Source organism: Azospirillum cavernae, assembly GCF_003590795.1.
Lineage (GTDB): Bacteria > Pseudomonadota > Alphaproteobacteria > Azospirillales > Azospirillaceae > Azospirillum > Azospirillum cavernae.
In genome coordinates, this window is record NZ_QYUL01000002.1 from 1399304 (window position 1) to 1507510 (window position 108207).

The 108207-nt window shown below is 66.3% G+C and carries 119 protein-coding genes, 6 tRNA genes and 1 pseudogene (1 of these 126 running past the window's edge); 71 read left to right on the plus strand and 55 right to left on the minus strand.

Annotated elements, in window-relative coordinates:
* Positions 1-108 precede the first annotated feature (108 nt).
* The 3 genes from D3877_RS18000 to D3877_RS18010 all read left to right on the plus strand — a co-directional run bounded on the left by D3877_RS18000 (position 109) and on the right by D3877_RS18010 (position 4282).
* Entirely contained in the window at positions 109-2598 is a 2490-nt protein-coding gene (locus D3877_RS18000) for a penicillin-binding protein 1A (protein ID WP_119832064.1), read from the plus strand.
* A 110-nt stretch (positions 2599-2708) separates the two neighbouring features.
* A protein-coding gene (prfB, locus tag D3877_RS18005; RefSeq protein WP_119832065.1) for a peptide chain release factor 2 occupies positions 2709-3834 on the plus strand; the annotation gives its coding sequence in 2 pieces (ribosomal slippage) (positions 2709-2777 and positions 2779-3834; 1125 coding nt in all).
* 118 nt (positions 3835-3952) lie between these two features.
* Positions 3953-4282 (plus strand): peptidoglycan-binding domain-containing protein, encoded by a 330-nt coding sequence (locus tag D3877_RS18010; protein WP_119832066.1) that lies wholly within the window; start codon positions 3953-3955, stop codon positions 4280-4282.
* A gap of 49 nt (positions 4283-4331) precedes the next feature.
* Here the strand turns inward: D3877_RS18010 and D3877_RS18015 are convergent, their stop codons facing one another.
* The 7 genes from D3877_RS18015 to D3877_RS18045 form a co-directional block, all read right to left on the minus strand.
* On the minus strand, positions 4332-5366 hold the full coding sequence (locus D3877_RS18015; RefSeq protein ID WP_119832067.1) for an ABC transporter substrate-binding protein: 1035 nt from the start codon (positions 5364-5366) through the stop codon (positions 4332-4334).
* A gap of 44 nt (positions 5367-5410) precedes the next feature.
* A complete protein-coding gene (locus tag D3877_RS18020; RefSeq protein ID WP_119832068.1) occupies positions 5411-6220 on the minus strand; it encodes an ABC transporter permease in 810 nt (269 codons plus the stop codon).
* Positions 6213-6986 carry an ABC transporter ATP-binding protein gene (locus D3877_RS18025; RefSeq protein WP_119832069.1) on the minus strand — a complete coding sequence of 258 codons (774 nt, stop codon included), beginning with the start codon at positions 6984-6986 and terminating at the stop codon, positions 6213-6215. The genes D3877_RS18020 and D3877_RS18025 overlap by 8 nt, the downstream gene beginning before the upstream one ends.
* A 318-nt stretch (positions 6987-7304) precedes the next feature.
* Positions 7305-7634: a hypothetical protein gene (locus D3877_RS18030; protein ID WP_119832070.1), complete on the minus strand. Its 330-nt coding sequence runs from the start codon at positions 7632-7634 to the stop codon at positions 7305-7307.
* 338 nt (positions 7635-7972) lie between these two features.
* Positions 7973-9157, minus strand: a complete 1185-nt coding sequence (locus D3877_RS18035) for an ABC transporter permease (RefSeq protein ID WP_238474950.1) — start codon at positions 9155-9157, stop codon at positions 7973-7975.
* Complete coding sequence (locus D3877_RS18040) at positions 9154-10035, minus strand: ABC transporter permease (protein WP_119832071.1); 882 nt, start codon at positions 10033-10035, stop codon at positions 9154-9156. The genes D3877_RS18035 and D3877_RS18040 overlap by 4 nt, the downstream gene beginning before the upstream one ends.
* Complete coding sequence (locus tag D3877_RS18045) at positions 10025-10798, minus strand: ABC transporter ATP-binding protein (RefSeq protein WP_119832536.1); 774 nt, start codon at positions 10796-10798, stop codon at positions 10025-10027. Before D3877_RS18045 ends, D3877_RS18040 begins: the two co-directional genes overlap by 11 nt.
* Before the next feature lie 295 nt (positions 10799-11093).
* Here D3877_RS18045 and D3877_RS18050 point away from each other — a divergent pair, with 295 nt between their 5' ends.
* Positions 11094-11537, plus strand: a complete 444-nt coding sequence (locus D3877_RS18050) for a hypothetical protein (protein WP_199720834.1) — start codon at positions 11094-11096, stop codon at positions 11535-11537.
* Between the two features lie 222 nt (positions 11538-11759).
* On the opposite strand, the gene D3877_RS18055 is transcribed toward D3877_RS18050, so the two are convergent.
* The gene (locus D3877_RS18055; protein WP_238474951.1) at positions 11760-12032 is read right to left on the minus strand and encodes a DUF3126 family protein; all 273 of its coding nucleotides are present in this window, start codon (positions 12030-12032) and stop codon (positions 11760-11762) included.
* A gap of 130 nt (positions 12033-12162) precedes the next feature.
* On the opposite strand from D3877_RS18055, the gene D3877_RS18060 reads away from it, so the two are divergent.
* The 3 genes from D3877_RS18060 (at position 12163) to D3877_RS18070 (ending at position 14487) form a co-directional block, all read left to right on the plus strand.
* Entirely contained in the window at positions 12163-12972 is an 810-nt protein-coding gene (locus tag D3877_RS18060) for an SH3 domain-containing protein (RefSeq protein ID WP_147395227.1), read from the plus strand.
* Positions 12973-13040: 68 nt separating this feature from the next.
* Complete coding sequence (locus D3877_RS18065; RefSeq protein WP_119832073.1) at positions 13041-13355, plus strand: hypothetical protein; 315 nt, start codon at positions 13041-13043, stop codon at positions 13353-13355.
* An 892-nt stretch (positions 13356-14247) separates the two neighbouring features.
* Entirely contained in the window at positions 14248-14487 is a 240-nt protein-coding gene (locus D3877_RS18070) for a hypothetical protein (RefSeq protein ID WP_119832537.1), read from the plus strand.
* Positions 14488-14508: 21 nt separating this feature from the next.
* On the opposite strand, the gene D3877_RS18075 is transcribed toward D3877_RS18070, so the two are convergent.
* From D3877_RS18075 to rlmB, 7 genes are all read right to left on the minus strand, one after another.
* Entirely contained in the window at positions 14509-15222 is a 714-nt protein-coding gene (locus tag D3877_RS18075; RefSeq protein ID WP_119832538.1) for an ABC transporter ATP-binding protein, read from the minus strand.
* Between the two features lie 44 nt (positions 15223-15266).
* Positions 15267-16010, minus strand: a complete 744-nt coding sequence (locus D3877_RS18080; protein ID WP_119832074.1) for an ABC transporter ATP-binding protein — start codon at positions 16008-16010, stop codon at positions 15267-15269.
* Positions 16007-17839 (minus strand): ABC transporter permease, encoded by a 1833-nt coding sequence (locus tag D3877_RS18085; RefSeq protein WP_119832075.1) that lies wholly within the window; start codon positions 17837-17839, stop codon positions 16007-16009. Before D3877_RS18085 ends, D3877_RS18080 begins: the two co-directional genes overlap by 4 nt.
* Before the next feature lie 148 nt (positions 17840-17987).
* The gene (locus D3877_RS18090; protein WP_420796903.1) at positions 17988-19229 is read right to left on the minus strand and encodes an ABC transporter substrate-binding protein; all 1242 of its coding nucleotides are present in this window, start codon (positions 19227-19229) and stop codon (positions 17988-17990) included.
* Between the two features lie 133 nt (positions 19230-19362).
* On the minus strand, positions 19363-19803 hold the full coding sequence (locus D3877_RS18095; protein WP_119832076.1) for a MarR family winged helix-turn-helix transcriptional regulator: 441 nt from the start codon (positions 19801-19803) through the stop codon (positions 19363-19365).
* Positions 19804-20280: 477 nt separating this feature from the next.
* Positions 20281-20356: transfer RNA gene (locus D3877_RS18100), tRNA-Thr, on the minus strand.
* Positions 20357-20410: 54 nt separating this feature from the next.
* Complete coding sequence (gene rlmB / locus D3877_RS18105) at positions 20411-21232, minus strand: 23S rRNA (guanosine(2251)-2'-O)-methyltransferase RlmB (RefSeq protein ID WP_119832077.1); 822 nt, start codon at positions 21230-21232, stop codon at positions 20411-20413.
* A 155-nt stretch (positions 21233-21387) separates the two neighbouring features.
* On the opposite strand from rlmB, the gene D3877_RS18110 reads away from it, so the two are divergent.
* The 39 genes from D3877_RS18110 (at position 21388) to D3877_RS18300 (ending at position 51666) form a co-directional block, all read left to right on the plus strand.
* A tRNA-Tyr gene (locus tag D3877_RS18110) sits at positions 21388-21473 on the plus strand.
* A 64-nt stretch (positions 21474-21537) separates the two neighbouring features.
* Positions 21538-21611: transfer RNA gene (locus tag D3877_RS18115), tRNA-Gly, on the plus strand.
* Positions 21612-21691: 80 nt separating this feature from the next.
* Positions 21692-22882 (plus strand): elongation factor Tu, encoded by a 1191-nt coding sequence (gene tuf, locus D3877_RS18120; RefSeq protein WP_119832078.1) that lies wholly within the window; start codon positions 21692-21694, stop codon positions 22880-22882.
* Between the two features lie 178 nt (positions 22883-23060).
* A tRNA-Trp gene (locus tag D3877_RS18125) sits at positions 23061-23136 on the plus strand.
* Between the two features lie 72 nt (positions 23137-23208).
* On the plus strand, positions 23209-23406 hold the full coding sequence (gene secE, locus D3877_RS18130) for a preprotein translocase subunit SecE (RefSeq protein ID WP_014246876.1): 198 nt from the start codon (positions 23209-23211) through the stop codon (positions 23404-23406).
* A 4-nt stretch (positions 23407-23410) separates the two neighbouring features.
* Positions 23411-23941, plus strand: a complete 531-nt coding sequence (nusG, locus tag D3877_RS18135; protein ID WP_119832079.1) for a transcription termination/antitermination protein NusG — start codon at positions 23411-23413, stop codon at positions 23939-23941.
* A gap of 142 nt (positions 23942-24083) precedes the next feature.
* Entirely contained in the window at positions 24084-24518 is a 435-nt protein-coding gene (rplK, locus tag D3877_RS18140; RefSeq protein ID WP_119832080.1) for a 50S ribosomal protein L11, read from the plus strand.
* Positions 24519-24522: 4 nt separating this feature from the next.
* The gene (rplA, locus tag D3877_RS18145; RefSeq protein ID WP_119832081.1) at positions 24523-25239 is read left to right on the plus strand and encodes a 50S ribosomal protein L1; all 717 of its coding nucleotides are present in this window, start codon (positions 24523-24525) and stop codon (positions 25237-25239) included.
* Between the two features lie 272 nt (positions 25240-25511).
* Complete coding sequence (rplJ, locus tag D3877_RS18150; RefSeq protein ID WP_119832082.1) at positions 25512-26030, plus strand: 50S ribosomal protein L10; 519 nt, start codon at positions 25512-25514, stop codon at positions 26028-26030.
* Positions 26031-26087: 57 nt separating this feature from the next.
* Positions 26088-26462, plus strand: coding sequence for a 50S ribosomal protein L7/L12 (gene rplL, locus D3877_RS18155; protein ID WP_119832083.1), 375 nt, complete (start codon positions 26088-26090; stop codon positions 26460-26462).
* 216 nt (positions 26463-26678) lie between these two features.
* Positions 26679-30872: a DNA-directed RNA polymerase subunit beta gene (rpoB, locus tag D3877_RS18160; protein WP_119832084.1), complete on the plus strand. Its 4194-nt coding sequence runs from the start codon at positions 26679-26681 to the stop codon at positions 30870-30872.
* A gap of 98 nt (positions 30873-30970) precedes the next feature.
* A complete protein-coding gene (rpoC, locus tag D3877_RS18165; RefSeq protein WP_119832085.1) occupies positions 30971-35146 on the plus strand; it encodes a DNA-directed RNA polymerase subunit beta' in 4176 nt (1391 codons plus the stop codon).
* Between the two features lie 337 nt (positions 35147-35483).
* Complete coding sequence (gene rpsL, locus D3877_RS18170; protein ID WP_012973201.1) at positions 35484-35855, plus strand: 30S ribosomal protein S12; 372 nt, start codon at positions 35484-35486, stop codon at positions 35853-35855.
* Between the two features lie 12 nt (positions 35856-35867).
* A complete protein-coding gene (gene rpsG / locus D3877_RS18175) occupies positions 35868-36338 on the plus strand; it encodes a 30S ribosomal protein S7 (protein ID WP_119832086.1) in 471 nt (156 codons plus the stop codon).
* A gap of 27 nt (positions 36339-36365) precedes the next feature.
* Positions 36366-38444, plus strand: a complete 2079-nt coding sequence (gene fusA / locus D3877_RS18180) for an elongation factor G (protein ID WP_119832087.1) — start codon at positions 36366-36368, stop codon at positions 38442-38444.
* Between the two features lie 38 nt (positions 38445-38482).
* Positions 38483-39673 carry an elongation factor Tu gene (gene tuf, locus D3877_RS18185; protein WP_119832078.1) on the plus strand — a complete coding sequence of 397 codons (1191 nt, stop codon included), beginning with the start codon at positions 38483-38485 and terminating at the stop codon, positions 39671-39673.
* Positions 39674-40149: 476 nt separating this feature from the next.
* Entirely contained in the window at positions 40150-40458 is a 309-nt protein-coding gene (gene rpsJ / locus D3877_RS18190; RefSeq protein ID WP_085555136.1) for a 30S ribosomal protein S10, read from the plus strand.
* Positions 40459-40519: 61 nt separating this feature from the next.
* Positions 40520-41233 (plus strand): 50S ribosomal protein L3, encoded by a 714-nt coding sequence (gene rplC, locus D3877_RS18195; protein ID WP_119832088.1) that lies wholly within the window; start codon positions 40520-40522, stop codon positions 41231-41233.
* A gap of 5 nt (positions 41234-41238) precedes the next feature.
* Positions 41239-41859: a 50S ribosomal protein L4 gene (gene rplD, locus D3877_RS18200; RefSeq protein WP_119832540.1), complete on the plus strand. Its 621-nt coding sequence runs from the start codon at positions 41239-41241 to the stop codon at positions 41857-41859.
* On the plus strand, positions 41856-42173 hold the full coding sequence (locus D3877_RS18205; protein ID WP_119832089.1) for a 50S ribosomal protein L23: 318 nt from the start codon (positions 41856-41858) through the stop codon (positions 42171-42173). Before rplD ends, D3877_RS18205 begins: the two co-directional genes overlap by 4 nt.
* Before the next feature lie 16 nt (positions 42174-42189).
* The gene (rplB, locus tag D3877_RS18210; protein WP_119832090.1) at positions 42190-43017 is read left to right on the plus strand and encodes a 50S ribosomal protein L2; all 828 of its coding nucleotides are present in this window, start codon (positions 42190-42192) and stop codon (positions 43015-43017) included.
* Positions 43018-43029: 12 nt separating this feature from the next.
* Positions 43030-43308 (plus strand): 30S ribosomal protein S19, encoded by a 279-nt coding sequence (gene rpsS, locus D3877_RS18215; RefSeq protein ID WP_119832091.1) that lies wholly within the window; start codon positions 43030-43032, stop codon positions 43306-43308.
* Positions 43309-43311: 3 nt separating this feature from the next.
* Positions 43312-43707 carry a 50S ribosomal protein L22 gene (gene rplV, locus D3877_RS18220; RefSeq protein ID WP_119832092.1) on the plus strand — a complete coding sequence of 132 codons (396 nt, stop codon included), beginning with the start codon at positions 43312-43314 and terminating at the stop codon, positions 43705-43707.
* 1 nt (position 43708) lies between these two features.
* The gene (gene rpsC / locus D3877_RS18225; protein WP_119832093.1) at positions 43709-44458 is read left to right on the plus strand and encodes a 30S ribosomal protein S3; all 750 of its coding nucleotides are present in this window, start codon (positions 43709-43711) and stop codon (positions 44456-44458) included.
* Positions 44459-44470: 12 nt separating this feature from the next.
* A complete protein-coding gene (rplP, locus tag D3877_RS18230; RefSeq protein WP_119832094.1) occupies positions 44471-44902 on the plus strand; it encodes a 50S ribosomal protein L16 in 432 nt (143 codons plus the stop codon).
* A complete protein-coding gene (gene rpmC / locus D3877_RS18235) occupies positions 44899-45105 on the plus strand; it encodes a 50S ribosomal protein L29 (protein ID WP_119832095.1) in 207 nt (68 codons plus the stop codon). The genes rplP and rpmC overlap by 4 nt, the downstream gene beginning before the upstream one ends.
* An 11-nt stretch (positions 45106-45116) precedes the next feature.
* The gene (gene rpsQ, locus D3877_RS18240; protein WP_119832096.1) at positions 45117-45371 is read left to right on the plus strand and encodes a 30S ribosomal protein S17; all 255 of its coding nucleotides are present in this window, start codon (positions 45117-45119) and stop codon (positions 45369-45371) included.
* Positions 45372-45391: 20 nt separating this feature from the next.
* A complete protein-coding gene (gene rplN, locus D3877_RS18245) occupies positions 45392-45760 on the plus strand; it encodes a 50S ribosomal protein L14 (protein ID WP_119832097.1) in 369 nt (122 codons plus the stop codon).
* Positions 45760-46077: a 50S ribosomal protein L24 gene (gene rplX / locus D3877_RS18250; RefSeq protein WP_119832098.1), complete on the plus strand. Its 318-nt coding sequence runs from the start codon at positions 45760-45762 to the stop codon at positions 46075-46077. Before rplN ends, rplX begins: the two co-directional genes overlap by 1 nt.
* 10 nt (positions 46078-46087) lie before the next feature.
* Entirely contained in the window at positions 46088-46630 is a 543-nt protein-coding gene (gene rplE / locus D3877_RS18255) for a 50S ribosomal protein L5 (protein ID WP_119832099.1), read from the plus strand.
* Between the two features lie 15 nt (positions 46631-46645).
* Positions 46646-46951, plus strand: coding sequence for a 30S ribosomal protein S14 (gene rpsN, locus D3877_RS18260; protein WP_119832100.1), 306 nt, complete (start codon positions 46646-46648; stop codon positions 46949-46951).
* A 12-nt stretch (positions 46952-46963) separates the two neighbouring features.
* Positions 46964-47362, plus strand: a complete 399-nt coding sequence (rpsH, locus tag D3877_RS18265) for a 30S ribosomal protein S8 (protein WP_119832101.1) — start codon at positions 46964-46966, stop codon at positions 47360-47362.
* Positions 47363-47374: 12 nt separating this feature from the next.
* Positions 47375-47908, plus strand: coding sequence for a 50S ribosomal protein L6 (rplF, locus tag D3877_RS18270; protein ID WP_119832102.1), 534 nt, complete (start codon positions 47375-47377; stop codon positions 47906-47908).
* 5 nt (positions 47909-47913) lie between these two features.
* Positions 47914-48276, plus strand: coding sequence for a 50S ribosomal protein L18 (gene rplR / locus D3877_RS18275; protein WP_119832103.1), 363 nt, complete (start codon positions 47914-47916; stop codon positions 48274-48276).
* A 12-nt stretch (positions 48277-48288) separates the two neighbouring features.
* A complete protein-coding gene (gene rpsE / locus D3877_RS18280) occupies positions 48289-48858 on the plus strand; it encodes a 30S ribosomal protein S5 (RefSeq protein WP_119832104.1) in 570 nt (189 codons plus the stop codon).
* Between the two features lie 2 nt (positions 48859-48860).
* Positions 48861-49052: a 50S ribosomal protein L30 gene (rpmD, locus tag D3877_RS18285; RefSeq protein ID WP_119832105.1), complete on the plus strand. Its 192-nt coding sequence runs from the start codon at positions 48861-48863 to the stop codon at positions 49050-49052.
* A gap of 4 nt (positions 49053-49056) precedes the next feature.
* Complete coding sequence (gene rplO / locus D3877_RS18290) at positions 49057-49542, plus strand: 50S ribosomal protein L15 (protein ID WP_119832106.1); 486 nt, start codon at positions 49057-49059, stop codon at positions 49540-49542.
* 139 nt (positions 49543-49681) lie between these two features.
* Positions 49682-51022, plus strand: coding sequence for a preprotein translocase subunit SecY (gene secY / locus D3877_RS18295; protein ID WP_119832107.1), 1341 nt, complete (start codon positions 49682-49684; stop codon positions 51020-51022).
* Positions 51022-51666 (plus strand): adenylate kinase, encoded by a 645-nt coding sequence (locus D3877_RS18300; RefSeq protein ID WP_119832108.1) that lies wholly within the window; start codon positions 51022-51024, stop codon positions 51664-51666. The genes secY and D3877_RS18300 overlap by 1 nt, the downstream gene beginning before the upstream one ends.
* Positions 51667-51743: 77 nt before the next feature.
* On the opposite strand, the gene D3877_RS18305 is transcribed toward D3877_RS18300, so the two are convergent.
* The 3 genes from D3877_RS18305 to D3877_RS18315 form a co-directional block, all read right to left on the minus strand.
* Positions 51744-52511 (minus strand): FadR/GntR family transcriptional regulator, encoded by a 768-nt coding sequence (locus D3877_RS18305; protein WP_119832109.1) that lies wholly within the window; start codon positions 52509-52511, stop codon positions 51744-51746.
* A gap of 114 nt (positions 52512-52625) precedes the next feature.
* Positions 52626-53534 carry a DMT family transporter gene (locus D3877_RS18310; protein ID WP_119832110.1) on the minus strand — a complete coding sequence of 303 codons (909 nt, stop codon included), beginning with the start codon at positions 53532-53534 and terminating at the stop codon, positions 52626-52628.
* 113 nt (positions 53535-53647) lie between these two features.
* Entirely contained in the window at positions 53648-54334 is a 687-nt protein-coding gene (locus D3877_RS18315) for an MBT domain-containing protein (RefSeq protein WP_119832111.1), read from the minus strand.
* A gap of 213 nt (positions 54335-54547) precedes the next feature.
* Between D3877_RS18315 and D3877_RS18320 the strand changes: the two genes are divergently transcribed.
* Both D3877_RS18320 and D3877_RS18325 read left to right on the plus strand, forming a co-directional pair.
* Positions 54548-55333 (plus strand): N-formylglutamate amidohydrolase, encoded by a 786-nt coding sequence (locus D3877_RS18320; RefSeq protein ID WP_338014620.1) that lies wholly within the window; start codon positions 54548-54550, stop codon positions 55331-55333.
* Positions 55334-55337: 4 nt separating this feature from the next.
* Entirely contained in the window at positions 55338-56477 is a 1140-nt protein-coding gene (locus tag D3877_RS18325) for a carboxylate-amine ligase (protein WP_119832113.1), read from the plus strand.
* A 22-nt stretch (positions 56478-56499) separates the two neighbouring features.
* On the opposite strand, the gene D3877_RS18330 is transcribed toward D3877_RS18325, so the two are convergent.
* A complete protein-coding gene (locus tag D3877_RS18330) occupies positions 56500-57237 on the minus strand; it encodes an MlaA family lipoprotein (RefSeq protein WP_119832114.1) in 738 nt (245 codons plus the stop codon).
* Between D3877_RS18330 and D3877_RS18335 the strand changes: the two genes are divergently transcribed.
* The 4 genes from D3877_RS18335 (at position 57236) to D3877_RS18350 (ending at position 62096) form a co-directional block, all read left to right on the plus strand.
* On the plus strand, positions 57236-57541 hold the full coding sequence (locus tag D3877_RS18335) for a hypothetical protein (RefSeq protein ID WP_119832115.1): 306 nt from the start codon (positions 57236-57238) through the stop codon (positions 57539-57541). The genes D3877_RS18330 and D3877_RS18335 overlap by 2 nt on opposite strands.
* Positions 57542-57846: 305 nt before the next feature.
* A complete protein-coding gene (locus tag D3877_RS18340; RefSeq protein WP_119832116.1) occupies positions 57847-59166 on the plus strand; it encodes an O-acetylhomoserine aminocarboxypropyltransferase in 1320 nt (439 codons plus the stop codon).
* A gap of 7 nt (positions 59167-59173) precedes the next feature.
* Complete coding sequence (locus tag D3877_RS18345) at positions 59174-60037, plus strand: alpha/beta fold hydrolase (RefSeq protein WP_119832117.1); 864 nt, start codon at positions 59174-59176, stop codon at positions 60035-60037.
* 121 nt (positions 60038-60158) lie between these two features.
* Positions 60159-62096 carry a PAS domain S-box protein gene (locus D3877_RS18350; RefSeq protein ID WP_238474952.1) on the plus strand — a complete coding sequence of 646 codons (1938 nt, stop codon included), beginning with the start codon at positions 60159-60161 and terminating at the stop codon, positions 62094-62096.
* A gap of 78 nt (positions 62097-62174) precedes the next feature.
* On the opposite strand, the gene D3877_RS18355 is transcribed toward D3877_RS18350, so the two are convergent.
* Complete coding sequence (locus D3877_RS18355; protein ID WP_119832118.1) at positions 62175-62645, minus strand: Hsp20 family protein; 471 nt, start codon at positions 62643-62645, stop codon at positions 62175-62177.
* Between the two features lie 276 nt (positions 62646-62921).
* On the opposite strand from D3877_RS18355, the gene D3877_RS18360 reads away from it, so the two are divergent.
* The gene (locus D3877_RS18360; protein ID WP_119832119.1) at positions 62922-63395 is read left to right on the plus strand and encodes a DUF1465 family protein; all 474 of its coding nucleotides are present in this window, start codon (positions 62922-62924) and stop codon (positions 63393-63395) included.
* Between the two features lie 76 nt (positions 63396-63471).
* Here the strand turns inward: D3877_RS18360 and rpmE are convergent, their stop codons facing one another.
* Positions 63472-63696 carry a 50S ribosomal protein L31 gene (rpmE, locus tag D3877_RS18365; protein ID WP_119832120.1) on the minus strand — a complete coding sequence of 75 codons (225 nt, stop codon included), beginning with the start codon at positions 63694-63696 and terminating at the stop codon, positions 63472-63474.
* Positions 63697-63881: 185 nt separating this feature from the next.
* On the opposite strand from rpmE, the gene D3877_RS18370 reads away from it, so the two are divergent.
* Genes D3877_RS18370 through D3877_RS18380 form a run of 3 tightly spaced genes read left to right on the plus strand, consistent with a single transcriptional unit; the run spans position 63882 to position 67598 of the window.
* A complete protein-coding gene (locus tag D3877_RS18370; protein ID WP_238474953.1) occupies positions 63882-64496 on the plus strand; it encodes a TetR/AcrR family transcriptional regulator in 615 nt (204 codons plus the stop codon).
* Positions 64493-65701: a DUF418 domain-containing protein gene (locus tag D3877_RS18375; protein ID WP_119832121.1), complete on the plus strand. Its 1209-nt coding sequence runs from the start codon at positions 64493-64495 to the stop codon at positions 65699-65701. The genes D3877_RS18370 and D3877_RS18375 overlap by 4 nt, the downstream gene beginning before the upstream one ends.
* A gap of 52 nt (positions 65702-65753) precedes the next feature.
* A complete protein-coding gene (locus D3877_RS18380) occupies positions 65754-67598 on the plus strand; it encodes an ABC transporter transmembrane domain-containing protein (RefSeq protein ID WP_238474954.1) in 1845 nt (614 codons plus the stop codon).
* 21 nt (positions 67599-67619) lie between these two features.
* Here D3877_RS18380 and D3877_RS18385 read toward each other — a convergent pair whose 3' ends face one another.
* A complete protein-coding gene (locus D3877_RS18385) occupies positions 67620-68498 on the minus strand; it encodes an NAD(P)-dependent oxidoreductase (RefSeq protein ID WP_119832122.1) in 879 nt (292 codons plus the stop codon).
* A gap of 267 nt (positions 68499-68765) precedes the next feature.
* Between D3877_RS18385 and D3877_RS18390 the strand changes: the two genes are divergently transcribed.
* On the plus strand, positions 68766-68999 hold the full coding sequence (locus tag D3877_RS18390) for an SMc00767 family acetate metabolism repressor (protein ID WP_119832123.1): 234 nt from the start codon (positions 68766-68768) through the stop codon (positions 68997-68999).
* A gap of 123 nt (positions 69000-69122) precedes the next feature.
* On the opposite strand, the gene D3877_RS18395 is transcribed toward D3877_RS18390, so the two are convergent.
* Positions 69123-69887 carry a TorD/DmsD family molecular chaperone gene (locus tag D3877_RS18395; protein ID WP_158599943.1) on the minus strand — a complete coding sequence of 255 codons (765 nt, stop codon included), beginning with the start codon at positions 69885-69887 and terminating at the stop codon, positions 69123-69125.
* A 277-nt stretch (positions 69888-70164) separates the two neighbouring features.
* On the opposite strand from D3877_RS18395, the gene D3877_RS18400 reads away from it, so the two are divergent.
* A complete protein-coding gene (locus D3877_RS18400) occupies positions 70165-70554 on the plus strand; it encodes a carboxymuconolactone decarboxylase family protein (RefSeq protein ID WP_119832125.1) in 390 nt (129 codons plus the stop codon).
* On the opposite strand, the gene D3877_RS18405 is transcribed toward D3877_RS18400, so the two are convergent.
* Both D3877_RS18405 and D3877_RS18410 read right to left on the minus strand, forming a co-directional pair.
* Positions 70555-70818, minus strand: a complete 264-nt coding sequence (locus D3877_RS18405) for a hypothetical protein (RefSeq protein WP_119832126.1) — start codon at positions 70816-70818, stop codon at positions 70555-70557.
* 131 nt (positions 70819-70949) lie between these two features.
* Positions 70950-71651 (minus strand): XRE family transcriptional regulator, encoded by a 702-nt coding sequence (locus tag D3877_RS18410; RefSeq protein ID WP_119832544.1) that lies wholly within the window; start codon positions 71649-71651, stop codon positions 70950-70952.
* 93 nt (positions 71652-71744) lie between these two features.
* Here D3877_RS18410 and D3877_RS18415 point away from each other — a divergent pair, with 93 nt between their 5' ends.
* Complete coding sequence (locus D3877_RS18415) at positions 71745-71975, plus strand: helix-turn-helix domain-containing protein (RefSeq protein WP_119832127.1); 231 nt, start codon at positions 71745-71747, stop codon at positions 71973-71975.
* Positions 71976-72131: 156 nt separating this feature from the next.
* Here D3877_RS18415 and D3877_RS18420 read toward each other — a convergent pair.
* Together D3877_RS18420 and D3877_RS18425 are read right to left on the minus strand one after the other, a co-directional pair.
* A tRNA-Pro gene (locus tag D3877_RS18420) sits at positions 72132-72208 on the minus strand.
* A gap of 107 nt (positions 72209-72315) precedes the next feature.
* Positions 72316-73332 carry a polyprenyl synthetase family protein gene (locus tag D3877_RS18425; RefSeq protein ID WP_119832545.1) on the minus strand — a complete coding sequence of 339 codons (1017 nt, stop codon included), beginning with the start codon at positions 73330-73332 and terminating at the stop codon, positions 72316-72318.
* Between the two features lie 101 nt (positions 73333-73433).
* On the opposite strand from D3877_RS18425, the gene D3877_RS18430 reads away from it, so the two are divergent.
* The 5 genes from D3877_RS18430 to D3877_RS18450 all read left to right on the plus strand — a co-directional run bounded on the left by D3877_RS18430 (position 73434) and on the right by D3877_RS18450 (position 77836).
* Positions 73434-73640, plus strand: a complete 207-nt coding sequence (locus tag D3877_RS18430; protein ID WP_119832128.1) for a putative signal transducing protein — start codon at positions 73434-73436, stop codon at positions 73638-73640.
* On the plus strand, positions 73637-74401 hold the full coding sequence (locus D3877_RS18435; RefSeq protein WP_119832129.1) for a tRNA1(Val) (adenine(37)-N6)-methyltransferase: 765 nt from the start codon (positions 73637-73639) through the stop codon (positions 74399-74401). Before D3877_RS18430 ends, D3877_RS18435 begins: the two co-directional genes overlap by 4 nt.
* A 32-nt stretch (positions 74402-74433) precedes the next feature.
* Complete coding sequence (locus D3877_RS18440) at positions 74434-75321, plus strand: S49 family peptidase (RefSeq protein WP_119832130.1); 888 nt, start codon at positions 74434-74436, stop codon at positions 75319-75321.
* Positions 75322-75546: 225 nt separating this feature from the next.
* The gene (locus tag D3877_RS18445) at positions 75547-76359 is read left to right on the plus strand and encodes a sulfite exporter TauE/SafE family protein (protein ID WP_119832131.1); all 813 of its coding nucleotides are present in this window, start codon (positions 75547-75549) and stop codon (positions 76357-76359) included.
* Between the two features lie 112 nt (positions 76360-76471).
* On the plus strand, positions 76472-77836 hold the full coding sequence (locus D3877_RS18450) for a glycosyltransferase (RefSeq protein ID WP_119832132.1): 1365 nt from the start codon (positions 76472-76474) through the stop codon (positions 77834-77836).
* Positions 77837-77857: 21 nt separating this feature from the next.
* Here the strand turns inward: D3877_RS18450 and D3877_RS18455 are convergent, their stop codons facing one another.
* Genes D3877_RS18455 through D3877_RS29915 form a run of 4 tightly spaced genes read right to left on the minus strand, consistent with a single transcriptional unit; the run spans position 77858 to position 80064 of the window.
* Positions 77858-78295, minus strand: a complete 438-nt coding sequence (locus D3877_RS18455; protein WP_119832133.1) for an EamA family transporter — start codon at positions 78293-78295, stop codon at positions 77858-77860.
* Complete coding sequence (locus D3877_RS18460) at positions 78292-78834, minus strand: isoprenylcysteine carboxyl methyltransferase family protein (RefSeq protein ID WP_119832134.1); 543 nt, start codon at positions 78832-78834, stop codon at positions 78292-78294. The genes D3877_RS18455 and D3877_RS18460 overlap by 4 nt, the downstream gene beginning before the upstream one ends.
* Entirely contained in the window at positions 78834-79880 is a 1047-nt protein-coding gene (locus tag D3877_RS18465; protein ID WP_119832135.1) for a type III polyketide synthase, read from the minus strand. Before D3877_RS18465 ends, D3877_RS18460 begins: the two co-directional genes overlap by 1 nt.
* A gap of 28 nt (positions 79881-79908) precedes the next feature.
* Positions 79909-80064, minus strand: coding sequence for a hypothetical protein (locus D3877_RS29915; protein WP_158599944.1), 156 nt, complete (start codon positions 80062-80064; stop codon positions 79909-79911).
* Positions 80065-80304: 240 nt separating this feature from the next.
* Here D3877_RS29915 and D3877_RS18475 point away from each other — a divergent pair, with 240 nt between their 5' ends.
* The 3 genes from D3877_RS18475 to D3877_RS18485 are packed head-to-tail and all read left to right on the plus strand — an operon-like array spanning position 80305 to position 86098.
* A complete protein-coding gene (locus tag D3877_RS18475) occupies positions 80305-80670 on the plus strand; it encodes a hypothetical protein (RefSeq protein WP_119832137.1) in 366 nt (121 codons plus the stop codon).
* A gap of 17 nt (positions 80671-80687) precedes the next feature.
* Positions 80688-84290, plus strand: a complete 3603-nt coding sequence (locus D3877_RS18480; protein ID WP_119832138.1) for a CHAT domain-containing tetratricopeptide repeat protein — start codon at positions 80688-80690, stop codon at positions 84288-84290.
* Positions 84287-86098, plus strand: a complete 1812-nt coding sequence (locus D3877_RS18485; protein WP_158599945.1) for a patatin-like phospholipase domain-containing protein — start codon at positions 84287-84289, stop codon at positions 86096-86098. Before D3877_RS18480 ends, D3877_RS18485 begins: the two co-directional genes overlap by 4 nt.
* Before the next feature lie 70 nt (positions 86099-86168).
* Here D3877_RS18485 and D3877_RS30285 read toward each other — a convergent pair whose 3' ends face one another.
* The 12 genes and pseudogenes from D3877_RS30285 to cysE all read right to left on the minus strand — a co-directional run bounded on the left by D3877_RS30285 (position 86169) and on the right by cysE (position 94553).
* Complete coding sequence (locus D3877_RS30285) at positions 86169-87152, minus strand: DUF3387 domain-containing protein (RefSeq protein ID WP_238474955.1); 984 nt, start codon at positions 87150-87152, stop codon at positions 86169-86171.
* A 133-nt stretch (positions 87153-87285) separates the two neighbouring features.
* Positions 87286-88089 (minus strand): annotated as a pseudogene (locus tag D3877_RS30625) (DEAD/DEAH box helicase family protein); the annotation flags it as partial.
* Positions 88090-88167: 78 nt separating this feature from the next.
* Positions 88168-88290, minus strand: coding sequence for a hypothetical protein (locus tag D3877_RS30870; RefSeq protein ID WP_274379635.1), 123 nt, complete (start codon positions 88288-88290; stop codon positions 88168-88170).
* Positions 88291-88490: 200 nt separating this feature from the next.
* Complete coding sequence (locus D3877_RS18495) at positions 88491-89495, minus strand: DUF4268 domain-containing protein (RefSeq protein WP_119832140.1); 1005 nt, start codon at positions 89493-89495, stop codon at positions 88491-88493.
* Complete coding sequence (locus D3877_RS18500) at positions 89492-89740, minus strand: type I restriction-modification system subunit M N-terminal domain-containing protein (RefSeq protein WP_199720836.1); 249 nt, start codon at positions 89738-89740, stop codon at positions 89492-89494. The genes D3877_RS18495 and D3877_RS18500 overlap by 4 nt, the downstream gene beginning before the upstream one ends.
* 127 nt (positions 89741-89867) lie before the next feature.
* Positions 89868-89942 (minus strand) — tRNA-Met (locus D3877_RS18505).
* A gap of 89 nt (positions 89943-90031) precedes the next feature.
* Positions 90032-91153 (minus strand): tRNA 2-thiouridine(34) synthase MnmA, encoded by a 1122-nt coding sequence (gene mnmA / locus D3877_RS18510; RefSeq protein WP_119832141.1) that lies wholly within the window; start codon positions 91151-91153, stop codon positions 90032-90034.
* Positions 91154-91272: 119 nt separating this feature from the next.
* Positions 91273-91605 (minus strand): ferredoxin family 2Fe-2S iron-sulfur cluster binding protein, encoded by a 333-nt coding sequence (locus D3877_RS18515; protein ID WP_119832142.1) that lies wholly within the window; start codon positions 91603-91605, stop codon positions 91273-91275.
* A 34-nt stretch (positions 91606-91639) separates the two neighbouring features.
* On the minus strand, positions 91640-92050 hold the full coding sequence (locus D3877_RS18520; RefSeq protein ID WP_119832143.1) for a hypothetical protein: 411 nt from the start codon (positions 92048-92050) through the stop codon (positions 91640-91642).
* Between the two features lie 148 nt (positions 92051-92198).
* A complete protein-coding gene (locus tag D3877_RS18525) occupies positions 92199-93323 on the minus strand; it encodes a cysteine desulfurase family protein (protein WP_119832144.1) in 1125 nt (374 codons plus the stop codon).
* Between the two features lie 25 nt (positions 93324-93348).
* Complete coding sequence (locus D3877_RS18530) at positions 93349-93831, minus strand: Rrf2 family transcriptional regulator (RefSeq protein WP_119832145.1); 483 nt, start codon at positions 93829-93831, stop codon at positions 93349-93351.
* Positions 93828-94553 carry a serine O-acetyltransferase gene (gene cysE, locus D3877_RS18535; RefSeq protein WP_119832146.1) on the minus strand — a complete coding sequence of 242 codons (726 nt, stop codon included), beginning with the start codon at positions 94551-94553 and terminating at the stop codon, positions 93828-93830. Before cysE ends, D3877_RS18530 begins: the two co-directional genes overlap by 4 nt.
* Before the next feature lie 299 nt (positions 94554-94852).
* Between cysE and D3877_RS18540 the strand changes: the two genes are divergently transcribed.
* Complete coding sequence (locus tag D3877_RS18540) at positions 94853-95521, plus strand: alpha/beta hydrolase (protein ID WP_119832147.1); 669 nt, start codon at positions 94853-94855, stop codon at positions 95519-95521.
* Between the two features lie 99 nt (positions 95522-95620).
* Here the strand turns inward: D3877_RS18540 and D3877_RS18545 are convergent, their stop codons facing one another.
* The 10 genes from D3877_RS18545 to D3877_RS18590 form a co-directional block, all read right to left on the minus strand.
* Positions 95621-96034: a DUF2155 domain-containing protein gene (locus D3877_RS18545; protein ID WP_238474956.1), complete on the minus strand. Its 414-nt coding sequence runs from the start codon at positions 96032-96034 to the stop codon at positions 95621-95623.
* A gap of 101 nt (positions 96035-96135) precedes the next feature.
* Positions 96136-96894 (minus strand): class I SAM-dependent methyltransferase, encoded by a 759-nt coding sequence (locus D3877_RS18550; RefSeq protein ID WP_119832149.1) that lies wholly within the window; start codon positions 96892-96894, stop codon positions 96136-96138.
* 119 nt (positions 96895-97013) lie between these two features.
* Positions 97014-97505 carry an outer membrane lipid asymmetry maintenance protein MlaD gene (mlaD, locus tag D3877_RS18555; RefSeq protein ID WP_119832150.1) on the minus strand — a complete coding sequence of 164 codons (492 nt, stop codon included), beginning with the start codon at positions 97503-97505 and terminating at the stop codon, positions 97014-97016.
* A gap of 29 nt (positions 97506-97534) precedes the next feature.
* Entirely contained in the window at positions 97535-97927 is a 393-nt protein-coding gene (locus D3877_RS18560) for an NADH:ubiquinone oxidoreductase subunit NDUFA12 (RefSeq protein ID WP_119832151.1), read from the minus strand.
* Between the two features lie 132 nt (positions 97928-98059).
* Positions 98060-98734: a LysE family translocator gene (locus tag D3877_RS18565; RefSeq protein ID WP_119832152.1), complete on the minus strand. Its 675-nt coding sequence runs from the start codon at positions 98732-98734 to the stop codon at positions 98060-98062.
* A 28-nt stretch (positions 98735-98762) separates the two neighbouring features.
* Positions 98763-99659 carry an LpxL/LpxP family acyltransferase gene (locus tag D3877_RS18570; RefSeq protein ID WP_119832153.1) on the minus strand — a complete coding sequence of 299 codons (897 nt, stop codon included), beginning with the start codon at positions 99657-99659 and terminating at the stop codon, positions 98763-98765.
* Positions 99643-100638 carry a tetraacyldisaccharide 4'-kinase gene (gene lpxK / locus D3877_RS18575; protein ID WP_119832154.1) on the minus strand — a complete coding sequence of 332 codons (996 nt, stop codon included), beginning with the start codon at positions 100636-100638 and terminating at the stop codon, positions 99643-99645. Before lpxK ends, D3877_RS18570 begins: the two co-directional genes overlap by 17 nt.
* 15 nt (positions 100639-100653) lie before the next feature.
* On the minus strand, positions 100654-101937 hold the full coding sequence (locus tag D3877_RS18580; RefSeq protein WP_119832155.1) for a 3-deoxy-D-manno-octulosonic acid transferase: 1284 nt from the start codon (positions 101935-101937) through the stop codon (positions 100654-100656).
* A 158-nt stretch (positions 101938-102095) separates the two neighbouring features.
* Positions 102096-103094: a glycosyltransferase family 4 protein gene (locus tag D3877_RS18585; protein ID WP_119832156.1), complete on the minus strand. Its 999-nt coding sequence runs from the start codon at positions 103092-103094 to the stop codon at positions 102096-102098.
* Positions 103091-103876, minus strand: a complete 786-nt coding sequence (locus D3877_RS18590) for a UDP-2,3-diacylglucosamine diphosphatase (RefSeq protein ID WP_119832546.1) — start codon at positions 103874-103876, stop codon at positions 103091-103093. The genes D3877_RS18585 and D3877_RS18590 overlap by 4 nt, the downstream gene beginning before the upstream one ends.
* Before the next feature lie 219 nt (positions 103877-104095).
* On the opposite strand from D3877_RS18590, the gene D3877_RS18595 reads away from it, so the two are divergent.
* Together D3877_RS18595 and D3877_RS18605 are read left to right on the plus strand one after the other, a co-directional pair.
* A complete protein-coding gene (locus D3877_RS18595) occupies positions 104096-105055 on the plus strand; it encodes a diacylglycerol/lipid kinase family protein (RefSeq protein ID WP_119832157.1) in 960 nt (319 codons plus the stop codon).
* Positions 105056-105334: 279 nt separating this feature from the next.
* Entirely contained in the window at positions 105335-105649 is a 315-nt protein-coding gene (locus D3877_RS18605) for a type II toxin-antitoxin system RelE/ParE family toxin (RefSeq protein WP_119832159.1), read from the plus strand.
* A gap of 31 nt (positions 105650-105680) precedes the next feature.
* On the opposite strand, the gene D3877_RS18610 is transcribed toward D3877_RS18605, so the two are convergent.
* Positions 105681-107036 carry a TldD/PmbA family protein gene (locus D3877_RS18610; protein WP_119832160.1) on the minus strand — a complete coding sequence of 452 codons (1356 nt, stop codon included), beginning with the start codon at positions 107034-107036 and terminating at the stop codon, positions 105681-105683.
* Between the two features lie 150 nt (positions 107037-107186).
* Here D3877_RS18610 and D3877_RS18615 point away from each other — a divergent pair, with 150 nt between their 5' ends.
* Positions 107187-107927 (plus strand): DUF1223 domain-containing protein, encoded by a 741-nt coding sequence (locus tag D3877_RS18615; RefSeq protein ID WP_119832161.1) that lies wholly within the window; start codon positions 107187-107189, stop codon positions 107925-107927.
* 24 nt (positions 107928-107951) lie between these two features.
* On the opposite strand, the gene D3877_RS18620 is transcribed toward D3877_RS18615, so the two are convergent.
* Positions 107952-108207, minus strand: the 3' portion of a protein-coding gene (locus D3877_RS18620) for a DoxX family protein (protein WP_119832547.1). It continues 173 nt past the right edge of the window; only the last 256 of its 429 coding nucleotides appear in the window; its start codon lies beyond the right edge, outside the window; it ends in the stop codon at positions 107952-107954.

Consider the following 108207-nt stretch of genomic DNA (forward strand, 5'->3'; position numbering starts at 1 on the left):
TGGGGTGCTCCAAAGCGGGTTGCGGCGGTTTTTCAACCGTTGCGGAACGCGAGCGCCCGTTTTGTTGTTTGCGGACGGTGTTCCTCGTCGGTCTTCTTGGGATTGGTCATGCGCCTTCTTCTGTCTCTGCTGATGGGTTTGGTGATGCTGGCGCTGGCTGGCGCCGGCGGGCTGGTTTTCCTGCTCGACCATTACAACCAGGATTTGCCGGATTACACCAAGCTGGCCAATTACCAGCCGCCGGTGACGACCCGCGTCCATGCGGGCGACGGGCGGCTTCTGGCTGAATTCGCGTCGGAACGGCGGGTCTTCGTGCCGATGGACGCGATGCCGCGCCGGGTCGTCAACGCCTTCATGTCCGCCGAGGACAAAAATTTCTACGAGCACAAGGGCGTCGATCCGACCGGCGTCCTGCGCGCCGTGCTGATGAACGTCGAAAATCTGGGGCGCGACCGTCGCCCGGTCGGCGCCAGCACGATCACGCAGCAGGTCGCCAAGAACATGCTGCTGACCAACGAGGTGTCTTTCGCCCGCAAGATCAAGGAAGCGATCCTGGCGGTCCGCATCGAGCGGGCCTTCACCAAGGACCGCATCATGGAGCTGTATCTCAACGAGATCTTCCTGGGCTTCCGGTCTTACGGCGTGGCGGCGGCGGCGCTGAATTATTTCAACAAGGCGTTGGACGAGTTGGAGATCGAGGAGGTCGCCTATCTGGCGGCCCTGCCCAAGGCGCCCAGCAACTACCACCCCGAACGCCAGCGCGACGCGGCGGTCGCCCGGCGCAATTGGGTGATCGGGCGCATGGCCGAAGACGGCTACATCACGGCGGAAGAGGCCCGCGCCGCCCAGGCCAAGCCGCTGGTGGTGCGCAAGCGTGACGAGCAGGACATGGTGACGGCGGAGTATTTCGCCGAAGAGGTCCGGCGCGAGCTGGTCAAGCTCTATGGCGAACAGGCGCTGTATGAGGGCGGGCTGTCGGTGCGCTCCTCGATGGATCCGCAGCTTCAGACCGTGGCGACCAAGGCGCTGCGGGATGGTCTGGTGGCCTATGACCGCCGCCATGGCTGGCGCGGCCCGGTCGGCAAGATGGACAGCTTTGACGCGTGGCCGAAGAAGCTCGCCGCCATCGCGCCCCCGGCGGGCAGCGAGGGTTGGAAGCTGGCGGTCGTGCTGAAGGACGATCTGGCCGACGGGCTGGACATCGGTTTGGTCGATGGCGCGCGCGGCAAGATCCCGATGAGCGAGCTGCGCTGGGCGCGCGCCTTCAAGGACGACGACGCGCTTGGCCCGACGGTCCGCAAGCCGTCGGACGTCGCCAAGCTGGGCGATCTGCTGCTGGTCGAGCCGACCAACGGCAAGGACGAGAAGGGCAAGGATTTGCCGTCCGGCAGCTACTACGCGCTGCGGCAAATCCCGGCGGTGCAGGGCGGCTTGGTCGCGCTGGATCCGCACACGGGCCGCGTGCTGGCGATGGTCGGGGGTTTTTCCCCGCACATGAGCGTGTTCAACCGCGCCACCCAGGCGATGCGGCAACCCGGTTCGTCCTTTAAGCCCTTCGTCTATCTGACCGCGCTGAACCAAGGGCTGACGCCGTCCACCCTGGTGATGGACGCGCCGTTTGAGTTCAACCCCGGCGGCGGGCAACCGATCTGGCGGCCGGAAAATTACAGCGGCCAGTTCTATGGTCCGACGCCGCTGCGCGTCGGCATTGAGAAGTCGCGCAACGTCATGACCGTGCGTCTGGCCCAGAACATCGGCATGGACAAGGTGAAGGCGCTGGTCGAAAAATTCGGCATTACGGACAATTTGCACCCCTATTTGCCGATGGCGCTGGGCGCCGGCGAAACCACGGTGCTGCGTTTGTCCACCGCCTACGCGATGCTCGCCAACGGCGGCAAGCGGGTTGTGCCGACCTTCATCGACCGCATCCAGGACCGCAACGGCAAGACCATTTTCCGTCACGACACCCGGCCCTGCGCCAATTGCGCCGCGCCCGCTTGGCGCGATGGGTTGACGACGCCCGCGATTCCCGACAACCGCGAACAGATCAACGACCCGCGCACCGCCTATCAGATCGTGTCGATCCTGGAGGGCGTGGTTCAGCGCGGCACGGCGACGGCGCTGCTGTCGCTTGGCAAGCCGCTGGCGGGCAAGACCGGCACCACCAACGACAGCAACGACGCGTGGTTCATGGGCTTCTCCCCCGATCTGGTGGTCGGCACCTACATCGGCTTCGACCAACCGCGCTCGCTGGGATCGCACGAAACCGGCGGATCGGCGGCGGTTCCGGTCTTCAAGGAGGTGATGACGGAGGCGTTGAAAGACCGCCCGGCGACCCCCTTCCGGGTGCCGCCCGGCCTGCGTCTGGTGCGGGTCAATCCGGCCAACGGCCAGTTGGCCCAGCCCGGCGACCGCAAGGCGATTTGGGAAGCCTTCCTGCCCGGCACCGAACCGAACCCGGATCGACCGCAAATCGTGCTGGATGGGTCGGCCAACGCCAGCCCGACGGTGATCGGCGATCCGTCCGCCCCGCTCGACCCGTCGGCGGGCGCGGCCCCGCCAGCGGCGGCGGCGCAGGGGACCGGCGGGCTGTATTGAGCGTTTCCGACGGGGAAACCCGCCGAGGAAAGAGGGTGCATGCGGGCGGCCAAGCCGCTACACATGCACCCGACATTGTTTCAACTCTAGGCACACGAGGAGGCGCCGCCATGCGGGCCGAGATCGAAGCGGCCGCTGGCGAGATTAGAGAATCGCTGGCGCTGCTGAGGAGGCATCTTTGACTGGGATAACGCGCTGCGTCGTCTCGACGAACTGAACAATCTGGCGGAGGATCCCAAACTTTGGGACGATCCCAACCGCGCCCAAACCATCATGCGCGAGCGCACCCAGCTTGAAACCTCGGTCACGGGGTATCGGGCGTTGGAGCGCGACCTGTCCGACAGCCTGGAGCTGATCGAGATGGGCGAGATGGAAGAGGACGCGACGGTGGTCGCCGACGCCGAATCCCAGCTCTACGCCCTGCGCGAACGCGCCGCCAAGCTCCAGTTGGAAAGCCTGCTGTCGGGCGAGGCCGACGCCAACGATTGCTACGTCGAAGTGAACGCCGGAGCGGGCGGCACCGAGGCGCAGGATTGGGCGTTGATGCTGGTCCGCATGTACACCCGTTGGGCTGAACAGCACGGCTTCAAGTCCGAATGGTTGGAAGAGAGCGCCGGTGAAGAAGCCGGGATCAAATCCGCCACCGTTCAGATCAAGGGCCACAACGCTTATGGCTGGCTGAAGACCGAAGCCGGGGTGCACCGTCTGGTGCGCATCAGCCCGTTCGACAGCCAGGCGCGACGTCAGACCAGCTTCTCCGCCGTTTCGGTGTCGCCGGTGATCGACGACAAGATCGACATCGAGATCAACGAGAAGGATTGCCGGATCGACACCTACCGCGCGTCCGGCGCCGGCGGTCAGCACATCAACAAGACCGACTCGGCGGTCCGCATCACCCACTTGCCCACCAACATCGCGGTGAGCTGCCAGCAGGAGCGGTCCCAGCACAAGAACCGCGCCAAGGCGTGGGACATGCTGCGCGCCCGCCTGTACGAGCGGGAACTGAAGATCCGCGAGGACGCCGCCGCCGCCCTGGAAGCGACCAAGACGGACATTGGTTGGGGCCACCAGATTCGTTCCTACGTCCTGCACCCCTATCAAATGGTGAAGGATTTGCGGACGGGTGTGGAGACCTCGCAAAGTCAGGCGGTGCTCGACGGCGCGCTCGACCCCTTCCTGGAGGCGGCGCTGGCCGCCCGGATCAAGGGGCAGCTCGACGAGGATCTGGAGGGTTGATGACAAAAGCCCCTCTCCTTCCCAAAGGAGAGGGGCTTTTTTCTGCGCGGCGCGGAATGGAATCGCCGCCCGGCGCGTTGGTGGTCTGTGTTCTGTTCAAAATCGGGAGCGTTCGACCATGATCCGCCCTTTGCTCATCGCCTTGCTTGCGGTCCCGTGCGTGGTTGGGCCGTTGACCGTCGCCGCGCCCGCCTTCGCCGCGTCCTGCGGGGCGGGCAGCATGCCGCCGGAGATGTTCAAGACCTACGTCTCCGGGGTGCAGGAGGCGTTGAACGAGCATGGCTTCAGGGCGGGCAAGGTGGACGGCAAGGCCGGGGGACAGACCGGATCGGCCATCCGCGCCTACCAGCGCGCCGCCAAGCTGCCGGTGGACGGCTGCGTCAGCAAGGAACTGCTCGACCATTTGAACTTCGTGCAGCCGAAGATCTACGCCAGCAAGCGGCGGTGACGGCCCTTTCCGTCCTCTCCCAAAGCGGGAGAGGACGGAAACAGGCGAATCACTGGCCGATGAAGCTCAAATCCATGATGGATTTGGCGTCGAGCGTCTTGTCCACTTGGCCTTCCGATTGCCAGAACTTCACCTGATTGACCACGTCGTCGATCAGCAGCTTGGCGTTGGGATCGACGTAGGGCAGACCGGCGGTGACGATTTCCGGCTTCTGCTTGGTCGCGTCGGCGATGATCGTCAGCAGCGCGTCGTACCCCGGCCCCTTGACCAGCGCGCCCGACGAGTCTTTCACGTTGAAAGCCGCGTGGTATTCGGCCAGCGCCGTCTTGTAGGCGCGGACGAACTTCTCAACGACCGGGCGGCGGGTCTGGATGGTCTTCGGGCCGGTGAACAGCGCGCCCAACTGCCAGGGCGTTTCATCGCCCGCCCAACCCAGGATTTGCCCGGCCCCGTCGGCTGCCAACTGGCGGGCGACGGTGGAGGGGGCGAGGATGGCGTCCACCTGACCGCCCTTGAAGGCGGCGACCATCTTCGGCACGTCCTGCAACGGCACCATGGTCACGTCCTTGACCGTGAAGCCGTATTTCTGGCCGAGAATGCCGATCATGTAATGAAAGGTGGAGCCGATGGTGGTGATGGCGATGCGCTTGCCCTTCAACTCCGACGGCTTGGTCAGCCCGGCGGCGTGGGCGGCGTTGGTCGCCACATAGGCGCTGAGCGGAAAGCCCGGCTCGTCGCGGCTCTGCGCGGCGATCATGGTGATCGCGCCCTTGGCGGCGAGGTTGTAGAAGCCCGCCGTCAGGCCGGTGACGCCGAAATCCACGTCGCCCGAGGCGACGGCCACCGGCACCTGTTGGGCCGAGGTGAACATCGACAGGGTGACGTCCAACCCCTCGCGCTCAAAATACCCCTTGGCCTTGGCGATGAAGATCGGGCCGGAGGAGGACAGCGCCAGCACGCCGACGGTCGCCTTGTCCAGGCTCTGGGCCTGAACGGGCACGGTCGTGGCGGGCAGCACGGCGGTGGCCAGGGTCGCGGCGGCGGCGCCCAACACGGCGCGCCGGGTCCAGCTTGCAAACGTCATGGTCGGGTTCCTCTCCGAAAGTTTTTTGGTTGGTTGGGGGCGGCTCAGCGCCAGACCAGCAGGCGGCGCTCCAGAACCGACAGCAGCGTGCCGATGGTCAGCCCCAGGGCGGACATCACCAGAACGCCCGCCAGCAGCGTGTCGGTCTGCATCAGGTTGCCCGCCATCAGCACGAAGGCGCCGATGCCGTATTCCGCGCCGATCATCTCGGCGGCGACCACCAGAATCAAGGCGATGGAGGCGGTGATGCGGAACCCGGCCAGAATGCCCGGCAGCGCCCCCGGCAAGACGATGGAGCGCAGGATTGACCGCCAGGGCAGGCCGAAGCTCTGCGCCATGCGGATCAGGTTGCGCGGCACCGAATCGATGGCGCTGTAGGTGGCGATGACCGTGGGGAAGAAGACGCCAAAGCCGATGGTGGCGAATTTCGACGGTTCGCCGATGCCGAACCACAGGATGAACAGCGGCAGCAGGGCGATTTTTGGAATCGGGAAAAAGGCCGACACCAGCGGCACGCCGACGGCGCGCGCCAGCGATCCGATGCCCATGGCGAAACCAACGATCATGCCGCCCAGCGTTCCCAAACTCCAGCCAACCCCGATCCGCAGCAGCGAGGCTTTCAGGTTCAGCCACAGCGAACCGTCGAGGATCATCCCGGCCAGCGCCGCGCCGACCGCGCTGGGCGGCGGCAGGAACAGCGGGCTGGCCAAGCCAAGGCGGCTCGCCCCTTCCCACAGGCCGATCAGCAGGACGAAGGCGGCCAGCGCCGCCCAGGGGTGACGGCGCACGGTGAAGCCGCCGCCGCGAAAGCGCACGGGCTGGGGGGCGGCGAGGGTGGTCTGTGAATCAAGCACGGGCGATCTCCCGGTCGGCCATCTGGGCTTCGGCCTTCATCAAGGTCCACAGCCGGGCGCGCACCTCGGCCAGATGGGCTTGGGCGGAGGCCTCCAGGCGGCGGTCGCGCGGCTCTTCGATGGTGACGATCTCGCGGATGCGGCCCGGACGGCGGCTCAACACCACCACCCGGTCGGCCAGCCGCAGCGCCTCGTCCAGATTGTGGGTGACGTAAAGCGCCGTCGTTTTTTCCCGCCGCCACAGAGCGAGGAAATCATCCATCAGCAGCTCGCGCGTTTGGGCGTCGAGGGCGGACAGCGGCTCGTCCAGCAGCAGCATGGCCGGGCGCACGGCCAGCGCGCGGGCGATGCCGACCCGCTGGCGCATCCCGCCGGACAATTGCTTGGGCAGGGCCTTGCGGAACTCCTCCAGCCCCATGCGGCGCAGACCATCATTCACCCGCTCGCGCCGTTCGGCGGCGGGCAGGGGGTGATGCTCCAGCGCCAGGGCGACGTTGTCCTCCACCGTCCGCCAGGGCAGCAGGGCGAAATCCTGAAAGATGAAGGTGATTGGGTTCAGGCAGCCGTCGGGAACCGGCCCATCGACCGACACCCGCCCCGCCGTGGGGGCGACGATGCCTCCGGCGATGCCCAGCAGGGTGGATTTGCCGCAACCGCTGGGGCCGATGACCGCCAGCACCTCGCCCTCGTTCAGCGCCAGATCAACGCCGTCGAGCACGGTCAGATCGTCGTAACGATGGGTCAGTTGGGAAATGAGCAGTCGCATCGCGCCCTTGCGGTCGTTCCGGTTCCCGGAGGAAGGGCGGCACTATAGCGCAATCAAGGCTGACGCATAGGTGCGTATGACGAACCAAAGCAAAGGACCAGCCGCGTGACGCGGCTGGCAAGGCGCTTTGGAGGAATTGTCCACGGAAGACCCGCAACAATCCTGGCGCAAGAGAACGCAAGGCGCGTGCCATGAGGCGAGGAGCGGAGAAAATGGCGGATTTCCGCCATTTTTGACACGGAAGGCCGCGCCGACTGTGTGCGGTTTTGGACAGTGGGACGGAAAGACTGACCGGCGGAGCGGACAGCTTTGCCGACCTTACGCGGCGCCGCCGCGCGCGGCCGGGTGGATGGTCGGGGTGAAGGCTTTCAAATTGGCGGCGCAGCGGGCCACCGTCGCCTCGGCCTTGGCGTGGCGGTCACTCAGGCCCGCGTCCTCGACCTCGTCCGGGGTCATCGCCTGCAACAGCACGGTCAGCGTGCGCACATAGGCGCGCAGCATGGCGGCTTCCTCGGGGAAGTCGGGCAGTCCGGCGGCGCTGAGCGCGCGCAGGGAATGCAGTTCGCCGTCCAGCGAATAGGCCGCCGACTCGATGGCCTGGAACGCCTTGGCCAGACGGACATGCTTGAGAACGATCACCTGACCCATCGCGCGACCTCCCGAACGAAGCCCGAGAAAGAACCGACCGCGCAGAGGGGAATCGCGGTCGGCTCAAGTACCCGGAGGAAACACGCCGACCGATGCGCTCGCTGCAACGGTCGACGACCATCATCAAAGCAATGGTTGTGCCAACAGAATGGCGAAGGCTGGACGCGCCGGAAACCAAGGGTTTCGCCGCGCCGCCGTCCCAAGCACCCCGAAATCCGCGCGCTGCAAAGCGCGGAATGCTCGGCAATTTGCGAATTCATCAGCATTTTGCAACGCGCGGATTTCGCATTCGAGATCCGCAGTGCGCGCAAACCGCCCGGCTTTGGGGGCCGGTCCGGTCAGCGTTGGCGCATGGATGGGTGCCAGGCCGTGGTCGCCCGCTCCAGCAGGGCCAAGCCGCCGTAGAAACCCGATCCGGTCAGCGCCGCCACCGTGATCGTCGCCCAAACAATGTCGAGATTCATCCGCGCCACCTCGGTGGAGATGCGGAACCCCATGCCGACCACCGGCGTGCCGAAGAACTCGGCGACGATGGCGCCGATCAGCGCCAGGGTGGAGTTGATCTTCAAGCCGTTGAACAGAAAGGGCAGGGCGTTGGGCAGCCGCAGCTTGACCAAGGTCCGGCCATAGCCCGCGCCGTAGGAGCGCATCAGGTCCAACTGGATGCGCTCGGCGCTCGCCAGACCGGCCAGCGTGTTGATGAGCATGGGAAAGAAGGTCATGACGACAATGACCGCCGCCTTCGACGGCCAGTCGAAGCCGAACCACATCACCATGATCGGCGCGATGCCCACCACCGGGATGGCGCTGGCGAGGTTGCCCAGCGGCAGCAGCCCGCGCGCCAGAAAGGGCACGCGGTCGGCCAGAATCGCCACGGCGAAGCCCGCCCCGCAGCCCATCACATAACCGCGCACGACCGAGGTCAGCACCGTCTGGCCGAAATCGTCCCACAGCACCGGGGCGTGCTGGGCCAGCGCCCCGGCGATCCGGCTGGGGGCGGGCAGCAGGATGGCGGGAACCTGAAAGCCCCGGACCAGAACCTCCCAAGCGACCAGCAGCCCCAGACCGAACAGGCCCGGCACCACGACCGACCGCGTCCAGCCCGGCGCGGCGGACAGCGCGCCCAACACCCGCCACAGCAGCAGGATGGCGGCGATCAGGAACAGCCACACCCCCCAGCCCGCCGACAGATCGACGCCCTCGTTCAGCAGATGCAGCGGCAGCAGCCACGCCATGACGACGCCCGCCAACTCGACCCAGGCGCCCTTGCGGCGCGACGGGGCGGTGCGCCCGCCCACCACCGTCAGCACGACGCCGATCAGGAACATCGGGGCCATGGAGCCGCCGAACCAGGACAGGGTTTCGCCGTTCAGCGTTCCCACCGGCTGGGTCAGCGCCGCCAGGGTCGGCAGGATCAGGGCCAGCAGCCCCCAATCAACCGACGCGCCCAGGCTGGTCCGGTAGGCGCCATTGTCCAGCTCATTGCCCGGTCCATTGTCCGGCCCGTTCGTCGTCTGGCTCATCGCGCTCCCCCCCGGCCCAGCAGGACCAACTCGACGCCGCGCACCACGGCGATCAACAGCACCGACAGCAGCGCCGCCATCACCAGCGCCGCCCAAATCTGCACGGTCTGTCCGTAGTAAGACCCGGACAGCAGCCGCGCGCCCAAACCGGCTTGGCCGCCGGTCGGCAACTCGCCGACGATGGCCCCGGTCACGCTGATGGCGACCGACACCTTGAGGCTGGTGAACAGAAAGGGCAGGGAGGCCGGGAGCCGCAACGACCAGAAGGCGCGCAAGCCTCCCGCCGAATAGGTCCGCATGAGGTCCAGCCACAGCGGATCCGCCGACCGCAGCCCTTTGACCATGCCGACGGTGATCGGGAAGAAGCAGAGATACATGCAAATCACCGCCTTGGGCAGCAGGCCGGTGAAACCCAGATTGCCCAGAATAACGACGATCATCGGCGCGATGGCCAAAATCGGAATGGTTTGGGAAGCGATGACCCAGGGCAGCAGGCTGGCTTCCAGCGTGCGGGTGTAGACGATGCCGACCGCCAGCAGCGTGCCGAGAACCACCCCCATCGCCAGCCCGGTCAGGGCGGCCTGCGCCGTCACCCCGGCGTGGAACAGCAGATTGCGCGGGCTGGTCGGCGCGTAACTCGTCAGCGAGGTCCACAGCTCCGTCAGCACCTGGTCGGGGGTGGGCAGGATCGGGCGCTTCATGCTGTAGGCCTGCGTCAGCAGGTCGGCGAAACCAAAAGGCTTGCCCGCGCGCGTCAACGCCTCCTCGGCCTGCGGCAGATTGAGCCACGCCGCTCCGGCGTACCAGACGACCAGCAGCAGCACGGTCATCGTGGCGACGGGAAGGACGGAGGGGGACAGCCCGCGCTTAATCGTCATAGCTGTGGCCTTCCTTCAGCCCGTCGCGGACGCGGTGGGCGATGGCGGCGAATTCCGGCGATTCGCGGATGTCCAACGTGCGCTCGCGCGGCAGGTCGCAGTCGATGACGTCGAGGATCCGACCGGGGCGCGGACTCATCACCACGATGCGGGTGGACAGGAACACCGCTTCGGCGATGGAGTGGGTGACGAAGACGCAAGTCTTGCCGGTGCCGCGCCACAGTTGCGTCAAGTGCAGGTTCAGATGGTCGCGGGTGATTTCGTCCAGCGCGCCGAACGGCTCGTCCATCAACAGAAGATCGGGCTTCAACGCCAAAGCGCGGGCGATGGAGGCGCGCTGCTGCATGCCGCCCGACAATTGCCAGGGGAATTTCCGCTCGAACCCGGCCAGCCCGACCCGCCCCAACTCCTCCCGCGCGCGGGCCTGCCGTTCGGCGCGCGACAGCCCCATGATCTCCAGCGGCAGCATGACGTTGCGCTCCACCGTCCGCCAGGGGTAGAGGGCGGGGGCCTGGAACACATAGCCGTACAGCCGTTTCAACCGCGCCTGTTCGGGCGTCAGCCCCTCCACCGTGATGGTTCCGGCGGTGGGACGCTCCAGGTCGGCGATGACGCGCAACAGGGTGGTCTTGCCACAGCCGCTCGGCCCGATCAGCGAGACGAAATCGCCCTTGGCGATGGTCAGGCTGACCTCGCTCAACGCCGTGACCGGCTTGCCGTCGGCGGTCGGGTAGATCAGCGACAGGTTTTTGGCCTGAACAATCGGCGCGGCGGGGGCTTGGCGTACGGTCGCCCCGCTGGCGTGGGGCGGTGACGGGCTGTGCACGGAGGGGGATCCTTTTTGCGCGGATCGGGTGTGGGGGGTGTCGGCCACGCTAGCACCGACGCCGACGCGACGCCAGAGTCCCCAACCGCTGCGGGGTTTGCCGTCCAGAGGGTTGATTCGTCGGGGAAAAGCGGCGATGCGACCGGACGGCGAAAAACTCTGGACGGCGCGCCCGCGCGCCCGCAGAGTCGCGCCCATGCAGCCAACCGCCCAACCTTTGGAAATCACGCGCGTGGACAGCGCCACGGGCGCGGTGTTCGTCGCCACCCCGGCGGTCAGCCCGCGCATCCGCACGCGCTATCTGTTGATGGCGGGCTTGTTGGCGATTGGCTTCATCGCCGGGGCCGGGTTGGCCCCCGATTACATCGCCACGATGCTGCAATGGCTGGCGGTGTTCTGCGCCGTGCCGGTGTTGCTGCTGTGGGTGGTGATGCTGACGGAAACGGTGCGGCGGCGCGCCGTGCGGTTGGGGGTGACGCCCGCCGGTCTGACGGTCGATGGCAGCCGCATCTATCCACACGAGGTGATTCGCGATCTGGCGCTGTACCCGCTCGTCGGCGGGCGCCCGCTGTTTTTTTCGCCTGGATCGAGCCGGAGCACGCCTATGGCCACAAGCCGAACTGGGCTGGCGAGCGGTCAGGTGAATCGCCAAACGAGCGCGGTCAAGGCGCCATGAAGGCGAGCGGCCAGCCGCCACGGTTCGCTGGTTCATGCCCACCGGCGCGGGGGCGGCGGGGCATCGTTCTGGTGCGGGGCTTAAGCCTGTCGTCCGGAATCGCTGCTGGCGGCCGCCTGTCGGCGGAATTGCGCGCGCTGCAGCGCAATAAGCCGATCCTTCGCCGCGGACGTCCCCAGCGGGGACGGGGCGAAACACCCGGCCGCCGGCGGGCCGTTTGGATCAGCGGCGCGGAATCGTCGGCAGTTTCCGGCAGGTCTTCTTCCAGCGATCGACAGGTGCCAGATCGTAAGAGACCTCGCCCTCGTCCACGTCGCGGTGCAGGCGTGCCGATGAACTCGGCCGTCGATGGAGACCTTCGGACCGACTGACCCGGCCTTGGCCGGCGGCTCGATCACGATTTGGCGCTTGCCGAAGCGTCTTGCGCAGATAGGCCTGCACACGGGCGACTTCGGTGTCGGTCATCTTGGCGACGGTCGGCTTTGCGGGCGGCATGAGAGGGGTTCCTTTGAGCGAATCGGAAAGCGCGTCATATAGGCGGCTTTTCCGCAAAGGAAAAGCGCAACATGACGCAAGGCGGCGCAATCCTTGGGCGCCGAGAGCGAGGGACCACGGGATGGGGCGGATGAGGGCGATGCTGCGGCGTCTGGCGCTGGTCGCTTGGTTGGGCGTGGGCCTGTTTGACGGGGTGGCGCTGGCGGCGGAAAAATCGGCCTTGCCGCCCGGCGCTTACACGGTGGTGCGTCCCGGCATGATCTTTGAGCGTCCAGCGGTTGGCGCCCATGGGGTGGCGGCGTTGGCGCCGGGGGCGGCGGTCACGGTGCTGGCGGCGCCGGGCGCCGGGAGTTGGGTGAAGATCCGCGACGCGGCGGGTCGGGTCGGCTACGTCACCGCTGGAACCCTGTCGGATCGTTGGGGCGAACCGCCGCCGCCGGTGGCCGCCAAGGAGCGTGGCGTGATCGAAACGGCCCCGGTCATGAGCGCGGAGCAGCCGTCGGCGTCTGGGGCGTCGGCGCCGACCAACAGTGAGGCCAACGCTGCGACCAACGAGGCCGAGACGATGCGGCAGCGCGCGGTTTTGGCGGCGGCGGAGGCCCGGCAGGCGGCGGATCGCGCGCGCGCCGGGGGAGACAGCGCCTTTTGGGGCTATGAGTTTCCCAACGGCGACCGTTACGAGGGATCTTGGTTGGCGGCGGGGTTGGCGCGTCCCCAGCGTCATGGCTTAGGCGTGTACCGCTTTGTCGGCGGCTCCCTCTATGAAGGGGAATGGACGGCGGATCTGATGGCGGGGCTGGGGGTCATGAGCTTTCCTGATGGCGGTCTCTTTGCCGGGCAATTCCGTGATGGGCAGCCGGATGGCTTGGGTGTTTATCATCGTCCCGATGGCGGCGACCACGCTGGCCGCTGGCAGGCTGGCGTTCGGTTGGCGGACTGACCCGTGAACCCCCTACTTTTGGCGTGGAATTTGCTACGCCATTGGTCAGAGCAAGCGGGGGTAAGCCCATGATGCGGAAGAAACTGGGGATGCGCGGCGTTGGAGCCGAAGCGGTTTTGCATTTTGCAAACCGAAACGCGATTCGCGGCGGAAAAAACGCGACACGTTCGCATTTTGCAAATCGTCCGGCGACCGGGCGTCATCTGGAGCAAGCCTGCGCCAGTCTGCAAGACGCGGCGGTCGAGTTGGAAAGCGTGCTGTTCAGCCTGTCCGGTTCAACCGAGCAGGCCGATCTGCACGAGGCCATCGGATCGATCATGGAAACGCTGCAATTGATCGCCGCCACGCAGGCGCGGCTGGAACCATCCGCCGCCGCCGAGTGAGCGGATCGCCAGCGGTTCCGGACGCAGGGCAAGGCCAACACGCAAAAAGGGCGACTCCGATGATCGGGGCCGCCCTTTTTGCGTCGCGTGGGATGGAGAGGGCGGAACGCCGCCCGCCCGATCACTCGGAAACGGTCTGCCAGAAGAAGAACAGGACGGCCAGAACCATGATTGCGATGTCCATGAGACGCTCCCGCTGATCGCTAGGGGGGATGATCGGTGTTTGATGGCCTCTATACGACAGTTTGAGCGCGGGGGGCAGGGGTTCCATAAGGCTGCGGCCATTTGCGCAAAATTTTTTACACCCGACTCGTCGCCGGATCGCTCACCCGGTCCGTCAAACGCTCGTCAGTCGTCAGACGGCTTGCGCGGAATCGATTGGACGGGCGCATCGGGGAAGCGGGGAAATATCATGGATAATCAAAGATATGAAGAGGTCGCGAATTGTTTGGCGAACGTTTTGTCGCCACCGCCGATCACAAGCCTGCAAAGCGGTCTGACAGGATTCGTCTTCCGAGCAGGACGGACACGGATCCGTGCGCAGTCCCTATGACTTTTGTTAGGGGTTGCCCAACCCCCTGGTTTTCTGGCAGAAAAAAGGCCGCTGAGACAGCGGCCTTGAGTTTAGGGAGGAAACGCCCAAGAAGGGCGAAGCAGCAATCGCTTGCTGCACTGCAAAAATAACAAAATCAGGATTTCCCGCAAGCCCTTCAGGTCATCTGAGGCGTTGCTGCGGTGTTTGATGGAAATCTGTTGCCAACGAGCAACAGATTGCAGGGTGATTTTCTTTTTTGCCGCTTTTTTGTGCGATGAGTGTTGAGCCGACGTTCATCAAGGCTTTACCCCTGCGGCGTTAGGCTTGGGTCGTTCCCGCGTTTTGAAGGCCATGGCCATGGACATCGGTTCCGCCACCTCGTCGCCCTCGCTCGTTCAGCCGCAGGCGACCGCGCTCAGCGGTTTGCAGGACGCGCAGGCGCGGGTGAATGACGGAGCGGAACAGTTGGCGGCGGGCAACCTCGACCCGGCGGTGGTGCTGAGCATTTCCTCGGCCCAGGTCGATTTCGCCGCCAACGCCAAAGTGTTCGAGGCGACGCAGGAGAACACCAAGCGTCTGCTGGACATGTTCGCCTGAGCGCGTGCCGTCCAAAAATCCTTACAAAGCCAGATAGGCCCGCCGCACCGACTCGTCGGCCATCAGATCGGCCATCGGGCCAGACCAGCGCACTTGTCCCTTTTCAATGACGCTCGCCCGGTCGGCCACCGCCGCCGCGAAGCCGACATTCTGCTCCGACACCAGAACCGACAAGCCTTCGGCCTTCAGACGGAGCACCGCCTCGGCCATCTGGCGGACGATCAAGGGGGCCAGCCCCTCCGACGGTTCGTCAAGCAGCAGCAGGAACGGGTTGCCCATCAGCGTGCGGGCCAAGGTCAGCATCTGCTGTTCGCCGCCGCTCATCCGCGTGCCGCGCCGCCCGCGCAGCGCCGCCAGATTGGGGAACAGGTCGAACAGTTTTTCCGGCGTCCACACCGGCGCGCCGGGGCGCGGCGGCTGGCGCCCGACTTCCAAATTCTCCTCCACCGTCAGATCGGCGAAGATCCGGCGGTCTTCCGGGACATAGCCGACGCCCAACCGGGCGATGCGGTGGGGCGGCAGCCGGTCGATGGGCCGTCCGTCCAGCGTCACCCGCCCGGATCGCGCCTCGATCAGCCCCATGATCGCTTTCAGCGTCGTGGTTTTGCCCGCGCCGTTGCGGCCCATCAGCGCCACCACCTCGCCCCGCCCGACCGTCAGATCAACGCCGGTCAGAATGTGGGCGCGGCCATACCAGGCTTGCAGCGACTCGGCGCGCAACAGCGGTTCGGGCAATCCGGCTTGTGCGGTTGCGGTTTGCGGGGCCAGGGTTTGCGTGGTCACGGCTCGCCTCCCAGATAGACGGACTGGACGCGGGGGTCGGCGCGCACCGCGTCCGGCGGCCCTTCGGCGATGAGTTGGCCGCGATCCAGCACCAGCAGGCGGGTGGCGTGGCCGAACACCACGTCCATGTCATGCTCGGTGAACAGCACGGCCAACCCGCGTTCGCGCACCAGGGCGGCGGTCAAGGCCATCAGCTCCAGCCGTTCGGTCGGGGCCATTCCGGCGGTCGGCTCGTCCATCAACAGAATCTTTGGATCGCTGGCCAGCGCCATCGCCAGTTCGACCCGCTTCAGGTCGCCATAGGCCAGCACGCCGCAAGGGCGGTCGGCCTGCGCCGCCATGCCGACGCGGTCGAGCAGGGCCAGCGCCTCCGCGCGGAACTGGCGGGCCGCCGGTCGCCACAGGCCGAACAAGCGGCGGGCGCGCGACAGCAGAACCATCTGCACATTCTCCGCCACGCTCATCGAGGCGAAGGTCGCGGTGATCTGAAAGGTCCGTCCGACGCCCAGCGCCCAAATCCGGCGCGGCGGCAGCCCGACCAGATCGATTCCGTCCAGCCGGACGCTGCCCTGATCGGGGCGAAGCTGGCCGTTCAGCAGATTGAAGCAGGTGCTTTTCCCGGCGCCGTTCGGCCCAATCAGCGCCAGCAGGTCGCCCGACTCCAGCGTGAAGGACACGCCGCGCACCGCCTGCACGCCGCCAAAGCCGCGCCACAGATCGCGAACCTCCAGCCGACTCATGACCGCCCCCGCAGCCCGGCGAGGAAGCCGACAATCCCCTTGGGGAACAGCAGCACCAGCGCGACGATGACCAGCCCCAGCAGCAGCCGCCACCAATCGGTCGCCCGCATCACCTGGGTTTCCAGCAGATGGAACAGCGCGGCCCCGGCCAGCGGTCCGCTGACCGTCTGCACCCCGCCCATCAGCACCATGACCAGCGCGTCCACCGACGCTGGAACCGCCATCAGGGTGGGGAAGACGCTGCCCTTGGCGAAGGCGTACAAGCCCCCGGCCAGCCCCGCCGCCGATCCGGCCAGGGCGAAGGCGAACCATTGATGGCGCCGCACGTCGATGCCCACCGACTCGGCGCGCAAACTGGAATCCCGCCCGGCCCGCAGGGCGTAGCCGAAGGGGGCGAAGGCGGCGCGGCGCAGCAGCCCCAGCGCGCCCGCGCACAGACCCAGCGTCAGCCAGTAATAGACGGCCTTGCCGCTGGCCCAGCCGGACGGCCACACCCCCAAAACGCCGTTGTCGCCGCCGGTGAAGCCCGACCATTGGAAGGCGACCGACCAGGCGATTTGCGCGAAGGCCAAGGTCAGCATGGCGAAATACAGGCCCGACCGCCGCACGCAGAACCAGCCCGCCGCCAACGCGCCCAACCCGGCGACCAGCGGCGCGGCGGCCAGCGCCAGCGGCATCGGCGCGCCCAGATGCTTGACGAACAGCGCCGCGCCATAGGCGCCCAGGCCGAAATAGGCGGCGTGGCCGAAGGACACCAGCCCGCCCAACCCGATCAACAGATGCAGGCTGGCGGCGAACAGGGCGAGGATCACCGTTTCGGTCAGCAGGATGACGGCGTAATCCCCGGCGACCAGCGGCAGCGCCGCCAACAGGGCGAGCAGCCCCAGCGCGGCCCAGCCGACTCCGCGCCCGGCGACCATCGGCGGGGCGTGCGCGGCGGCGGCGCTGGGCGGCGCGTCCTCCGCCCGGCCCAACAGCCCGTGCGGGCGCAGGATCAACACCACCGCCATGAACAGGAACACCAGAACCAGGGTGATTTGCGGAAACACCAGAATGCCAAAGGCCTGCAACTGGCCGATCAACAGCGCGGCGAGGAAGGCCCCGGTCAGGCTGCCCATGCCGCCCACGACGACGACGACGAAGGCCTCGACGATGATGGCCATGTCCATGTGAAGATTCACCGCCTCGCGCGGGACTTGCAGCGCGCCGCCCAACCCGGCCAGCGCCGATCCGAGAAACAACACGCCGGTGAACAGCCGCGCCGGATCGACGCCCAACGCCGACGCCATGTCGCGGTCCTGCGTGGCGGCGCGGACCAGCACGCCCCAGCGGGTGCGGGTGAACAGCAGCCACAGCAGCGCCAGCACCAGCGGCCCCAACCCGATCAGCATCAGATCATAGAGCGGGAAGGGCTGGCCGAGGATCTCCACCGATCCCTTCAGCCCCGGCGCGCGGCGGCCCATCAGATCCTCCGGCCCCCAGATCCAGGCGACGGCGTCCTGCAGAATCAGCACCACGCCGAAGGTGCCCAGCAGTTGGAACAGCTCGGGCGAGCGGTACAGCCGCCGCAGCAAGCCGACCTCCATCACCGCCCCCAACGCCCCGGCGCCCAGCGCCGCCGCCGCGACGCTGGCCCAGAAACCGCCGACGGTCCCGCCGAACCGCTCGATCAACGACCAGCCGAGATAAGCCCCCAGCATGTAGAGCGAGCCATGGGCGAAATTGACGATCCGGGTGACGCCAAAAACGATGGTCAGCCCCGACGACACCAAAAACAACGTGGCCGCCGTGGCGAGTCCGCTGAGGGACTGGACGAGCAGGAATGACATGGGTCGTGTGGGGGCTTGCGGTGTTTGCGGCGCCCCCTCCCTAACCCTCCCCCGCGTCGCGGGAGAGGGGATGGACGCCGCTGTTCGGAAAGGCCCCCTCTCCCGCGCAGCGGGGGAGGGCTGGGGAGGGGGCCGGTGGCGCGCGCCCTTATTCCGCCGGGCGCAGCGCCCGCACGGCTTCGTCGCTTGGCAGATAGGCCGCGCCGTCGGCGTAGCGCCAGTTTTTCATCGTGCCGCGCCCGTCCTTCACCGTCGTCACCCCGACATAGGCGCCCATCGTCGCCTGATGGTCCGACGCGCGGAAGGTGATGGGGCCGAAGGGGCTGACGATGGACAGGCCGCTCAGCGCCGCCACCAGCTTTTCCGGGTCGGTCGAACCGGCCTTGTCCACGGCGGCGGCGATGGCCTTGAGCGTGCTGTAGCCGACGACCGAACCCTGGCGCGGCGCTTCCTTGAAACGCGCGCTGTAAGCGTCGCGGAAGGCCTTGTGTTCGGGCGTGTCGATCTGGTCCCAGGGGTAGCCGGTGACGATCCACCCCTCCGGCGCCTCGTCCTTCATCGGCTCCAGATATTCCGGCTCGCCGGTCAGCAGGCTGACGACCGCGCGGTTCTTGAACAGCCCGCGCCCTTCGCCCTCGCGGACGAATTTGGCGAGGTCGGCGCCGAAGGTGACGTTGAAGATCGCCTCCGGGTTGGAGGCGGCCAGCGCCTGAACGGTCGGTCCGGCCTCCAGCTTGCCTTGGGCGGGCCATTGTTCGGCGACGAACTCGACGTCGGGGCGTTTTTCCTTCAGCAACTGCTTGAACCACGTCACCGCCGACTGGCCATATTCGTAATTCGGCGCGACGGTGGCCCAGCGCTTGGCGGGCAGCTTCGCCGCCTCCTCCACCAGCATGGCGGCCTGCATGTAGGTGCTGGGGCGCAGACGGAAGCTGTAGCGGTTGCCCTTGCTCCAGGTGATGGCGTCGGTCAGCGGCTCGGCGGCGACGAAGGGGATTTTGTTGCGCGCGGCGAAATCGGCGACGGCCAGCCCGATGTGCGAGAAATAGGTCCCGGCCAGCAGATCGACCTTCTCGTTGCTCAGCAGCTCTTGCGCCACCCGAACGGCGTCGTCGGGCTTGCCCGCGTCGTCGCGCGAGACGACCTCCAGCTTGCGCCCGCCGAGCAGACCGCCCTTGGCGTTGATCTCCTCGACGGCGAGCTGCCAGCCCTGGCGGTAGGGAATTGTGAAGGCGGGAAGGCCGGTGTAGCTGTTGATCTCGCCGACTCGCACCGGGGGGGATTGGGGGGCCGATTGCGCGAAGGCCGGTTGGCTTCTGATCGGAAGGGCGGCGAACAGCGCGACGGCGCTGGCGCCCAGCAGCGAAAGGGTCTGGCGGCGGTTCATCATCGGCGGGCGTCCCGGCTTGGGGTGACGGTGAGCGAACGGTGGTCGGCCCCAGAACAAGTCCGGGTCAACCGCGCGCCCTGCGTTCATAGCAAACCCGGCGCAAAAGTCACCGCTTAGAACGCGCGCCCCGCCGTCACATCAACCGCTGAAGCAAATCCAGGAACTGCGCGCGCTCGTCCGGCGACAGCGGTTCCAGCGTGCGGTCGTGGGCGACCATGGCGTTGTGCATCCGCTCAACCACCAGGGACCGACCGATTCGCGTCAGCTCAACGCTCGTGCGGCGGCGGTCCTGCGGGTCGGGGTTGCGTTCCACCAGATTGCGCTCGACCAGCCGCAGGATGACGCCCTGCGTCGTCGCCGGGTCCATGTAGGTCAGGCGGCCCAACTGGTTCTGCGACAGGGCGCCTTCGCTGTGCAGCGTGGCCAAAGCGGCCCACTGGGTCGGCGTCAACTGCGTGTCGCCAATGCTGTCGAGGAAGATGGCCGACGCGCGCTGATGGGCGCGGCGAAGGCGATGATGCACCTGAACGGCCAATTGAAAGTCGTCGGGCGGCGGTCGGCCAATGTCGTCCATGAGCACACGAGAAGCAAAGCGCGTCCGCCTTCGCGCCGGGACGAAGGCAAGGCGGGACCGGAACACGCCGCCCGGCGGCGAAAAACGGCGGCGCGTTGACTCGCGCCTTGTCCGTCCTTCAGTGCGCTCCATTAGAGAACAGCGTAGGAAAGCAATGGAGCTGAGGCAACCTTCGCAGATGCGGCATAGGGCCACAGTGATGACGCCATTTTTGAAGCCGATCACAGAAAAATCGGCGCAAAATAAGGGGGAATCCTGATTGAATAGTCCGCAGTCTTTGTGCCGCGATTGCGAGACTCTGGCCCTTTGGCGGACCCTATGCTTTTCGCCATAGCGTACGCTGGTATGGTGCCTTGGTCGGAGCGAAGGACGGGCGACGTCGCAAAGGCGCCGTGGCGGCAATGGCGCCCGGACATGCGAAAGCCCCAGCGAAATCGCGCGGGGCTTGCTGGAACGATGGCGGTTCCATCGGAAAACTGGTGCCGGATACAGGAATCGAACCCGTGACCTTCTGATTACAAATCAGCTGCTCTACCAGCTGAGCTAATCCGGCGTCCGCAGCGGGGCGGAGGCGCACATTAGCGCCCCGTCGCGCCGGGAACAAGCGTTACGAGCGCAAACGCGCCACCTCGTACAGCGCGACCGCCGTGGCGTTCGACACGTTCAGGCTGCCGATCGGCCCCATGGTGGGCAGGCGGGCGATGGTGTCGCAGCGTTCCATGGTCAAACGACGCAGCCCGCTGCCCTCGGCGCCCATCACCAGAGCGGTCTTGCCGGTCAGGTTGAGCTGGGCCAGGGTCTGCTTGCCCGACTCGGCCAAGCCGACGCTCCAGAAGCCTGCCTGCTGAAGATCGGTCAGGGCGCGGGCGAGGTTGCCGACGCGAATCAGCGGCACGGACTCCAGCGCGCCCGACGCGCTTTTCGCCAGCACGCCCGTGGTTTCCGGGGCGTGACGCTCCGTCACCACCACGGCCTTGGCGCCGAAGGCCGACGCCGAACGCAGGATGGCCCCGACATTGTGCGGGTCGGTGACTTGATCCAGCACGACGATGACCGCCTGGGGCTGGTCGGCCAACTCGTTGCACAGATCGTCGATGTCCAACTCCGGCAGCGGGGCGGCGTCGATGGCGACGCCCTGGTGCACGGCGCCCGGCGGCAACATGCGGTCAAGGTCGGTTTTTTCGACCAAGGTCAGGCCGGGGCGGGTCAGTCCCGCCGTTCGCGCCGCGTTGATCGTTCCCTCCAGCGACGCGCGTCCAGCCTCGGTGGCGAGCAGGCGATGGACGCGCCGTTCCGGGTTCGCCCAGGCGGCGGCGACCGGGTGCAGGCCATAGAGCAGAACGCCCTGCGCCCCGCGCGGAGCGCCCGAGGATTTCCCCGTAGGGCGGCCGGAGGTCTGGGTGGAGGAAGAGGGTTTCGAGCGCGTCATGGGTCTCACAGGCGAGGGCAGGGGCGTGGTGGCGGCGGCGGCGCGGAAAAGGGCCGTTTCATTTTTTCTGGTGTGAACCCCTTTTTGTTTGTTGACAAGGGGCGAAAAATCGCGATAGTGCCGAACTCCGCGACGGGCGCAGCCTGGAGCGGAACGGAAGGGTGGCCGAGTGGTTAAAGGCAGCAGACTGTAAATCTGCCCGCGTAAGCGTACACTGGTTCAAATCCAGTCCCTTCCACCATTTACTTTCCACGGCTTGTCCGTGATCGTGTTGCCCCGGACGGTCGCGCCGGCGGGATGGCGAGGCGGGTGTAGCTCAATGGTAGAGCAGAAGCCTTCCAAGCTTACGACGGGGGTTCGATTCCCCTCACCCGCTCCAACCCGCGCGCGCCTCGGTACGAACGATCTCGGCCGGGCCATTGTGTGCGTCCGGAACGTCGGGAACGAAAGACCAAAGCGATGGCGAAGGCAAAGTTTGAGCGGAACAAGCCGCACTGCAACGTTGGCACGATCGGCCACGTCGACCACGGCAAGACGTCGCTGACGGCGGCGATCACGAAGGTGCTGGCGGAATCCGGCGGCGCGACCTTCACCGCTTACGACCAGATCGACAAGGCGCCGGAAGAGAAGGCGCGCGGCATCACGATCTCGACGGCGCACGTCGAGTATGAGACGGCCAACCGCCACTACGCGCACGTCGATTGCCCCGGCCACGCCGATTATGTGAAGAACATGATCACCGGCGCGGCGCAGATGGACGGTGCGATCCTGGTCGTGTCGGCGGCTGACGGCCCGATGCCGCAGACCCGCGAGCACATCCTGCTCGCCCGTCAGGTCGGCGTCCCGGCGCTGGTCGTGTTCATGAACAAGGTCGACATGGTCGACGACGAAGAGTTGCTGGAGCTGGTCGAGCTGGAAGTGCGCGAGCTGCTCTCGTCCTACCAGTTCCCGGGCGACGACATTCCGATCACCAAGGGTTCGGCGCTGTGCGCGCTGGAAAACCGCTCGCCGGAGATCGGTCACGACGCCGTCATCGCTCTGATGAAGACGGTTGACGAGTACATCCCGCAGCCGGAGCGTCCGGTTGACCGTCCGTTCCTGATGCCGATCGAAGACGTGTTCTCGATCTCGGGTCGTGGCACGGTGGTGACGGGTCGCGTCGAGCGCGGCATCGTCAAGGTCGGCGAGGAAGTCGAGATCGTCGGCCTGAAGGCCACGGTGAAGACGACCGTGACCGGCGTTGAAATGTTCCGCAAGCTGCTCGACTCCGGGCAAGCGGGCGACAACATCGGCGCGCTGCTGCGTGGCACGAAGCGTGAAGACGTCGAGCGTGGCCAGGTTCTGGCCAAGCCGGGTTCGATCACCCCGCACACGAAGTTCAAGGCCGAAGCCTACATCCTGACGAAGGAAGAGGGCGGTCGTCACACGCCGTTCTTCACCAACTACCGTCCGCAGTTCTATTTCCGCACGACCGACGTGACGGGCATGGTCTCGCTGCCGGAAGGCGTGGAGATGGTGATGCCGGGCGACAACGTCGCCATGGACGTCGAGCTGATCGCCCCGATCGCCATGGACGAAGGTCTGCGCTTCGCCATCCGCGAGGGTGGCCGCACCGTCGGCGCCGGCGTCGTCGCGTCGATCAGCAAGTAAGTCTGTTTGGGGTTCATCGCCCAAAGATGATGGTTGCATCGATCTTTGGGCGATGGTATAAGCCTGCCTCCCCCGTCGGACGGAAGCCCGGCGGGGGTTGGTTTTCAAGGCAGGTCAGGTTGGTGACGCTTCCGGTACAAAGCCTCGCTCTTCTTGGGGAGCAAGGTCGGACGGCGCTAGGAGTGTAGCTCAATTGGTAGAGCACCGGTCTCCAAAACCGGGGGTTGCGGGTTCGAGCCCCTCCACTCCTGCCATCCCGTCTCGATTGTGTTTAGGGTAGATGCGGCGCCCATACTGTCGCTACCGGAGCTCGCACGGTTCGCATGATGGCTAAAGTCAATCCCGCTGAATTTGCGCGCGAGGTCCGCCGCGAGGTTGCCAGAGTCACCTGGCCGACCCGCAAGGAGACCGGCATAACGACCGCCATGGTCTTCGTCATGGTGGTGCTCGCCGCCCTGTTCTTCCTCGTCGTCGATCAGGTGCTGGCGGTTGCCGTCCGCTTGATCCTTGGGCTGGGAGGCTAAGAGTATGGCTGCGCGCTGGTACGTTGTTCACGTCTATTCCGGCTTTGAGAAGAAGGTCTCGCAGGCGATCCGCGAGAAGGCCGCTCAAAAGGGTCTGGAAGACAAGTTCGAGGAAATCCTGGTTCCGACCGAGGAAATCGTCGAAGTGCGCCGTGGCGCCAAAATCAACACCGAGCGGAAGTTCTTCCCGGGCTATGTTCTGGTCAAGATGGACTTGACCGATGAATCCTGGTCGCTGGTGAAGAACACGCCGAAGGTCACGGATTTCCTGGGCGGTGGCGGCAAGCCGCAGCCGATTTCCCAGCGGGAAGCCGAGCGAATCATTCATCAGGTGCAGGAAGGCTTTGAGCGCCCGAAACCGTCGATCACCTTCGAGGTGGGCGAGCAGGTTCGCGTGAGCGACGGTCCCTTCACCTCCTTCAACGGCACGGTTGAGGAAGTCGACGAAGAGAAGTCCCGTCTCAAGGTGGCGGTGTCGATCTTCGGTCGGTCCACGCCGGTCGAGTTGGAGTACACGCAGGTCGAAAAGGTCTGAGTGTAAACCTCTGTCTTTCCCGGAGCTGCCGATGCTGTCGCATCGGTGGCTCCATTCTGTTGCGGAAGGCCCGCCATAGCCGCACCGCAAAACCCCGCGACGCCAAGCCGTTTCGCGAGGCGTCGTTTTAGGAGGTTGTCACATGGCGAAGAAGATCGTCGGTTACATCAAATTGCAGGTCCCGGCCGGCAAGGCGAATCCGTCGCCCCCCATCGGTCCGGCGCTGGGTCAGCGCGGCCTGAACATCATGGAATTCTGCAAGGCGTTCAACGCCAAGACGGCGGACCTGGAAGTCGGCATGCCGATTCCCGTGGTCATCACCGCCTTCGGCGACCGCACCTTCACGTTCGTGACCAAGACTCCCCCCGTCAGCTACTTCCTCAAGAAGGCGTCGGGCAAGGACAAGGGTTCGACGACCCCCGGCAAGGGCGGTTTCGTCGGCTCGGTCACGACCTCGCAGGTCCGTGAGATCGCCCAGAAGAAGATGGTCGATCTGAACGCGCACGACGTCGAAGCCGCCGCGACCATGATCGCCGGTTCCGCCCGCTCGATGGGCCTCGAAGTGGTGGAGGGCTGATCCGATGGCCAAGCTCGGCAAGCGTCTGACCGACGCCTACAAGAACGTCAATCGCGACTCCTTCTACAACCTCGAAGCCGCCGTCGCGCTGCTGAAGTCGTTGTCGAAGACCAAGTTCGACGAGACCATCGAAGTCGCCATGAACCTCGGCATTGATCCGCGCCACGCCGACCAGATGGTCCGTGGCGTGGTGAACCTGCCGAACGGCACCGGCAAGACCGTGCGCGTCGCCGTCTTCGCCCGTGGCGCGAAGGTGGACGAGGCTCTGGCCGCCGGCGCCGACGTGGTCGGCGGCGACGATCTGGCCGAAGCCATTTTGGGCGGCAAGATCGATTTCGACCGCTGCATCGCGTCCCCGGACATGATGGGCGTCGTCGGCAAGCTCGGCAAGGTGCTCGGCCCGCGCGGCCTGATGCCCAACCCGAAGCTCGGCACCGTGACTCCCGACGTCGCTGGCGCGGTCAAGGCCGCCAAGGCTGGCGCCGTGGAGTTCCGTGCGGAAAAGACCGGCATCGTTCACGCGGGCGTTGGCAAGGCGAGCTTCTCGGAAGAGGCGCTGGTCCAGAACATCCGCGCGTTCATCGACGCCATTGGTCGCGCCAAGCCGACCGGCGCCAAGGGTCAGTACATCGAGAAGGTCTCGCTGTCCTCGACCATGGGCCCCGGTCTGAAGGTCGATCTGGCCGCCGTCTCGACTCCGGTCAACGGCGCCTCGGCGTAAGTTTCTCTCTTTTGTCGTCAGCCTCCACCGTGGGGCTGACGACGATTGGTGATCGGCCTTCGGGTTGATCGCCGCCCCTGTCCGAGACCGCAGGTGCCAGAGCGCTTCGGCGCGATGGCTTAAAATTCACCGGCGCAGACGGGAGTTGAACCGTTGACCATTCTGGTGCGAACCAGGGCAGGAACGGCTTGAACTTCTGGGACAGGTTCGCCGGAGCTTAAGCCCCTCAAGGGTTTCGGCTCCATGTACACCTCTGTGCAAGGAGGCGATCCGTGGATCGTACACAAAAAGAAGCGGCGATCGCGGACCTGCAATCGAAGCTCCAGGACAAGGGTCTCGTGGTGGTCGCCCACCATCTGGGCCTGACGGTGAAAGAAGTCACCGACCTGCGTGCGAAGGTTCGGGCCGCTGGCGCCGGCTTCAAAGTGACGAAGAACCGGCTCGCCCGTCGCGCCCTTCAGGGTACGCAGTTCGAAGGTCTGGACGGTCTCTTCAAGGGACCGACGGCGATCGCCTTCTCGAAGGATCCGGTTGCAGCGGCGAAGGTTATCGCCGACTACGCCAAGACCAACGAGAAGCTCAAGATCGTCGGCGCCAGCCTCGGCAGCCAGATTCTGGACGCTGAGGGGGTCAAGGCCCTCGCCGCGCTCCCGTCGCTGGACGAACTGCGTGGCCGACTCGTGGGCATGATCCAGACCCCGGCGACTCGCATCGCTGGCGTTCTCCAAGCTCCGGGCGGCCAGGTCGCTCGCGTGCTTGCGGCCTACGCGAAGAAGGACGAGGCGGCCTGAGCCGTTTAGTCACTCGATTTCTATCATCCCAGAACATCAAGTCGTTGGAGTAGTAACATGGCTGATCTGCAGAAGCTCGTCGACGATCTGTCGGCCCTGACCGTCCTCGAAGCCGCCGAGCTGTCGAAGCTGCTGGAAGAGAAGTGGGGCGTCTCCGCCGCCGCTCCGGTGGCCGTCGCCGCCGCTGGTCCGGCCGCCGCCGCCGCCCCGGTTGAAGAGCAGACCGAGTTCAACGTGATCCTCACCGATGCCGGCGAGAAGAAGATCAACGTCATTAAGGAAGTCCGCGCCATCACCGGCCTGGGTCTGAAGGAAGCCAAGGACCTGGTCGAAGGCGCTCCGAAGGCCGTCAAGGAAGGCGCGACGAAGGACGAAGCCGCCAAGATCAAGAAGCAGCTTGAAGACGCCGGCGCCAAGGTCGATATTAAGTAAGACCTTGTTGCGTTACGGATCATACAGTTCCGCGCCGGACGGCGGCCAGTCCCCCAGGGGGCTTGCCGCCGCACGGCGTTTTCTGCCTTTCACCGGACCGGGGTTTCCCGGCCCGGCTCTTTCCGTCCCAATTTTCGGGACGGCCCGCGCGGTCGTCCGTACGGTCGGTTGAACGGTCGGTTGAGCGCATCACGTAGCAGACGTTTGGGGACATCCATGGCCAAATCCTTTACGGGTCGTAAACGTGTTCGGAAGAGCTTCGGGCGCATCCCGGAAGTCACCCAGATGCCAAACCTCATCGAGGTGCAGCGCAGCTCCTACGATCACTTCCTGCAAATGGACATCGCCCCGGAAAAGCGGGCGAATCTGGGCCTTCAGGAAGTGTTCAAGTCGGTTTTCCCGATTAAGGACTTTTCCGATCGCGCTGTGCTCGACTTTGTGAAGTATGAGCTTGAGCAGCCGAAATATGACGTCGAGGAATGCCAGCAACGCGGCATGACCTTCGCCGCTCCGCTGAAAGTGACGCTGCGCCTGTCGGTCTTCGACATCGAAGAAGACACCGGGCTGCGCTCCATCCGCGACATCAAGGAGCAGGACGTCTACATGGGCGACATGCCCCTGATGACGGCCAACGGCACCTTTGTCATCAACGGCACCGAGCGCGTCATCGTCTCGCAGATGCACCGTTCGCCGGGCGTCTTCTTTGACCATGACAAGGGCAAGACCCATTCGTCGGGCAAATATCTGTTCGCCGCCCGCGTCATCCCCTATCGCGGCTCCTGGCTGGACTTCGAGTTCGACGCCAAGGACATGGTCTATGTCCGCATCGACCGTCGCCGCAAGCTGCCCGCCACGACTCTGCTCTTCGCCCTTGACGGCGCGGAGACTGCGGCGCTGCGCGCCCAGCGCAAGGCCAACCGCAAGGACCTGCTGCCTTACGAGGCGCAGGGCATGTCGAAGGAAGAGATCCTCAACTACTTCTACGAGACGATCACCTACACGCGCGCGTCGGGCGGCTGGAAGACTCCGTTCAACGTCGACCGCATGAAGGGCGTGAAGCTCGTCTCCGATCTGATCGACGCCGCCACCGGCGCGGTCGTCGCCGAGGCTGGCACGAAGATGACGCCGCGCGTCATCAAGAAGCTGGTCGAAGGCGGCCTGACCGAACAGCAGGTTTCGACCGAAGAGCTGACGGGCCGCTATCTGGCGGTGGACATCATCAATGAGCGCACCGGCGAGGTGTTGTTCGAGGCGGGCGACGAGCTGTCGGTCAGCGATCTCGACAAGCTGGAAAAGACCGGCGTCGATGAGCTGCCGGTGCTGGCGATCGATCATCTGAACATCGGCGCCTACATCCGCAACACGATGAACGCCGACCGCAACGCCAGCCGCGAAGACGCGCTGATCGACATCTACCGCGTCATGCGTCCAGGCGAGCCGCCGACTCTCGAGTCGGCCGAGGCGCTGTTCTCCGGTCTGTTCTTCGACAGCGAGCGTTACGATCTGTCGGCGGTGGGCCGCGTCAAGATGAACGCGCGCCTGAACTTCAAGACCGACGACCAGATGCGCGTGCTCCGCAAGGAGGACATTCTGGAGATCCTGAAGGTTCTGGTGAACCTGAAGGACGGTCGCGGCGAAATCGACGACATCGACCATCTTGGCAACCGCCGCGTTCGCTCGGTCGGCGAGTTGATGGAGAACCAGTACCGCGTCGGCCTGCTGCGCATGGAGCGCGCGATCCGCGAGCGCATGTCGTCGGTTGAGATCGACACGGTGATGCCGCACGATCTCATCAACGCCAAGCCCGCCGCCGCCGCCGTCCGCGAGTTCTTCGGCTCCTCGCAGCTCTCGCAGTTCATGGATCAGACCAACCCGCTGTCCGAGATCACGCACAAGCGTCGTCTCTCGGCGCTCGGGCCGGGCGGTCTGACTCGCGAGCGCGCGGGCTTTGAAGTCCGCGACGTGCATCCCACGCATTATGGCCGCATCTGCCCGATTGAGACGCCGGAAGGCCCGAACATCGGTCTCATCAACTCGCTGGCGACCTACGCCCGCGTGAACCAGTACGGCTTCATCGAAAGCCCCTACCGCAAGGTCATCGACAGCCGCGTCACCAACGAGGTGGTGTATCTGTCGGCGATGGAGGAGGGTCGCTACGTCGTCGCCCAGGCCAACGCCGAGTTGACGGCGAACAACAGCTTCGCCAACGACCTCGTGTCGTGCCGTCAGGGCGGCGAATATCTGATGTTCCGCCCGGAAGCCATCGACCTGATCGACGTGTCGCCCAAGCAGTTGGTGTCGGTCGCCGCCGCGCTCATCCCGTTCCTGGAGAACGACGACGCGAACCGCGCGCTGATGGGATCCAACATGCAGCGTCAGGCGGTGCCGTTGGTGAAGGCCGACGCCCCGCTGGTCGGCACCGGCATGGAAGCGACGGTGGCCCGCGACAGCGGCGTGACCATCGTGGCCAAGCGCTCGGGCATCATTGACCAGATCGACGCGACCCGCATCGTCGTCCGCGCCACCGACAGCTCCGACAGCACGGCGCCGGGCGTGGACATCTACAATCTGTTGAAGTTCCAACGCTCCAACCAGAACACCTGCATCACCCAGCGCCCGCTGGTGAAGGTCGGTGATCGGGTGAAGGCGGGCGACATTGTCGCCGACGGTCCTTCGACCGATCTGGGCGAGTTGGCGTTGGGCCGGAACGTGCTCGTCGCGTTCATGCCGTGGAACGGCTACAACTTCGAGGATTCGATCCTCATCAACGAGCGCATCGTCAAGGACGACGTCTTCACCTCGATCCACATCGAAGAGTTCGAGGTCATGGCCCGCGACACCAAGCTGGGCCAAGAGGAAATCACCCGGGACATTCCCAACGTCGGTGAAGAAGCCCTCAAGAACCTCGACGAGGCCGGCATCGTCTACATCGGCGCCGAAGTCCGTCCGGGCGACATTCTGGTCGGCAAGGTGACGCCGAAGGGCGAAAGCCCGATGACGCCGGAAGAAAAACTGCTGCGCGCCATCTTCGGCGAAAAGGCCTCGGACGTCCGCGACACCTCGCTGCGCCTGCCGCCGGGCGTCGTCGGCACCATCGTCGAGGTCCGCGTCTTCAGCCGTCGCGGCGTTGACAAGGACGAGCGCGCTCTGGCCATTGAGCGGGCCGAGATCGAGAAGCTGGCCAAGGACCGCGACGACGAGCGTGGCATTCTGGAGCGCAGCTTCTACACCCGCCTGAAGGAAGTGCTGATCGGCCAGACCGCGCAGGCGGGGCCGAAGGGCATGAAGGGCGGCACGGTCTTGACCGACGAGGTTTTGGGCGGCTTGTCGCGCGGCCTGTGGCGCCAGATCTCCATCGCCGACGAAACGGTGATGGAGAATGTCGAGAACCTGGCCAAGGTGTTCGACGACTCGATCAAGGCCCTTCAGGACCGCTTCGAGAACAAGGTCGACAAGCTCCAGCGCGGCGACGAGCTGCCGCCGGGCGTGATGAAGATGGTCAAGGTGTTCGTCGCGGTGAAGCGCAAGCTGCAACCGGGCGACAAGATGGCCGGTCGTCACGGCAACAAGGGCGTCGTCTCGCGGATCATCCCGCAAGAAGACATGCCCTATCTGGAAGACGGCACCCCGGTCGATCTCGTGCTGAACCCGCTGGGCGTGCCCTCGCGCATGAACGTTGGTCAGATTCTCGAGACGCATCTGGGTTGGGCGGCGTCCGGTCTCGGCAAGCAGATTGGCCGGGCGGTCGATCAGTATCGTCTCGCCATTCGCCAGAAGGCGGACGGCGGGACTCAACTGGAGGCCCTGCGCGGCACGCTGAAGAACTCCTACGGCGAGGCGACCTACGCCGAGGACATCGCCGACATGACGGACGCCGAGATTCTCGAGCTGTCCGGCAACCTGCGCAAGGGCGTGCCCTTCGCGACGCCGGTCTTCGACGGCGCCCGCGAGGAGGACATCTGCGTCCAACTGGAGCGCGCCGGTTTTGATCGGTCGGGCCAGTCGACGCTGACCGACGGGCGCACCGGCGAGACCTTCGACCGCAAGGTCACGGTCGGCTACATCTACATGCTGAAGCTGCACCACTTGGTCGACGACAAGATCCACGCGCGCTCCATCGGCCCCTACTCGCTGGTCACGCAACAGCCGTTGGGCGGCAAGGCCCAGTTCGGCGGTCAGCGCTTCGGTGAGATGGAAGTGTGGGCGCTGGAAGCGTATGGCGCCGCCTACACGCTCCAGGAAATGCTGACGGTGAAGTCGGACGACGTGTCCGGCCGCACCAAGGTCTACGAGGCCATCGTCCGTGGCGACGACAACTTCGAGGCGGGCATTCCGGAGTCGTTCAACGTGCTGGTCAAGGAGCTGCGCTCGCTCGGCCTGAACGTTGAGCTGAATCAGCGGGCCTACTGAGTCTGACCTTGTGACCAACCCCGGAAGGACGGAACTGTCCTTCCGGGGTTCTGCACTGCCCTTAACCGACAACGCGGCGCTGCCAGCGGGAGACGGTCATGAATGAGTTGATGAATATTTTCGGCCAAGTCCAGGGGCCTCAGAGCTTCGATCAGATCCGCATCCAGATCGCCAGCCCCGAGCGCATCCGCTCCTGGTCGTTCGGCGAGATCAAGAAGCCGGAAACCATCAACTATCGCACCTTTAAGCCGGAGCGCGACGGTCTCTTCTGCGCGCGGATTTTCGGGCCGATCAAGGATTACGAGTGCTTGTGCGGCAAGTACAAGCGCATGAAGTATCGCGGCATCATCTGCGAGAAGTGCGGCGTCGAAGTCACGCTGTCGAAGGTCCGGCGCGAGCGCATGGGCCACATCGAGCTGGCCTCGCCCGTCGCGCACATCTGGTTCCTGAAGTCGCTGCCGAGCCGCATTGGTCTGCTGCTCGACATGACGTTGAAGGATCTGGAGCGCATCCTCTATTTCGAGAACTACGTCGTCATCGAGCCGGGTCTGACCCCGCTGAAGCTGCATTCGCTGCTCAGCGAAGAAGACTTCATGAACGCTCAGGACGAGTATGGCGAGGACGCCTTCACGGCGGCCATCGGCGCGGAAGCGCTGCGCATCATGCTGTCGGCGCTGGATCTCGAAGAAGAGAAGAAGACCTGCCGCGAAGAGCTGCGTGACACCAATTCCGAAGCCAAGCGCAAGAAGCTGGTCAAGCGTCTGAAGCTGATCGACGCCTTCATGACCTCGCAGTCGCGGCCCGAGTGGATGATCCTGGAAGTCGTTCCGGTGATCCCGCCCGAACTGCGTCCGCTGGTCCCGCTTGACGGCGGCCGCTTCGCCACGTCCGATCTGAACGATCTGTACCGCCGCGTCATCAACCGCAACAACCGCCTGAAGCGGTTGATCGAGTTGAAGGCGCCGGACATCATCGTCCGCAACGAAAAGCGCATGCTGCAAGAGGCGGTGGACGCGCTGTTCGACAACGGCCGCCGTGGCCGCGTCATCACCGGCGCCAACAAGCGTCCGCTGAAGTCGCTGTCCGACATGCTGAAGGGCAAGCAGGGCCGCTTCCGTCAGAATCTGCTCGGCAAGCGCGTCGATTACTCGGGCCGTTCGGTCATCGTCGTGGGGCCGGAGCTGAAGCTGCACCAGTGCGGCCTGCCGAAGAAGATGGCGCTGGAGCTGTTCAAGCCCTTCATCTACGCCAAGCTGGAGCTGTATGGCTTGGCCTCGACCATCAAGGCCGCCAAGCGGATGGTGGAAAAGGAACGTCCCGAGGTCTGGGACATCCTGGAAGAGGTCATCCGTGAGCATCCGGTGATGCTGAACCGCGCGCCGACGCTGCACCGTTTGGGCATCCAGGCGTTCGAGCCGACGTTGATCGAAGGCAAGGCGATCCAGCTTCATCCGCTGGTCTGCACCGCCTTCAACGCCGATTTCGACGGCGATCAAATGGCCGTGCACGTCCCGCTGTCGCTCGAAGCGCAGTTGGAAGCGCGCGTCCTGATGATGTCCACCAACAACATCCTGTCGCCCGCCAACGGCAAGCCGATCATCGTTCCGTCTCAGGACATCGTGCTCGGCATCTATTACATCTCGATGGACCGCCCCAGCGAAAAGGGCGAAGGCATGGTGTTCTCCACCGTGTCGGAAATCGAGCAGGCGCTGAACGCCAAGGTTCTGTCGATCCACGCCAAGATCAAGGCGCGCTATGTCGGTGTTGACGACGACGGCGCCACCAAGATCTCGATCGTCGAGACGACGCCGGGCCGTATGCTGATGTCGGAGATCCTGCCGCGTCACCCGAACGTCCCCTTCTCGCTCATCAACCGCGTCTTGACCAAGAAGGACGTCGGCAACGTCATCGACGCCGTCTACCGCCATTGCGGTCAGAAAGAGACGGTGATCTTCGCCGACCGTCTGATGAAGCTGGGCTTCGGCCACGCCTGCCGCGCCGGCATCTCGTTCGGCAAGGACGACATGGTGATCCCGGAGGCCAAGGGCCGCTTGGTCAACGAGTCGAAGGAGCGGGTGAAGGAGTTCGAGCAGCAATATCTCGACGGTCTCATCACCCAAGGCGAGAAGTACAACAAGGTCGTCGACGTCTGGTCGGAATGCACCGAAAAGGTCGCTTCCGAGATGATGAAGGCCATTTCGACCACCGAAGCCGGCAAGCCGGTGAACTCGGTGTACATGATGGCCCACTCCGGCGCCCGTGGCTCCGCCGCGCAGATCCGCCAGTTGGCCGGTATGCGCGGCCTGATGGCCAAGCCGTCGGGTGAAATCATCGAGACGCCGATCATCTCGAACTTCAAGGAAGGCCTGACCGTGTTGGAGTATTTCAACTCCACCCACGGCGCCCGCAAGGGTCTGGCCGACACCGCCTTGAAGACGGCGAACTCCGGTTACTTGACCCGCCGTCTGGTCGACGTGGCGCAGGACGCCATCATCGTCGAGCATGATTGCGGCACCGTGAAGGGCATCACCGTCAAGGCGGTGATCGACGGTGGCGAGGTCATCTCGCCGTTGGGCGACCGCATCCTCGGCCGCACCGCCGTTGGCGACGTCATCGACCCGCTGAACGGCGAGTTGATCATCGAAGACGGCGGCCTGATCGACGAGCCGACGGTGGACCGTTTCGAGCGGTCCGGCATCGACAGCGTCCTGATCCGCTCGGTCTTGACCTGCGAAACCAAGGACGGCGTCTGCGCCAAATGCTATGGCCGCGATCTGGCCCGTGGCACGCTGGTGAACACCGGCGAAGCGGTCGGCGTCATCGCCGCCCAGTCGATCGGCGAACCCGGCACGCAGTTGACGATGCGCACCTTCCACATCGGCGGCGCGGCCCAGCGCGGCGCCGAGCAGAGCCAGGTGGAAGCGTCCTTCGAAGGCACGGTGCGGATCAACAACCGCAACGTCGTCATCAACTCGTCGGGCATTCCGGTCGTCATGGGCCGCAGCACCGAAGTGATCCTGCTCGACGAGCAGGGCCGCGAGCGGGCGCGTCACCGCGTGCCGTATGGCGCGAAGCTGCTGGCCGACGACGATGTGAAGGTCGAACGCGGCCAGAAGCTGGCCGAGTGGGACCCCTACACCCTGCCGATCATCACCGAGCGCGCCGGTGTCGCCCGTTACCTCGACCTCGTGGAAGGCATCTCGGTTCGCGAAGTCATGGACGAAGCGACCGGCATTTCGTCCAAGGTGGTGGTCGATTGGCGGCAGCAGCCGCGCGGCGCCGATCTGAAGCCGCGCATCGCGCTGCTCGACGAGCGGGGCGAGATCATCACGCTCGGCAACGGTCTGGAAGCCCGCTACTTCATGTCGGTGGACGCCATTCTCTCGGTTGAGAACGGCGCCGAGGTCCGGGCTGGCGACGTGTTGGCGCGTATCCCGCGCGAATCGTCCAAGACCCGCGACATCACGGGTGGTCTGCCGCGCGTCGCCGAACTGTTTGAAGCGCGTCGTCCGAAGGATTTCGCGATCATTTCGGAACTCGGCGGTCGCGTCGAATTCGGCAAGGATTACAAGACCAAGCGCCGGATCGTCGTCCGCAACGAAGAATCGGGCGACGAGAAGGAATATCTGATCCCGAAGGGCAAGCACATCTCCGTGCAGGAAGGCGATTACGTCGAGCGCGGCGATCTGCTGATGGACGGCAACCCGGTGCCGCATGACATTCTGGCGGTGATGGGCGTGGAGGCGTTGGCCGACTACCTCATCAACGAAATCCAGGACGTCTACCGGCTCCAGGGCGTGAAGATCAACGACAAGCACATCGAGGTGATCGTTCGCCAGATGCTGCAAAAGGTCGAGATCACCGACGCGGGCGAGACCACCTTCCTGGTGGGCGAGCAGGTCGACCGTCAGGAGTTCGACGAGGAGAACGAGAAGACCGCTGGCGAAGGCTTGCAAATCGCCGCCGGTCATCCGGTTCTTCAGGGCATCACCAAGGCGTCCTTGCAAACCCGCTCCTTCATCTCGGCGGCGTCGTTCCAGGAAACCACCCGCGTCCTCACCGAGGCGGCGGTCGGCGGCAAGGTCGACAATCTGGAAGGCCTGAAGGAAAACGTCATCGTCGGTCGTCTGATCCCGGCGGGCACGGGGTCGGTGGTCAATCGTCTGAAGTTGATCGCCGCCGAACGCGACCGCGTGGCGGAGTTGGAAAGCGCCGGTGGCGTGGCGGAGATTCAAGCTCTGCCGCAACCGGGCGAAGAAAGCACGGCGGCGTAAGGTTTGCCGCTGTGATCGGGTAGGGAAGGGGGCGCGTTCCGCAAGGAACGCGCCCTTTTTCATGCCTGCGAAGATTCAGCGATGGTGGGCCGAGTCCGGCAAAACCGCGCTTGACGCTCCCTATGACCTTCCCTATAGTCCGCGAACTTCAAAGGGACCCTAGGGCCGAAATCCATCTGGCCACAGGCGCTCCGTTGAACCTCAACGACATAGCCGGTTTCAGCGATGGGATCGGCGTTCGCTCATTCGGCCCGCTCGAAGCGGCAAAGCTTCGCAGGCGGGCTTTTGCATCGTCCGGCTCCGCCGGTTGGATGCCTTGAAGGGATAAAGGGCAGATATGCCGACGATCAACCAGTTGATCCGTAAGCCGCGTGAGCCGTTGGCCGCGCGCAACAAGGTGCCCGCGATGGAGGCTTGCCCGCAAAAGCGCGGCGTCTGCACTCGCGTCTACACCACCACCCCGAAGAAGCCGAACTCCGCGCTCCGCAAGGTCGCCCGCGTTCGTCTGACGAACGGCTTCGAGGTGACGAGCTACATTCCTGGCGAGGGTCACAACCTCCAGGAACACTCGGTGGTCATGATCCGTGGCGGTCGTGTGAAGGACCTTCCCGGCGTGCGCTATCACATCATTCGCGGCACGCTGGATACCCAGGGCGTCAAAGATCGTAAGCAGCGCCGGTCGAAGTACGGCGCGAAGCGTCCGAAGTAAGGAGAGTCCACGATGTCCCGTCGTCATCGCGCCGAGAAGCGTGAAGTCCTGCCGGACGCCAAGTATGGCGACCGCGTTCTGACCAAGTTCATGAACTGCCTGATGTTTGACGGCAAGAAGTCGTCGGCTGAAAGCATCGTCTACGGCGCTCTGGGCCGCATCGAGGTCAAGACCAAGAACGATCCCGTTCAGGTCTTCCACGACGCGCTCACGAACGTCAAGCCGCACCTGGAAGTGCGCTCCCGCCGGGTCGGCGGCGCGACCTATCAGGTTCCGGTCGAGGTCCGTTCGGACCGCGCCCAGGCTCTGGCCATCCGTTGGTTGATCGGCGCCGCCCGCGCGCGCTCCGAGAACACCATGACGGAACGTCTGTCGGGCGAATTGCTCGACGCGGCCAACCAGCGCGGCACCGCCGTCAAGAAGCGCGAAGACACGCACCGTATGGCGGAAGCCAACAAGGCGTTCTCGCACTACCGCTGGTAAGGCCAACGCCTCTCCTGGTGATCGTTCATGCCCCGCTCGCACGCTCTCGACCGTTACCGCAACATCGGCATCATGGCTCACATTGATGCCGGCAAGACGACCACGACCGAGCGCATCCTGTTCTACACCGGCAAATCCTATCGGATGGGCGAAGTCAACAACGGCACCGCCGTTATGGACTGGATGGAACAAGAGCAGGAGCGGGGGATTACGATCACCTCGGCGGCGACGACCTGCTTCTGGCGCGATCATCGCATCAACATCATCGACACGCCCGGCCACGTTGACTTCACCATTGAGGTCGAACGGTCGCTGCGCGTGCTCGATGGTGCTGTCGCCATTTTCGATTCGGTGGCGGGGGTCGAGCCGCAGACGGAAACCGTGTGGCGGCAGGCCGACAAATACGGCGTGCCGCGCATGGGGTTCATCAACAAGATGGACCGGGTCGGGGCTGATTTCCCCGGCTGCGTCGCCATGATGAGAGACCGGCTGGGCGTGACGCCGCTGGTTCTGCAATTGCCCATCGGGTCCGAGGCCAGCTTTGTCGGCGTCGTCGATCTGGTGATGATGCGCGCCACCGTCTGGAAAACCGAGACGCTGGGCGCTGAATTCCGTCACACCGACATTCCCGAGGATTTGCAGGCCGCCGCCGCCGCCGCCCGCCAGGCGCTGCTGGACGCCGTGCTCGACCTCGACGAGGCGGCGACCGCCGCTTATCTGGAGCGCGGCGAAGAGCCGTCGCCCGACACGTTGCGCGCCTGCATCCGCAAGGCGACTCTGTCCGGCGGCTTCGTTCCGGTGCTCTGCGGCTCCGCCTTCCGCAACAAGGGCATCCAGCCGATGCTGGACGCCATCGTCGATTATCTGCCCGCCCCCGGCGACATCGGGGCGATCAAGGGCCACCGCGTCGGCGGGGTCGAATCGGACGAGCGGGCCGCCAACGACGATTCGCCCTTCGCCGGGCTGGTCTTCAAGGTGATGAACGACCCCTATGTCGGGCCGTTGAGCTTCTTCCGCGTCTATTCCGGGACGGTCAGCGTCGGCGACAGTGTGTTCAACCCGACCAAGGGTGAGCGCGAAAAGATCGGCCGCATGCTGGAGATGCACGCCAACAGCCGCGAGGACATCACCCGCGCCTGCACGGGCGACATCGTGGCCTTCGCCGGGTTGGAGCACACCGGCACCGGCGAGACGCTGTGCGACCCGCAAAAGCCGATCGTGCTGGAGCGGATGGACATTCCCGAGCCGGTGATCGAGATCGTGGTCGAGCCGCGCACCGACGCCGATCATGAGAAGATGAGCGCGGCGCTGGGCCGCTTGAACCAGGAAGACCCATCGATGCGGGTCTCGCTGGATCATGAAAGCGGCCAGACCATCATCCGTGGCATGGGCGAGCTGCATCTGGAAATCATCGTCGACCGCATGAAGCGCGAGTTCCGCGTCGACGCGGCGGTTGGCGCGCCCAAGGTCGCCTACCGCGAAACGATCAGCCGTTCCGCCCAGATCGACCACACGCACCGTCGGCAGATGGGCGACCGCGCCCAATTCGCCCGAGTCGTGTTGGCCTTCGAGCCGCTGACGCGCGGATCAGGCTTTGTCTTTGAGAACCGCGCGCCCGTCGCCGCCGTGCCGAAGGAATTCGTCGTGGGCGTGCAGAAGGGGCTGGAGGCGGCCAAGGACGCGGGCGTGGTGGCGGGCTTCCCGGTGGTGGACGTCAAGGCGATCCTGCTGGACGGCGCGTTCCACGACGTCGATTCGTCGGTTCAGGCCTTTGAGCTGGCGACTCGCGCCGCTTACCGGGAGGGGTTGGCCAAGGCTGGCCCGGTGCTTCTCGAACCGCTGATGCGGGTCGAGATCATCACCCCGGACGAGTATATGGGCGACGTCATCGGCGACCTGAACAGCCGCCGGGGCCAGATCACCGGCATGGATCAGCGCGGCAACGCGCGAGTCGTCACGGGACAGGTTCCCTTGGCGGCCATGTTCGGCTATGTGAACTCCCTACGCTCCATGAGCCAGGGCCGCGCGCAGTACAGCATGCAGTTCGACCATTATGAGCCGGTGCCGCAGGCCATCGCGGACAGCGTCCGCGCCAAGGTGGCCTGATAACCGCTGGAACGATTGAGAAACGGAGAAACCATCCCATGGCTAAGGCAAAGTTCGAGCGGAACAAGCCGCACTGCAACGTTGGCACGATCGGCCACGTCGACCACGGCAAGACGTCGCTGACGGCGGCGATCACGAAGGTGCTGGCGGAATCCGGCGGCGCGACCTTCACCGCTTACGACCAGATCGACAAGGCGCCGGAAGAGAAGGCGCGCGGCATCACGATCTCGACGGCGCACGTCGAGTATGAGACGGCCAACCGCCACTACGCGCACGTCGATTGCCCCGGCCACGCCGATTATGTGAAGAACATGATCACCGGCGCGGCGCAGATGGACGGCGCGATCCTGGTCGTGTCGGCGGCTGACGGCCCGATGCCGCAGACCCGCGAGCACATCCTGCTCGCCCGTCAGGTCGGCGTCCCGGCGCTGGTCGTGTTCATGAACAAGGTCGACATGGTCGACGACGAGGAACTGCTGGAGCTGGTCGAGCTGGAAGTGCGCGAGCTGCTCTCGTCCTACCAGTTCCCGGGCGACGACATTCCGATCACCAAGGGTTCGGCGCTGTGCGCGCTGGAAAACCGCTCGCCGGAGATCGGTCACGACGCCGTCATCGCTCTGATGAAGACGGTCGACGAGTACATCCCGCAGCCGGAGCGTCCGGTTGACCGTCCGTTCCTGATGCCGATCGAAGACGTGTTCTCGATCTCGGGTCGCGGCACGGTGGTGACGGGTCGCGTCGAGCGCGGCATCGTCAAGGTCGGCGAGGAAGTCGAGATCGTCGGCCTGAAGGCCACGGTGAAGACGACCGTGACCGGCGTTGAAATGTTCCGCAAGCTGCTCGACTCCGGGCAAGCGGGCGACAACATCGGCGCGCTGCTGCGTGGCACGAAGCGTGAAGACGTCGAGCGCGGCCAGGTTCTGGCCAAGCCGGGTTCGATCACCCCGCACACGAAGTTCAAGGCCGAAGCCTACATCCTGACGAAGGAAGAGGGCGGTCGTCACACGCCGTTCTTCACCAACTACCGTCCGCAGTTCTATTTCCGCACGACCGACGTGACGGGCATGGTCTCGCTGCCGGAAGGCGTGGAGATGGTGATGCCGGGCGACAACGTCGCCATGGACGTCGAGCTGATCGCCCCGATCGCCATGGACGAAGGTCTGCGCTTCGCCATCCGCGAGGGTGGCCGCACCGTCGGCGCCGGCGTCGTCGCGTCGATCAGCAAGTAAGTCTGTTTGGGTTGCGACGGGCGAAGCCGGGTGACTGGCTTCGCTTTGTCTTCTGGTTCTAGCTATCGGGCGCAAGCTCTGACCGCCGCCGCCAAGTGCCGATCAGGCATTCTCCCCCAGAGGGGCGAATCAGGATTGACACGGGGGCGGCGTCGTCATAGAGAATACGCCCTCTGGATTTTGGGTTGGTGGTAGGCAGGTTCGGCCTAGACGCAGCCCGATAACGAACGGCAAACAGCGCCTCCGCCAGTCTTTGGCCGTGGGGCGTTCAGAGTCGACCGGAACATCCCTTCCGCGCGTCCGCGCGGGGGATGTTCTTTTTCGTATCGGCCCGTCAGAAACGGTCAGACTGTCGCCCGCCGCCCGCTTTCGTGGAACGGTGAGCGGCTCTTTTGCTGTCGGCGGTCCGCGAAGGTTTGTGGAGGTTCCGGTGACGCGTCCGCGTCATCGCTACGAGGTGCAAGGGACGTTTGGACATGGACAGCCAGAACATCCGCATCCGCCTGAAGGCGTTCGATCATCGCGTGCTCGATCAGTCGACCAGCGAGATCGTCAACACCGCCAAGCGGACCGGCGCGCGCGTGCGGGGACCGATCCCCCTGCCGACGCAGATCGAAAAGTTTACGGTGAACCGTTCGCCGCACATCGACAAGAAGTCGCGCGAGCAGTTCGAGATTCGTACCCACAAGCGTTTGCTCGACATCGTCGATCCGACGCCGCAGACGGTTGACGCGCTGATGAAGCTCGATCTGGCCGCTGGCGTGGATGTCGAGATCAAGCTCTGATTTTGGTTTGGTGAGGGACCTCTCCGCTCAACGGATGTCCCTGGTCAGGAGATAAAGAACAATGCGATCCGGTTTGATCGCGCAGAAGCTGGGAATGACCCGCGTCTTCACCGACGACGGTCAACACATTCCGGTAACTGTGCTGAAAGTCGACAGCTGCCAGGTCGTCGCCGTTCGCACCGAAGAGACGGACGGCTACACCGCCGTTCAGCTCGGCGCGGGCGCCATCAAGGTGAAGAACGTCACGAAGCCTGAGCGTGGGCATTTCGCCAAGGCGCGCGTGGAACCCAAGCGCAAGCTGGTCGAGTTCCGCGTTGACGCCGATGCTCTGATCGAAGTTGGCGCCGAGATCTCGGCCGCCCATTTCGTCGCCGGGCAATTCGTGGACGTCACCGGCACCTCCATCGGCAAGGGCTTTGCCGGTGCGATGAAGCGGTGGAACTTCGGTGGTCTGCGCGCCACGCACGGCGTGTCGGTGTCGCACCGCTCGCACGGTTCGACGGGCAACCGTCAGGATCCCGGCAAGGTCTTCAAGAACAAGAAGATGGCCGGCCATCTCGGTGACGAGAGGGTCACGGTCCTGAACCTCCAGGTCGTGTCGGTTGACGAGGCCCGTGGCCTGATCCTGCTGAAGGGCGCCGTCCCCGGCGCCGAAGGCGGTTGGCTGCGCATCCGCGACGCCGTGAAGAAGAAGGCCCCGGAAGGCCTGCCCTTCCCGGCGGCCATCAAGGCTGCGCCGACGGCGGTTGACGCCCCGGCCGAGTCGCAGGAGTGAGCGCCATGAAGGCCACGATCAAGAATCTGAACAACGAAGCCGTTGGCGAGATCGAGCTGTCGGAGGCCGTGTTCGGCCTGCCGCACCGCACCGATCTTCTGGCTCGCATGGTCAACTGGCAGCTGGCCAAGCGCCGCTCCGGCAACCATAAGACCAAGGGCATCAGCGAGATTCGCGGCACCACCAAGAAGCCCTATGGGCAGAAGGGCACCGGCCGCGCTCGTCAGGGTTCCATCCGCTCGCCGCAGTTCCGTGGCGGCGCGACCATCTTCGGCCCGGTCGTTCGTTCGCACGAGCATGACCTGACCAAGAAGGTCCGCAAGCTGGCCCTGAAGACCGCCCTGTCGGCCAAGGTTGCCGAAGGCAAGCTGATCGTTCTCGACAGCGCCGCCGCCGACAGCCACAAGACCAAGGAGCTGGCGCTTCGCCTGGCGACCCTGGGTCTGAAGTCGGCGTTGATCATCGATGGCTCGAACCTGGACGAGAATTTCGCCAAGGCGTCGCGCAACATCCCGCTGATCGACGTGCTGCCCGAGCAGGGCGCCAACGTCTACGACATTCTCCGCCGCGACACGCTGGTCCTGACCCGCAACGCGGTTGAGCAACTGGAGGCTCGCCTGAAATGAGCAAGCAGTCGAAACCTTCGGTGACTCAGGAGCGGATGTACGACCTGATCCTCGCTCCCGTCATCACCGAGAAGTCGACGATGGTGTCGGAGCACAACCAGGTTGTCTTCCGTGTGCCCCTCACGGCGTCGAAGCCGGAGATCAAAGCCGCCGTTGAAGGTCTCTTCAACGTCAAGGTGACTGCCGTCAACACCCTGATTTCCAAGGGCAAGACCAAGCGGTTTCGCGGCATCATGGGCCGTCGTTCGGACTTCAAGAAGGCCGTCGTTACCCTCGCCGAGGGTAATAAGATCGACGTGACCACGGGCATCTGAGCGGGAGTGTGATCCGATGGCTCTGAAGCAATACCGCCCAATTACTCCGTCGCTCCGCCAGCTGGTCATCGTTGACCGCTCGGAGCTGTGGAAGGGCAAGCCGGTCAAGGCTCTCACTGAGGGTCTGACCAAGTCCGGCGGCCGCAACAACACCGGGCGCATCACCGCGCGCCGGATTGGTGGCGGTCACAAGCGCGTCTACCGTCTGGTGGACTTCAAGCGCCGCAAGTTCGATGTTCCGGCCGTCGTTGAACGGTTGGAATATGACCCGAACCGCACGGCCTTCATCGCGCTCATCAAGTACCAGGACGGGACCTTGTCCTACATCCTGGCGCCGCAGCGTTTGAAGGTTGGCGACACGGTCATCTCGGGCGAGAAGGTCGATGTGAAGCCCGGCAACGCGATGCCGCTGCGCAGCATCCCGGTCGGCTCGATCGTGCACAACGTCGAGCTGAAAGCGGGCAAGGGCGGTCAGGTCGCGCGTTCGGCGGGCACCTACCTCCAGCTCGTTGGCCGCGATGGCGGTTACGCCCAGCTCAAGCTCCCCTCGGGCGAGCTGCGTGTTGTGCGTGGCGAGTGCATGGCGACTCTGGGCGCGGTGTCGAACCCCGACCAGATGAACACCAACCTCGGCAAGGCTGGCCGCAAGCGTTGGCTGGGCGTTCGTCCGTCGGTGCGTGGCGTCGCCATGAACCCGATCGACCACCCGCACGGTGGTGGTGAAGGTCGCACGTCGGGTGGCCGTCATCCGGTCACGCCGTGGGGCAAGCCGACCAAGGGCAAGAAGACGCGTCACAACAAAAAGACGGATGGCCTGATCCTGCGCCGCCGTCATTCGAAGTAAGGGGGTCGAACGATGGCACGCTCCGTTTGGAAAGGCCCGTTCGTCGACGGCTATCTGCTCAAGAAGGCGGACAAGAGCCGGGCTTCGGGTCGCAACGAGATCATCAAGATCTGGTCGCGTCGCTCGACCATCCTGCCGCAGTTCGTGGGTTTGACGTTTGGCGTCTACAACGGCCACAAGTTCCTGCCGGTCATTATCACCGAACACATGATCGGTCATAAGTTCGGCGAGTTCGCTCCGACTCGGACCTTCTACGGTCACGCGGCGGACAAGAAGGCGAAGAGGAAGTAAGCCATGGGCAAGTCTGCCAACCCCAGCCGGGTCGCGGAGAACGAGGCCCTGGCCCGCAATCCGATGATCCGCACCAGCCCGCGCAAGCTCAACCTCGTCGCCCAGCTGATCCGCAACATGGATGCCAGCCGCGCCGTCGCCGAGTTGACCTTCTCCAAGCGCCGCATCGCGGTCGAGGTGAAGAAGGTGCTTCAGGCGGCGATCGCGAACGCCGAGAACAACCATCAGCTCGACGTCGACCGTCTTTACGTGTCGTCGGCGACGGTTGGTCGCGCTCTGGTGATGAAGCGCTTCCATGCCCGTGCTCGCGGTCGCGGCGCCCGGGTTGAAAAGCTGTTCAGCAACCTGACGATCATCGTTCGCGAACGCGACGCTGCCGTTGCCGAAGGGGCCGAATAAGATGGGTCAGAAAATCAACCCGATTGGGCTGCGTCTCGGCATCAATCGGACCTGGGACAGCCGCTGGTTCGCCAAGCGCGACTACGCCAACCTGCTGCACCAAGATCTGAAGCTGCGCGCCTATCTTCAGGGCCGTTTGCAACAGGCCGGCGTGTCGCGCGTCGTGATCGAGCGTCCGGCCAAGAAGGCTCGCATCACCATTCACTCGGCTCGTCCGGGCGTGGTGATCGGCAAGAAGGGCGCGGACATCGAGAAGCTGCGTCTTGAACTGTCGAAGATGACCGGCAGCGAGGTGAGCCTGAACATCGTCGAAATCCGCAAGCCGGAAATCGACGCTCGCCTCATCGCCGAGAACATCGCCAGCCAGCTCGAGCGCCGTGTGGCCTTCCGTCGCGCCATGAAGCGCGCCGTGCAGTCCGCCATGCGTCTCGGCGCCCAGGGCATCCGGATCAACTGCTCCGGTCGTCTGGGCGGGGCGGAAATCGCCCGCATGGAATGGTATCGCGAAGGCCGCGTGCCGTTGCACACCCTGCGCGCCGACATCGATTACGGTGTTGGCACCGCCAAGACCACCTACGGCACCTGCGGTGTCAAGGTGTGGGTGTTCAAGGGCGAGGTCATGGCTCACGACCCGATGGCGCAGGACAAGCGCATGGGCAATGAGCTGGTGCCCACCGATGGCGAGCCGCGCCGCGATCACCGTGATCGCCGCGACCGTCGTGAGCGCTCCGAGCGCTCCGAACGCGAGTAAAGGGGCCGAGCGATGCTTTCTCCCAAGCGCACGAAATACCGCAAGGCCCACAAGGGCCGCATTCACGGCAACGCCAAGGGCGGCACCGATCTGAACTTCGGTTCGTTCGGCCTGAAGGCCCTGGAGCCGGAGCGCATCACGGCGCGGCAGATCGAAGCGGCTCGCCGCGCGATCACCCGCGCGATGAAGCGCCAAGGCCGCGTCTGGATCCGTATTTTCCCGGATCTGCCGGTGTCGACGAAGCCCGCCGAAGTCCGCATGGGTTCCGGCAAGGGTACGCCGGAATACTGGGCGGCGCGGGTTAAGCCGGGTCGCATTCTGTTTGAGCTGGACGGCGTGCCCGCAGATGTGGCAAAAACCGCCTTCGCTTTGGCCGCTGCGAAGCTGCCGATCAAGGTTAAGCTGGTGACCCGCCTCGGCGGTGTCGAGGAGGGTGCGGCATGAAGGCCGTAGACATTCGGACCAAGAGCGCCGATGAGCTGCAAGACCAGCTCATCCAGCTCAAGAAGGAACAGTTCAACCTGCGTTTCCAGAAGGCTTCCGGCCAGCTGGAAAACACCGCGCGGGTGAACGTGGTGCGTCGCGACATCGCCCGCATCAAGACCATCATCGGCGAGCGTGCCCGCTCCGCCGAAGCCGGCAAGTAAGGGGATAATCCATGCCTCGCCGCGTTATGCAGGGCACGGTGGTCAGTGACAAGGGCGACAAGACCGTTACGGTTCTCGTCGAACGCCGTGTTATGCACCCCGTGTACAAGAAGTTCATTCGTCAGTCGAAGAAGTACGCCGCCCACGACGAGGGCAACCTCTTCAAGGTCGGCGATGCGGTCTCGATCATCGAATGCCGTCCGATCTCCAAGCGCAAGCGTTGGGCGGTCGTGACTGAGGCGGTCGCCGACAACGGCGCCGCGTGACAACCGAAAGGTCGTAAACCATGATCCAGATGCAAACCAACCTGGAAGTCGCCGACAACAGTGGGGCGCGCCGGGTGCAGTGCATCAAAGTGCTTGGCGGGTCCAAGCGGAAGGTGGCCTCTGTCGGCGACGTCATCGTCGTGTCGGTCAAGGAAGCCATTCCGAAGGGACGCGTCAAGAAGGGCGACGTGCATCGTGCCGTCATCGTCCGCACCGCGAAGGAACTGCGTCGGGAGGACGGATCCGCGATCCGTTTCGACCGGAACGCTGCCGTGCTCATCAACAAGCAAGGCGAGCCGATCGGCACCCGTATTTTCGGGCCAGTCACTCGTGAGCTGCGCGGCAAGAAGTTCATGAAGATCATCTCGCTGGCGCCGGAGGTGCTGTGATGGCCGCGAAGATCAAGACCAAGGACAAGGTCGTCGTTCTGACCGGCCGTGACAAGGGCAAGACCGGCGAAGTCATCAAGGTCCTCCCCAAGGAGGGCCGCGTCGTCGTGCAGGGCGTGAACCTGGTGAAGAAACACCAGCGCGCCAGCGCGAAGTCGCAGGGTGGCATTGTCGAGTTCGAAGCGCCGATCCAGGCATCGAACCTCGCTCACATCGATCCGAAAGACGGGAAGCCGACTCGCGTTGGCTTCAAGGTTCTTGAGGATGGCCGCAAGGTGCGTGTCGCCAAGCGGTCCGGCGAAGTCATTGACCTGTGAGGACCCGGGCATGACCGCACGTCTCAAAGACGTTTACGACTCCAAGATCCGCGCTTCGCTGAAGTCCGAGTTCAACTACTCGAACGATTTCGAAGTGCCGCGCATCGAGAAGATCGTCATCAACATGGGTGTCGGCGAGGCTGTCGCCGACTCCAAGAAGATCCAGTTGGCCGTCGCCGAACTGACCGCCATTTCCGGCCAAAAGCCGGTTGTGACCAAGTCGTCCAAGTCGATCGCCCAGTTCAAGCTGCGCGAAGGCATGGCGATTGGCTGCAAGGTCACGCTCCGCCGTGATCGCATGTACGAGTTCCTGGACCGCCTGGTGACGATCGCCTTGCCGCGCGTCCGCGATTTTCGCGGCATCTCGGGCAAGAGCTTCGATGGTCGTGGCAACTATGCCATGGGCGTCAAGGAGCAGATCATTTTCCCGGAAATCGATTACGACAAGATCGATCAAATCCGTGGAATGGACATCATCATCGTCACCTCGGCGAAAACCGATAAGGAAGCCAAGGCTCTCCTTAAGGGTTTCGACATGCCGTTCGTGAGCTGAGGCTGGAGCACGACCATGGCTAAGACCAGTTCCATCGAAAAGAACAAGCGTCGCGCCCAGCTGGCCAAGCAGTACGCGCCCAAGCGCGCCAAGCTGAAGGCCATCGCCAGCGACCGTTCGCTCCCTCCCGAAGAGCAGTTTGCCGCCCGCCTCAAGCTGGCCGAGCTGCCGCGCAATTCTTCCAAGACGCGCGTGCGCAACCGTTGTGAACTGACCGGGCGTCCCCGGGCGTTCTATCGGAAGTTCAAGCTGTGTCGTGTCATGCTTCGCGAACTGGCCTCGACGGGCCAGATTCCGGGCATGACGAAGTCGAGCTGGTAAGGGGGGCCGACGATGTCTTTGAGCGATCCGCTCGGCGATATGCTGACCCGCATCCGCAATGGTCAGCACGCCCGCATGTCCGTTGTGGTTAGCCCGGCGTCAAAGCTGCGCACCAACGTTTTGGAAGTCCTGAAGCGCGAAGGGTTCATTCGCGGGTTCTCGGAAGAGACCCTGCGCCCCGGCGTGAAGAACCTGAAGATCGAGCTGAAGTACCACGAAGGCGAGGCTGTCATTAAGCAGATCGCCCGTGTGTCGAAGCCCGGCCGTCGCGTGTATTCGAAGATCTCCGATCTGCCCCGTGTGTTCAACGGGTTGGGTCTGTCGATCCTGTCGACTCCGCGTGGCGTCATGTCGGACAACGAGGCCCGCGCCGCCAATGTTGGCGGCGAAGTCCTCTGCCGCGTATTCTAAGGGGGATTCGCGATGTCGCGCATTGGCAAGCATCCTGTGCCGGTCCCCGCTGGCGTTGACGTGAACGTCAACGGCCAGTTGGTGACGGCCAAAGGCAAGCTGGGTTCGCTCAGCCTGACCCTGATCGACGACATTACGGCCTCGCTGGAAGACGGCAAGGTCGTGGTGAAGCCGGCAAACGACAGCAAGCGTGCCCGCACCATGTGGGCCACCTCGCGCACGCTGATCAACAACATGGTCACGGGCGTGAGCGCAGGCTTCACGATCAACCTCGAGATCAACGGCGTCGGTTATCGCGCGGCCGTGCAGGGCAAGGAGCTGGTCATGCAGCTCGGCTTCTCGCACGACGTGAAGTACCCGATCCCGGAAGGCATCGCCATCAAGTGCGACAAGCCGACCGCGATCTCGGTGTCGGGTTACGACAAGCACAAGGTTGGTCAGGTGGCTGCGGAAATCCGTGGCTGGAAGAAGCCCGAGCCTTACAAGGGCAAGGGCATCAAGTACGACACCGAGACCGTCCTGCGCAAGGAAGGTAAGAAGAAGTAACCGCCATGCTGAAGCCAAAGCAACTCAACGAGCGTCGCAAGCAGCGCGTTCGCGCGCAGATTGCCAAGAAGGCCGGCGGGCGTGTTCGCCTCTCCGTCTTCCGGTCGAATCTGCACATCTACGCCCAGATCATCGACGACGCCAACGGCAAGACCCTTGCCTCGGCGTCGTCGCTCGAAAAGGAGCTGCGCGAGCAGCTCAAGCACGGCGGCAACGTCGAAGCGGCCAAGCGCATCGGCGTTCTGATCGCCGAACGTGCGAAGGCGGCGGGCGTCTCCGAGGTCGTGTTTGATCGCGGCGGCTATATTTACCATGGCCGGGTCAAGGCCCTGGCCGACGCCGCCCGCGAGGGCGGGCTGTCGTTCTAAGGAGGCCCGGATATGGCACGTGAACAAGGCGGTCGGGACAACCGCGATCGGCAGCCGCGCGATCGGGAAGAAAGCGAGCTGATTGAAAAGCTCGTCGGGATCAACCGCGTCGCCAAGGTGGTGAAGGGTGGCCGTCGCTTCGGCTTCGCCGCTCTGGTCGTGGTTGGTGACGGCAAGGGTCGCGTCGGCGTCGGATCGGGCAAGGCCCGTGAAGTGCCGGAAGCGATCCGCAAGGCGACCGAGCAGGCGAAACGCACCATGATCCGCGTTCCGCTGCGCGAAGGCCGCACGCTGCATCATGACTCGAACGGCCACTTTGGGGCTGGCAAGGTCGTGCTGCGCGCCGCTCCGGCGGGCACCGGCATCATCGCCGGTGGTCCGATGCGCGCGATCTTCGAGGCTCTCGGCGTCCAGGACGTCGTGACCAAGTCGATCGGCACGTCGAACCCGCACAACATGATCAAGGCGACTTTCGACGCTCTTGCTCAAGTCACCAGCCCGCGCTCGGTCGCGGCGCGCCGTGGCCGTCGCGTCAGCGACATCCTCGGCCGTCGTGAGGCTGGCGCTGGTCAGGAGGCCTGATCATGACCGAGAAAAAGACCGTCGTCGTCACCCAGACCGGCAGCCCGATCGGGCGTAAGCACGATCAGCGCGAAACGCTGGTCGGCCTGGGTCTCAACAAGCTGAACCGGACCCGTGAACTGGAGGACACTCCGGCCGTGCGGGGCATGATCGCCAAGGTCGCGCACTTGGTCCGCGTCGAGAACGAGGGCTGATGTGATGACAAAGCTCAACGACCTGCGTGACAACGCCGGTGCCCGCAAGGCGCGCATGCGCGTCGGTCGCGGCATCGGTTCGGGCAAGGGCAAGACCGCTGGCCGTGGCGTGAAGGGTCAAACCTCGCGCACCGGCGTGGCGATCAACGGCTTTGAAGGCGGGCAGATGCCTCTGCACCGTCGTCTGCCGAAGCGCGGCTTCCGCAACATCTTCGCCAAGGAATACTCGGTGGTCAATCTGGGGCACATCCAGAAGGCCATTGACTCCGGCAAGCTCAACGCCGGTGAGACCATCGACGCCGCCGCCCTCCAGGCGGCTGGCGTGACGGGTCGGGTGAAGAAGGACGGCATCCGTCTGCTGGGCAAGGGCGAGCTGACCGTGAAGGTGTCCTTCACGGTGGCGGGCGCGTCCAAGTCGGCCATCGAAGCGGTTGAGAAGGTGGGGGGCAGCGTCACGCTGACCGAAGCCGCCGACGAAGCCGCCGAGTGAAAGTGACCAGACGGCGCTGTGCTTGCACAGCGCCGTTTTCGGCACTACAAGAAGCGTAGTCGCTATGGGGCGGCCTGCACCACGCAGGACCGCCCCATTTGCACTTATAGGCTCGCACTTACGGGACAGGGATCGGACCATGGCATCAGCGGCCGAGCAGCTTGCCGCCAACATCAATTTCGGGGCGTTTTCCAAGGCGACCGAGCTGAAACAGCGGATTTGGTTCACCTTGGCGGCTCTGATCGTCTATCGGTTGGGCACCTACATCCCGATTCCCGGGATCGATCCGCTCATCCTGCAAGATGTGTTCAAGCAGCAGGGAAGCGGCATCCTCGGCATGTTCGACATGCTGGCCGGTGGCGCTTTGCACCGCATGACCATCTTCGCCCTGAACATCATGCCGTACATCTCGGCGTCGATCATCGTGCAGCTCTTGAGCGCCGTGTCGCCGCAGATGGAAGCGATGAAGAAGGAAGGCGAGGCGGGGCGGAAAAAGCTCAACCAATACACCCGATTCGGCACGGTGGCCCTCGCCACGGTGCAGGCTTACGGCTTGGCCGTCGGTCTTGAGGCGATGCGCGGGTCGTCGGGCGCGGCGGTCATCGACCCCGGCCTGTTCTTCCGCATCGCCACGGTCATCACGCTGGTCGGCGGCACCATGTTCCTGATGTGGCTGGGTGAGCAGATCACCGCGCGCGGCATCGGCAACGGCACGTCGCTCATCATCTTCGCCGGCATCGTCGCGGAACTGCCGCGCGCGCTGGTCAACACGCTGGAATTGGGGCGCCAAGGCGCTCTGTCCACGCTGTTCATCATCCTCATGCTGGTGATGTCGGTTGGCGTGGTGTTCTTCATCGTCTTCATGGAGCGTGCCCAGCGCCGTTTGCTGGTGCAGTATCCCAAGCGACAGGTGGGCAACCGGGTGTTCGGCGGCGAAGCCTCGCACCTGCCGTTGAAGCTGAACACCGCTGGCGTCATCCCGCCGATCTTCGCGTCGTCGCTGCTGCTGCTGCCCTTGACCGCCGTCGGCTTCGCTGGTGGCGAGGGGCCGGAATGGCTTCAGGCGGTGTCGCTTTATCTGGCGCACGGCACCCCGCTGTACATGGCGATGTACGCGGCGATGATCGTGTTCTTCTGCTTCTTCTACACGGCCATTGTGTTCAACCCCGGCGAGACGGCGGACAACCTCCGCAAGTATGGCGGCTTCATCCCCGGCATCCGTCCCGGCAAGAACACCGCCGATCACATCGACTATGTGCTGAGCCGCCTGACGGTGATCGGTTCGGCCTACCTTGTGACGGTTTGTCTCCTGCCCGAAATCTTGATTTCCCAGCACTCGGTTCCGTTCTATTTTGGCGGCACCAGCCTGCTGATCGTCGTCACCGTGACGATGGACACGGTTGCGCAGATTCATTCCCACCTGCTGGCCCACCAGTATGAGGGATTGATTAAGAAATCAAAGCTTCGGGGGAGAAGGTAATGAACCTCATACTGCTCGGGCCGCCGGGCGCCGGGAAGGGGACGCAGGCGCGTCGGTTGGAGGACACGCGGGGGCTTGTCCAGCTGTCCACCGGCGACATGCTCCGCGCGATGGTCGCCGAAGGCGGTCCGCTCGGTCAGCAGGCCAAAGAGATCATGGCGGCGGGCAAGCTGATGCCCGACGAACTGATGGTCGAGATCATTGGCGAGCGGATTTCCAAGCCCGACGTCGCCAATGGCTTCATTCTCGACGGCTTCCCGCGCACGGTGGCTCAAGCCGAGTCGTTGGACGCGATGCTGGCGGACAAGGGGCTGAAGCTCCACCACGTCATCGAAATGCGGGTGGTGGATGAGGTTCTGGTCGAGCGTGTGACGGGTCGTTACACCTGCGCCAAATGCGGCAAGGGCTATCACGACCTCTTCGAGAAGCCTAAGGTCGAGGGAGTCTGCGACTCCTGCGGAGGCACGGAGTTCAAGCGCCGGGCCGACGACAACGCCGAAACAGTGACGACTCGTTTGTCGCAATACCACCAGCAGACCGCGCCGATCCTGCCCTATTACCAGGATCATGGCGTGCTGAAGGCGGTGGACGGCATGGCCGACATCGACGAAGTGACTCGCCAGATCGAAGCGATCCTCGCCTGAGGCTTCGCCCGAATCGGGAATGCAAAAGACCGCAGCCTCCGGCGAGAGGCTGCGGTCTTTTTGTTTGGTGACTGGGGTCAGTCGGCGGTGGGGGAGGGCGGTGGCGCGGTTTCCGTCGGCGCGTTGCCCGGCGTCGCGTTCATGGCGTGGTAACGGGCCAGAACCCAGCCCAGATGGGCGGTGACGGCGTTGGCGGCGGCGTCGGCGTCGCGGCGGGCGATGGCGTCGTAGATGGCGCGGTGATGGTCGATCATCAACGCCTCGTGGTTTTCCATGTAGGGTTCGGTGTGGTTCAACTCCACCATGTTGCCGAGGATGTCTCGGATGGTGGAGAGCAGATGCAGATAGACCGGGCTGCCCGACGCCTGGGCGACCGACAGATGGAAATCCATGTCGTCGGCGGCGCGGTTGCCGTCGCCGCCGGTCTGGCTCATCGCCGCCAGAATGCGGCCGATGTTGGCGATTTGCTCGGGCGTGGCGTGTTCGGCGGCGCGGCGGGCGGCCCAGCCTTCCAACGCCATGCGGATCTCCACCAGATCGCAAAGATTGTCGTGCTTGCCGCGCACCATGGCGGTCAGCGCGCCATCCATCATCCCTGTGGACGAAACGACTCGGGTGCCGCCGCCCTGGACGGCGGTCAGGAAGCCTTGGGTCTTGAGCTTTTGCAGCGCGGCGCGCACGGACACTCGGCTGACATGGAGTTGTTCGGCCAATTGCCGTTCACCGGGCAAGCGCTGTCCCGGCACCAACTCGCCGCGTGAAATGCGGTCGAGCAACTGTTGCGCCACCCATTCCGAGATGCGCGGGGAGGAGGAGCCGTGAGCGCTGTCGTCGGTGGCGGGCACGAGGATAACCCCCTTTTTCCATAAGCGGTAAGTCATAGCCGTAGCGGGCGCGACGGCGCAGGTCAACGAGCGAACCAGTCAAGCACAGAACGCGGGCCGACGGTGGATGGATTGTCAGCGGCTGCCGCGTCGGGCCAGCAGAATGCCCACCAGAATCACAGCCGCGCCCGCCGCTTGCAAGGCCCCCAACGGCTCGTTCAGCAGCAGCCAAGCGAGAATCGCGGCGGCGGCGGGCTGCAACAGCAGGCTGACCGAGGAGAAGGAGGCGGGCAGATGCGCCAGCGCGTAGGCGATCAGGCTCTGGCCCCCGGCGTGGCTGAACAGGGCCAACCCGGCCAGCACCAACCAGCCGTCAGAGTTGGCCGGAAACAGCGGTTGGCCGGACACGAGCGCCAAAGGCAACAGGATGACGGCGGTGATGCCGCCGCTCCAGGTCATGATGGTGGCGGTGGAAAACTCGGACCGCAGATGGCCGACCGACAGGATGTAGCCGCCATAGAAGACGGCCGTCAGCAAGCCCAGCGCGTCGCCGAACAGATGGTCGGCGCTCAGCCGAAAGCTTTCGCCCATCAGGATCAACGCGCCCGCCAACGCCAGAATCATGCCGACGACGAATCGGCTGGTGAAGCGCTCCTTGAACAGGAACCAGGCGACGGGAGCGACGAACAGCGGGGCGAAATTGGCCAGCAGCGTCGCGTTGGCGACCGAGGTGTAGCCGATGGAGATGTGCCAGATCACCAAATCCCCGGCGAAGCAAAGACCGGCCAGGGTCAGCCGGGCGAAGTCGCGCGGCGTGCTGGGCGCGCGGCTGCGCCCGCCCTTCGGCTCCAGTCTCATCCACAGAGCCAGCACGGGGGCGGACAAGGCGACTCGCCAGAAGGCGATGGCGACCGGACCAACGTCGGACAGGCGCACGAAGATTGGCGCGAAGGCAATGCTCAACGCGCCAGCCAGCAGCGCGATCAAAGCGAGGCGCTGCGCGTGCGGCGTGTGAAGGGCTGGGAGGACGCGGGAATCGGTCATCCTTCGCTTATAGCCAGAGCGCCCCGACCGTGCCAGACGGGGGCGCGTCATGGCTGCCGTGCGCGCCGTCCGCTCCCGGCAAACGGCGAGAGACCGGGGTGGGGCGTTGGCGGTCAGCGCGGGCGGATGCGCTTCAAGGAGACGGCTTCATCGTCCTCGCTGCCGTAATCCTCGTAATGGACCGGGCAACGGCCATCGGAGCGGGCGGCGCCGGTGACGGTGGCGGGGTACCAATCGCCCTTCCATTGCACCTCGACCCGCATGCCGCGCACGCAGAGCGAACGGTCGTTGCCGACGGGCGCGGATTGCAGGGGGGCGGTGGGGGCCGACAGCGGCACTGTGCTTTGCGAACTCATCATCGGCGCTTGGCTCGGGGCCGCCGCGCCTTGCTGGTCGCAGAACATTGTGCAGACCCGGTTGGCGATCACCTGTCCGCCGCACAGGCCGCCGAAGCAATCGCGGTAATTGGCCTCGCAACGGTCATGGCAGCTGTTGCTGCTGCACCCATAGGAGTTTTCGAAATCGCTGACCGATTTTTTGATCGGTTTCTTTTCAGCGCTTTGGCGGCGCACGTAGGATTCATACTCGTAGGCGGCGCGGCTGCGGGCGTCGGCGCGGCACGCCTGTTCGCTCATTGAGCAGGTTTGACGGCACAGGCTGCGCTCCTGCTGGCATTGGGACACGCAGAGCCGCCCTTGGCTCGTCGTCGGCGGAATCATGCTGTATTGGGTTTCGTAGATCGGACCGCAAGCGCTCAGCAGCGCGACCAGACCCAGGCACAAGGACAGCAGGCGAACCATCAAACAGACTCCGGCGACGTTGGACTCCGATCTTATCAGTTTATCAAACGGTCAGCCAAGGACGCCCAACGCCGTTGTCTGCGCCTTCACCCGATTGATCGCTTGGGTTACTGTGGTTGGATGACCTCCTCCTCCTCTGATGGCGGGCATGGGCCTGCCGCGCACACCCGCCCTGTCACCGCGCCCGCTCCCGCGCGCGGCGGGCTTCCTCCCTTGCTTGGTCCGGATGATCCGCCGCCGGTGACGGTGCTGCATCCGGACGCGCGTGGGGCGCTGCTGCTGGTCTGCGACCATGCGTCGCGGGCGATCCCGCAGAGCTTGGGAAATCTCGGTTTGCCAGAGGAGCAACTGGGCCGTCACATCGCCTATGACATCGGCGCCGCCGCCCTGACTCGGCGCTTGGCGGAACGCTTTTCGGCGACGGCGGTGCTGTCGGGCTATTCCCGGCTCGTCATCGACCCGAACCGCGATTTGGAGGATCCGACCGCCATTCCCGTCATCAGCGACGGGGTGGTGATTCCGGGCAACCGGGCGCTGGACGCCGCCGCGCAGGCGCAGCGGGTGGAGACGCTGTTCCGTCCTTATCAAGAGGCTGTGGCGCGGGAGGTCGCGCGCGTCCGCGCGGGTGGGCAGGTCCCGATTTTGCTGTCGGTCCACAGCTTCACTCCAGAGATGCGGGGCGTGCCTCGGCCCTGGCACATCGGGGTGTTGTGGGACCGCGACCCGCGCTTGCCGATCCCCTTGCTCAACGCGCTGCGGGCCGATGGGCGGTGGCGCGTGGGCGACAATGAACCCTATTCCGGGCGCGACACCACCGGCGGCACGGTGGAAACCCACGCGACTCCGGCGGGCTACCCCAACGCGCTGTTGGAGGTCCGGCAGGATCTGATTGACGACGACGCTGGCGTCGCGCTGTGGGCGCAGGTTCTGGGCGACGCGCTGGAACATTTGCTGACCGCGCCCGATCTGGCGACCATCCACCATTATCCACGGGTCTGAGCGCATGGAACCGTCCTTCACCCTGGGGCTGGAAGAAGAGTATCTGCTGGTGGACCGCGCCACGCGCGACATCGTGCCCAGCCCGCCGGAGGAAATGCTGGAGGCCTGTCAGGCTCAGGCTCCGGGCCGCATCCATCCCGAATTCCTGCGTTGCCAGATTGAGGTTGGAACGCCGGTCTGCACGAGCTTGGCGCAGGCGCGGGACGAGTTGGCGGGCTTGCGATCCCTTGTCGCCGGGGTGGCCGATCAGCATGGTTTGGCCCCCATCGCCGCCTCGACCCACCCCTTCGCCGCGTGGGAGCCGCAGAAGCACACCAACCGGGACCGCTACAACATGCTGGCGCGCGACCTCGGCGCCCCGGCGCGGCGGTTGATGATCTGCGGCATGCACGTCCACATCGGCATCGAGGACGACGACCTCCGCATCGATTTGATGAATCAGGTGCGCTATTTCCTGCCGCATTTGCTGGCGCTGTCGACCTCCTCCCCCTTCTGGCGCGGGCGGGACATGGAGCGGCGGTCTTACCGGCTGTCGGTTTGGCACGAGTTGCCGCGCACCGGCATGCCCGCCAGCTTCCAGAGCTTTGGCGAGTATCAAAGCCATGTCGGGGCCTTGGTCAACGCGGGCGTGATTGAGGACGCGAGCAAGCTGTGGTGGGACATCCGCCCCTCCTCGCGCTTTCCCACGTTGGAAATGCGCATCACCGACATTTGCACCAGGCTGGACGACGCGGTGACGGTGGCGGCGCTGTACCGCTGCCTGCTGCGCATGCTGTGGCGGTTGAAGCTGCGCAACGTGACCTGGCGGCCCTACAAAAACATGCTGATCGAGGAAAACCGCTGGCGCGCCCAGCGCTATGGGTTGGACAGCGGGCTGGTGGATTTCGGTCAGGGCCGGATCGTTCCTTACAGCGATCTGCTGGAGGAGATCATCGACTTGACCCGCGAGGACGCCGCGCATTTCGGCTGCACCACCGAGGTGGAGCGGGCGCGCGACATTCTGGCGCGCGGCACCAGCGCTCACCGGCAGGTGGCGATCTATCAGGAGGCGCTGGAAAACGGCGCCACCGGCTGGGAGGCGCTGCACAAGGTGGTGGATTGGTTGGCCGAGGAAACCATGGTCGGGGTGCGCGACGCGGCCTGACGGGCCGTCGTCGCGCGTTGGGTCATCCCTGTGGGGGCGGGGACTGAGGAGCGGGGGCGTTCTGAACGCGCGGTCCGGGTTTGGCCGCCGCCTCGGTCGCGCCGCCGCAGCCTTGCTCAATATAGGTCTGATAATCGGCGCGCTGGACCGCGTAGAGGTCTTCGCCCGCCGTCGGCACATTCTTGGCGTGGCGCAGGGCCGAGGCCGAACCGCCCAGATCAATGACCAGGAAATCCACCGTCGCCAGCGTGGTGGAGATGAAGCTCAGCGCGTAGACCTCCGCCGCGACGCCGACGGTCAGCGCGACCGCGCCCACCGTGTTGGTCGGCCCGACAAAGGGCAGCACAAGGTAGGAGCCGGGGCGCAGGCCGGTCTTGCACAGCGACGCGCCGTAATTCGCCTCACGCCGGGTCAACCCGATGGCGGTGGCGGGATCGAACAGGCCGCCGATGCCGACGGTGGAGTTGACGGCGAAGCGCGTCGCCGACACCGCCGTGTTGGTCGCCTTGCCTTGGAGAGCGTTGTCGAGAATCATCTCGATCTCGGTCAAATTGGCGTAGGCGTTGCTCAGACCTGTTTTCACCGGACCGGGAACCCACGGGCCGACATGATTGACCACCGGGTTGATGACCCAATCGACCAGCCCCTTGTTGAAGGCGAACATCGGTCGGTTGAAGGATTCCAACGGATCCTCCGCCGCGTGGCCGACGGAGGGCGCGCAGGCCAGGAACAGGGCGAGAGCCAGAGAAGCCGCGCGCATGGTGATCCTTTTGATCGTGCAGGCCCGAAGGCGACGCGACCACCATACATTAGATATTTTGCGATTTAACAGCGCTGGGCTGCGGCGAAACGGCGCCGCCGTCGCTTTCAACCGGGCGATCCACGCAATTGCATGCTTTTGCAATCAAATGGGGCGGTGTAAGGGGATGCTGTGCGGACGGGGTGACGGGCTGGCCGCCGCCCCCGCCGCTCACAAGGGAGAATGCGGGATGAGCAAAATCCTCACTCTCCTGATCCTGCTGTTGCAGATCATCAAGGCGTGCCTTGATCTTCTGAACCGCTAAGGATCGGGTCGGGCGGGCAGGGAGTTGCATTCCCTGTCCGCCTGTCCCCGAATGTGGGTCTTGCGCCGCCGTCTGTCAATTGTGGTCCGGCGCTTGATTGGGCGCGCAACCCTGTCCTCCGGCTTGACGTCTGCGTCATGTCTCCATACGCTCCCGCACCGTCAACACCGTCCAACGCGGGTTGAGCAGGGCAGGCAAAAAAGAAAGAGGGCCGCGCGTTCGATGCGGCCCTCGCTTTTTTCAACGCCCGCGCGGTTTTCCGCTCTGGCCGCTCACGGCGCGGGGCAAGGGGAGGGGAAACGGACATGGCCGACGCCAAGTTTTTGAAATTCGACACGCAAAGCCTGCACGCGGGGCAACGGCCCGATCCGGCCACCGGGGCGCGGGCCGTGCCGATCCACATGACCTCGTCCTACGTCTTTCAGGACACCGACCACGCGGCGGCTTTGTTCAATCTGGAACGCGCCGGTCACATCTATTCCCGCATCTCCAACCCGACCGTCGCGGTTTTGGAAGAGCGGTTGGCGATTCTGGAGGGCGGCGTCGGCGCGGTCTGCACGGCGAGCGGGCAGGCGGCCTTGACGCTGGCGATTCTGACGCTGATGGACGCGGGCGGGCACATCGTCGCCTCCTCCTCCATCTATGGCGGCAGTCGGAATTTGCTGGCCTACACGCTGCCGCGCTTTGGCGTCACCACCAGCTTTGTCCATCCGCGCGACCTGGACGGCATCCGCGCCGCGATCCGCCCGGAAACCCGGCTGGTTTTTGGCGAGGTTCTGGGCAATCCGGGGCTTGAGGTGCTGGACGTTCCCGCCGTCGCGGCCATCGCCCACGCGGCGGGCGTGCCGTTGCTGATCGATTCGACCTTCACCACGCCCTATCTGTGCCGCCCGCTGGCCCATGGCGCCGATCTGGTCATGCATTCCTGCACCAAATGGCTGGCCGGGCATGGCGTGGCCATCGGCGGGGTGGTGATCGACGGCGGAAGCTTTGATTGGGAGGCGTCGGGCAAGTTCCCGACCCTGACCGAACCCTACGCCGGGTATCACGGCATTGATTTCGCGGAAGAGTATGGCCCCGCCGCCTTCATCATGCGTGCCCGCGCCGAGGGCTTGCGCGATTTCGGCGCCTGCATGAGTCCGATGAACGCCTTTCAGATCCTGCAAGGGGTGGAAACGCTGCCGCTGCGCATGAAGGGCCACATCCACAACGCGCGGAAAATCGTCGCCTTTCTGGAAACCGAACTGTCGTCGGACAAGGGGGCGGTCGCCTGGGTGTCTTATCCCGAACTGGTCGATCACCCCGATCACGCCCTGGCCGCGCGGCTGCTGCCCAACGGCTGTGGCTCGATCATTTCCTTTGGCGTCAAAGGTCCAGGTGGCGGGCGCGAGGCCGGGCGGCGCTTCATCGAGTCGCTGTCGCTGTTCTCTCACCTCGCCAACGTCGGCGACGCCAAATCGCTGGTCATCCATCCGGCCAGCACCACCCACGCCCAGCTTGACGCGGCGGCCTTGGCCGCGTCGGGCGTGGGGGAGGACATGATCCGCCTGTCCATCGGGCTGGAGGATTCCGACGATTTGATCGACGATCTGAAGCAGGCGCTGCGCGCCGCCGCCAAGGGGTGAGCCTGCCATGACGCAAACCACCGACACGACCGCCGACAACCGCTTGCCCAACAACCGGCAGCCCAGCAACCAACTGACCGTCAACGGCCACAGCGTTTACGCCCACACCGGCGGGCGCCCCTTCGATCCGGCGCGGCCCGTCGCCGTGCTGCTGCACGGCGCGGGCATGGACCACACGGTGTGGAGCCTGCAAACCCGCTATCTGGCCCATCATGGGCGGTCGGTGCTGGCGGTCGATCTGCCGGGCCATGGCCGTTCGGGCGGAGAGCCGTTGGACAGCGTCGCCGCTTTGGCCGATTGGGTGGTGGCGTTGCTGGACGCGGCGGGCGTCGCCAAGGCGGCGTTGATCGGCCATTCGATGGGCGCGTTGGTGGCGCTGGACGCCGCCGCCTGCCATCCCGACCGGGTCGAGTCCGTGGTTCTGCTGGGCGCGGCGGAACGGATGCCGGTTCATCCCGATCTGCTGGCCGCTGCGGCGGCGGGGGATCCGTCGGCCATTGAACTGGTGATCGGCTGGGGCCATGGCCCGCGCGGCCACAGCGGCGGCAGTCCGACCCCCGGTCTGGCGTTGATCCCCGGTGGACGGCGGTTGATGGCGGCGGTGAAGCCCGGTGTGCTCGGCGTCGATCTGGCCGCCTGCAACGCCTACGGGCAAGGCGGCGCGTCGGCGGACCTCGTCACCTGTCCCGCCCTGTTCGTTTTGGGAGCGTTGGACCGGATGGCGCCTGTCAAAGCCGGGCGATCTCTGGCAAGTCGCATCAAGGCGTCACAAATTGTCACAATTCCGGCGACAGGTCATATGGTGATGACCGAGGCTCCAGACGCGACCCTGGACGCCCTCAGGTCGTTTTTTGACCTGAGGCGGGCTTGATTCTGACCAAAGACGCAATTTTAACGATTGTGACATCACCAACATGATCCGTTGATATTTATGCGTTTGCCCTTATGCTCTCCCTGTTGAAGCGCCGTTGGGGAAGCAAGGCTGGGCGGCTTTGACCGTCCTTGTCACCTTGGGTTGCTGGTCGGAGGGCGTCGTGCAGGTGAACGAAAAGACGATGCGCGCCTTGATGCGCAACGCCCGCGACGTGGCGGCCGTGGTCGCTCCGGACGGTTCGCTTTCCTATGTCGGCGAGGCTGCGGCGCGGGTTTTGGGGTACAGCTCTGATCGTCTGATCGGCACGCAACTGATCGACCACGCTCATCCTGATGAGCGGGACGAGGTGCGGCGGCGCATCGCAGCGCGTCTGATTGCTCCCGCCTCCGTCTCCAGCCCGGCGGTTTTCCGGTTTCGCCACGCGGATGGTCGCTGGCGCTGGGTCGAAGCGGTCAGCAACAACCAGTCGGATGACCCGGACATTGGCGGGGTGGTCCTGAACGTCCGCGATGTGACCGAGCAGTTGGACACCGCCGAGCGGTTGCGCGTCAGCGAGGCGCGGTATCAGACTCTGGCCGAAACGGCGCCGGTCGGCATTTTCCAAACGGATTCGGCGGGTGAGGTCATCTTCGCCAACGCCCGTTTCGCCAGCATCGCCGGGCTGACGTTGGAACAGCTTCTGGGGAGTGGATGGCTGGACGCGGTTCACCCGCAAGATCGCGCGCAGGTCGAGGCCGATTGGCGCGGCGGTCTGGACCGTGGAGCCGCCGCCGCTCCGCTGTTGCTGGATTTTCGCTTTCACGACGCGGCGGCGTCCGTGGACATGCGCGTGCTGTGCCAGCGCGTTCCGCTGGAGGGCGACGGCGGTTTCATCGGCACCATCACCGATGTCAGCGAGTATGTGCGGACGGCCAACGCCTTGCTGCTGTCGGAAGCGCGCAACAAGGCCACCGTCGACACGGCGGCGGACGCCATCCTGACCATGGACGACGATGATTGCGTGGTCAGCTTCAACCGGGCGGCGGAGGAGATGTTCGGCGTCGCCGCTCCTGACATTCTGTGGAATCGCCTGGATTCCTTGTTCCCAGCGGCGCAGTTGCGTGAGACGGACGGCCAGCGGTTTGAATTTCCCCCAGGGCAGACGACGGCGGTGATCGCGCGGTCCCGCTCCATCGAGGCGCGGCGGGTGGATGGCACTGTGTTTCCCATCGAACTGTCAGTCAGCGCCAGCGAGGTCGAGGGGCGTCGTTTCTACACGGGGATTCTGCGCGACGTGACCGAACGCCGCCGCGCCGAACAGGAGATGATCGCGGCGAGGGAGGCGGCGGAAGCCGCTGACAAGGCCAAATCGGTCTTCGTCGCCACGGTGAGCCACGAGTTGCGCACGCCGCTGAACGCGGTGATCGGCTTCGCCCAACTGCTGGAAATGAAGCAGGGCGAGCCGACGACGGAGCTTTATCCGGACTATGTGAGGTCGATCCGCCAATCGGGGGAACAGCTTCTGTCGATCATTGACGACATTCTCGACATCACCCGCATCCAAACCGGCCGTCTGGAACTGATGGAAACGCCGTTGGATTTGGACGCGTTGGTGACGCAGGCCGTGTCCGACATGTCCTTTGTGGCGAACCACAGCGCGGTGAGGTTGGACGTTCAGGTGGATGAGACTCTGCCGCCGATCCGGGGCGATGAACGGCGCTTGCGGCAGGCGCTGTGCAACTTGATCTCGAATGGCGTCAAGTTCAGCCATCCCAACGATGTCGTCACCGTGTCGGCTGGGCGTGACGCGGATGGTTGGGTGACGCTGGTGGTGCGTGACACCGGAATTGGCCTGGACCCGGCCAACATTCCCAGAGTCACCGTGCCCTTTGTTCAGCTGGATCAATCAATGGCGCGGCGGTTCGACGGGTTGGGTTTGGGTTTGCCGTTGGCGCACCGGCTGGTGGAGGCCCATGGCGGCAGCCTGACCATCGAAAGCCAGTTGGAACAGGGCTGCGCCGTGACGATCCGCTTGCCGCCGGAACGAGTCCTGTCGCTGGACGACCTGTTGAGGTGAGCGGAGCGATTCGGTCCGTTGAAACAGCCATGGCGTCCCGGTGGACCGGGACGCCATGGCTCAACGTGGGTTGAGTGGTTACGCGGCCTGTTGCGTCAGAACCGGCGTTTGTCCATTCACCGCGCGGACCGTTTCAATCGGAATGGCGCGCGGCTTCATCGTTTCCGGGACTTCGCGGGCCAAATCAATGTGCAGAAGCCCGTTCAGCAGCGACGCGTTCGCCACCTTGATGAAGTCCGCCAGTTGGAACCGGCGCTCGAACGCCCGACCGGCGATGCCGCGATGCAAGAACTGGCTGCCGGTTTCAGGGGTTTTGGCCTTGCCGGTGACGATCAGGGAATTCTGGTGGGCCGTGATGGTCAAATCATCCAAGCCGAATCCGGCGACGGCCATGGTGATGCGATAGGCGTCGTCGCTCAGCTTTTCAATGTTGTAGGGCGGGTAGCTGCTGGCCGTCTCATTTCCCGGGGTCGCGTTTTCCAACAGACGCGACAGACGGTCGAAACCGACGGTGGAGCGGAACAGCGGCGAAAGATCATAGCTGCGCATGAGATATCCTCCAAAAGAGCGATACAGCGGGTTGGGGACCACGATGATGGTCGGCCCCCGTTGGGTTCGATGACGCCGACGAACCCCGTATGGGCATTCGCCGGATGAGCGAGAGATAGGCGGGGGTTTTGGCCGTTCAAGAGGGTCGTGTACGCTGACGCGCCGACTCCGTGGCCAACCAGTCAGGGTTGTCGCGCATAGGGCGGTCACAGATTGTTAATCAGTTGGGCCGACCCTCAATCCAGCGCCTGATGGCTGTGGCAGGGGTACGGCGTGATGGTTACGCACACCTTCTTCTTCAATGGTCCGTATGACGAGACCATGACGCTTCTGATCGAAGCGCGGAATTACATCGCTTTTCACGACGCGGCCGAGCATCGGAAGCTGTCGCCGCAAGTCCGGCTGCAAATTTCTTATGAATCCATGCGTGTGACCAGCCGCCTGACCCAGGTGATGGCCTGGCTTCTGGCGCAAAAGGCGGTTCACGCCGGTGAAATCACCAAGGCGCGAGGGGCCAGCGCGGATTTTGCCTTGTCGGGCGGCGAGGTCTGTTCCGACGAGACTGGACCGGACAATGAGGAGCTGCCCGCCGGTTTGCGCAGCCTGCTGGAACGCAGCCACCGGCTTTACATGCGGGTGGAGCGGCTGGACCGGATGGTGAGCGAGGAGGTGCGGCGGGAGGCGGAGGCGAACGGCGCGCCGGATGACGTCGGCGATGGGGCCGATGACGGCGCGGAGGCTGGCGCCTGACGCTTTAACCGTTGGCGTAAACACGAAAAGGGCGTCCGACAGCTTCGGACGCCCTTTTCGTTCGCAGCGGTAAAGCTTACTTCTTGAGACCGAAGCCAGCAAAACGCTTGTTGAACTTGGCGATCTGCCCGCCCGTGTCCAACAGCTTCTGGACGCCAGTCCACGCCGGGTGCGACTTCGGGTCGATGTCGAGGCGGATGGTGTCGCCCGGCTTGCCCATGGTGGAACGGGTCTTGAACGAGGTGCCGTCGGTCATGACGACGTTGATCTCGTGGTAATCGGGGTGAATGTCAGTCTTCATGGCCGGGGTTCCTGCTAAACGAGCGCGGTCTATACCAAAACACCTCCCGTGATGCAACCCCGATCCACGCCGTTGTGGTGATTGAATCGTCGGGGCGGTGTTGCCACGCTTCCCCTTGATGATGGAGCAGGGTGAGGTTATTTAATAAACCGATCAATCGGTCTATTAATGAGGCAGAAGGCGACATGGTGCGCAAGCTTGATCCTGACAAGCACGAGGCGCGGCGGCGGGCGATCCTGACGGCGGCGGCGGCCTGCTTCGCCGACAGGGGGTTTCACCAGACCAGCACCGCCGACCTGTGCGCGGCGGCGGGGACCAGCCCGGGGAACCTGTTCCATTATTTCCCCAGCAAGTCGGCGATCATCGCCGCCATCATCGACCAGGAGGCGGAGGAGACGGCGGCGTATTTCGCCACGCTGACTGGCGACGATCCGCTGGGCGATCTTCTGCGTTTCCTGGATCTCGCGCTCGATCTTGCCGCCGATCCGGCCTATGTCCGGTTGGCGTTGGAGACGGCGGCGGAGGCTTCCCGCGACTCGCTGGTGGCGGTGCGGGTGGCGCGCAACGACGCGGCGTTGCAAGAGGCGTTGCGCGGTCTGTTGCGCGCCGCCGCTGCGCGGTCCCGGATCGACCCAGCCTTGGACCCGACGGCGGCGGCGGCCTGGATTGGGGCGCTGATCGATGGCCTGTTCAACCGTGTGGCGCTTGACCCCGACTTTCGTCCGCAGGAGCAGCGCGCGGCGCTGCGCCGGATGGCCCTGCGCTTCTTGGCGGTGGGCGACGACGGGGCGGCGTCATGAGAGCGGTGGGTTTGGACGCCGACCGCATCGCCGACGTGGACGCCCTGCGCGGGGCGGCGCTGTTCGGCATTCTGCTGGTGAACGTCAACGCCTTCGCCTCGGCCTTTTACGGCGCCGGGGTTGGCGATCCGACCTATGACGGGGTGGTCGATCACGCGGCGCGGGCGTTGGTCGCTGTGCTGTTCGAGATGAAATTCTATCTGCTGTTCTCCTTCCTGTTCGGCTACAGCGTCACCTTGCAGATGGCCGCCGCCGAGCGGGCGGGGGAGCCGCTGTTGGGGCGGATGCTGCGGCGGCAAGCGGGGTTGTTGGTGATCGGCCTCGCGCATGGGGCGTTGCTGTTCTATGGCGACATTCTGACGATTTACGCGCTGCTGGGGCTGGTTTTGCTGGCCCTGCGCCATCGAACTGACTCGGCGGCCCTGCGGTTGGCGGCGTGGTTGATCGGGGTGAGCGCCGCCGTCTGGCTCGGCCTTGGCCTGTTGCAATGGGTCAGCGGCGAGCGGCTGAACCGGGCGACGGCCATCGCCCAAGCTCTGACGGCGCAGGCGGCCTATCGCGCCGAACCGTGGCGGGTCGTCGTCCAACGGGTGTCGGAGCTGCCATCGGTCTGGGCGACGCTGCTGGCGATTCAGGCCCCATGCGCCATGGCGATGTTCCTCGTCGGTTTTGTCGCCGGGCGGCGGGAGCTGCTGCGGAACGTGCCGGCCCATCGCCCGCTGTTCCGCCGTCTGCTGTGGGTGGGTGGGCTGGTCGGCGTGCCGGGCGCGCTGCTTTACGCCTGGCTCAGCCAGCGTCTGGTTGGGTCGGGCTGGGACGTGGTTGGGTTGGGCGTGTGCGTGCTGACCGCGCCGCTCCTCAGCGCCGCTTACGGGTCGGCCCTGCTGCTGGGCTTTCACACCCGCAAGGGGCGCGTGTTGGCCGGTTGGTTGGCCCCGGCGGGACGGATGGCGCTGTCCAACTATCTGGCGCAGTCGTTGGTTTGCGCGCTGCTGTTCACCGGCTACGGCTTTGGCCTGATCGGGCGCGTGTCGCCGCTGGCGGCGGGCGGTGTGGCCGCGCTGCTGTTCGCGCTTCAGCTTCCGCTCAGCCGCTGGTGGCTGCGGCGCTTCGCCTACGGCCCGGCGGAATGGCTGTTGCGGGCGCTGACCATCGCCCGTTGGCCGCGCTGGCGGCGGGTGGAGGGGGCCGAGGCGGTGGGCTGAGCGCGAGGCTTCAGCCCGGCGGCGGCTTGTCGCCATGCGGCGGCGTCGCTATATGGCACGCCATCCGCGTCGTCCTGCGCGTCTGCCTTGCGGGTATTCCTCAGTGTCCCAGATTTCCGATTCCGTTGACCTCAAGGCCGCCGAACGTCGGCGCGACCTTGGCCCCCTGCGCCGTCTCATTCCCTTTCTCAAGCCCTACCGCTGGCGGATCGCCGGGGCGATGGTGGCGCTGGTCGTCGCCGCCGGAACCGTGCTGGGCATGGGGCAGGGCATGCGGGTGCTGGTCGATCATGGCTTTGCGGCGGGGGACGCCGGGCTGTTGGACCGCGCCCTGCTGGTGATGCTGGGCGTCATCGCCCTGATGGCGGCCTCCACCTACAGCCGCTTTTATCTGGTGAGCTGGATTGGCGAACGGGTGGTCGCCGACATCCGGCGCGCGGTGTTCGACCATGTGCTGACCCTGTCGCCGGGCTTTTTCGAGACGACGAAGACCGGCGAAATCCTGTCGCGCCTGACCACCGACACCACGCTGTTGCAGGTGGTGGTCGGCTCCTCCGCCTCCATCGCGCTGCGCAACACGCTGCTGTTTCTTGGCGGCGCCGGCATGCTGATGGTGACGTCGCCCAAGCTGACCGGGCTGGTGGCCCTGGTGGTGCCGCTGGTCGTCGCCCCCATCGTGCTGTTCGGGCGGCGGGTCCGCAAATTGTCGAAGGACAGCCAGGACCGCATCGCCGACGTCGGGTCCTTCGTCGAGGAAACCCTGTCGGCGATCCGCACGGTTCAGGCCTTCACCCACGAGATGATCGACCGCCGCCTGTTCGGCGAGCGGGTGGAGGACGCCTTTGACGTCGCCATCGACCGGGTGCGGGTGCGCGCCTACATGACGGTCATCGTCATCGTTCTGGTGTTCGGCGCGGTCGGGATCATCCTGTGGATCGGCGGGCATGACGTGTTGACCGGGCGGTTGACGCCGGGCGATCTGTCGGCCTTCGTCATCTATTCGGTCGTCGTCGCCGGGTCGGTCGGGGCGATCAGCGAGGTGATCGGCGATCTGCAACGGGCGGCGGGGGCGACCGAACGGCTGTTCGGCCTGCTGGCCATCGAATCGGAGATCGCGCCGCCCGCCGTGCCGACGACGCTGCCGGTTCCGGCGCGCGGCGCGCTGTCCTTTGACGCGGTGCGCTTCCATTACCCCTCGCGGCCCGATTGGGCGGCGCTGGAAGGCTTCACGCTCGCCATCAAGCCGGGCGAGCGGGTGGCGCTGGTCGGCCCCTCCGGCGCCGGCAAATCGACGGTGTTCCAGCTTCTGCTGCGCTATTACGACCCGCAGGCGGGCGCGGTGCGGCTGGACGGGGTGGACATCCGCGACGCCGACCCCATCGAGGTGCGGCGGCGGCTGGGGCTGGTCGCGCAAGACCCGGTGGTCTTCTCGGCCAACGCCTGGGAGAACATCCGCTACGGACGCCCCGACGCCACCGACGCCGAGGTGCGCGCGGCGGCGGACGCCGCCCACGCGCTGGAGTTCCTCGACGCGCTGCCGGAAGGGCTGAACACATTCCTTGGCGAAAAGGGCGTGCGTCTGTCGGGCGGTCAACGCCAACGTCTGGCCATCGCGCGGGCGATCCTGCGCAACCCGCCGGTGCTGCTGCTCGACGAGGCGACCAGCGCGCTGGACGCGGAGAGCGAACGCATGGTGCAGGACGCCTTGGATCGTTTGATGAAGGAGCGCACCACCCTGATCGTCGCCCATCGGCTGGCCACCGTGCTGACCGCCGACCGCATCATCGTGATGGACCAGGGCCGCGTCGTCGAAACCGGCACTCACGCCGAACTGGTGGCGCAGGGCGGCCTGTACGCCCGACTCGCCGCGCTGCAATTCGACCGGGCGGAGGCGTAACCTCCGCCCGGCGGGTGCAGGTCAGCGGGTCAGCCGCTTCATCAGGCTCGACGTGTCCAGGCGGTTGCCGCCCATCGCCTGGACGTCGGCGTAAAACTGGTCAACCAACGCCGTCACCGGCACTTTCGCGCCGTTGCGCCGCGCCTCGTCCAGCACGATGCCCAGATCCTTGCGCATCCAATCGACGGCGAAACCGAAATCGAACTTGCCGTCGAGCATGGTGTGGCCGCGATTTTCCATCTGCCAGGATTGCGCGGCGCCCTTGGAAATCACGTCCACCACCTTGTGACCGTCCAACCCGGCCTGTTGGGCGAAGCTCAAACCCTCGGCCAGCGCCTGGACCAGACCGGCGATGCAGATCTGGTTGACCATCTTGGTCAATTGTCCCGCGCCCGACGGCCCCATATGGACGACGGAGCGGCCAAAGCAGGCCATCAGCGGTTCGGCCTTGGCGAAGGCGTCGGCGTCGCCGCCGACCATCACCGTCAAAATGCCCTTTTCCGCCCCGGCCTGACCGCCCGACACCGGCGCGTCGAGGAAGAAGACCTTGTGCTCGCGCGCCAGCGCGTCCATCTCGCGCGACACGGTCGCCGACACGGTGGAGTGATCGACGATCACGCCGCCGGGGGCCAGCGCGGTCATCGCCTCGCCCGCCACCGCGCGCACGTCGTCGTCGCCGCCAACGCACAGGAACACCACCTCGGCCCCGGTCGCCGCCTCTTCCGGGGTCGGGGCGCTGCGCCCGCCATGGGCGGCGACCCAGGCCTCGGCCTTGGCGGCGGTGCGGTTGTAGACGGTCACATTGTGCCCCGCCTTGGCGAGATGACCGGCCATCGGGCCGCCCATCGTGCCAAGCCCAAGAAAGGCGACGTTGCGCGGGGCGCTGCTGCTGTCGGTCATGATGCTCTGCTCTGTTGTTGCGTTGGGCGACGGTGTGTTTTGCCGACCAAATTAGGGCGGAGCCGCGCCGGGGGCAAACCCCGACTGGCGGTTCGCCGCGCGTCCCTGCGCCAAAGGTCGCAAGCGGTTGCTGCGTCGCGATGTTTGTCCTGACCGCGCGATGTGCTAAAGCTTGCCGACCAGCCACCATCAGGGGGCTGCCCAACGGGGCGGCCAACGGGTTGGCCGGGGCCATCGGCCAACCAAGATCACGGGAAGGAACACCGCATGCCGAACAAGTCGGGTTTTCAGGACGCGCCGCCGGATGAAGGTTCGGCCTTTTCGCCGGAGCAGGAAAGCGCCATCCGCATCGTCGCCAACAACCTGCACCGCCTGAACGAGTCGGTCGTCAAGGCGGTTGAGGCTGGCGTGACGATCGAGCTGATGCGCACCGCCCGCTACCACAACGAGACCGGCAACTGGGGCGACCAGCTCACCCCGGTGATCCGCCCGGCCAAGTAACGCCTGGTGATTTCGGCGCGGACGGTCTTTCCACCGCGCGAAAAAGGCCTTCACCCGCAGGGGTGAGGGCCTTTTTCATGGGTGAACCGCCGTGAGGAGATCTTGGAGAAGCGCCCGGCCTGTTCAGGCGTCGCAGCCGCAGGTGCGCGGCAAGCGGCCTTCGGCCCAGCGGCGGCGGCGGGTGTCGGCGTTGTCGTCGTCGGGCGGGCGGGGCAGGCCACAGGCGGCCCCCAGCAGATCGCGCAGATGGTCGAGATGGGCGGTCGTGAGGATCGCGACCCCGGCGTAGAAGGGTTCGCGGCAGCGGGTCGCCACCCGGCTGCAAAAGGATGGGATCCAGCGCAAGGGATGCTGGTCGAGGAACAGGGTGGCGTCGGCGGCCTGCCCATTGTCCAGCAGGCTGGCGAGCAGCAGGATTTCCGACACCAGATGATCGGCGGTCAGCGCCGGATCGGCGGCGACGCCCGCGTGCTGGCGCCAACGCCGCAGGGTGGCGCCAAGGTCGGGCGGCGGCTGGCCGTCCTCCATCATCCAGGCGGATTCGGTCGGGCAGGCGCGGTAAACGTCGGTTTGATAAATGGCGGTGTGGTCGGCGCGCAGCGGGTCAGCCGACTCCTCGGTGATCGGGTCGGGCAGGTCGCTGACCATCTCGTCGAGCAGGGCGATGGCCTGGGCGGCGTCGTCGCGGTCCAGATGCAGGCCGGATTCGGCGCGCAAGGGGGCGGCGCGCAGGGCGTTCAGGAACGCGACCGTCGGCTCTTCGGCGTGAAAGCGGGCGATGCGCCGCAACCCCGCCGCCGCTTGGGCGAAGGGCGCCGCCGGGTTGATCAAAAGCTCGTCCGCGACGCGCGACCGTTCAGCGGGCCGCTCCAAAACCGATCCGTTCACGCTCTTCCTCCCGGCGCCCGCGTCGGGGTTGAACCGACGGCGGGCTGCATGAGAACGCAGCACACATGTTTGGCGTGTTCTTTTTTTGTGGGTCGTTCCGCTGACGATGCGTGAGACGACCATATTGGATCGTTGTACTACCAGCAGGACGGCGTCCGGGTCAACGCGGGCGAAGGCCGCAGGACGATGAAAAACCGCCCATGGTTGCATTGTCAGGTTGACTGGGCTTTGCTGGCTGACGCACGCCCAATCCAATTCCTCCTCGCAGGAGCTTTTCATGCCCTTGACGCCCATCGAGCACGCCGACGCCAGCCCAGAGGTGCGCGCCGTTTACGACGACATCAAGGCGACGCGCAACGTCCCGGACGTCAACAATTTCTGGAAAATGACGGCCCATCACCCGGCGACGCTGGCCCGCACCTGGGAGAGTTTGAAAGAGGTGATGGCGCCGGGCGCGCTCGACCCGCTGGTCAAGGAGATGATCTTCGTCGCCGTCAGCGTCACCAACGGCTGCGCCTATTGCATCCGCTCGCACGAGGCGGCGGCGCGCAAGCTGGGCATGACCGACGCCCAGTTTGGCGAGCTGCTGGCCGTGGTCGGCATGGCCAACGAAACCAACCGGCTCGCCCACGGCTATCAGGTTGAGTTGGACGAACGGCTGAAATAGTCACGCGCTGGCCAGCGGCGCCGACAGACGGCGCTGCGCCATGCCGTTCACAAGGTCGCTGCGCACCGTGTAGTGGGCCTTGCTGCGGATGTCGCCGATGTCCTCGCTGGAAATCCGTTCGATCCGCACCTCGACGTCCCAGCCCAGCTTGCCCCAGGCGTTGCGGATGCGGTGGGCGAGTTCGCGCGCGCCCTGTTCGGAAAAGCTGTCGAGATGGCCACGGGTGGGGCCGGGGAAAAAGCGGGGGTGGGTTTTGTGGCGCATGGATGGCTCCCTGTCGCGCGGTCCCGGCGTCCGTCCGGGGCGGCGAGCGGGCCGGTGGCCCGCTCTGCGACTAGGATTAATCCAAATTGGACTTTTAAATCCAGAAAATCCCTATACCAAAAAGGTATCCATCAGGGTTCCTGAAGGCCGACCACGGTGTGGATGGTGTCGAGATCCGCGTTGTCCACGGTGAACTCGCGGTCGTCGGGCTGGTATTCGCGCAACACCACCCCCTCGGGCGCGCGGCGGACGAACTCCTTGACCAACACCGCCTTGCTGCGCTTGACCACCACCACCCCGGCCCCGGCGGCGGGCGGCTTGTGCGGGTTGACGTGCAGAAGCTGGGCCGGGCGGAAGCGCGGCATCATCGATTCGCCGACCACATACATGGCGTAGGGATCGCGGGCGTTTTTCAGATAGTCGGGCTTGGCCACCCAATCGATGGGGCCATCCTCCAGAAACATTTCCTGATCCACCCCGCCACGGGCGGCGGCGCGCACCGGCATCGGTTCGGCCACCCCGCCGGGTGTTCCGCCATAGGAGGCGGTGGGCGTCGGCGGCGCGCGCAGCAGGGGCGGCGGCGAAGTTCGGCGGGTGGGCGGGCGCGAGACCGGCGCGGCGGCTGGCTCCATCGCGGCGGAATCGGCGTCCAGCCCCAGCAGGCTGGTCGGCTCCACGCCCAAGGGACGCGCCAGCTTGACCGCCCAATCGACGGTCATCTTGCGCTGGCCGGTTTCCAGCTTGTTGATTTGCGGCTGCGAGGTTCCCGCCAGCTCGGCCAGTCTCTCCTGGCTCAGCCCGGCGGCCTGCCGCAATGCGCGGAGTGTGGACATGCCGTTCTCATACCAGATCGGTTTGAAAAAGTCCAATATGCCGCGCTCAGGCGGCTTGCGTGAAAAAGTCCAAATGGGTTAAACCGTTGCGGTATGACGCTCGACGATTGGCTCGCCCGCACCGCCACCAAGGAAGACTCCTTCGCCGCCAGCATCGGCGCCAGCCAGGCGGCGGTGAACCGTTACCGCCATGGCCGCCGCATGCCGCGCCCGGCGGTGATGGCCCGCATCGTGGCGGCCACCGGCGGCGCGGTGACGGCCAACGACTTCCACGGGCTGTCGGAGGCCCCGCCAAAGCCCTCCGCAGGGGCGGCGGGGTTGTAAGGCTGGATGGCGCTCGGCAAGCGCGCGACGGGCTTGGCGAATTGGGCGGTAAGGACGCCGACGTGACGCTGGTTTGTGTCGGGGCGGTGCGGATCGCGCGGCGCGGACCCAGACATGGAAAAGGCCCTTCAGATCGCTCTGAAGGGCCTTTTCAACTGGTCGGAGTGAGAGGATTCGAACCTCCGGCCCCTGCCTCCCGAAAGCAGTGCTCTACCAGGCTGAGCTACACTCCGTTCAGGTCCGGCGGGCGGTGACGTCCGCCGGTGGGACGGGTATATAGACGGGCTGGACCCGGGGCGCAACGCAAAAAAGCGTCACACGGCGAAAAAATATGCGTGCCTCAGAAATCCCGGTCGATCACGAAATCAATGACTTCCAGCATGGCGCGCTTGATCGGGCTGTCGGGGAAGGGGGCGAGGTTGGCGCGGGCCAGGGCGCCATAGTGGCGGGCGCGCTCCACCGTTTCGGCCAGCGCGTTGTGCTTGGCCATCAGCGTTTGGGCGTGCTCCAGATCGCCGTCGGCCTGCTCCAGCTCCTCCATGGTCCGATGCCAGAAGGCTTTCTCGGCCTCGTCGGCCCGGCTGATCGACAGCACGACGGGCAGGGTCAGCTTGCCCTCGCGGAAATCGTCGCCGACCGTCTTGCCCAGCGTCGCCTGAAGCGCGGAGTAGTCCAGCACGTCGTCCACCAGTTGGAAGGCGATGCCCAGATTCATGCCGTAATCATAGAGCGCCTGCGCTTCGGCCTCCGGCCGGTCCGCGACGACGGCGCCGACGCGGCAGGCGGCGGCGAACAGCTCGGCGGTCTTGCCCTTGATGACCTCCAGATAGGCCTCTTCGGTCGTCTCGGTGTCGTTGGTGGTGCGCAGTTGCAGCACCTCGCCCTCGGCGATGACGGCGGACGCGCGGGACAGGATGCGCAGCACGTCCAGCGACCCGACCCGCACCATCATCTCGAAGGAGCGGGAAAACAGGAAATCGCCGACCAGCACGCTGGCCTTGTTGCCGAACACCGCGTTGGCCGAGGCCAGACCGCGCCGCAGGTCGCTTTCGTCCACCACGTCGTCGTGCAGCAGGGTGGCGCTGTGGATGAACTCCACCACCGCCGCCAGCAGCCGATGCTTGTCGCCGGAATAGCCGCACAGATTGGCGGCGGCCAGCGTCAGAACCGGGCGCAGCCGTTTGCCGCCCGCCGCGATCAGATAACCGGCGAGCTGGGGGATCAGCTCCACCGACGACTGCATGTTTTGGATGATGATCTCGTTGACGGCGCTCAGGTCTTCAGCCACCAGAGCGGTGAGGTCATCGAGCGGGGTGGACGTGCGCCGGTTCGGCTCGAGATTGGTCACGACCGCCAAGGTCGACTCCACAGGTGATTGACGCCAGGAATTGCGGTAGGGAGCATAACGGCCTAGCCTTCTTGGTCAAGCCCGCAGGGGCGTTGTGAACGTGTCGGACCATGAGAGAATTGCTGCGCGCCACCGATCCGGTCCGATTGTCCTGGTTGATCGCCCTGTTGGCCGACGCCGGGATCGAGGCTGTGCTGTTCGACGCCCACACCAGCGTGTTGGAGGGTTCCATCGGCGCCATCCCCCAACGGCTGATGGTGGATGAGGAGGACAGCGCCCAAGCCTTCCGTGTTTTGTGCGAGGCGGGTGAGGCGTGAGCGGCGTGTCCCCTGGGCCGGAGCTTGAGGCGGCGCCCTGCGATTTCCTGCTGAACGGGCGGGTTCGGCTGGCCCAGCCGGAGGGCGGCTACCGCGCCGCCATCGACCCGGTGTTTCTGGCGGCGATCACCGACGCGCGGGACGGCGACCGCGTGCTGGACGTCGGGACCGGCACCGGGGCTGCGGCGTTGTGTCTCGCCGCGCGGGTGGCGGGCGCGTTGGTGGTCGGGCTGGAGCAGCGGGCCGACGCGGCGGCCTTCGCCCGGCGCAACGCCGCCCTGAACGGTCTGGCCGAGCGGGTGCGGGTGGTGGAGGGCGATTTGCTGGCGCCGCCGCCGGAGCTGCGCCCCGGCTCCTTCGACCGGGTCATGATGAATCCGCCCTATCTGCGGGCCGACGGCGCGAGTCCGCCGCCCGACCCCTGGAAGGCGGCGGCGAATGTGGAGGGCGCGGCGCGGCTGCCCGACTGGCTGCGCTTCGCCGACGCCATGCTGAAGCCGCGCGGGATGGTGACGCTGGTTCACCGCGCCGACCGGATCGACGACATTTTCGACGCGCTGCGTGGGCGCTTTGGCGGGCTGGTCCTCGTGCCGCTGTGGCCGAAGGCCGGGCAAGAGGCCAAGCGCGTGCTGGTCGCCGCGCGCAAGGGCGCGCGCACCCCCGCCCGGTTGACGGCGGGCGTCACCGTGCACGGGGCCGACGGCGCCTACACCGCCGAAGCGGAGCGAATTTTGCGCGGGGCGGGCGCGTTGGCGCTTTGACAGAGCGGCGGCGGCACCCCATCTGTCGCGGCATGAGCCTGCATTCCCTGTTGAAGAAACTCCCCTTCGGCCCCTGGCGCAACGCCGGGCCGCTGGTGTCCGTGGTCCGGCTGTCCGGGGTGATCGGCGCGGGCGGGGCGTTCCGCCCCGGCCTGACGTTGGCCGCCCTCGCCCCGCTGCTGGAGCGCGCCTTCGCGCCCAAGGAGCAGGCGGCGGTCGCGCTGATCGTCAACTCGCCGGGCGGGTCGCCGGTGCAGTCGGCCTTGATCGCCAAGCGCATTCGCGATCTGGCCGAGGAAAAGAAGCTGCCCGTCTTCGCCTTTTGCGAGGATGCGGCGGCGTCCGGCGGCTATTGGCTGGCCTGCGCGGCGGATGAGATTTGGGCGGACGAAAGCTCGGTGCTGGGATCCATCGGCGTGGTCTCGTCGGGGTTCGGCCTGCATGACTTCATCGCCCGGCATGGCGTGGAGCGGCGGCTTTACACCGCCGGGGAGAACAAGGTTCTGCTCGACCCCTTTTCGCCGGAGCGGGCGGACGGAGTCGCCCATCTGAAATCCTTGCAGGCCGACGTCCACGACGCCTTCAAGGCGCTGGTCCGCGCCCGGCGCGGCGCTCGACTGACCGGCGCGGAGGAGGAGATTTTCTCCGGCGCCTTCTGGGCCGGGCGCAAGGCGAAGGAGTTGGGCTTGATCGACGGGTTGGGCGATCTGCGCGGCGTGCTGCGCGGGCGTTTCGGCGAGAAGGTCCGGTTGCGGGTGGTGGAGGCGGAGCGCGGCTGGTTCCGCGACAAGCTGGGCTTCCGCGCCGCGCTGCCCGGCGCGGGCATGGCCGACGCGGGCGCGGTTCTGGCCGAAGCCTTGCCGTCGGCGGCGGTCGCGGCGGTGGAAGAACGTCTGTTGTGGTCGCGTTTGGGGCTGTAGCCGCCGCCTCGCTCCGCTCAACAGAGGCGTCGAGGCCGGTTGCCGCTTTGCCCCCTCCCTAACCCTCCCCCGCCTGTGGCGGGAGAGGGAACTCCGCTGAACGCCGACAAGGCTCAAGCCTCCCTCTCCCGCAACGCGGGGGAGGGTCGGGGAGGGGGCAAGCGTTGCCGAACCTACCGGCGCCGCATACAGTGCCGCTCCCGAGGGTTTGGGGGTGGCGGCGTCATGGGCGGGGCTTTGATCTTTTTGGCCGGGGGCGCGGTGGGCGGCGTGACGCTCGGCGCGTTGGGGGTGGGGACGGCGTTGATCGCCGTGCCGCTGCTGACCCTGGTCTTGCCGTGGCTTGGCGTTCCGGCGGACGCCGCGCCGCTGACCGCGCTGGCGACCTCGATGGCGGTGGTGGCGGTGACGTCGGTCTCCTCGGTGCTGTCGCACCATCGGTTGGGCAACGTTCTGTGGCCGGTCTTCCGCGTCACCATTCTCGCCAGCGTGACCGGAGTCGTGGTCGGCGCCGCCGTCGCCACCCATCTGCCCGCCGCCGCGCTGCGGCTGGTGGTGGGGGTGTTCCTGCTCTTCACCGCGTGGCGGATGCTGACCGGCGGCGCGGGCAAGGCGTCGTCGTCGGTGGCGGTTGGGCCGTCGTCCGGCGCGGAGTCTCCGAACGTCTACCGGCTGGGCGGGGCGTTGATCGGGTTGGCGGGCAGCTTCATCGGGGCGGGCGGCGGCGTGCTGATGGTGCCGTTCCTCAGCGGACGCGGCCATCCGATGACGCGCGCGGTCGCCACCTCGACCGCCATCGGCCTGCCGGTGACGGTGGCCGGGGCGCTGCTCTACACCGCGCTTGGTCTGCGCGACGGCGTCGATCTGCCGGGGCAGATCGGCTATCTGCATCTTCCCGCTTTGCTGGAAATCGGCGTGGCGAGCGCGCTGACCGCGCCGCTGGGGGCGAAGCTGTCCGCGCGCCTGCCGGGGCCGCTGTTGAAGCGGATCTTCGCCCTTCTGCTGATTCCCTTGGCCCTGAAGATCGCCGTTGGTTGACGGTGCTTGAGCTGACGGCGCTTGAAGTGTCGCGGGCGGGTCCGGCACAGTGCCGACGCCCCCAAGGGTTTTGTTGAGCGTTGCGGAGCCGCCAACCGTGCCGGATCAAAGCATGACCGAACAGGATGTGATCGACGCCGCCATCGCGTTCCACCACGCGGGCCGCGCGTTGAAGGCGGTGACGCTGCTGCGCCGGGTGTTGGGCTTCAACCCCGCCAACCACAACGCGTTGCGGCTGTATGGCGTGTTTCTGCGTCAAGCGGGGCAGGCGCAGGCGTCCATACCCTGGTTGGAGCGGGCCGCCGCCCTGCACCCCTTCGTCCCGGTCTTCCACCAGGATTTGCAGAAAAGCTACGAGGCGCTGGGCCGCGCCGATCTGGCGAGCGCCAGCTATTGCCGCGCCCTGCTGGCCGAGATCCGCGCCGGTCTGGGGCCGGAGGACGCGCCGCCCCACCCCCTGGGCTGGTCGCCGGAGCCTGGCCGCGCCGTTGCCATCGCGCCGCGTGGCCAACGACGGGATCCGGTGATCCTGTTCGTCAGCGAACGCTGGTTCCTGCTGGATCCCCGGCGCGGCGATTCCAATTGCCTGATCTTCACCATCGATGGCCGGGAGACGGCGATTCCCGGCGCGTCGGTCGGTTTTTTCGTCGATGATCTGGCGCGCGGCCACGGCCTGCCGCTCGATTCCCTGTTCGCGCGGGCGGTGGCGGAGGTTAATCCCGACGTGGTGATGCTGTCGCCGCAGGTGAACGGACTGCTGACGGCGCTCGACCCTTCCGTCGCGACGCTTGCGGGGTTGAAGCGGCGTCACGGCTTCAAGCTGGCGGTCATGCTCTATGACATGGCCGATGATTGGGGCGTCGCGCCGGCCGCGCCGCTGGCGGAGTTGGTCGATCTGGTGGTGTCGCTCGATCTGCCGCCGTCGCTGGCGCAGGCGCGGCTGCCGGGGTTGCCCGTGCTGGGGGCGTGGTCGCCGGTCGATGGGGCGTTGTTCCGCGACGATGGCGGGCCGCGCGACATCCCGATCAGCTTCGTCGGCCAAGTCCGCGCCGCCCGCGCCGCCTTTCTGGCGCAGGCGCAAGTGGCGGGCCTGTCCATCCACGTCGCCGGGGGCCAGCGCGGCGACGCGCCGCTCAGCTTGGCCGATTACGCCGCGACGTTGCGCCGCTCCCAAATGACCATCAATCTGCCGCTGAGCCAGACCGGCGGCGCGCCGCATGTCAAAGGCCGGGTGTTCGAGGCGCTGCTGTCCGGCGCGCTGCTGCTGGAGCAGGCCAACCCGGCGACCGAGCATTGGTTGCGCCCGATGGAACATTACGTCCCCTTCACCGACGCCGCCGATTTGGCCGCCAAGGCCCGCCATTATCAGGACCATCCCGCCGAAGCCCGCGCCATCGCCGAACGGGGCCGCGACCATGTCCGCGACCGGCTGAACCCGGCGGCCTTCTGGCGCGCCGTTCAGGCCCGGCTTGGCTGAGGGCTTGAGGGTTTCAGCCCGTCACTTCAGCGCGACCAACGCCGCCCCCGCCGCGATCAGGCCAACGCCCAACCAATTGGCGGCGGACAGCCGCTCGCCCAGCAGGGTGACGCCGAACAGCGCGACGAACACCACGCTCAGCTTGTCCACCGGCGCGACCTGGGCCGCCGGTCCATGTTGCAGCGCCCGGATGTAGCAGAGCCAGGACGCCCCGGTGGCAAGCCCCGACAGGGTGAGAAACAGCCACGTCCGCCCCGACAGGCTGGACAGCGACAACCCGACGCCCGACGCGCCGACCAGGATCGCCAGCATCAGCAGAACCACCACCGTGCGGATCAGGGTGGCGACGTCCGGGTGAACCCCCTCGACCCCCAGCTTGGTCAAAATCGCCGTGGCGGCGGCGAAGCTGGCGGACAGCAGCGCCCAGAAAAGCCAAACGGGAAGCGGACCTTCGGTCATCGGGATCCCTCAGGGACGGCGATGGTCGGGGAGGGCGCGTTGGGTCGGTCGCGCAGGGCGGCGTTCTCCACAGCCACGCGGTGGCGCGTCAGGGGAAGATTGAGGACGGAAAACAACAGCGCCAGCCCCACCTGCCCGAACATCAGCGGCAACACCGCCAACTCTCCGGCGACGATCAGGTAATTGGGGTGGCGAACCCAGCGGAAGGGGCCGCGCCGCACCAGCGGGGCGTCGGGCAGCGTGATGATCCGCGTGGTCCAGAACCGCCCCAGCGTGGCGATCACCCAGACCCGCCCGGCCTGGAGCAGCGCGAACAGCGCCAAAAGCCAAAGATTGACCGGCGCGTCCGCCGGGACGACGAGGAACAGGGTCAGCAGCCAACTGCCATGCAGCAGGACGAACAACGGGTAATGGCCCGCCCCGACCTCGCGCGCCCCCTGTGCCAGCAGCCGGGCGGTGTTGCGTTTGGCGAGCGCCAACTCCAGCAGCCGTTGGGCGGCCACCAGCAGCAATATGACGTGCGGCGCCCCGAGGCTCATCACAGCTCCAGCAAGGTCAGCGCGGCGGAAAAGCCGGGGCCGAGCGCCACCATCAACTGCGGCCCCGTCGCCCCGCGCGACAAGCGCCGCTCCAGCACGAACATCACGCTGGCCGCCGACATGTTGCCACAATCGCGCAGCACCGCCCAAGCGTCGTCCATCCCGTCGCTCGCCGGGGCCAGAACCTCCGCCAGCGCCTGGAGCACCTTCGTGCCGCCGGTGTGGCAGATCACGCCCGCCAGATCGGCGCGGGTCATCCCTTGTTTGCTCAGGAAAGCGTCGAGAACCGGGGGCAGGCGGTCGCGGACCAGCTTGGGAATGTCCTGGCTGAAGATCACGCCGAAACCGTCGCTTTCCACCCGCCAGCCCATGATCCCGCGCGTGCCGGGCCAGGTGTGCTCCCCGCTGGCGCGCAGGCGCGGCCCGCGTCCGTCCCCGGCGCGCAGCACCGCCGCCGCCGCGCCGTCGGCGAAGAGGGCGGTCGCCACCAGATTTGTGGGGGTCGCCTCTTCGCTGCGGTGGGCGAGCGAGCACAGCTCCACCACCAGAAACAGCACGGTCGATCCCGGCATGGCCCGCGCCATCATCCCGGCCCGCGCCAGCCCCAGAACGCCCCCGGCGCAGCCCAGCCCGAAAATCGGCAGGCGCACCGTGTCGGGGCGAAAGCCCATGCGGTCGAGCAACCGCGCCTCCAGGCTGGGCGTGGCGATTCCGGTGGTGGTGACGCAGACGATGGCGTCGATGTCGGCGGGGCGCAGCCCGGCGCGCTCCAGCGCCTTGGTCCCCGCCTCTTCCAGCAGATCCAGCGCGCAATCGGTGAAGATGGCGGCGCGTTCCGGCCAGCCATGCGGCTCCAGATACCATTCAAGGGGCCGCACGGCGTGGCGGGTCTGGATCCCGGCGTTGGCGAAGACGGGGGCCAGCCGGTCGAAATCGCGCATGCGATGCGCGAACATCGCCCGCGCGGCGGCCAGCGTCGCCTCTTGGTCAAAACAATGGGGTGGCAGCGCCGTCGCAACCGACAGCAGGCGGGGATCGGTCATCATGGCGCACAATGTGTGGCGCGTCCGCGCCTTAGTCCATGCCGACAAAGGCCGATCCGCCGAAGGGCCGAGTGAGCGCTCTGGGCGGGAAGCGCGAAATCCCGCACGGCCGCCGGGTTTCGACGGTGGAAGGCTGCTCCATCGGCGTGACGGTGCTGCCGGGCGGCAATTCGATGGTCGTCGCCATGCCGATCTGGACGAACGCCGGAAAGCTTGGGACGCGTGGGTGGAGGCGATCACGCCATCCGGGACCAAGCGTCACAAGGGTGGCGCCTGATAAAAACTCCATGGATTGGCAAATTTTATTGGCGCTCCTTCGTGTGCGCCGCTTCACCACACGCGTATCACCATTTTGAAGCGTTCGTTCTCTTGCCATGGCAAAATCTATGGGCGATGATTTTGGGGAAACGCATCGGGATAAGGGAATATGAATTCAACAATTTCCATTGCGGCACGCGCCGCCGCGCTGCGTTTCGACCCCACCGTCCTTCAGGGCGTCGAGCTGGTGCTGGCCCAGGGAGCCGACGGCCCCGTCGTCGCCTTCTCGAGGCTTGGCGATTCTCTGGCGCTGGCCAGCCTGATCGTCGCGGCGGCTCAGTTCGGGTGGCAGATCCACCAGGATCTTGGCAAGGCTGGCGGAACGCCGGGGGTGGAGGATGTCGCGATTCGGGTGATCGACCGGCTGGAACGCGACGGGCGGCTGCCGCCCGCCCTGCCAGCGCAGGATCGTGACGCGGCGATCCGCCGGACGGTGGAGGAACTCATCGCCCAAACCAAAAAAGACCTGCCCTGAGCGGAAGGACCAACGGCATGACCACGCGGCTGATCGTTCAGGAACAGGGCGGCCAAATCCAGGTCAGCCTGCATCGTGCGGGTCACATGCTGCCCGATCCGGCGGGCGATTCGGTCGCCTTCCAGAACCCGCTGACGGCGGAGGAGCGCGCCGATCTGCGTTGGTATCTGGAGGATTATCTGAGCATCCCCGTCGCCGTCTATGGCGAGCGCGGGGCGGAGATCGAGTCGCGGCTCGATGGCTGGGGCGAGCGGCTGTTCGACGCGCTGTTCGGCCCCGGCAAGCCCGGTCGCGACGCCTATCAAAAGGCGATGGAAACGGCGGGGCCGGAGTTGCTGTTGCTGTCCAACGATCCCGGCTTTCTCGGCATCCCGTGGGAGCTGCTGCGCGACCCGAACCGAGCGGCGCCGCTGCTGTTCGACCTCGCCGGGCTGGACCGCAGCGTGACGGTGGAATCGGCGGCGGAGGCGGTGCCGCCGGGTGAAACGCTGCGGGTTCTGGTGGTCATCGCCCGCCCCTATGGGGCGCGGGACGTCGCTTTCCGCACCATCGCCCGACCGCTGATGAAGCGGCTCGACGCCGTCGCCGGCAAGGTGGAGTTGGAGGTGCTGCGCCCGCCGACGCTCGAGGCCATGACCGCCCGCCTGAACGCGGCGGCGGAGGCCGGGGCGCCGTTCCACATCCTGCATTTCGACGGCCATGGCGCGTTCGGCGTCGCGTCGCCCAGCGGCTTCGTCCGCGACCAGTTCCGCGACGCCGGGCCGCAAGGCTATCTGATCTTCGAGACGGAGGAGGGGGCCGAACATCCGGCGCCCGCCTCCGTCATCGCGGGCGCGTTGAAGGACGCCCATGTCCCGGTGGCGGTGTTCAACGCCTGCCGCTCCGCCGCCATCGACGGGGGCGACGGGCCGGAGGCGGCGGTGGCGACGCGGCTGGTCCAGGCGGGCGTCGCCTCGGTCGTGGCGATGAGCCATTCCGTCTACGCGGTCGCGGCGGCGGAGTTCATGGCCGCCTTCTACGAGGCGCTGTTCCAGGGCAAGAGCGTCTCGCGCGCCGTCACCGCCGGGCGGTCGCAGATGCTCGCCAACCCGCTGCGCCCCAGCCTGAAGGGCAGGCTGCCGCTGCGCGATTGGGTGGTGCCGGTGCATTACGCCCGCCGCGCCATCGCGTTTCCCCATCTGCGCCCGCTCCCCCGCAGCGGCCTTGGCCCGTTGAGCGAGCGCTTGGCGGCGCTGCGCGCTCCGCCGCCGTTGCCCGAGGGGGTGCATGGCGAAGAGGATTTGACCGCCATGGGCGGCGTCTTCTTCGGGCGCGACGCGGCGTTTCAGGAGTTGGAACGCGCCTTGCGGCGCACGCGCGTCGCCGTGGTCCATGGCCCCGGCGGCGCCGGCAAGACCGAACTGGCCAAGGGCTTCGCCCGCTGGTGGCGCGACACCGGGGCGCTGGACCGCCCGGATTGGGTGTTCTTCCATTCCTTCGAGCCGGGAATCGCCAGCTTCGGGCTGGACGGGGTGGTGTCGTCCATCGGCCTGCGCCTGTTCGGCGCCGACTTCATCGGCCAGACACGGGATGCCGGACAGCGGCGCGACCTGCTGCTGGAGGTGTTGCGGGAACGCCGGATGCTGCTGGTCTGGGACAACGTCGAATCGGTCCACAGCATGCACGACCCCCAGGGCGCCACCCCGCCGCTGAGCGGGGACGAGCGCGCGGCGATTCGCGATTTCCTGGCCGAGGTGGCGCGGCAGAGCCGCAGCGCCGTGATCCTGACCAGCCGCACGGCGGAGGATTGGCTGGGCGACGTCCATCGCCTGCAACTCGGCGGTCTGGGCGAGGGGGAGGCGACCGACTACGCCGACCATCTGCTGACCGCCCTTCCCACCGCGCAGGCGCGGCGCGCGGAACCGGCCTTCGCCGACTTGATGGAGGCGCTGGACGGCCACCCGCTGGCCCTGCGCCTCGTCCTGCCCCATCTGGCCAACCACGACGCCGCCACCCTGCTGAAGGGGCTGCGCGGCGAAACGCCGCTGCCCGCCACACCGGGAGGCCAGGGCCGCCACGCCACGCTGGACGCCTGCATCGATTACTCCCTCTCGCAACTTCCCCCCGCCCTCCAGGCCCGCCTGCCCCTGCTGTCGCTGTTCGAGGGGGTGGCGGACGTCAATGTGCTGGGACTGGCCTGCGAGGGCGAGGAGATGCCGGAGCGTTTCCGGGGTGTGGCCTGCGCCGCTTGGGCGGAAACGCTCGGTGGGGCGGCGGCGGTCGGGCTTTTGACCGGGCTGGGTGGTGCCATGTTCGCGCTGCACCCGGCCTTGCCGGGGCGGCTGCGGGCGCTGTGGCGGCGGGGGGCCGGGGAGGGATTCGCGGATGAGGAGGCGGGCGGGCAGTCCGCCTTCATCACCGCCTATGCCGGGTTGGGCGCATGGCTGTCGAGGCAGTGGCGGGGTGGTTCCGCCGAAACCGTGATGGCGGTGCTGACGCTTCAGCGTCGCTCCCTGGGCCGCTTCCTTGGCTTGGCCCTGGAGCGGGGCGCTTTTGAAGAGGCACAGCGCATCCTTCAGCCGCTCAACGCGTATTTCAATTCTCGTGGGCTGTTCGGCGAGGCCGCCGGATGGGCGCGGCGGTGCCGGATCGCCACCGAAGGTCCGGACGCCGCCCCGCCCCTGTTCGGGACGTTGGCGGGCGACCTGTGGCTGTTCGCCGTTGGCAGCGACGCCAACCGGGCGATGGAGGCTGGACATCTCGACGCGGCGGAGGCCGCGTATGATCGCACTCGCCAAGCCCTGGAATCCGCCACCCATGACGGCGCTCGCCGCATGTTGGCGGTTGCCCACCATCAACTGGGCAATGTCGCTTTTCGGCGAGGCCGTCTGCCCGGCGCGGAGGCTTGGTACCGCCAGTCGCTGGCGATCAAGGAAGCGCTGGGCGACCGTCCGGGAATGGCGAGTTCCTACCATCAACTGGGCATGGTCGCGGAGGGGCGCGGCGATTTTCCGGGCGCGGAGGCTTGGTACCGCAAGTCGCTGGAGATTGAGGAGGCGCTGGGCAACCGTCCGGGAATGGCGATTTCCTACCATCAACTGGGCAATGTCGCTTTTCGGCGAGGCCGTCTGCCCGGCGCGGAGGCTTGGTACCGCCAGTCGCTGGCGATCAAGGAAGCGCTGGGCGACCGTCCGGGAATGGCGGGTTCCTACCATCAACTGGGCAATGTCGCGAAACAGCGCGGCGATGATCCGGGTGCGGAGACTTGGCACCGTAAGTCGTTGGAGATCCGGGAAGCGCTGGGCGACCGTCCGGGCTTGTCCAAGACGTATGGGGCGCTTGGGCTTCTCGATGAGCAACGCGGCGCTCTGCCGTCCGCGCTGGACTGGATGGTTCGCGCGGTCGCGCTCTTTCCCGAATTTCCTCATCCCATGACCCAGCCAGCGCCACTCTACATCGCCCTGTTCACCGCCGTGCTTGGCCTGCCGGCGCTGGAGGAGAGTTGGCGGCGGCAGACCGGGGCGCCGTTGCCCGACGCCGTGCGCGCCGCCCTGCCGGCCCTGACCGAACAGGCCCGCGCCGAATGGCCCGAACTTTTCGCCGCCCTCACCGCACCCCCACCGACGGAGCCGACGCCATGAGCCAAGTCGCCGCGTCTGATTGGGATCACTGGTTTCCGAACCAACGCGACAAGCCGGATCCCGGCGTCTTCGAGATCGGTCTCGTCCTGGCGGGGGCGATTTCGGGCGGGGCCTATTCGGCGGGGGTGATCGACAGCCTCGTCGAGGCGCTCGACCGTTGGGAGGCGGAGAAGGCCAAGGGCGATCCCGACATCCCCAACCACACGGTCGTGCTGCGCGTCATCGCCGGGGCGTCGGCGGGCGGCATGGTCGGGGCCATCGCCGGGGTGGCGTTGAAATATGATTTCCCCCATGTCTCCCCCGCCGCGCCCTATGACGACAAGGCGGCGGACAAGGACCGCAACCCGCTCTACCGCGCCTGGGTCAAGGGCATCGACATCGCCCCGCTGCTTGGCGCGACGGATCTGCGGGATGGCCGCGTGCCGTCGCTGCTCGACTGCGCCGTGCTGTCAAAGATCGCCGGTCAGGCGGTGGATTATCGCGGGCCGCCGCCGCCCAAACGCTCCTGGCTGCCCGACGCCTTGCCGGTGCTGCTGGCCGTCACCAACCTGCGAGGCGTGCCCTATCGCCTGCACCATCGCGGCGCCCCCGGCTTCGGCCACGACATGCTGATGCACCGCGACCACATGGCCTTTCTGCTGACGGGGTTGGGCGACACGCCGGCCTATTCCATGCCGACCCCGCCGTCGGTCGGCGGCTATGTCACGCTGAGCGGCGTCAACGACAGCGCCAAGCCGGAATGGAAGGGGCTGGTCCAGGCGGCGCTGGCGACCGGCGCCTTTCCGCTGGCGCTCGCCCCGCGCCCGTTGGAACGCTGGATCGGCGATTACGACTGCCGCCTGCCGGGCGGTGCCGAACGGGACAAGGTCGCGAACACCATGACGCCGCTGACCCCGTCCTGGCCGCCCAACCAGCCGCCGCTCTGCAAATTCCTCTGCGTCGATGGCGGCGTGATGGACAATGAGCCGTTCGAGTTGGCCCGCATGACCCTGGCGGGCGCCATCGGGTTCAACCCGCGCAAAGGCGAGGAGGCCAACCGCGCCGTCGTGATGATCGACCCCTTCTGCGAGCCGGACGGCTTCGGGCCGGAGGACGACTCCCGCCCGCTGACCGACGTCGCCAAGGCGCTGTTCAGCGCCATGAAGAACCAGGCGCGCTTCAAGCCGAGCGAGCTTGATCTGGCGATGAACGACGATGTCTACAGCCGCTTTCTGATCGCCCCCAGCCGCGACGGCGCGCGCGGCGCCCGCGCCATCGCCAGCGGCGCGCTTGGCTCCTTTCTCGGTTTCTTTTCCGAAGCCTACCGGCATCACGACTACATGCTGGGCCGCAAGAACGCACGCAACTTCCTGCGCCATCACTTCGCCTTGCCGGAGAGCAACCCGCTGTTCACGAACACCTGGAGCGACACGGCCCGGACGAATTTTGCCGTTCCCGACGACCCGACGCATCTCCCCATCATCCCGCTGTTCGACCAGGACGAGGATTGGAAGGCGTCCCCGTCCTGGCCCGCCGGCGCCCTGTCCTTCGCCGAGGGCGACCCGCTCGACCGGGCGCTGGTCGCGCGCATTGACGCCGTCTATGCCGAAATTCAAAAGGGGCTGCGCAACGACGCTCGGGCGACGACGGGCGACTGGTGGGCAAAGCTGAAGGCGAGGGCTGGCGTGGAAACTGGCATCGGCTGGTTCGCCATCGCCTGGAATGTTCCGGGCGGGATCCGCGCGAAGCTCCTTGAGACGGCGCGCGCCCAGATCGCCGCCGCCATCGCCGACATCAACACAAGGACATTTCCCGGAGAACAGGCCTGATCCGGCGGCGGGGCGTTTCGCAAAGAGCGGCGCCCCCATCATCGGCCCGCCTCTTGTCGAAAATGCGCCGTCACCGCACCAGTGTGTCACCGAAGAGTTCCGCCTGTTGGATCACGGTCAGGGTGGCTTCTTCCTGTCGTTGCGGCGGGTAGCCGTATTTCTTCAGGATCCGGCGGACCATGCGGCGCAGATTGGCCTTCACGGATTCCTTTTGGGTCCAATTAATGCCGACGTTGTTCCTGACGGTAACGACCAACTCGCGGGCGATGATTTTCAAGTCGTCGTCGCCCATGGCCTGCACCGCGCTGTCGTTGAGGGCCAGCGCGTCATAGAAGGCCAGCTCCTCATCCGAAAGGCCGAGAGCCTCGCCGCGTTGGGCGGCGTCGCGGAATTGCCTGGCGATGTCGATCAATTCCTGAACGACCTGGGCGGTGTCGATGGCGCGGTTGTGATAGCGGCGGATCGCGTCCTTCAGCATGTCCGAAAAATGGCGGGCCTCGATCAGGTTGCGCCGTTCGCGCAGGCGGATCTCGTCGTTCAACAGCCTCTTCAGCGCCTCCAGCGCGAGGTTGCGCTGGGGCATGTCCCGCACCTCGGCGAGGAATTCGTCGGACAGGATGGAGATGTTCGGCTTTTCCATCCCCGTTTCGCGGAAGACGTCGATGATGCGGTCGGTGGTGATCGCCTGCGAGACGAGTTGCCGGATGGCCGCGTCCTTGATGACGCCGCCGGTCTCGCCGTCGCCATCGTCGGTCATCGCGTATTTCAACAGGGTGCCCCGCACCGCCTGGAAGAAGGCGACGTCGCCGTCAATCCCTCTGGCGTCCGGGTGCGGCGCCGACAGGGCGTGCGCCGTGGTCAGGGCGCTGACCGCCACGGCGAAACGCCGCCGTCCGTCGCCTTGCCGGTCTTCCGGTTCCCCGGCGTCCAGCGTCAGGATATGCTCGGCGGCCGATTTGATGAGGGTGAGTTGATCCCCCGGTCGAGCCGTGAAGAAGCCGCGATGGTCGAAGCCGTGGAGCATCGCCAGCACCACCTCGTGCTTTTCCTTCATCAGCGCGACGGCGGTGTCCTGGGGGCGCCCGATGTCGTCCTCGGCGGGATGGTCGGCCACGGTGAACTGAGCGAGCCTTGGCCTCTCCCGTCCGCTTGTCGGTCCGCAGCGCGCCGCGCAGGCCGTATTGGCTGCGGTGCGCCTCGTCGGCGATGAAGACGACGTTGCGCCGTTGCGAGATCGCCGGGTAACGCATGCCCGGATCGGGCAGGAATTTCTGGATGGTGGTGAAGATCACCCCGCCCGAGGCGACGTCAAGCTTCACCTTCAGGTCGCCGCGCCCATCGGCCTGCTCCGGAGTCTGCCGCAGCAACCCCTTGCAATCGGCGAAAGTGTCGAAACGCTGCTCGTCCAGGTCGTTGCGGTCGGTCAGCACGACGATGGTCGGGTTGTCCAGCCGTTGGATGATCTTTCCGGCGTAGAAGGCCATGGTCAGGCTCTTGCCCGAGCCTTGGGTGTGCCAGATCACGCCAGCCTTGCCGTCGCCGCCCTGGGCGGTCGCCGTCACCGTCCCCTCGACCGCCTTGTTGACGGCGTCGAACTGGTGGTGGGCCGCCATCTTCTTGACCACCGTCTCCCCGTCATCCTCGAACACGACGAAGTGGCGGACAAGGTCGAGGAAGCGTTCGGGGGCGAAGACCCCCTCGATGACGACCTGAAGCTCAGCCTGTCCCGGCGGGGCCGTCTCGTCGCCGTTGACGAAGACGACAAGGTCGGGCCGCCGGGTGGCGGCGCCCTCCTGAACAGTCAACTGGTTGACGACCAGCCAGTCGTTGCGGCCGGTGCGCGTCTGGTCGAACAGCCGGGCGAGGCCGTGTTTGACGGCGCCCTCGCGCGTCCGGTATTCCACCGGCACGCCATCGGTCAACAGGCGGTGGAAGGCGCGGTTGTCGGCGACCGGATTGGGGCTGTCGGAGCGCATGACCTTGCGCGCCACCTCGTCCAGCGCCGGGGCCGGGTCGGGTTCAGCGTCGCCAGGGCGTTGCGCAGCCGCCCGGCCAGCACCATGCTGTGGTTAATCGGGCCGCTCTTCGCCGGGCGCGCCGGGGGCGATCTCCGCGCCATGGGCGATCTTGTAGCCGATGCCGACGAACCACGCCAAGGCGGCGGCCTCGACCGCGCTTTCGCTCATCTTCATGATGCCCCCTCCGCCTCCAGGGCGGGTTCGGTCCCTGGGTCCTCATCCTGTTGGAAGTCTTCGTGGGTTGCGACGTAGGCGGAGCGGTCGCTGCGAAACAGAGCATCGATCGGTGCGTGCGGAGGGCCGAAGATCTTCACGCGACGGCGCGGCGATTCATCCATTAGTGTGTTTCGCGCCCGGTCGGGGGCAGTTGGGCGTTACGCCATATCGTCCACGACCATCGCCGCAGGTTTCCAGTCGGCGGCGTTCAGCGCGCGGAGGCGGGGGCCGAAGATCTCGGCGAAGCGTTCCAACTTATCCCGCATCCAGGCCATATAGTCGGGCCAAGCGGTCTGATCGAGCGGGTTGGCTCCGGGGCGGCGCAGCAGGATGCGGCAGGATTTTTTATCGGGGAGATCTCGCCAATCAAGCGCCGTCCCGACAGCGGCCTCGATCTCCTCTTTCCGTTCGTGCAGGAGATGGAAGAACGCCGTGGCATCGACCGCGTCGATCACCAGATTGACGCCGATCCAATCGTCCACACTGTTCAAGACCGCCATCAGCTTGAAGCCCGACCGGCCAATGCCGAAATACATCCAAAGCTGTGGATAGGGCTTCTGCGGTCGGATGGGCGAGTGATTCAAGAGCAGATGATCGCGGAACCGCGTCCAGTAGTCGAGCTGCAACGCCTTGGTGTCGGTCAGCGTGTCGGCGGCGATGGCGGAGGCCGCCTGCGATACCGAACGGCTCCACGCGTTTGGTTTCGAGATGATGTTGAACTTCGGCGCGGCGAGCGAATCGCCGATGCGCCACAGCTCGACCTCCAGCCCGAAGAAGGCGAAGCGGTCGTCGGTGATCTGGTTCAGCCAGTCGAGCGCGGCGCGGTGCTCGTCGGTGAAGCTGGCGGCGATCCACACGATGGTGACCGCCTCCAGTCCCGACGCGTAGGTCAGCAACTGGCCGAGATGTCCGTGGTCGGTGCGCCCCAGTTGATTCTCGATCAACACCCAATGGCCGGTGTCGGTGTCTTTGCACAGGATGTCGGCTCGGAACGCCCCGACGTTGCGCTCCGTCGCCTCCAGTTCCAACTCCAACCCGATGGTCTCACCCAGCAGCGTCAGATTCTCCGCCCGCGCCAGCCAGGGCGTGAAGTCCCCGGTCTCGGTCGCCCAGATGTCGCGCGGGTCCAGCTTCTCCAACCGCCCGAGCTTGGCGCCGGTCATGCCACGTCTCCCACCATGCGCTCGGCATCCTTGATACGGATTTCGCCGGACATTGGTCTGGGCAGCGGGTGGTCACGGTCGGAGATGTATTTCAGAAAGATCAGCCCAAGCACGATGTGCTTGTACTCCGCCGCGTCGGTGTGCTTGCGCATCTTGTCGGCGGCGGCCCACAGCGTCTGCTTGAAGTCCGTTTTCGCGGCGCCGGTTGCGGTTTTCTTGGGGTCGGTCTTGCGCGGTTTCGGCATGGCGCGTCCTCGCGTTCACCTGTGGGACCGACCGCCTGCTTGCGGGGTGCTTGCCGGCGCCCGGAACGGCCGATTCGGCTCGACATGAAAAAGCCAGCCAACCCATGGGATTGACTGGCTTTTCGATTGGTAGCAGCGGAGGGATTTGAACCCCCGACCAAGGGATTATGATTCCCCTGCTCTACCACTGAGCTACGCTGCCATCGTGTCCGGTCGTTGCTGGCCGGGCCGCTTCTATAGGGCAGAGGGCGGTTTTCTGTCAATAGGCCGGAGCGGAGTTTTTTCAGTTTTTTACGGGGCGGTTCCGGCGATCCAGCCGCCGCCCAAAACGCGGTCATTTTGGTAGACGACGCAGGCTTGACCAGGGGCGACACCGTGTTGCGGCTCGTGCAATTCCAACCGCGCGGTTCCGTCGGCGGCCATGCGCCAGGTCGCGGCGGCGGGCGGTTGGGCGGAGCGCAGTTTGACCGACACCTCCAGCCCGGCGCCGTCGGGCAGGGCGGGGCCGAGCCAATTGACCTCGCGCACCGACACCACCGACCGGGCCAGATCGCGGCGCGGGCCGACGACGACGCGGCGCTGCCCTGGCTCCAGCCGGACGACGTAGAGCGCTTCGTCCTCGCCCCGGATGCCGCCAATGCCCAGCCCCTTGCGCTGGCCGACGGTGTAATGCACCACGCCCTGGTGACGGCCCAGCACGCGCCCGTCGATGTGGACGATGTCGCCCGGCTCGACCGATCCGGGCCGCAGCTTGGCGACGACGGCGGCGTAATCACCGTCGGGCACGAAGCAAATGTCCTGGCTGTCGGGCTTGGCCGCGACCTCCAGCCCGTGGCGTTCGGCCAGCGCGCGGGTTTCCGGCTTGGTCAACCCGCCCAGCGGGAAGCGCAGGAACTCCAACTGGTCGCGCGTGGTGGCGAACAGGAAATAGCTCTGGTCCTTGCCCGGATCGACGGCGCGGTGCAGTTCCGCCCCTTGCGGACCGAGCAGGCGGCGGACGTAATGGCCGGTGGCCAGCGCCTCGGCCCCCAGATCGCGGGCGGTGTTCAGCAGGTCGCGGAACTTGACGCGCTGGTTGCAGCGCACGCAGGGAATCGGGGTTTCGCCGCGCAGATAGCTGTCGGCGAAATCATCCATCACGTCTTGGGAAAAGCGCCCTTCGTAATCCAGCACATAATGCGGGATGCCGATGCGTTCGGCGACCTGCCGGGCGTCGTAGATGTCCTGACCGGCGCAGCAGGCGCCCGCCTTCATCACCGCCAGCCCGTGATCGTAGAGTTGCAGGGTGATGCCGACGACGTCGTAGCCCTCCTCCCGCAGCACGGCGGCGGTGACGGAGGAATCCACCCCGCCGGACATGGCGACGACCACGCGGGTGTCCTGGGGGCGCTTGGGAAGACCGAGGGAGTTCATAACGTTCACTGTCGAAAATGCGCCGGGACCGGCGCCGGGGATGCGGGCGGCGTCGCCACCAAGGCGCCGACGCGGGGTCGGCGCGGCTTGGTGGGGTCAACCCGCCGTGTTCCCGGACGTCAGCCCTTGGACGCGTTGTTGGCGCCGCTGGGCAGGCGGACGACCAGCCCGTCCAGCTCTTCGGTCATGATGATCTGGCAGCCCAGGCGTGAGGTCTTGGTCAGGCCGAAGGCCAGATCCAGCATATCCTCTTCATCTTCCGCCGCTTCGGTCAGGACGTCGAACCATTCCGGCTCGATGATGACGTGGCAGGTGGAGCAGGCGAGCGAGCCTTCGCAGGCGCCTTCCAGATCCAGGCTGTTCTTGTGGGCGATTTCCAGAACGGACAGGCCGAGCGGAGCGTCCACCTCGCGGCGGCTGCCGTCGAGTTCGATGAAGGTCATCTTGGGCATCGGAATCCTCGTTTTTGCAAAAAGGGTGGGCGGGTTAAGGGATGGGCGGGGCGTCCGCCTGCGCCGCTGATTCGCCTTGCAGAACGCGCAGGGCGTGGGCGCGGCGGGCTGGATCGGTCAGGGTCGCCAGCGCGTCGGCCAGGGCGGCGGCCTGCGCGCTGGCGTTGGCGCGCTGGGCCTCGTCGCGGTCGGCGAAGCGGTCCCCGGCGAAGGCGCGGGCGAAGCCGCTGTATTGGCGGGCGATCTGCGCCGGATCAAGGTCGAGACGGCGCTCCAGACCAAGCCGGGTGAAGGGATCGAGCGGGGCGGGCGGCAACACCGCGCCGCAGGCGTGGCAGAACAGCGCGCGCGGGCCGACTGCGCCGCCGCACTGGCCGCACGGGGCGGGCGGGCGGGCGGGGGTGTCGGGGCCACCGTTGGACGGGCCGGAATCGGAACGGGTCATGCGGGTGGTCCACCAAAACGCCAAGACGACAGGCCACGCGACAGGCCATGCGTCGGTGCTCCAGCCGCGTCATACCCAGAACCGCCGTCCGGCGCAATGTGGGATTTCATCCGGTTGAAGTGCGCGGCGGCGACCGTGGCCGAACGCCTCACGCCGCCGCGCTCCGCCGGGCCAGAGTGAACCAAGCGGTCAGGAAACGGTCCACCGCCTCGTCGTCGTTGGTCCAGCCCAAACTGACGCGGATGGCCGACGCGGCGGTGACGGCGTCCGCCCCCATCGCCGCCAGCACATGCGACGGTTTGACCTTGCCGCTGGAGCAGGCCGACCCGGCGCTGACCGCCACACTGGCCAGATCCAGCGCCATCACCTGGGTTTCGCCCAACAGGCCGGGCAGGACCAGGCAGCTTGTGTTGGGAACCCGCGCCGCGCCCGCGCCCATGATCCGGGCCTGCGGCGCGCCCGCCAGCGCCTCGCGCTCCAGCCGGTCGCGCAGGCTGGCCAGGGCGGCGGCGTTGGGCAGTTCGTCGTGGGCCAGCCGGGCGGCGGCGCCGAAGCCGACGATGCCCAGCAGATTTTCCGTTCCGGCGCGCTTGCGCTTTTCCTGACCGCCGCCGCGAATGAGCGACTCCGGTTCCAGCCCTTCGGCCAGAATCAGCGCGCCGACGCCCGCCGGGCCGCCCAGCTTGTGGGCCGACAGGGTCAGCAGATCGACGCCCAGTTCGGCGAAGGACAGGGGCAAGCGACCCGCCGCCTGCACCGCGTCGGCGTGGACCAACGCGCCCTGCGCGTGGGCCAGACGCGCGGCCTCGGCCACCGGCTGAATCACCCCGGTTTCATTGTTGGCGACCATCAGGGACAGCAACGCTGACTTGGTTTGCTCCAACGCCGCCGTCAGAGCGGCTTGGTCGATCACCCCGTCAGGCGTCACCGGCAGCCGTTCGGCGGCGGGATCGGCGGCCAACACCGACTCATGCTCGACGGCGGAGGTCAGAACGGCGCGGCCCGGAAAGCCGCGCAGCGCCATGTTGTTGGCTTCCGTTCCGCTGCCAGTGAACAGCACTTGCGCCGGTTTCACCCCGACCAGCGCCGCCACGGCGGCGCGCGCCTCCTCCACCGCGCGGCGGGCGGTGCGGCCAAAGGCGTGGACCGACGACGGGTTGCCGACCAGATCCATCGCCTGGACCATCGCCGCCCGCACCGCTGGCTTGAGCGGCGTGGTGGCGTTGTGGTCCAAATAGATCCGCTCGCGCGCCGAGGCTGACTGTGGGTTCATCCGAACAGAGGTCACGCGGCGACGCTCACTCGGCGGCGACGGCGGCGTCGCTGTCGGGCAGAACCGGGCGGGCCAGCAGCAGGCCGCTGGTGCCGATGATCCGCCGATCAACCACGTCGGCGATGGTGACGGAGCTGAGATACATGTGGATCTGGTTGCCCAACTCTTCCCACAGATCGTGGGTCAGGCAGCGCGAGCGGTTGGTGCGGCAGCCCTGCGGCGTGCCGTTGGCGCAGCGGGTGGTGCGGATTGGCTCGTCCACCGCCAGAATGATGTCCGACACGCGGGTTTCGTCCGCCGGGTGGGCCAGCAGATAACCGCCGCCGGGGCCGCGCACGCTCTTGACCAAGCCGCCCTTGCGCAGCTTGGCGAAGAGCTGCTCCAGATAGGACAGCGAGATTTCCTGCCGCTCGGCGATGTCGGCGAGCGCGATCGGGCTGCCCTGGCTGGTGGCCGCCAGATCGACCATGGCCATCACGGCGTAACGTCCCTTGGTGCTCAGTCTCATCGCATGTCTCCTTGAACGTCCCTGATCCCGCCGTTGCGGGAGGCTGAAGCGCTGGTGTTGGGGGTGAGGGCGGCGTCCTCCAACTCGGCCACGCGGGCTTGCAGCGCCGTCATCTGGTCGAGCAGACCGGACAGGGCGCGGGCCACGGGGTCGGGAAGGTCGCCGCAAGGCGTGCCGTAGGGCAGGAATGTCTGGGTGTCGGCGGGGCTGCGCGGCGTCACCGGCTTGGCCGGGATGCCGACCATGGCGGTTCCGGGCGCGACGTCGGCGACCACCACCGCGTTGGCGCCGATCCGCGCGCCGGTGCCGATGGTGATCGCGCCGAGGATCTTGGCGCCCGCGCCGACGATGACGCCGTCGCCCAAGGTTGGGTGCCGCTTGCCATGCTCCAACGACGTGCCGCCCAGCGTCACCCCGTGATAGAGCATGACGTCGTCGCCAATGTCAGCCGTTTCGCCGATGACGACGCCCATGCCATGGTCGATGAAGAAACGTCGGCCAATGGTGGCGCCGGGGTGAATTTCGATGCCGGTCAAGGCGCGGGCGAGGTGGGAGATCAGGCGCGCGGACAACCGCCATCCGGCGTCATGGCAGCGGCGGGCCAGACGGTGCAGAAGGATCGCGTGAAAGCCGGGATAGCACAGCGCAACCTCCAGCCGCGACCGGGCGGCGGGGTCGCGGGCCAGGATCCCGTCGATCTCTTCGCGAAGATGCTTGAACACGCCATCACCCGCCGTGGTATAGTCCGCCCTCTTGCTGGAAGAGTGATCTTTCACAAGACCTCATCCGACCGCCCTTAAGGCCGCAGCCGCCGCAACGGCCCGGCTTTGGGGAGCGGAACAAGCGGGCTGCCCCGGAGGACGTATCGACGCATATAGGATGACCAACCAAATTGGTCAAGAATTGTGTGCGAAAAACCCCCACTCCGTGACGGGAAACCCCGTTAACGCGCCGATGGGGCCGATTTTCGGCCTCGCGGCTGTTTCGACAACCCTTCGTTCGCGTCAGGATCGTCGCTCCCATGCCTGAAGTGCTCATCAACGGTCCCGCCGGTCGCCTGGAAGGCCGTTACACCCATGGCAAGCAGCCGAACGCCCCGGTCGCGCTGCTGTTGCATCCTCATCCGCAGCACAATGGAACGATGAACAACAAGGTGGTCTTCACCCTGTTCCAGTCCTTCACCAAGCGCGGTTATTCGGCTCTGCGCTTCAATTTCCGGGGCGTCGGGCGCAGCCAGGGAACCTATGACAAGGGCGAGGGCGAGTTGGCCGACGCCGCCGCCGCGTTGGACTGGTTGCAGACCTACAACCCGAACGCTCCGGTCTGCTGGATCGGCGGCGTGTCGTTTGGGGCCTGGATCGGCATGCAGTTGCTGATGCGGCGGCCCGAGATCGACGGCTTCGTGTCGGTGTCGCCCCCGGCCAATCTGTTCGACTTTTCGTTCCTGGCGCCGTGCCCGTCCTCCGGCCTCATCATCCACGGCGACCGTGACGAATTGGTGCCGTCGGCGTCGGTGACGAAGCTGGTGACGAAGCTGTCGCACCAGAAGGACATCCACATCGACCACCGGGTCGTTCCCGGCGCGAACCATTTCTTCGTCAACCGCACCGATGAGCTGGCGGTGCAGGTCGATGATTATCTGGGCAAGGCGGTCGGCAGCAGCCCGACCATTCCGGCGGTCGCCGAGTGAGCCTTTGCCCGATGTCGTGACGTCACCGGAATGACGAAAAGCCGCCGCTGGGACCAGCGGCGGCTTTTTTCATGCCTGAGGCGTGGGCGACGGGACCGTTCAGGGCGCGCCGCAGGACAAGACCCAAACGTCGTAGATGGCGTTTTCCATCGCCGACAAGCCGGGGCTGGACGCGAACATCCAACCGCTGAAGGCGGTCTCGGCCTGCTCGCCGGGCTTGATTTCCGTCACCTCCAGAAAGGCGGCGGCTTCCGGCGGGTCAATGGGCGGGTTTTCCCGGCAGGCGCGCAGGGTGATGCGCAGGCTGCCCATCGCCTTGGTCTCCCCCACCGCGATGGTGAAGGTGGAGGTTCGGGCCGTCACCTTGTCCAGCCATTGCAGCTTGGCGCCGGGGCGGGCGATCATCTGCTCCGGCTTGGTGGCGGCGCTGGCCGGAAGGGCGGCGGTCAGCAGGGCGGCGGCGAGAAGGGCCGCGCCGGTCAAGCGGGACAGGAGCGTCGAAAACGTCGTCACGTCGGATCGCTTTCGTGGTTGCGGAACTGCGATCATGCCTTCTATCGCGGAAAGCGCGTCGCCGTCCATGACAGGAGGGTGGGGCAGGAATGCGGCGAACGTCAGACCGTCTTGTCGGCGGCGAAGCGCAGGCGGACGTAATCGGCGGTCCAGCGGCCTTCGGCGTCGCGCAACTCGGCGGCGACGGAGTCGAGAACCTCGGCAATCAGGGCCGGTCGTTCCGCTTCCGAAACGCGGTTGAGGAAGCTTTGCGCGAAGGTGGTCAGCCACCCGGCCATGTCGGTGGGCAGCGGCGTCGGGCGCGGAATCAGCGCGATGCTGCGCACGGTGAAACCGGCGGCTTCCAGCTTGGCCTGATAGGAGTCGGGCGTCGGGAAATACCAGGGGTTGGCGGCCTTGCCGTCCAACCCGCGCCGGTCAAGCGCGGCCTCCAGCCCGGCGACGATCCGCCCGACATTGCCCGCGCCGCCAAATTCGGCAACGAAACGACCGTTGGGCTTCAAGGCCCGCGCCGCCCCGGCGATCACCGCGTCGGGCTGCGTCATCCAATGCAGGGCGGCGTTGGAGAACACGGCGTCGAACTCCGCCGTGAAGGGCAGGGCGTGGCCGTCAATCACGCGGGCGTCGAGACCGCGCGCGCTGGCCGTGGCGACAAACTCCGGGCTGGCGTCGGCGCCGACCACGGCGCAGCCGAACCCGACCAGACGTTCGGTCAGGGTGCCTTCGCCGCAACCCAGATCCAGAATGCGTTCCCCCGCCACTGGAGCCAGCAAATCCACCACCGGCATGCCAAGTTCCGGGACGAATCCGGCGTGCCGCTTGTAGCCGCCCGCTTCCCAACGTTGATCGGTGGTGGTCATTGCAAACCTTCATTCATTGTCATATCGGAACGATCCGATTTCAAAACGATCACGGCGCCTCAAACGACAAAGGGGGCCGAATGGCCCCCTTCGCGTGGTCGATGGCGCTGGCGATCCGCTCACATTTTCGGCGGTTGCGCCCCGGCGGCGGACTCCGCCGGTTTGCTCATGCTTTGCAGCGAGAAGATGACCTGACCCAAAAGCTGCTCCAGACCGGGCGTGCTCTGGGTGTATTCGATGCGACCGTTTGGCTTGATGAGGTCGGGGTCGCCACCCGGCTCAAGCGACAGGAACTTGCCGCCCAACAGGCTTTCCGACGCGATCACCGCCGCCGTGTCCTTCGGCAGCTTGACCGTGTTGTCGAGCACCAGATGGACGACCGCCTGATAGCTTTTGGGGTCGAGCGACAGGCCGACGACGTTGCCGACCTTCACGCCGCTGATGCGCACGTCAGAGCCGTTTTGCAGCCCGGTGATGCTGGAAAAATTGGCCGTCACCTCATAACCCTGCACCTTGCGCAGATCCGCGCTTTTGTAGGCGAAGGCCAGGAAGACGCCAGCGGCGACAAGCACGACGCCGCCCAGCACGGTTTCGATCACGTTCCGACGCATAAGATGATCCTGCTGCGGAGTCCGGCCGGTCAGGCCGGAGTCCAAGGCTCGTAATCGCCGGTCGCGGCCACCCGCTCGCCGCCAGCCAGCGCGTGGCCGGGCGGACGGTAGGCCTGGGTCGAACCGGACAGGTTGGGCAGATGCTCTTGCTGCCACGGCTTGCGCAGGCTGCTGGAGCCTTCGGGCAGCGGCTCTTTGAAGGTGTGGTGCAGCCAGCCGTGCCATTCCGGCGGGATCTTCGTCGCGTCCGGCTCACCGGCGTAGATCACCCAGCGGCGCTCGCGCGCGCCAGCGGGGGTGGTCTTGCTGCGGTAATAGACGTTGCCGAAACGGTCGCTGCCGACCTTCGCGCCCCGGCGCCACGTCACGAAATTGATGTGAATGTTCGCCAGTTTGGTGAACAGAGAGAGTGGCTCGGTCATCGTCGCTCGCGGATTCGGGGAAGCTGTCCCGCCCCGTTCGAGGCGGGCCGGTCGAATGCGGGCCGCACTATGACACCGCGAAGACGCCGCGTCCACACCCGCCGACAGGGCAGGGGCGGCAACGGCTTGAGATCAGGCGAACTTGCGGTCGGTCAACAGCAGCCGCAGGGCGAATCCCAGAAACAGAACCCCAGCCAACCCGTCCAGCGCGGTCTTCATCCGTTGGCTGGACAGCACGCGCCGCGCCGTTCCGGCGCACAGCGCGGCGACTCCGACCAGATAGGCCGCGCCCAGCAGGGTGATGAGGTTGCCCAGCAGGAAAATCTGCACCGCGACATGGCCCAACTCCGGGGCGACGAATTGCGGCACGAAGGCCAGTTGGAACAGGATGATCTTGGGATTCAACAGGTTGGTCAGCAGCGCCTGGGTGAAGACAGCCGAATCCCGTGCCGAGTCCCGCGCCGAGTCGCTCGCCGACGCTGGGGCGTCCGCGCCGTCGGCCCGGCTGACGATCGCGCTCCACAGCGACCGCGCGCCGATCCAGGCGAGATAGGCTCCGCCCGCGTAGCGCAGCGCGTCGAACAGGGCGGGGGAGGCGGCGATCAGGGCCGACACGCCGATGGCGGCGAGCAGCGCGTGGATGACGTTGCCCAGCGAAATGCCCAGCGTGGCGATGACGCCCGCCCGCCGCCCATCGGCGACGCTGCGGGTCAGCACCAAGAGGAAATCCGGCCCCGGCGCCAGCACCAGCACGCAGACGGCGATCAGATAGAGGTAAAGCAGATGGGGATCGAGCGGCAGCGTCATCGGAGAGAGCCTTTGCGATCAAAGCCGGTCAGTCGGGCCAGCGGCGGTGCAGCCACAGCCATTGGGCCGGGCGCGCGCGCACCCAATCCTCCAACAGCCGGTTCAGCCGTTCCATCACAATCCGGGCGTCGGCAATGCGGTCGCCGCTGGCCGGGTGTTCCAACGGCGGCAGGACGGTGACGCGGAAATTCGGCCCATCCAACCGTTCGGTCAGCGCCAGCGACAGCGGGATGTCCAGACGGATCGCCAGTTGCGCGGCGGCGGGGGCGGTCATCGCGTCGCGGCCAAAGAAGGGCACGGGGATGCCGTCGTTCATTTTCTGGTCGTACATGATGCCGACATGGCCGCCCTTGGACAGCTCGCGCAGCAGCTTGCGCGCGCCCTCCGCCCCCTTGGGGATCTGGGTGTCGGAGGCGGCGCCGCGCAGCTCGATCAACAGCTTGGCGACATAGGGATTGTTGGGCGCGCGGTAGACCAGCCCCAGCTTCAGGCCGCGCAGGCGGGAGGCGACCGATTGCACCTCCCAATTGCCCAGATGGGCGGCGACCATGATTCCGGCCTTGCCGTCGTCGCGCATCGAATCGACATGCTCGCCGCCGACGAACACCGTCCGGTCGCGACCGATCTCTTCCAGATGGGGGTATTCGGCGACCGTCCGGCCCAGATTGTCCCACATGGCGCGGATGATCGCCTCGATCTCCGCCGCCGGTTTCTCGGGAAAGGCGCGCGTCAGGTTGCGCCGGGCGGTGCGGGTGCCGGGCAGCCACGGCCCGACGGTCCGCCCGATCCAACCGCCCAGGGCCGAGGCGCGGTCCACGGGCAGCGCCCGGAACAGGCGTTGCACGCCATGGACGAAGGCGGCCTCCAACGGGTGGCCGACGCGGCGGGTCAGCCACTTGACGAGCGGGCTACGCGGCTTCGCCATGCGAGCCTCCCTTCAACGATGGGTGATCGAGCAAACGGTCAAGATCCGCCGGGACGTCCCAGACGATGGCGACCGGCAGGGCGGCGACGCGGGCGCGCAGATCGGCGGGCAGCCGTACGGCGTCCTTGGCGGTGGTGACGGGCAGGGCGTCCAGCGCCGCCGCTTGGTCGAGCAGCGCCTGAATCTCCGCCGCCTGATAGGGGTGGTGGTCGGCGAAGGATCGCCGGGCGACCACAGCGGCGCCGAGGGATTCCAGCGTCGCGAAGAATTTTTCCGGGCGGCCAATCCCGGCGAAGGCGAGAACCCGGCGTCCGGCCAGGGCAAGGCCGCTCTCGTCCGGCGCCAGCCGCGCGCGCAGAACGGGCAGGCCGCCAGCCAGGGCGGCGACTCCGGTCTGGTCCGGCCCAACGATGACCAGGGCGCTGGCGCGGCGCAGCCCGTCGGCGATCCGTTCGCGCAACGGCCCGGCGGGAATCAGCCGCCCATTGCCAAAGCCGACCGCGCCATCGACGACGACCAGCGAGCGATCCTTCAACAGGCCAGGGTTCTGGAATCCGTCATCCATGACGATGGCCCCGGCCCCCGCCGCGACGGCGGCCTCCGCCCCGGCGGCGCGGTCGCGGGCGACCCAGCAGGGGGCGGATTCCGCCAGCAACAGCGCCTCGTCGCCGACGTCCGCCGCGCCGTGGCGGGTGGGATCGACGCGCAGTGGCCCGGCCTCGCGCCCGCCATGGCCACGGGTCAGCGCGTGGGCGTTCACCCCGCGCGCGCGCAGCGCGGCGAGTATCGCCAGCCCAACCGGAGTCTTGCCCGCGCCGCCCGCCACCAGATTGCCAACGCAGATCACCGGAACGCCGACCCGGCGCGGCGCGCTCGCCGCCAGCCGCCGCCGTCCGATCAGCCCATAGAGCGCCCCCAGCGGGGCCAGAGCCGCCGCCGCCGCGCCCGGTGGCCGATACCAGAAAGCCGGTGTGCGCAACCGCGTGACTCCCGATCAGGCCGCCGAACGGATGCCGGCGGCGCCCAGCACCGGGGCCAAGGCGCCGAGCGCGCGGTCGACGATGCGGCGGTTGTCCTCCGTCACGCGGGCGGCCCCGGCGACGATTCGGGCGCGGGCGCGCTCGTCGGTCAGCAATTGGCGGGCGGCGGTGATGAGGGCCGGGCCGTCGGCGACCAACAGCGCCCCGCCCGCCGCCTCCAGCATGTGGGTGATCTCGCCGAAATTGAACATGTGCGGGCCGTACAGAACGGCGCAGCCCAGCAAGGCCGGTTCCACCGGATTCTGCCCGCCATGCGGGACGAAGGAGCCGCCCATGCAGACCACCGGCGCGGCGCGGTAGAACAACCCCAGTTCGCCCATGGTGTCGGCGACATAGACCGCGTCCTGCGGCCCTGGCAGGCCGCCGTCGGAGCGGCGGGCGACGCTCAACCCGCGCTCTTGCATCAGGGCGGCGATGGCCTCGCCGCGATGGGCGTGACGGGGAACCACGACGGTCAGCAGGCCGGGCAGGGCGGGGGCCAGCGCGGCGTGAACGGCGGCGGCGATTTCATCCTCGCCGGGGTGGGAGCTGGCGAGCAGCCAGACCGGGCGTCCGTCGAGCGCGGCGCTGAGCGCCGCCATCGGCGCGCGGGCGGCGGGCGGCGGCTCGGCGGAAAATTTCAGGTTGCCGACGCTGGCCACGCCGGGCGCGCCCAGGCTGCGCAGCCGGTCGGCGTCGCCCTCCGTCTGGGCCAGCGTGACCTGGAAGGTGGAGAGCAGCGCCCCGGCGAAACCCGGCGCGTTGCGCCAACGGGTGAAGGAGCGCTGCGACATCCGGGCGTTGACCAGCGCCGCCGGAATGGCGCGGGCGCGGATCCCGGCCAGCAGATTCGGCCAAATCTCCGATTCCGTCCACAGCACGGCGTCGGGCCGCCAATGGTCGAGGAAGCGGTCCACCGCGCCGGGCAGATCGACCGGCACGTAATGATGGATGGCGCGCGGCGGCAGGCGCCGCCCCATCAGCTCCGCCGAGGTGACGGTCCCGGTGGTCATCAGCACGGTCAGTTCGGCGTCGCTGTCCAGCAGACGGTCGATCAACACCAGCACGGAGTTCGCCTCCCCGACGCTGGCCGCGTGGATCCAGACCAGCCGCCCGTCGGGGCGCGGGCGCGAGGCCGCGCCGAAGCGTTCCGCCTGACGGGCGGAATCCTCTTTGCCGACGGCCCGGCGACGGTCGAGATACAGGCGAACCGCTGGCCCGGCGATGGTGGTCAGGCCGCGATAAAGGGTGTGCAGCATGCGGCTCGGAAACAAAAGGACGCGACAACGAACACGCCGCCGGACGTCCCCGGCAGCGCGCGCGGCGGCAGCTTAGCACGCCGGGGGCGTTGTTGCGATGGGGATGGTTTGGCTGGCGGGGCGCCGCCTTTTGGGGCGGAAGCCCGCCAGCCCATCGCTTACGAAAATGGCCGCAGGTTCGACAGGAACTGTTCCGCCGAGCGGCGCCACGAATAGCCCAGCGCGTAGTCGCGGCAGATTTGCGGGGAGATGGTCAGGGCGCCTTCGACCGCGCGTTTCAGATCCTCGTCCAGAACCCCGGCGCCCGATCCGTTGACCACGTCCAGCGGTCCCGGCACCGGGTAGGCGGCGACCGGAACGCCGGACGCCAGAGCCTCCAACAGGACCAGCCCGAAGGTGTCGGTGCGCGAAGGGAAGACGAAGACGTCGGCGGCGGCGTAATGCTGGGCCAACTCCTCGCCATGCTTGGCCCCCACCCAATGGACGGCGGGATATTTGCGTTGCAGCTCCTCGCGCGCCGGGCCGTCGCCCACCACCACCTTGGTTCCGGGCAGGTCGAGCTTGAGGAACTCCTCCAGATTCTTTTCCACCGCGACGCGCCCGACATACATCGACAGCGGGCGCGGCAGATCGAGGAAATTCTTGTCGCGCGGGCGGAACAGCTCCGTGTCCACGCCGCGCGTCCAGCGCTTGATGTTGGCGAAGCCCCGACCGACCAGCGCGTCTTCGATGGTCTGGGTCGCCACCATCACCGCCGAGGATGGCTTGTGGAAGCGGCGGACCAGCGCGTAGGACAGGATCAGCGGAATCGGCGCGCGGTCGCGCACATATTCCGGGAAACGGGTGTGGTAGGCGGTGGTGAAGGGCTTGCCATGCTTCAGGCAATAGGCCCGCGCGGCGAAGCCCAACGGCCCTTCGGTGGCGATGTGGATGCAGTCGGGCCGCAGATCCGCGATCATTGTCCAGAGGGAGCGTTTCGCGCCGATGGCCAGCCGGATTTCCGGGTAGGAGGGCATCGGCAGGGTGCGGAAACGGTCCGGGCCGATGACCTCGACCGTTTGGCCCATGCTCTCCAGCTCTTTGCGCACGGTGCTGATGGTGCGCACGACGCCGTTCACCTGCGGGTGCCACGCGTCGCTGACGATGAGAATGTTCACGCCGCCGCCTTCACCGCTGTGCGTTGCGCCATGGCTTCCGCCCAATGGATGATCTCCAGCGCGCCGTTGTCGTGTTCGACCAAGGCGGTGCAGGATTCGACCCAGTCGCCGTCGTTGCAATAGAGGATCCCTTCCATGTCGCGGATCTCGGCGGTGTGGATGTGGCCGCAGACGACGCCGTCGACCTTGCGGCGGCGGGCTTCCTCGCCCAGCGCCTCTTCAAACTTGCCGATGAACTCGACCGCCGTTTTGGCCTTGTGCTTCAGGTAGGCCGACAGCGACCAATAGCGGAAGCCCAGCTTGCGCCGCGCCCAGTTGAACACGGTGTTCAGTTGCAAAAGCACGACGTAAGCGTGGTCGCCCAGCAGGGCCAGCCATTTGGCGTAGCGCACCACCGCGTCGAACTGGTCGCCGTGGATGACCAGCAGGCGGCGCCCGTCGGCGGTGGTGTGGACCCATTCATCGACGACGTGGACGCCGCCGAATTGCAGGCCGCAATAATCCCGCGCCGCCTCGTCATGATTGCCGGGGACGTAATAGACCTGATCGCCCTTGCGCGCCCGACGCATGATCTTCTGCACGACGTCGTTGTGCGCCTGCGGCCAGTACCAGCCCTTTTTCAGCCGCCAGCCATCGACGATGTCGCCAACGAGAAACAGGTGATCCGATTCGTTGTGCTTGAGAAAATCCAGGAGATAGTCGGCCTTGCACCCCCGCGTTCCCAGATGAACGTCGGAGATAAAGATGCTGCGGTATCGTTTGACCGCTGGTACGGCGTTCATCTTCCGCTCCGTCGTCGCCAAGACAGGGGCCATTTAAGACATGGCCCGTATAGTCGCAATCGCATTGCTTGACAATGCCTCGCATAGGACGCACTTAACATTCGTTGTCTGGTGAGTTCTGGCAAAGAAACCGTCGTTTTATTGAAACGTCTTTGACTTTCAAGAGTCATTGATTTGACACACAGGGCGCCATCCGCGCCGTCGGACAGGAGCGAATCGTTGCGGGACTCAAGCGAATTGGGTGGGGTTGCGGTCGGGCCGGGCGCGGCGGCGACGGTTCGGCGTCTGCTGGTCATCCACAACCCGGTGGCGGGCGGTCGCCGGGCGCGGCGCCTGCGCGCGGTGGTCGAGCGGTTGGAAACGCAGCACGGCGTCCAGGTGCTGGTGCGCTCCACCGGCGGGCGGGGCGACGCGGAGGCCTTCGCCCGCGACGTGGTTCCCGGCACGGTTGACGCGGTGGTCGCGGCGGGCGGCGACGGCACCATCAACGAGGTCATCAACGGGCTGGCGGCCCACGCCGCCGCTGGCCGCGCCGTGCCGCTGGGCATCGTGCCGATGGGAACCGCCAATGTGCTGGCGGGCGAGTTGGGCTTGCCGACCGATCCCGACGGGGTGGCGCGGGTGTTGGCCAGTGCGCGGACGGCGCTGATTCACCCGGCGGTCGCCAACGGGCGGGTGTTTTCGATGATGGCCGGGGTCGGGTTGGACGCGCGGGTGGTCGAATGCGTGGACACCCGGCTGAAGCGCCGGATCGGCAAGGGGGCGTATGTCGTCGAAACCCTTAAGCAACTGGCGACGCGGCCCGACGTCCGTTACCGGGTGTCTCTGGATGGCGGCCCGGCGCAGGAGGTGGCGGCGGTGATCGCCGCCAAAGGGCATTTCTACGGGGGCCGCTTCGTCTGCGCCCCCGACGCCCGATTGACTGAGCCGGAGTTGCAGGTTTGCCTGTTTCCGCGCGGCGGTCGATGGAACGCGCTGCGCTATGTCTGGGGCGTCACCGCCGGGCGGCTGCGCCATTTCCCCGACTATCGCGTGATCCCGGCGCGGCGCCTGCGCATCGAAGGGCCGGTGGGCGATGCGGTGCAGGGCGACGGCGACGTCGCGGCGCGGCTGCCGGTGGACATCGCGCTGGCCGGTTGGACGTTGCCGGTGCTGGTGGGGCCGACGCCGGTGGGGTAGGGGGTGTGGATTGGGTGGGGTGGCGCTTGTTGGGGCGCAAGCGATGGATTACAGTTTGGCCATGGACGACGCACCCTTGCCTGGGCTGAAGACTGTGGCGGACGACGCGTTGCGGCGGAGTTTGGACGCTGACATTGCGCGTGGCCTCGCCGAACTTCAGGCGGGTGACGGCGTGGCGCTTGACGACGCTTTCAGGTCTCTTTGGGCGGAATTGGACGATGGCTCCATGACCACGCCAGTGACCACGCCCAAACGAACCGGGACGAACCGCCGCCATCCATGACGCCGCCATCTGTGACTGGGAGGCGCCCAACCAACGCGTCGCCGACGGCTTTGGCCGAGATTCGCGCGGCGGTTCTGGAACGTCGGGATTATGCCGGGCGGGATTCGGCGGCGCGCCTGTTGATGGCGATTGAAGACGCGGTGACGGCCTTGCGGCGCCATCCTGAGCTTGGGACCATTCGCAAGGATCTGACGGAGCACCCGGTTCGCTTCTGGCCGGTTGAGTGCTATTGGATCGTTTACACCGCGCGGCCTTTTCAAGTCGTGCGATTCCTCGGCGCCCAACGCGACATTGCGGCCCTGTTGGGATGAGGCGCCCGAAGACGCCCCATCCCCTTGATCCTCACAACCCGGCGATCATCATCCCGTCGATGCGCACGGTCGGCGCGTCCATGCCGAAGCACAGTTCCAGATCGTCCGCCGCCTCCAGATTGAGGAACATGTCCTTCAGGTTGCCGGCGATGGTCATTTCGTTCACCGGGTGGGTGATGACGCCGTTTTCGATCCAGAAGCCGCCGGCGCCCCGGCTGTAATCGCCGGTCACGCCGTTGACGCCCATGCCCATCAGGTCGGTGACGTAAAAGCCTTCCTTGATCTCGGCCAGAAGATCGGCGCGGCTGCGCTTGCCCGCCGCCATGTAGACGTTGGCCGGGGCTGGGCCGGGCGGGCCGGAGGTGCCGCGCGCGGCGTGGCCGGTGGTCGCCAGACCCAATTGACGGGCCGAACGCAGATCAAGCAGCCAGGTGGTCAGCCGCCCATCCTCGATGATGGTGTGGCGGCGCACCGCCACGCCCTCGGCGTCGAAGGGGCGGGAGCGCAGGCCGCGCATCACATGCGGGTCGTCGATGATGGTGACGCCCTCGGGGAAGATGCGCTCGCCCATCTTGTCCTTCAGAAAGCTGGTGCCGCGCGCGATGCTGGGTCCGCTGATGGCGCCGGTCAGATGGCCGAGCAGCCCGCGCGAGGCGCGCGGATCGAACACCACCGGCAGCTTGCCGCTTTTCATCCGGCGCGGATTCAGGCGGCGAACCGCGCGTTCCCCGGCCTCGCGCCCGATGTCGGCGGCGTCGCGCAGGTCGGCGCCATAGACCTTGCTGTCATAATCGTAATCGCGCTCCATCCCCGTGCCGGTCCCGGCCAGAACCGACGCGGACAGCGATTGCCGCGACACCCCGTAAGACCCGGCGAAGCCGTTCGAGGCGGCGATGGCGATGGTCGAGCGGCTCCACCCGGCGTCCGCCCCTTCGGAGTTGGTGACTCCCGTCACCGCCAACGCGGCCTCTTCGGCGCGGCGCGCGCGCTCCATCAGAATCTCGATGGCCGGTTCGGCGGGATCGAGGATGTCGATCTCGGGGAAGCTGTGGGCGATCTGTTCGGGGTCGGCCAGACCGGCGAAGGGATCCTCCGGCACCACCCGCGCCATGGCGACGGCGCGCTCCACCAACTCGCCCAGCGCCTTGGCGCTGCGGTCGGAGGACGAGACGATGGCCTGCCGCTTGCCGATGAACACCCGCAGGCCGAGGTCGCCCGATTCCGACCGCTCCAGCTTCTCGGTGGCGCCCAGGCGCTGGCTGAGCGAGACGGACGCGCTGTCGAACAGCACGGCGTCGGCGGCGTCGGCCCCGGCGGCGCGCGCCTTGGCGATCAGATCGCCCAGCAGATTCAGGATCTCCGGCTGGTCGTTCGGCGAAACAGGCATCAGGCTCTCCGGTTGGTCTCTCTTCTGTCTAGCAAATGGGAGGCCCGCACGGAACCGGGAAGGGGCGCCGCCGCGTTCACGTCCCCGTTCACGTCCCGCTCGCGGGCTTGTGAGTGGCCGGTCGGGCTGGTGGGGACTAGGCTGCGTGGCATGACACACGCACGCGCTCCCCTGATTTTGGCGGCTTTGGCCGCGTTGGTCGCTGGCGCCGCCGACCCGCGCCCGGCGCGGTCGGCCGACGCCCCGATCCTGGTCGAACTGTTCACCTCGCAAGGCTGTTCGTCCTGCCCGCCCGCCGACGCCTATTTGAAGGAGCTGGCGGGGCGCGACGACGTCATCGCGCTGTCCTTCCACGTCGATTATTGGGATCGGCTGGGCTGGCGCGATCCCTTCGCCAATGGCTGGAACACCCGGCGGCAACACGCCTATCAGGCGGCGCTCGGCCAACCTTACGTCTACACGCCGCAGATGGTGATTGATGGCCGCGATCAAGCGGTCGGCTCCGACCGCGCGGCGGTTGGCCGCATCCTGGACCGGCGTCGGGGCGAGGGCGCGGCGGTGGCCGTGTCGTTGGAGCGGACGGGCGAGGACCGCGCCCGCTTGCGGCTTCCCGCCGCGCCGGGGATGAGCGGGCGTTTGACCCTGTTCGGTTTTGACCGCAAGCAGGACACCGACGTGCGGGCGGGGGAAAACTCCGGTCGGCGCCTGCTGAACACCAACGTCGTGTCGGTGACGGAAGAGATTGGGCGCTGGTCGGGCGAGGCGGTGGACCGGCTGTTGAGCTTGCCGGAACCCAAAGCCGGACGCGGTTACGCCTTGGTTCTGACGCAGGAGGGCGGAACGCCCGCCACACGCGTTTTGGGAGCGGCCCAGGTGAAGGCCGCTCCCTGAAACAATCATGCTCTGGCGGGAGGATCAGGCCGTCTGGCGCTGACCGGCGTCGTCAAGCGCCGGAAGCGTCAACGCGAAGGCGCCGTTGCCCAGCAGGGCCTGCGCGGCGAGCATCAAAGTCCAGAAGGCGGGGAACTCCCAACCGCCGTTGGCCGAGGCGAACATCCAGCCGTTGCCGACATGCTGCAAGGTCGCGCCGATCATGATCGGCAGAAGGGCGAGCGCGATCCAGCGGGTGAACACCCCGGCGATCAGCAACAGGCCGCCGCCGACCTCGCCC

Coding starts and splice junctions, on each gene's coding strand:
- D3877_RS30285 (WP_238474955.1), bottom strand. CDS start 87,152: ATGAAGGAAAAGCACGAGGTGGTGCTGGCGATGCTCCACGGCTTCGAC.
- D3877_RS18325 (WP_119832113.1), top strand. CDS start 55,338: ATGGAACCGTCCTTCACCCTGGGGCTGGAAGAAGAGTATCTGCTGGTG.
- rpsE (WP_119832104.1), top strand. CDS start 48,289: ATGGCACGTGAACAAGGCGGTCGGGACAACCGCGATCGGCAGCCGCGC.
- D3877_RS18405 (WP_119832126.1), bottom strand. CDS start 70,818: ATGCGCCACAAAACCCACCCCCGCTTTTTCCCCGGCCCCACCCGTGGC.
- D3877_RS18315 (WP_119832111.1), bottom strand. CDS start 54,334: ATGGTTCGCCTGCTGTCCTTGTGCCTGGGTCTGGTCGCGCTGCTGAGC.
- D3877_RS18360 (WP_119832119.1), top strand. CDS start 62,922: ATGGTTACGCACACCTTCTTCTTCAATGGTCCGTATGACGAGACCATG.
- mnmA (WP_119832141.1), bottom strand. CDS start 91,153: ATGAACTCCCTCGGTCTTCCCAAGCGCCCCCAGGACACCCGCGTGGTC.
- D3877_RS18030 (WP_119832070.1), bottom strand. CDS start 7,634: ATGGGTCAGGTGATCGTTCTCAAGCATGTCCGTCTGGCCAAGGCGTTC.
- rpsL (WP_012973201.1), top strand. CDS start 35,484: ATGCCGACGATCAACCAGTTGATCCGTAAGCCGCGTGAGCCGTTGGCC.
- D3877_RS18550 (WP_119832149.1), bottom strand. CDS start 96,894: ATGACCACCACCGATCAACGTTGGGAAGCGGGCGGCTACAAGCGGCAC.
- D3877_RS18070 (WP_119832537.1), top strand. CDS start 14,248: ATGGACATCGGTTCCGCCACCTCGTCGCCCTCGCTCGTTCAGCCGCAG.
- D3877_RS18580 (WP_119832155.1), bottom strand. CDS start 101,937: ATGCTGCACACCCTTTATCGCGGCCTGACCACCATCGCCGGGCCAGCG.
- rpoC (WP_119832085.1), top strand. CDS start 30,971: ATGAATGAGTTGATGAATATTTTCGGCCAAGTCCAGGGGCCTCAGAGC.
- rplO (WP_119832106.1), top strand. CDS start 49,057: ATGACAAAGCTCAACGACCTGCGTGACAACGCCGGTGCCCGCAAGGCG.
- D3877_RS18370 (WP_238474953.1), top strand. CDS start 63,882: ATGGTGCGCAAGCTTGATCCTGACAAGCACGAGGCGCGGCGGCGGGCG.
- rplP (WP_119832094.1), top strand. CDS start 44,471: ATGCTTTCTCCCAAGCGCACGAAATACCGCAAGGCCCACAAGGGCCGC.
- D3877_RS18095 (WP_119832076.1), bottom strand. CDS start 19,803: ATGGACGACATTGGCCGACCGCCGCCCGACGACTTTCAATTGGCCGTT.
- D3877_RS18330 (WP_119832114.1), bottom strand. CDS start 57,237: ATGCGCGCGGCTTCTCTGGCTCTCGCCCTGTTCCTGGCCTGCGCGCCC.
- rpmD (WP_119832105.1), top strand. CDS start 48,861: ATGACCGAGAAAAAGACCGTCGTCGTCACCCAGACCGGCAGCCCGATC.
- D3877_RS18495 (WP_119832140.1), bottom strand. CDS start 89,495: ATGACCGGCGCCAAGCTCGGGCGGTTGGAGAAGCTGGACCCGCGCGAC.
- rplD (WP_119832540.1), top strand. CDS start 41,239: ATGAAGGCCACGATCAAGAATCTGAACAACGAAGCCGTTGGCGAGATC.
- D3877_RS18415 (WP_119832127.1), top strand. CDS start 71,745: ATGACGCTCGACGATTGGCTCGCCCGCACCGCCACCAAGGAAGACTCC.
- D3877_RS18400 (WP_119832125.1), top strand. CDS start 70,165: ATGCCCTTGACGCCCATCGAGCACGCCGACGCCAGCCCAGAGGTGCGC.
- D3877_RS18605 (WP_119832159.1), top strand. CDS start 105,335: ATGACGCCGCCATCTGTGACTGGGAGGCGCCCAACCAACGCGTCGCCG.
- D3877_RS18060 (WP_147395227.1), top strand. CDS start 12,163: ATGAGGGCGATGCTGCGGCGTCTGGCGCTGGTCGCTTGGTTGGGCGTG.
- rpsS (WP_119832091.1), top strand. CDS start 43,030: ATGGCACGCTCCGTTTGGAAAGGCCCGTTCGTCGACGGCTATCTGCTC.
- tuf (WP_119832078.1), top strand. CDS start 21,692: ATGGCGAAGGCAAAGTTTGAGCGGAACAAGCCGCACTGCAACGTTGGC.
- D3877_RS18035 (WP_238474950.1), bottom strand. CDS start 9,157: ATGAGCCAGACGACGAACGGGCCGGACAATGGACCGGGCAATGAGCTG.
- mlaD (WP_119832150.1), bottom strand. CDS start 97,505: ATGCGTCGGAACGTGATCGAAACCGTGCTGGGCGGCGTCGTGCTTGTC.
- D3877_RS30870 (WP_274379635.1), bottom strand. CDS start 88,290: ATGAAGATGAGCGAAAGCGCGGTCGAGGCCGCCGCCTTGGCGTGGTTC.
- D3877_RS18345 (WP_119832117.1), top strand. CDS start 59,174: ATGACGCAAACCACCGACACGACCGCCGACAACCGCTTGCCCAACAAC.
- D3877_RS18480 (WP_119832138.1), top strand. CDS start 80,688: ATGACCACGCGGCTGATCGTTCAGGAACAGGGCGGCCAAATCCAGGTC.
- D3877_RS18065 (WP_119832073.1), top strand. CDS start 13,041: ATGATGCGGAAGAAACTGGGGATGCGCGGCGTTGGAGCCGAAGCGGTT.
- D3877_RS18380 (WP_238474954.1), top strand. CDS start 65,754: ATGGCACGCCATCCGCGTCGTCCTGCGCGTCTGCCTTGCGGGTATTCC.
- D3877_RS18085 (WP_119832075.1), bottom strand. CDS start 17,839: ATGTCATTCCTGCTCGTCCAGTCCCTCAGCGGACTCGCCACGGCGGCC.
- D3877_RS18560 (WP_119832151.1), bottom strand. CDS start 97,927: ATGACCGAGCCACTCTCTCTGTTCACCAAACTGGCGAACATTCACATC.
- rpmE (WP_119832120.1), bottom strand. CDS start 63,696: ATGAAGACTGACATTCACCCCGATTACCACGAGATCAACGTCGTCATG.
- D3877_RS18025 (WP_119832069.1), bottom strand. CDS start 6,986: ATGCGACTGCTCATTTCCCAACTGACCCATCGTTACGACGATCTGACC.
- D3877_RS18610 (WP_119832160.1), bottom strand. CDS start 107,036: ATGCCTGTTTCGCCGAACGACCAGCCGGAGATCCTGAATCTGCTGGGC.
- D3877_RS29915 (WP_158599944.1), bottom strand. CDS start 80,064: ATGGCGACGACCATCGAATTGCCGCCCGGCAGCACCGTCACGCCGATG.
- D3877_RS18090 (WP_420796903.1), bottom strand. CDS start 19,229: ATGATGAACCGCCGCCAGACCCTTTCGCTGCTGGGCGCCAGCGCCGTC.
- rplL (WP_119832083.1), top strand. CDS start 26,088: ATGGCTGATCTGCAGAAGCTCGTCGACGATCTGTCGGCCCTGACCGTC.
- rplB (WP_119832090.1), top strand. CDS start 42,190: ATGGCTCTGAAGCAATACCGCCCAATTACTCCGTCGCTCCGCCAGCTG.
- D3877_RS18375 (WP_119832121.1), top strand. CDS start 64,493: ATGAGAGCGGTGGGTTTGGACGCCGACCGCATCGCCGACGTGGACGCC.
- D3877_RS18410 (WP_119832544.1), bottom strand. CDS start 71,651: ATGTCCACACTCCGCGCATTGCGGCAGGCCGCCGGGCTGAGCCAGGAG.
- secY (WP_119832107.1), top strand. CDS start 49,682: ATGGCATCAGCGGCCGAGCAGCTTGCCGCCAACATCAATTTCGGGGCG.
- rpoB (WP_119832084.1), top strand. CDS start 26,679: ATGGCCAAATCCTTTACGGGTCGTAAACGTGTTCGGAAGAGCTTCGGG.
- D3877_RS18465 (WP_119832135.1), bottom strand. CDS start 79,880: ATGATGACCGATCCCCGCCTGCTGTCGGTTGCGACGGCGCTGCCACCC.
- D3877_RS18520 (WP_119832143.1), bottom strand. CDS start 92,050: ATGACCCGTTCCGATTCCGGCCCGTCCAACGGTGGCCCCGACACCCCC.
- D3877_RS18590 (WP_119832546.1), bottom strand. CDS start 103,876: ATGAACGCCGTACCAGCGGTCAAACGATACCGCAGCATCTTTATCTCC.
- rpsH (WP_119832101.1), top strand. CDS start 46,964: ATGTCTTTGAGCGATCCGCTCGGCGATATGCTGACCCGCATCCGCAAT.
- D3877_RS18450 (WP_119832132.1), top strand. CDS start 76,472: ATGACCGAACAGGATGTGATCGACGCCGCCATCGCGTTCCACCACGCG.
- rpsJ (WP_085555136.1), top strand. CDS start 40,150: ATGGACAGCCAGAACATCCGCATCCGCCTGAAGGCGTTCGATCATCGC.
- D3877_RS18515 (WP_119832142.1), bottom strand. CDS start 91,605: ATGCCCAAGATGACCTTCATCGAACTCGACGGCAGCCGCCGCGAGGTG.
- D3877_RS18540 (WP_119832147.1), top strand. CDS start 94,853: ATGCCTGAAGTGCTCATCAACGGTCCCGCCGGTCGCCTGGAAGGCCGT.
- D3877_RS18015 (WP_119832067.1), bottom strand. CDS start 5,366: ATGACGTTTGCAAGCTGGACCCGGCGCGCCGTGTTGGGCGCCGCCGCC.
- nusG (WP_119832079.1), top strand. CDS start 23,411: ATGGCTGCGCGCTGGTACGTTGTTCACGTCTATTCCGGCTTTGAGAAG.
- rpmC (WP_119832095.1), top strand. CDS start 44,899: ATGAAGGCCGTAGACATTCGGACCAAGAGCGCCGATGAGCTGCAAGAC.
- D3877_RS18335 (WP_119832115.1), top strand. CDS start 57,236: ATGGTGATCCTTTTGATCGTGCAGGCCCGAAGGCGACGCGACCACCAT.
- D3877_RS18500 (WP_199720836.1), bottom strand. CDS start 89,740: ATGCCGAAACCGCGCAAGACCGACCCCAAGAAAACCGCAACCGGCGCC.
- D3877_RS18565 (WP_119832152.1), bottom strand. CDS start 98,734: ATGACGCTGCCGCTCGATCCCCATCTGCTTTACCTCTATCTGATCGCC.
- D3877_RS18010 (WP_119832066.1), top strand. CDS start 3,953: ATGATCCGCCCTTTGCTCATCGCCTTGCTTGCGGTCCCGTGCGTGGTT.
- D3877_RS18340 (WP_119832116.1), top strand. CDS start 57,847: ATGGCCGACGCCAAGTTTTTGAAATTCGACACGCAAAGCCTGCACGCG.
- D3877_RS18615 (WP_119832161.1), top strand. CDS start 107,187: ATGACACACGCACGCGCTCCCCTGATTTTGGCGGCTTTGGCCGCGTTG.
- D3877_RS18430 (WP_119832128.1), top strand. CDS start 73,434: ATGAGAGAATTGCTGCGCGCCACCGATCCGGTCCGATTGTCCTGGTTG.
- rplR (WP_119832103.1), top strand. CDS start 47,914: ATGCTGAAGCCAAAGCAACTCAACGAGCGTCGCAAGCAGCGCGTTCGC.
- rlmB (WP_119832077.1), bottom strand. CDS start 21,232: ATGACGCGCTCGAAACCCTCTTCCTCCACCCAGACCTCCGGCCGCCCT.
- D3877_RS18570 (WP_119832153.1), bottom strand. CDS start 99,659: ATGGCGAAGCCGCGTAGCCCGCTCGTCAAGTGGCTGACCCGCCGCGTC.
- rplK (WP_119832080.1), top strand. CDS start 24,084: ATGGCGAAGAAGATCGTCGGTTACATCAAATTGCAGGTCCCGGCCGGC.
- D3877_RS18300 (WP_119832108.1), top strand. CDS start 51,022: ATGAACCTCATACTGCTCGGGCCGCCGGGCGCCGGGAAGGGGACGCAG.
- D3877_RS18355 (WP_119832118.1), bottom strand. CDS start 62,645: ATGCGCAGCTATGATCTTTCGCCGCTGTTCCGCTCCACCGTCGGTTTC.
- D3877_RS18000 (WP_119832064.1), top strand. CDS start 109: ATGCGCCTTCTTCTGTCTCTGCTGATGGGTTTGGTGATGCTGGCGCTG.
- D3877_RS18460 (WP_119832134.1), bottom strand. CDS start 78,834: ATGAGCCTCGGGGCGCCGCACGTCATATTGCTGCTGGTGGCCGCCCAA.
- D3877_RS18455 (WP_119832133.1), bottom strand. CDS start 78,295: ATGACCGAAGGTCCGCTTCCCGTTTGGCTTTTCTGGGCGCTGCTGTCC.
- D3877_RS18385 (WP_119832122.1), bottom strand. CDS start 68,498: ATGACCGACAGCAGCAGCGCCCCGCGCAACGTCGCCTTTCTTGGGCTT.
- D3877_RS18055 (WP_238474951.1), bottom strand. CDS start 12,032: ATGCCGCCCGCAAAGCCGACCGTCGCCAAGATGACCGACACCGAAGTC.
- D3877_RS18080 (WP_119832074.1), bottom strand. CDS start 16,010: ATGAGTCGGCTGGAGGTTCGCGATCTGTGGCGCGGCTTTGGCGGCGTG.
- rplA (WP_119832081.1), top strand. CDS start 24,523: ATGGCCAAGCTCGGCAAGCGTCTGACCGACGCCTACAAGAACGTCAAT.
- rpsN (WP_119832100.1), top strand. CDS start 46,646: ATGGCTAAGACCAGTTCCATCGAAAAGAACAAGCGTCGCGCCCAGCTG.
- rplN (WP_119832097.1), top strand. CDS start 45,392: ATGATCCAGATGCAAACCAACCTGGAAGTCGCCGACAACAGTGGGGCG.
- rpsG (WP_119832086.1), top strand. CDS start 35,868: ATGTCCCGTCGTCATCGCGCCGAGAAGCGTGAAGTCCTGCCGGACGCC.
- rplF (WP_119832102.1), top strand. CDS start 47,375: ATGTCGCGCATTGGCAAGCATCCTGTGCCGGTCCCCGCTGGCGTTGAC.
- rpsQ (WP_119832096.1), top strand. CDS start 45,117: ATGCCTCGCCGCGTTATGCAGGGCACGGTGGTCAGTGACAAGGGCGAC.
- D3877_RS18040 (WP_119832071.1), bottom strand. CDS start 10,035: ATGACGATTAAGCGCGGGCTGTCCCCCTCCGTCCTTCCCGTCGCCACG.
- rplV (WP_119832092.1), top strand. CDS start 43,312: ATGGGCAAGTCTGCCAACCCCAGCCGGGTCGCGGAGAACGAGGCCCTG.
- rplX (WP_119832098.1), top strand. CDS start 45,760: ATGGCCGCGAAGATCAAGACCAAGGACAAGGTCGTCGTTCTGACCGGC.
- tuf (WP_119832078.1), top strand. CDS start 38,483: ATGGCTAAGGCAAAGTTCGAGCGGAACAAGCCGCACTGCAACGTTGGC.
- D3877_RS18530 (WP_119832145.1), bottom strand. CDS start 93,831: ATGAGACTGAGCACCAAGGGACGTTACGCCGTGATGGCCATGGTCGAT.
- D3877_RS18390 (WP_119832123.1), top strand. CDS start 68,766: ATGCCGAACAAGTCGGGTTTTCAGGACGCGCCGCCGGATGAAGGTTCG.
- rplC (WP_119832088.1), top strand. CDS start 40,520: ATGCGATCCGGTTTGATCGCGCAGAAGCTGGGAATGACCCGCGTCTTC.
- fusA (WP_119832087.1), top strand. CDS start 36,366: ATGCCCCGCTCGCACGCTCTCGACCGTTACCGCAACATCGGCATCATG.
- D3877_RS18445 (WP_119832131.1), top strand. CDS start 75,547: ATGGGCGGGGCTTTGATCTTTTTGGCCGGGGGCGCGGTGGGCGGCGTG.
- D3877_RS18475 (WP_119832137.1), top strand. CDS start 80,305: ATGAATTCAACAATTTCCATTGCGGCACGCGCCGCCGCGCTGCGTTTC.
- secE (WP_014246876.1), top strand. CDS start 23,209: ATGGCTAAAGTCAATCCCGCTGAATTTGCGCGCGAGGTCCGCCGCGAG.
- D3877_RS18485 (WP_158599945.1), top strand. CDS start 84,287: ATGAGCCAAGTCGCCGCGTCTGATTGGGATCACTGGTTTCCGAACCAA.
- D3877_RS18440 (WP_119832130.1), top strand. CDS start 74,434: ATGAGCCTGCATTCCCTGTTGAAGAAACTCCCCTTCGGCCCCTGGCGC.
- D3877_RS18310 (WP_119832110.1), bottom strand. CDS start 53,534: ATGACCGATTCCCGCGTCCTCCCAGCCCTTCACACGCCGCACGCGCAG.
- D3877_RS18205 (WP_119832089.1), top strand. CDS start 41,856: ATGAGCAAGCAGTCGAAACCTTCGGTGACTCAGGAGCGGATGTACGAC.
- rplE (WP_119832099.1), top strand. CDS start 46,088: ATGACCGCACGTCTCAAAGACGTTTACGACTCCAAGATCCGCGCTTCG.
- D3877_RS18525 (WP_119832144.1), bottom strand. CDS start 93,323: ATGAACCCACAGTCAGCCTCGGCGCGCGAGCGGATCTATTTGGACCAC.
- rpsC (WP_119832093.1), top strand. CDS start 43,709: ATGGGTCAGAAAATCAACCCGATTGGGCTGCGTCTCGGCATCAATCGG.